Origin of the sequence: Roseibium aggregatum IAM 12614 (assembly GCF_000168975.1) — a bacterium.
GTDB classification, from domain to species: Bacteria; Pseudomonadota; Alphaproteobacteria; order Rhizobiales; family Stappiaceae; genus Roseibium; species Roseibium aggregatum.
Genome location: NZ_AAUW01000008.1, coordinates 114143 through 229485 on the forward strand (window position 1 = coordinate 114143; position 115343 = coordinate 229485).

The 115343-nt window shown below is 58.3% G+C and carries 96 protein-coding genes, 1 pseudogene and 1 riboswitch (2 of these 98 running past the window's edge); of the genes and pseudogenes, 52 read left to right on the plus strand and 45 right to left on the minus strand.

From position 1 onward, the window contains the following. Positions 1-792, plus strand: the 3' end of a protein-coding gene (locus SIAM614_RS12515; RefSeq protein WP_081455239.1) for an arylsulfatase. The gene continues 810 nt to the left of window position 1, outside the view; 792 of the gene's 1602 nt are visible here — the last part of the coding sequence; the start codon falls outside the window, past its left edge; the stop codon is at positions 790-792. A gap of 118 nt (positions 793-910) precedes the next feature. Here the strand turns inward: SIAM614_RS12515 and SIAM614_RS12520 are convergent, their stop codons facing one another. The 3 genes from SIAM614_RS12520 to SIAM614_RS12530 all read right to left on the minus strand — a co-directional run bounded on the left by SIAM614_RS12520 (position 911) and on the right by SIAM614_RS12530 (position 4124). Next, positions 911-2107: a lytic murein transglycosylase gene (locus SIAM614_RS12520; protein WP_040440118.1), complete on the minus strand. Its 1197-nt coding sequence runs from the start codon at positions 2105-2107 to the stop codon at positions 911-913. A 142-nt stretch (positions 2108-2249) separates the two neighbouring features. Further along, on the minus strand, positions 2250-2726 hold the full coding sequence (locus SIAM614_RS12525) for a hypothetical protein (RefSeq protein ID WP_006934944.1): 477 nt from the start codon (positions 2724-2726) through the stop codon (positions 2250-2252). A gap of 228 nt (positions 2727-2954) precedes the next feature. Further along, complete coding sequence (locus SIAM614_RS12530; protein WP_040440052.1) at positions 2955-4124, minus strand: SH3 domain-containing protein; 1170 nt, start codon at positions 4122-4124, stop codon at positions 2955-2957. 293 nt (positions 4125-4417) lie between these two features. Here SIAM614_RS12530 and SIAM614_RS12535 point away from each other — a divergent pair, with 293 nt between their 5' ends. From SIAM614_RS12535 to amt, 6 genes are all read left to right on the plus strand, one after another. Further along, a complete protein-coding gene (locus SIAM614_RS12535; protein WP_006934946.1) occupies positions 4418-5617 on the plus strand; it encodes an ABC transporter substrate-binding protein in 1200 nt (399 codons plus the stop codon). 103 nt (positions 5618-5720) lie between these two features. Next, positions 5721-6320, plus strand: a complete 600-nt coding sequence (locus SIAM614_RS12540) for a TetR/AcrR family transcriptional regulator (protein ID WP_006934947.1) — start codon at positions 5721-5723, stop codon at positions 6318-6320. 109 nt (positions 6321-6429) lie between these two features. Then, entirely contained in the window at positions 6430-7536 is a 1107-nt protein-coding gene (locus SIAM614_RS12545) for an alkene reductase (RefSeq protein ID WP_006934948.1), read from the plus strand. A 437-nt stretch (positions 7537-7973) separates the two neighbouring features. After that, positions 7974-9818 (plus strand): dihydroxy-acid dehydratase, encoded by a 1845-nt coding sequence (ilvD, locus tag SIAM614_RS12555; RefSeq protein ID WP_040440054.1) that lies wholly within the window; start codon positions 7974-7976, stop codon positions 9816-9818. Between the two features lie 220 nt (positions 9819-10038). Further along, a complete protein-coding gene (locus SIAM614_RS12560; RefSeq protein WP_006934951.1) occupies positions 10039-11130 on the plus strand; it encodes a metal-dependent hydrolase in 1092 nt (363 codons plus the stop codon). Positions 11131-11533: 403 nt separating this feature from the next. Beyond that, positions 11534-14677 carry an ammonium transporter gene (gene amt / locus SIAM614_RS12565; RefSeq protein ID WP_040440122.1) on the plus strand — a complete coding sequence of 1048 codons (3144 nt, stop codon included), beginning with the start codon at positions 11534-11536 and terminating at the stop codon, positions 14675-14677. 9 nt (positions 14678-14686) lie between these two features. Here amt and SIAM614_RS12570 read toward each other — a convergent pair whose 3' ends face one another. The 4 genes from SIAM614_RS12570 to SIAM614_RS12595 form a co-directional block, all read right to left on the minus strand. Next, positions 14687-15619 (minus strand): hypothetical protein, encoded by a 933-nt coding sequence (locus SIAM614_RS12570; protein WP_208983973.1) that lies wholly within the window; start codon positions 15617-15619, stop codon positions 14687-14689. A 643-nt stretch (positions 15620-16262) separates the two neighbouring features. Next, the gene (locus tag SIAM614_RS12580) at positions 16263-16601 is read right to left on the minus strand and encodes a hypothetical protein (RefSeq protein WP_006934960.1); all 339 of its coding nucleotides are present in this window, start codon (positions 16599-16601) and stop codon (positions 16263-16265) included. Between the two features lie 306 nt (positions 16602-16907). Continuing rightward, positions 16908-19094 (minus strand): anthranilate synthase component I, encoded by a 2187-nt coding sequence (locus SIAM614_RS12590; RefSeq protein WP_006934961.1) that lies wholly within the window; start codon positions 19092-19094, stop codon positions 16908-16910. Positions 19095-19315: 221 nt separating this feature from the next. Continuing rightward, positions 19316-20065: a substrate-binding periplasmic protein gene (locus SIAM614_RS12595; RefSeq protein WP_040440057.1), complete on the minus strand. Its 750-nt coding sequence runs from the start codon at positions 20063-20065 to the stop codon at positions 19316-19318. 523 nt (positions 20066-20588) lie between these two features. On the opposite strand from SIAM614_RS12595, the gene sthA reads away from it, so the two are divergent. Further along, the gene (gene sthA / locus SIAM614_RS12600) at positions 20589-21989 is read left to right on the plus strand and encodes a Si-specific NAD(P)(+) transhydrogenase (protein ID WP_006934966.1); all 1401 of its coding nucleotides are present in this window, start codon (positions 20589-20591) and stop codon (positions 21987-21989) included. 93 nt (positions 21990-22082) lie between these two features. On the opposite strand, the gene SIAM614_RS12605 is transcribed toward sthA, so the two are convergent. Next, complete coding sequence (locus SIAM614_RS12605) at positions 22083-22847, minus strand: FKBP-type peptidyl-prolyl cis-trans isomerase (RefSeq protein WP_006934968.1); 765 nt, start codon at positions 22845-22847, stop codon at positions 22083-22085. A gap of 156 nt (positions 22848-23003) precedes the next feature. After that, entirely contained in the window at positions 23004-23582 is a 579-nt protein-coding gene (locus tag SIAM614_RS12610) for a MarR family winged helix-turn-helix transcriptional regulator (protein WP_081455242.1), read from the minus strand. 244 nt (positions 23583-23826) lie between these two features. Between SIAM614_RS12610 and SIAM614_RS12615 the strand changes: the two genes are divergently transcribed. Continuing rightward, on the plus strand, positions 23827-24828 hold the full coding sequence (locus SIAM614_RS12615; protein WP_006934972.1) for a DMT family transporter: 1002 nt from the start codon (positions 23827-23829) through the stop codon (positions 24826-24828). 161 nt (positions 24829-24989) lie between these two features. Here the strand turns inward: SIAM614_RS12615 and SIAM614_RS12620 are convergent, their stop codons facing one another. Together SIAM614_RS12620 and SIAM614_RS12625 are read right to left on the minus strand one after the other, a co-directional pair. Beyond that, a complete protein-coding gene (locus SIAM614_RS12620) occupies positions 24990-25883 on the minus strand; it encodes an ROK family protein (RefSeq protein ID WP_006934973.1) in 894 nt (297 codons plus the stop codon). Positions 25884-25885: 2 nt separating this feature from the next. After that, positions 25886-26543: pseudogene (locus tag SIAM614_RS12625) on the minus strand (class II aldolase/adducin family protein). Positions 26544-26888: 345 nt separating this feature from the next. Between SIAM614_RS12625 and SIAM614_RS12630 the strand changes: the two are divergent. Beyond that, a complete protein-coding gene (locus SIAM614_RS12630; RefSeq protein ID WP_157139827.1) occupies positions 26889-27650 on the plus strand; it encodes a DUF6030 family protein in 762 nt (253 codons plus the stop codon). Here the strand turns inward: SIAM614_RS12630 and SIAM614_RS12635 are convergent. Further along, positions 27619-28554, minus strand: coding sequence for a pirin family protein (locus tag SIAM614_RS12635; RefSeq protein WP_040440125.1), 936 nt, complete (start codon positions 28552-28554; stop codon positions 27619-27621). The two genes, SIAM614_RS12630 and SIAM614_RS12635, sit on opposite strands and share 32 nt — an antisense overlap. Before the next feature lie 146 nt (positions 28555-28700). On the opposite strand from SIAM614_RS12635, the gene SIAM614_RS12640 reads away from it, so the two are divergent. The 5 genes from SIAM614_RS12640 (at position 28701) to SIAM614_RS12660 (ending at position 32094) form a co-directional block, all read left to right on the plus strand. Beyond that, a complete protein-coding gene (locus tag SIAM614_RS12640; RefSeq protein WP_040440126.1) occupies positions 28701-29225 on the plus strand; it encodes a P-loop NTPase family protein in 525 nt (174 codons plus the stop codon). A gap of 47 nt (positions 29226-29272) precedes the next feature. After that, positions 29273-29393, plus strand: a riboswitch (TPP riboswitch). Positions 29394-29554: 161 nt separating this feature from the next. Continuing rightward, on the plus strand, positions 29555-30532 hold the full coding sequence (thiO, locus tag SIAM614_RS12645; RefSeq protein WP_006934981.1) for a glycine oxidase ThiO: 978 nt from the start codon (positions 29555-29557) through the stop codon (positions 30530-30532). Beyond that, on the plus strand, positions 30516-30713 hold the full coding sequence (gene thiS, locus SIAM614_RS12650) for a sulfur carrier protein ThiS (protein ID WP_006934982.1): 198 nt from the start codon (positions 30516-30518) through the stop codon (positions 30711-30713). Before thiO ends, thiS begins: the two co-directional genes overlap by 17 nt. Positions 30714-30718: 5 nt before the next feature. Further along, positions 30719-31492, plus strand: a complete 774-nt coding sequence (locus SIAM614_RS12655) for a thiazole synthase (RefSeq protein ID WP_006934983.1) — start codon at positions 30719-30721, stop codon at positions 31490-31492. Further along, the gene (locus tag SIAM614_RS12660) at positions 31489-32094 is read left to right on the plus strand and encodes a thiamine phosphate synthase (RefSeq protein ID WP_006934984.1); all 606 of its coding nucleotides are present in this window, start codon (positions 31489-31491) and stop codon (positions 32092-32094) included. Before SIAM614_RS12655 ends, SIAM614_RS12660 begins: the two co-directional genes overlap by 4 nt. 26 nt (positions 32095-32120) lie before the next feature. Here the strand turns inward: SIAM614_RS12660 and SIAM614_RS12665 are convergent, their stop codons facing one another. Continuing rightward, positions 32121-33002 (minus strand): LysR family transcriptional regulator, encoded by an 882-nt coding sequence (locus tag SIAM614_RS12665; protein WP_006934985.1) that lies wholly within the window; start codon positions 33000-33002, stop codon positions 32121-32123. Positions 33003-33321: 319 nt separating this feature from the next. Here SIAM614_RS12665 and SIAM614_RS12670 point away from each other — a divergent pair, with 319 nt between their 5' ends. The 6 genes from SIAM614_RS12670 (at position 33322) to cydX (ending at position 41836) form a co-directional block, all read left to right on the plus strand. Further along, positions 33322-34821 carry a CoA-acylating methylmalonate-semialdehyde dehydrogenase gene (locus tag SIAM614_RS12670; RefSeq protein ID WP_006934986.1) on the plus strand — a complete coding sequence of 500 codons (1500 nt, stop codon included), beginning with the start codon at positions 33322-33324 and terminating at the stop codon, positions 34819-34821. Positions 34822-35078: 257 nt separating this feature from the next. Further along, a complete protein-coding gene (gene cydD, locus SIAM614_RS12675) occupies positions 35079-36887 on the plus strand; it encodes a thiol reductant ABC exporter subunit CydD (protein ID WP_006934987.1) in 1809 nt (602 codons plus the stop codon). After that, positions 36884-38590: a thiol reductant ABC exporter subunit CydC gene (gene cydC, locus SIAM614_RS12680; RefSeq protein ID WP_006934988.1), complete on the plus strand. Its 1707-nt coding sequence runs from the start codon at positions 36884-36886 to the stop codon at positions 38588-38590. Before cydD ends, cydC begins: the two co-directional genes overlap by 4 nt. Before the next feature lie 345 nt (positions 38591-38935). Beyond that, entirely contained in the window at positions 38936-40540 is a 1605-nt protein-coding gene (locus tag SIAM614_RS12685) for a cytochrome ubiquinol oxidase subunit I (protein ID WP_006934989.1), read from the plus strand. Positions 40541-40546: 6 nt separating this feature from the next. After that, complete coding sequence (cydB, locus tag SIAM614_RS12690) at positions 40547-41704, plus strand: cytochrome d ubiquinol oxidase subunit II (protein WP_006934990.1); 1158 nt, start codon at positions 40547-40549, stop codon at positions 41702-41704. 12 nt (positions 41705-41716) lie between these two features. Beyond that, on the plus strand, positions 41717-41836 hold the full coding sequence (cydX, locus tag SIAM614_RS31190; RefSeq protein ID WP_040440058.1) for a cytochrome bd-I oxidase subunit CydX: 120 nt from the start codon (positions 41717-41719) through the stop codon (positions 41834-41836). A gap of 86 nt (positions 41837-41922) precedes the next feature. On the opposite strand, the gene SIAM614_RS12700 is transcribed toward cydX, so the two are convergent. Then, a complete protein-coding gene (locus SIAM614_RS12700; RefSeq protein ID WP_006934993.1) occupies positions 41923-42465 on the minus strand; it encodes a peroxiredoxin in 543 nt (180 codons plus the stop codon). A gap of 431 nt (positions 42466-42896) precedes the next feature. Between SIAM614_RS12700 and SIAM614_RS12705 the strand changes: the two genes are divergently transcribed. From SIAM614_RS12705 to SIAM614_RS12715, 3 genes are read left to right on the plus strand one after another with little or no spacing between them, the layout of a single operon-like run. After that, positions 42897-43370, plus strand: a complete 474-nt coding sequence (locus SIAM614_RS12705; protein WP_157139828.1) for a TRAP transporter small permease subunit — start codon at positions 42897-42899, stop codon at positions 43368-43370. Next, positions 43367-44932 (plus strand): TRAP transporter large permease, encoded by a 1566-nt coding sequence (locus tag SIAM614_RS12710; RefSeq protein WP_006934995.1) that lies wholly within the window; start codon positions 43367-43369, stop codon positions 44930-44932. The genes SIAM614_RS12705 and SIAM614_RS12710 overlap by 4 nt, the downstream gene beginning before the upstream one ends. Positions 44933-44952: 20 nt before the next feature. Then, entirely contained in the window at positions 44953-46017 is a 1065-nt protein-coding gene (locus SIAM614_RS12715; RefSeq protein ID WP_006934996.1) for a TRAP transporter substrate-binding protein, read from the plus strand. A gap of 43 nt (positions 46018-46060) precedes the next feature. On the opposite strand, the gene SIAM614_RS12720 is transcribed toward SIAM614_RS12715, so the two are convergent. After that, positions 46061-46942, minus strand: coding sequence for a DMT family transporter (locus tag SIAM614_RS12720; protein WP_006934998.1), 882 nt, complete (start codon positions 46940-46942; stop codon positions 46061-46063). Between the two features lie 222 nt (positions 46943-47164). On the opposite strand from SIAM614_RS12720, the gene SIAM614_RS12725 reads away from it, so the two are divergent. Together SIAM614_RS12725 and SIAM614_RS12730 are read left to right on the plus strand one after the other, a co-directional pair. Then, a complete protein-coding gene (locus tag SIAM614_RS12725; RefSeq protein WP_006935002.1) occupies positions 47165-47995 on the plus strand; it encodes a peptidoglycan-binding domain-containing protein in 831 nt (276 codons plus the stop codon). Between the two features lie 96 nt (positions 47996-48091). Then, complete coding sequence (locus tag SIAM614_RS12730) at positions 48092-48445, plus strand: cupin domain-containing protein (RefSeq protein WP_006935003.1); 354 nt, start codon at positions 48092-48094, stop codon at positions 48443-48445. A 170-nt stretch (positions 48446-48615) separates the two neighbouring features. Here the strand turns inward: SIAM614_RS12730 and SIAM614_RS32445 are convergent, their stop codons facing one another. The 3 genes from SIAM614_RS32445 to SIAM614_RS12740 all read right to left on the minus strand — a co-directional run bounded on the left by SIAM614_RS32445 (position 48616) and on the right by SIAM614_RS12740 (position 50616). After that, a complete protein-coding gene (locus SIAM614_RS32445) occupies positions 48616-48792 on the minus strand; it encodes a hypothetical protein (protein WP_006935007.1) in 177 nt (58 codons plus the stop codon). Continuing rightward, positions 48792-49370 (minus strand): YcjF family protein, encoded by a 579-nt coding sequence (locus SIAM614_RS12735; RefSeq protein WP_006935009.1) that lies wholly within the window; start codon positions 49368-49370, stop codon positions 48792-48794. Before SIAM614_RS12735 ends, SIAM614_RS32445 begins: the two co-directional genes overlap by 1 nt. A gap of 100 nt (positions 49371-49470) precedes the next feature. Continuing rightward, positions 49471-50616, minus strand: a complete 1146-nt coding sequence (locus SIAM614_RS12740) for a prohibitin family protein (RefSeq protein ID WP_006935011.1) — start codon at positions 50614-50616, stop codon at positions 49471-49473. Between the two features lie 367 nt (positions 50617-50983). On the opposite strand from SIAM614_RS12740, the gene SIAM614_RS12745 reads away from it, so the two are divergent. From SIAM614_RS12745 to SIAM614_RS30550, 7 genes are all read left to right on the plus strand, one after another. Then, a complete protein-coding gene (locus SIAM614_RS12745) occupies positions 50984-51568 on the plus strand; it encodes a class I SAM-dependent methyltransferase (protein WP_081455248.1) in 585 nt (194 codons plus the stop codon). Between the two features lie 195 nt (positions 51569-51763). Then, entirely contained in the window at positions 51764-53107 is a 1344-nt protein-coding gene (locus SIAM614_RS12750) for an NtaA/DmoA family FMN-dependent monooxygenase (protein WP_006935017.1), read from the plus strand. A gap of 68 nt (positions 53108-53175) precedes the next feature. Continuing rightward, complete coding sequence (locus SIAM614_RS12755; RefSeq protein ID WP_040440060.1) at positions 53176-66906, plus strand: non-ribosomal peptide synthetase; 13731 nt, start codon at positions 53176-53178, stop codon at positions 66904-66906. Next, a complete protein-coding gene (locus SIAM614_RS12760) occupies positions 66896-68446 on the plus strand; it encodes a 4-hydroxyphenylacetate 3-hydroxylase N-terminal domain-containing protein (RefSeq protein WP_006935019.1) in 1551 nt (516 codons plus the stop codon). The genes SIAM614_RS12755 and SIAM614_RS12760 overlap by 11 nt, the downstream gene beginning before the upstream one ends. Before the next feature lie 24 nt (positions 68447-68470). After that, a complete protein-coding gene (locus SIAM614_RS12765) occupies positions 68471-68680 on the plus strand; it encodes an MbtH family protein (protein ID WP_040440061.1) in 210 nt (69 codons plus the stop codon). Positions 68681-68726: 46 nt separating this feature from the next. Beyond that, positions 68727-70367 carry a cyclic peptide export ABC transporter gene (locus SIAM614_RS12770; protein WP_006935022.1) on the plus strand — a complete coding sequence of 547 codons (1641 nt, stop codon included), beginning with the start codon at positions 68727-68729 and terminating at the stop codon, positions 70365-70367. A gap of 78 nt (positions 70368-70445) precedes the next feature. Then, entirely contained in the window at positions 70446-71177 is a 732-nt protein-coding gene (locus tag SIAM614_RS30550) for a 4'-phosphopantetheinyl transferase family protein (protein ID WP_050789375.1), read from the plus strand. Positions 71178-71506: 329 nt separating this feature from the next. On the opposite strand, the gene SIAM614_RS12780 is transcribed toward SIAM614_RS30550, so the two are convergent. Beyond that, complete coding sequence (locus tag SIAM614_RS12780) at positions 71507-71770, minus strand: pyocin activator PrtN family protein (RefSeq protein WP_040440062.1); 264 nt, start codon at positions 71768-71770, stop codon at positions 71507-71509. 374 nt (positions 71771-72144) lie between these two features. Here SIAM614_RS12780 and SIAM614_RS32000 point away from each other — a divergent pair, with 374 nt between their 5' ends. Then, on the plus strand, positions 72145-74124 hold the full coding sequence (locus SIAM614_RS32000) for an ATP-binding protein (RefSeq protein WP_157139830.1): 1980 nt from the start codon (positions 72145-72147) through the stop codon (positions 74122-74124). Positions 74125-74389: 265 nt separating this feature from the next. Further along, complete coding sequence (gene dusA / locus SIAM614_RS12790) at positions 74390-75445, plus strand: tRNA dihydrouridine(20/20a) synthase DusA (RefSeq protein ID WP_006935038.1); 1056 nt, start codon at positions 74390-74392, stop codon at positions 75443-75445. Positions 75446-75470: 25 nt separating this feature from the next. On the opposite strand, the gene SIAM614_RS12795 is transcribed toward dusA, so the two are convergent. From SIAM614_RS12795 to SIAM614_RS12810, 4 genes are all read right to left on the minus strand, one after another. Then, complete coding sequence (locus tag SIAM614_RS12795) at positions 75471-76184, minus strand: retropepsin-like aspartic protease family protein (protein WP_006935039.1); 714 nt, start codon at positions 76182-76184, stop codon at positions 75471-75473. Continuing rightward, positions 76181-76363 (minus strand): DUF1289 domain-containing protein, encoded by a 183-nt coding sequence (locus tag SIAM614_RS12800; RefSeq protein ID WP_040440134.1) that lies wholly within the window; start codon positions 76361-76363, stop codon positions 76181-76183. Before SIAM614_RS12800 ends, SIAM614_RS12795 begins: the two co-directional genes overlap by 4 nt. 72 nt (positions 76364-76435) lie before the next feature. Beyond that, positions 76436-77632, minus strand: a complete 1197-nt coding sequence (locus SIAM614_RS12805; protein ID WP_006935044.1) for an alpha/beta hydrolase — start codon at positions 77630-77632, stop codon at positions 76436-76438. A 48-nt stretch (positions 77633-77680) separates the two neighbouring features. Beyond that, positions 77681-78553 carry an adenosylcobinamide-GDP ribazoletransferase gene (locus SIAM614_RS12810; protein WP_157139831.1) on the minus strand — a complete coding sequence of 291 codons (873 nt, stop codon included), beginning with the start codon at positions 78551-78553 and terminating at the stop codon, positions 77681-77683. A gap of 107 nt (positions 78554-78660) precedes the next feature. On the opposite strand from SIAM614_RS12810, the gene cobT reads away from it, so the two are divergent. Then, a complete protein-coding gene (gene cobT / locus SIAM614_RS12815) occupies positions 78661-79686 on the plus strand; it encodes a nicotinate-nucleotide--dimethylbenzimidazole phosphoribosyltransferase (protein ID WP_006935046.1) in 1026 nt (341 codons plus the stop codon). 60 nt (positions 79687-79746) lie between these two features. Here cobT and SIAM614_RS12820 read toward each other — a convergent pair whose 3' ends face one another. Beyond that, a complete protein-coding gene (locus SIAM614_RS12820; protein ID WP_006935047.1) occupies positions 79747-81303 on the minus strand; it encodes a sensor histidine kinase in 1557 nt (518 codons plus the stop codon). A gap of 130 nt (positions 81304-81433) precedes the next feature. On the opposite strand from SIAM614_RS12820, the gene SIAM614_RS12825 reads away from it, so the two are divergent. Continuing rightward, on the plus strand, positions 81434-82078 hold the full coding sequence (locus SIAM614_RS12825; RefSeq protein WP_040440065.1) for a uracil-DNA glycosylase family protein: 645 nt from the start codon (positions 81434-81436) through the stop codon (positions 82076-82078). A 158-nt stretch (positions 82079-82236) separates the two neighbouring features. Next, a complete protein-coding gene (locus tag SIAM614_RS12830; protein WP_208983979.1) occupies positions 82237-82728 on the plus strand; it encodes an Lrp/AsnC family transcriptional regulator in 492 nt (163 codons plus the stop codon). A gap of 66 nt (positions 82729-82794) precedes the next feature. Here the strand turns inward: SIAM614_RS12830 and SIAM614_RS12835 are convergent, their stop codons facing one another. The 3 genes from SIAM614_RS12835 to SIAM614_RS12845 form a co-directional block, all read right to left on the minus strand. Beyond that, complete coding sequence (locus SIAM614_RS12835) at positions 82795-83205, minus strand: VOC family protein (RefSeq protein ID WP_006935050.1); 411 nt, start codon at positions 83203-83205, stop codon at positions 82795-82797. A 66-nt stretch (positions 83206-83271) separates the two neighbouring features. Further along, positions 83272-83769: a helix-turn-helix domain-containing protein gene (locus SIAM614_RS33535; RefSeq protein WP_006935051.1), complete on the minus strand. Its 498-nt coding sequence runs from the start codon at positions 83767-83769 to the stop codon at positions 83272-83274. 431 nt (positions 83770-84200) lie between these two features. Further along, positions 84201-84869 (minus strand): TetR/AcrR family transcriptional regulator, encoded by a 669-nt coding sequence (locus SIAM614_RS12845; RefSeq protein WP_006935053.1) that lies wholly within the window; start codon positions 84867-84869, stop codon positions 84201-84203. 145 nt (positions 84870-85014) lie between these two features. Here SIAM614_RS12845 and SIAM614_RS12850 point away from each other — a divergent pair, with 145 nt between their 5' ends. The 4 genes from SIAM614_RS12850 (at position 85015) to SIAM614_RS12865 (ending at position 90112) form a co-directional block, all read left to right on the plus strand. Continuing rightward, a complete protein-coding gene (locus SIAM614_RS12850; protein WP_006935054.1) occupies positions 85015-87051 on the plus strand; it encodes an NADH:flavin oxidoreductase in 2037 nt (678 codons plus the stop codon). 147 nt (positions 87052-87198) lie between these two features. Beyond that, positions 87199-88434, plus strand: coding sequence for an aromatic ring-hydroxylating oxygenase subunit alpha (locus SIAM614_RS12855; RefSeq protein WP_006935058.1), 1236 nt, complete (start codon positions 87199-87201; stop codon positions 88432-88434). Positions 88435-88438: 4 nt separating this feature from the next. Continuing rightward, positions 88439-89512, plus strand: a complete 1074-nt coding sequence (locus tag SIAM614_RS12860) for a hybrid-cluster NAD(P)-dependent oxidoreductase (protein WP_006935059.1) — start codon at positions 88439-88441, stop codon at positions 89510-89512. Between the two features lie 99 nt (positions 89513-89611). Further along, entirely contained in the window at positions 89612-90112 is a 501-nt protein-coding gene (locus SIAM614_RS12865) for a DUF302 domain-containing protein (protein WP_006935060.1), read from the plus strand. Positions 90113-90146: 34 nt separating this feature from the next. On the opposite strand, the gene SIAM614_RS12870 is transcribed toward SIAM614_RS12865, so the two are convergent. From SIAM614_RS12870 to SIAM614_RS32005, 3 genes are all read right to left on the minus strand, one after another. Next, positions 90147-90857: a DNA alkylation repair protein gene (locus tag SIAM614_RS12870; protein WP_006935061.1), complete on the minus strand. Its 711-nt coding sequence runs from the start codon at positions 90855-90857 to the stop codon at positions 90147-90149. A 13-nt stretch (positions 90858-90870) separates the two neighbouring features. Further along, positions 90871-91752: an NAD(P)-dependent oxidoreductase gene (locus SIAM614_RS12875; protein ID WP_006935062.1), complete on the minus strand. Its 882-nt coding sequence runs from the start codon at positions 91750-91752 to the stop codon at positions 90871-90873. Between the two features lie 97 nt (positions 91753-91849). Next, complete coding sequence (locus SIAM614_RS32005; RefSeq protein WP_157139833.1) at positions 91850-92002, minus strand: hypothetical protein; 153 nt, start codon at positions 92000-92002, stop codon at positions 91850-91852. A 99-nt stretch (positions 92003-92101) separates the two neighbouring features. Here SIAM614_RS32005 and SIAM614_RS12880 point away from each other — a divergent pair, with 99 nt between their 5' ends. Further along, positions 92102-92992 (plus strand): LysR substrate-binding domain-containing protein, encoded by an 891-nt coding sequence (locus tag SIAM614_RS12880; protein ID WP_040440068.1) that lies wholly within the window; start codon positions 92102-92104, stop codon positions 92990-92992. A 6-nt stretch (positions 92993-92998) separates the two neighbouring features. Here the strand turns inward: SIAM614_RS12880 and SIAM614_RS12885 are convergent, their stop codons facing one another. From SIAM614_RS12885 to SIAM614_RS12905, 5 genes are all read right to left on the minus strand, one after another. After that, the gene (locus SIAM614_RS12885; protein ID WP_006935065.1) at positions 92999-94165 is read right to left on the minus strand and encodes a trans-sulfuration enzyme family protein; all 1167 of its coding nucleotides are present in this window, start codon (positions 94163-94165) and stop codon (positions 92999-93001) included. A 183-nt stretch (positions 94166-94348) separates the two neighbouring features. Next, positions 94349-95176 (minus strand): ABC transporter permease, encoded by an 828-nt coding sequence (locus SIAM614_RS12890; protein ID WP_006935067.1) that lies wholly within the window; start codon positions 95174-95176, stop codon positions 94349-94351. Continuing rightward, positions 95173-95886 carry an ABC transporter permease gene (locus tag SIAM614_RS12895; protein ID WP_040440145.1) on the minus strand — a complete coding sequence of 238 codons (714 nt, stop codon included), beginning with the start codon at positions 95884-95886 and terminating at the stop codon, positions 95173-95175. Before SIAM614_RS12895 ends, SIAM614_RS12890 begins: the two co-directional genes overlap by 4 nt. Before the next feature lie 127 nt (positions 95887-96013). Further along, a complete protein-coding gene (locus SIAM614_RS12900; RefSeq protein WP_040440069.1) occupies positions 96014-96790 on the minus strand; it encodes an ABC transporter substrate-binding protein in 777 nt (258 codons plus the stop codon). Positions 96791-97050: 260 nt separating this feature from the next. Next, positions 97051-97464: a hypothetical protein gene (locus SIAM614_RS12905; protein WP_157139834.1), complete on the minus strand. Its 414-nt coding sequence runs from the start codon at positions 97462-97464 to the stop codon at positions 97051-97053. Positions 97465-97650: 186 nt separating this feature from the next. Here SIAM614_RS12905 and SIAM614_RS12910 point away from each other — a divergent pair, with 186 nt between their 5' ends. Further along, complete coding sequence (locus tag SIAM614_RS12910; RefSeq protein ID WP_040440147.1) at positions 97651-98292, plus strand: glutathione S-transferase family protein; 642 nt, start codon at positions 97651-97653, stop codon at positions 98290-98292. A 36-nt stretch (positions 98293-98328) separates the two neighbouring features. On the opposite strand, the gene SIAM614_RS12915 is transcribed toward SIAM614_RS12910, so the two are convergent. Beyond that, complete coding sequence (locus SIAM614_RS12915; protein ID WP_157139835.1) at positions 98329-99312, minus strand: LysR family transcriptional regulator; 984 nt, start codon at positions 99310-99312, stop codon at positions 98329-98331. A 180-nt stretch (positions 99313-99492) separates the two neighbouring features. Here SIAM614_RS12915 and SIAM614_RS12920 point away from each other — a divergent pair, with 180 nt between their 5' ends. Then, a complete protein-coding gene (locus SIAM614_RS12920; RefSeq protein ID WP_006935078.1) occupies positions 99493-100488 on the plus strand; it encodes an MBL fold metallo-hydrolase in 996 nt (331 codons plus the stop codon). 36 nt (positions 100489-100524) lie between these two features. On the opposite strand, the gene SIAM614_RS12925 is transcribed toward SIAM614_RS12920, so the two are convergent. From SIAM614_RS12925 to fdhD, 4 genes are read right to left on the minus strand one after another with little or no spacing between them, the layout of a single operon-like run. Then, the gene (locus SIAM614_RS12925; RefSeq protein ID WP_006935081.1) at positions 100525-101802 is read right to left on the minus strand and encodes a molybdopterin molybdotransferase MoeA; all 1278 of its coding nucleotides are present in this window, start codon (positions 101800-101802) and stop codon (positions 100525-100527) included. After that, positions 101799-102320, minus strand: a complete 522-nt coding sequence (mobB, locus tag SIAM614_RS12930) for a molybdopterin-guanine dinucleotide biosynthesis protein B (protein ID WP_006935082.1) — start codon at positions 102318-102320, stop codon at positions 101799-101801. The genes SIAM614_RS12925 and mobB overlap by 4 nt, the downstream gene beginning before the upstream one ends. Next, entirely contained in the window at positions 102317-102970 is a 654-nt protein-coding gene (gene mobA / locus SIAM614_RS12935; protein ID WP_006935083.1) for a molybdenum cofactor guanylyltransferase MobA, read from the minus strand. Before mobA ends, mobB begins: the two co-directional genes overlap by 4 nt. Next, positions 102967-103845, minus strand: a complete 879-nt coding sequence (gene fdhD / locus SIAM614_RS12940; protein WP_040440071.1) for a formate dehydrogenase accessory sulfurtransferase FdhD — start codon at positions 103843-103845, stop codon at positions 102967-102969. The genes mobA and fdhD overlap by 4 nt, the downstream gene beginning before the upstream one ends. Before the next feature lie 141 nt (positions 103846-103986). Here fdhD and SIAM614_RS32450 point away from each other — a divergent pair, with 141 nt between their 5' ends. Further along, positions 103987-104268: a hypothetical protein gene (locus SIAM614_RS32450; RefSeq protein ID WP_040440073.1), complete on the plus strand. Its 282-nt coding sequence runs from the start codon at positions 103987-103989 to the stop codon at positions 104266-104268. Positions 104269-104411: 143 nt separating this feature from the next. Here the strand turns inward: SIAM614_RS32450 and SIAM614_RS12950 are convergent, their stop codons facing one another. Both SIAM614_RS12950 and SIAM614_RS12955 read right to left on the minus strand, forming a co-directional pair. Continuing rightward, positions 104412-104870, minus strand: a complete 459-nt coding sequence (locus SIAM614_RS12950; protein WP_006935087.1) for a BLUF domain-containing protein — start codon at positions 104868-104870, stop codon at positions 104412-104414. 522 nt (positions 104871-105392) lie between these two features. Beyond that, positions 105393-106073, minus strand: a complete 681-nt coding sequence (locus SIAM614_RS12955) for an SDR family oxidoreductase (RefSeq protein ID WP_006935088.1) — start codon at positions 106071-106073, stop codon at positions 105393-105395. A 442-nt stretch (positions 106074-106515) separates the two neighbouring features. Between SIAM614_RS12955 and SIAM614_RS12960 the strand changes: the two genes are divergently transcribed. Beyond that, positions 106516-107670 (plus strand): Mrp/NBP35 family ATP-binding protein, encoded by a 1155-nt coding sequence (locus SIAM614_RS12960; protein WP_006935089.1) that lies wholly within the window; start codon positions 106516-106518, stop codon positions 107668-107670. A gap of 422 nt (positions 107671-108092) precedes the next feature. Continuing rightward, positions 108093-109271, plus strand: a complete 1179-nt coding sequence (locus tag SIAM614_RS12965) for a multidrug effflux MFS transporter (RefSeq protein ID WP_081455243.1) — start codon at positions 108093-108095, stop codon at positions 109269-109271. Positions 109272-109337: 66 nt separating this feature from the next. On the opposite strand, the gene moaA is transcribed toward SIAM614_RS12965, so the two are convergent. Further along, the gene (moaA, locus tag SIAM614_RS12970; protein WP_006935095.1) at positions 109338-110408 is read right to left on the minus strand and encodes a GTP 3',8-cyclase MoaA; all 1071 of its coding nucleotides are present in this window, start codon (positions 110406-110408) and stop codon (positions 109338-109340) included. Between the two features lie 319 nt (positions 110409-110727). On the opposite strand from moaA, the gene SIAM614_RS12975 reads away from it, so the two are divergent. The 3 genes from SIAM614_RS12975 (at position 110728) to SIAM614_RS12985 (ending at position 113505) form a co-directional block, all read left to right on the plus strand. Beyond that, positions 110728-112164 carry a cryptochrome/photolyase family protein gene (locus SIAM614_RS12975; protein ID WP_006935097.1) on the plus strand — a complete coding sequence of 479 codons (1437 nt, stop codon included), beginning with the start codon at positions 110728-110730 and terminating at the stop codon, positions 112162-112164. A gap of 75 nt (positions 112165-112239) precedes the next feature. After that, positions 112240-112608 (plus strand): gamma-butyrobetaine hydroxylase-like domain-containing protein, encoded by a 369-nt coding sequence (locus SIAM614_RS12980; RefSeq protein WP_040440154.1) that lies wholly within the window; start codon positions 112240-112242, stop codon positions 112606-112608. Between the two features lie 186 nt (positions 112609-112794). Further along, the gene (locus SIAM614_RS12985; protein WP_006935101.1) at positions 112795-113505 is read left to right on the plus strand and encodes a DNA helicase; all 711 of its coding nucleotides are present in this window, start codon (positions 112795-112797) and stop codon (positions 113503-113505) included. Between the two features lie 107 nt (positions 113506-113612). Here the strand turns inward: SIAM614_RS12985 and SIAM614_RS12990 are convergent, their stop codons facing one another. Continuing rightward, positions 113613-114083, minus strand: coding sequence for a nuclear transport factor 2 family protein (locus SIAM614_RS12990; RefSeq protein WP_006935103.1), 471 nt, complete (start codon positions 114081-114083; stop codon positions 113613-113615). A gap of 394 nt (positions 114084-114477) precedes the next feature. On the opposite strand from SIAM614_RS12990, the gene SIAM614_RS12995 reads away from it, so the two are divergent. Beyond that, positions 114478-115047: a TetR/AcrR family transcriptional regulator gene (locus tag SIAM614_RS12995; protein WP_040440156.1), complete on the plus strand. Its 570-nt coding sequence runs from the start codon at positions 114478-114480 to the stop codon at positions 115045-115047. A 132-nt stretch (positions 115048-115179) separates the two neighbouring features. Here the strand turns inward: SIAM614_RS12995 and SIAM614_RS13000 are convergent, their stop codons facing one another. Beyond that, positions 115180-115343, minus strand: partial view of a L,D-transpeptidase gene (locus SIAM614_RS13000; RefSeq protein WP_006935106.1) — the end only. It continues 430 nt past the right edge of the window; 164 of the gene's 594 nt are visible here — the last part of the coding sequence; its start codon lies beyond the right edge, outside the window; it ends in the stop codon at positions 115180-115182.

Consider the following 115343-nt stretch of genomic DNA (forward strand, 5'->3'; position numbering starts at 1 on the left):
AGCGGAGATACCTACCACGACGGCATGGTCGAACATGACATGCATGTCGGTGAGCTTCTGGACCTCCTCGACGAACTGGGCATCGCCGACAACACGGTGGTGATGTATTCGACAGACAACGGCCCGCATTTCAACACCTGGCCGGACGCCGGTACGACGCCATTCCGCAGCGAGAAGAACTCAAACTGGGAAGGTGCTTACCGCGTACCGACCTTCGTTCGCTGGCCGGGTGTCTTCCAGGAGAACGTGACGCTGAATGGCATCGTTGCCCACGAGGACTGGCTGCCGACCTTTGCCGCGATTGCTGGTGCTCCGAACATCAAGGAACAGCTTCTCGATGGCGTTGAGCTGGGTGGACGGACTTACCGCAACTACATCGACGGTTACGACCTGAACGCCTATCTCAAGGGCGAGAGTGACGCGTCGCCGCGCCATGAGTTCTGGTACGTCAACGACGATGGTCAGGTGGTGGCAGCCCGGTACGACGACTGGAAGGTCGTCTTCCTGGAAAACCGCGGTCAGGCGTTTGGTGTCTGGCAGGAACCGTTCACCGAACTCCGTGTTCCGGCGATCTTCAACCTGCGCCGGGATCCGTTCGAGAAAGCGCAGCACAATGCCAACATCTATTTCGACTGGTTGCTTGACCGGGCTTTTGTGATCGTGCCGATCCAGGGGTTGGCGGCTCAATTCCTGCAGACGATGCAGGAGTATCCTCCGAGCCAGACCCCAGGATCCTTCAATCTGTCGGCGATCGAGGAAAAACTGAAAGCCGGTATGAGCGGCAGCAACTGAGGTTGATTCAAGGTCGAAAAAAAGCCCGGGACCTCAGTGAGGTCTCGGGCTTCTTTGTGTGCATCTGCCGAACGGGCGTCTGGAAACCTCTGCGTTCGCGATCTCCAGACTTAAGACCTTAAAGACGGTTCAGCAGCTCAGGCGTCGGCCAGGCATCGGCCGGCATGCCAAGTTTCTGCTGCACCTGCTGCACGGCGTTGCGGGTCCCTGAGCCGAGAATGCCGTCGATCTTGCCGACGTCATATCCCATGCTCGACAGCTTGGACTGGAGCTGTCTCATCTGGGCATCGTCCAGGCCGGGATCCGGGTTGCCCTGGGTATAGACGGGCGCGCCGGCCAGTCTGGTCGCGAAATAGGCGGCGGTGGTCGTGTAGACGAACGACTGGTTCCATTCCAGATAGATGTTGTAATTCGGATAGGCCAGGAAGGCCGGTCCCTTGCGGCCCTGAGGCAGCAGCAAGGACGCTGGCAGGTTGCCGGCAATCTGGCCCCAGCGCGGCTGTACGCCCAGGGCTGCCCACTGGGCACCGGTCTTGGTCTTGTCGAGGCCGCTTTCGGCCCAGTTGAGGTTTTGTGTAACCTTGACTTCCTGCAGCCACGGCTCGCCGCGGCGCCATCCCAGATGCTGAATGAAGGCACCCGCCGTCAGGATTGCGTCAGCGGCACTTTCTTTCAGCTTCACATGCCCGTCGCCATCGCCATCGCGGCCGAACTTGATGATGTCTTCCGGCAGCATCTGCACCATACCGATCTCGCCCGCCCAGGCACCGGTGGTGGTTCTCGGGTCAAGGTCGCCATGCTGAACCATCTCTATGGCTGCAATCAGTTGCGGACGGAACAGCTCCGGACGGCGGCAGTCGTGGGCAAGGGTCGCCAGCGCGTTGACGGTGTTGAAATCTCCCTGCACCGCGCCGAAATCCGTTTCCAGCGCCCAAAAGGCGGTAATGACCGGCGCCGGAACGCCATATTCGGATTCCGTGTGCTGGAACACGTTGGCGTATTTTTTCATGTTCGCAGCACCGTTCTTCATCCGGTAGCCGGAAATCACCCGCTGGGAAAAATCCAGGAAGGTCATCTTGAAAACGCCTTGCGCGCGGTCCCTTGAGAGCACCTTGCGGTCAACCTGTGCGCCGGCCAGGGTCTGATCCGCCGCATTTGCCGAAAGACCCTTGGCAAGTGCTTCCTGCTTTACGCCGGCCAGAAACTGCCGGAAGTCGCCGCCGCACTGCTGCGCCTGAGCGGGCGCGGTGGCGAGCCAGAAACCGGCGAGGGCGGTCGCTGCGAGTTTCGGTGTGAAGCGAAGGCGGCTTGTCATGAAAAATCCTGTTGTTAGGCGCAAAAGCAGGCCGAAGCCTGAAAAATCGGCCATAGTTGACTGTGCTTCGCCCGTAAGGTCAACCCGTTGTCACGGTGCGGGGAAGGCTCTTCCACGAGGTCTTTGCTGGAAAACTTTTGGCTTAGCGGCAGTTGCCGAAATCCGAGCCGACCATGATGCCGCCATTCGGGTTTCGTTTCAGAGGCGCGTTGACACTGGCCGACGAGCGGCAGTCGGATGAGGAGGTTCCAACGGACGGCGATTGATAATAGGGGGCATTCACGCCCGAGGTCTGCTGCTGGCACATCTGATAGGCCATGTCGTAAAGCGCCTGCCAGCCACCCGGCATCGAACCCATATTGTCCAGGACGCCAAGTGCGGCGCCGGCGCGCGCGCCGCGATAGGCGCCTGATGGCCCGCGCCATTCGCCACCAGCAACCGCTCCGGCCATGCCGCCGGAAACCGCATCGCCGACGACGTCGCCGCTGCCCATGTGAGCGTTGGCGTAGTCGGTCGCATAGATCGTGCAATCGGTTCCATCCGCCTGAGCTGGCGGTATCGCTGCCCCAACGAAAATGAGAAGGGAAGTGCTGAGGCTCAGGGCTGCATGGTTGGCCATGGTCCGTCTCCTGTCTGCAGTGCCTCACAGGCACCACGAAACCGGAGCATTCCGTAAGCCGGTTTCAGGCGTCAGAATGCTCCTACCTTTAAAGAGCGATCGACACGGGCGCTGCCAGGTGCCCCGTCGATGCCGCCGCACCTGCCCGCGGCAGGTCCGATTTTCAGATCGACGGGATATTACACTTCGACGCTTAACAAGCCTCTACCTTGCAAGTGCAGGTTTTAGTTACGGCTTCGACAAGGCTTCCAGGAAGCTTTCGCCCACATAGCCGGTCTTGCCGTCGTATTGGACCCCGCACCACCAGTTGCCGCACGCACTGTAACGGACTTCGGTGCCCGCCGGGATGACGGCCAGAACCGCTGCGTCCTTGTTCTGCGCTTCCCGCAGATTGACGGAGGACCTTATCTTGCCGGCGAGCGGAAAGGTCTCATCGGACGTATTGGCATCCGCGGCCGCAGGGGCGGGGGTGGCTGCCGTAGCGACGCTCGCATCGGCTTCCGGCTGCGTGTCCGAAACCTGATCTGAGCCAGCTTCCGTAGGTGCTGCAACCGCACTGGTAACAAGAGCGCTGCTGGTTGGCGTCACCTGGGGGGCGATTTTGACGGGCACGGGTTGAGGCGGAACAAGCCTTGCCTGGATCTTGTTGTCGGCGGCGTTGTTCGTGTCATGCCCCAACGGGTTGGAGTGATCTTCCGGTGCCGGTGACGCTGTCGTTCTCGATGCAAACACCTGGCGGATACGGTCCTTGGCCAGTTTGACCTGCTCTGCACTTGCCGTCGGTGCGGCGGTCAGGTCGGTCCGACCTTCAAATTCAGTCTCTGCACCGGCGATGAGGCTCTCGATCGTGGGGGCGGCGTTGATCTGCTGGGTTTGAACCGTGCGGCTGTCTGACGTTTTTCCGGCCAGAAGACCGCTGAGGCTGAAGAACACCGCGCCAGAGCCGATGCCGACTATCAGCAAGGTGCTGAGCAGAAGCGTTCCGAAACTCGGCCCCTGCCGGAAGCTGTCTGCTGCCTTCGCCATCTTGGCGGGAGCGGGAACCTGTTCCGGCTGAAGGCCGGCTGTCCGTGTTCCCCGCAGCGGGCTGCGCAATACGCCGGGCATGTCGAAGCCGGCTTCCTCTTGCGCGCCCGAAAGGGTGGGGCGGCGGGATGCCGTCGGCTTCAGGTCAGCGGACGTTGCGTGCATCTGCAGGATCTTGGCGGCAAGAGTTGTTCCGTCAGGATCGGCGTCTTCCGCCGTTGCGTGACTTTCGGGCACGGTGTTGGCAGTGTCATCACCTGTGAGCGGGGCAGTCGGGACGACGAGCTTCAACTCGTTCTTCTGAGATGCATTGTCCGGATCGTGGCCTTCTGGGAAGTCGCAAGCGGTGGCAGGCGCGGTTACGGAATACATGTGGCCCTCCTGGTTTTGCGGTTCGGGCACGCTCGGAGCGGTTGCCATAGTTAGGTACGCAAACATTAATCTTCGGCATTGCGTCGTCACGCGGGCCGGATTGCGGCGGTACTGGGGAAATTTGCGTGAAATGTGACGGGGCTGTGGTCTTGCGCTGGTGTTTGTCCGCGCTGTTTGCAAAAGCCTAACCTGTCTCTGTCAGACTTGGCGCAAACAGGCTGCCAAAGGGCACGGGCCGAAGACCGGTCACCCGGTCAGGACGATGGCAAAGCCAGAAACAACGGGCAATCAACATGACGCGCTGGATCTCTCATCTCATCTCCCGCACGGCCACGGTCGCGGCAGGCATGGCAACGGGATTGGCATTAACCTGCCAGGTGGTCGCGGCGCAGGACGTTGAAGAACTGAAGATCGGCTTGTTGGCGACCCTGTCCGGCCCGGCGGCGATCTACGGCGAACAGATGCGCGACGGTTTCATGCTGGCCGTCGAACAATCAAACGGTGCCCTGGGTGGTCTGCCGACGAATGTGATTGTCGTCGATGACAAGCTGGACCCGGAGTACGCTGTCGAGCAGGCGACAAAACTGATCGAGGAAAACGGCGTCGATCTCATCGTTGGTGTGAATTTTTCCAAAGTGATGCTGGCCGTGCACGATCCTATCGTGCGCTCGAAGACCCTGTTCATCGGCACTCATTCGGGGCCCGCGCCGATCGCTGGGCGCAGTTGCAGCCGCTACTTTTTTTCCACCGCTTCGCAGGACGACCAGGTCCACGAGACGATGGGACGGTATGCAAGCCTTAAAGGGTATCAGGACGTCGTCACCATCGCTCCCGACTATGAAGCCGCCCGCGATGCGGTGGCCGCTTTCCGCCGCCATTTCAAGGGGCAGATCGCCCGGGAACTGTTTCCCAAACTCGGGCAGACCGATTTCTCGGACGAGTTCAAGCAGATAGAAGAGATCGAGCCGGACGCAATTTATGCTTTCATGCCGGGTGGAATGGGGGTGGAACTGGTGAAGCAGTTTCACACCTCCGGACTGAAGGGGATCGTTCCCTTCCTGTCTTCCGAGACGGTGAATGCCATCACGCTTCCCTATACGGCGGAGATGGCGGAAGGGCTTAACAGCGCCTCTCACTGGGCGCCCAACCTCGACAATCCCTCCAACAAGAGGTTCGTGCGGGAATTCAGCCGGGCGTACAATCACGAGCCGTCCGTTTATGCCGCCCAGGGGTATGACGCCGCCAAACTCATCCATTTCGCTCTGGAGCTGACTGGCGGCATCAAGGATCAGGAAGCAATGATCTCGGCCATCAGCGCCGCGCCGTTTGAAAGCGTTCGGGGAGATTTTCGTTTTAATTCGAACCAATTTCCCATTCAGGACTTTTACCTTGTGGAAGGTGTCCGGCGCACCAGCAAGCTTTATGAAATGGAAGCTGTTGCCCGGGTGTTCGACGATGTCGGCGACGCCTATGCCGGCTCGTGCCGAATGTAGCTCGAGCCCGTGCGGCGCGCCTGTCTGGATGATTTGAAACGATCAGTCCAGAAATAAATCGTGCTCCTCTTGCATTCTGGACTGCGTAGTCCATATCAGAGGCATGAGAGACGACGCAGCCCATATCTCCAGTCCGGAAAAACGCACGGCAGGCCCTGGGCGCCCACGCAGCTTCGACGAAGCCGCGGCGCTTGAGTCTGCCATGAATGTGTTCTGGCAGAAGGGCTTCGAAGCGACCTCTCTTGACGATCTCACCAAGGCAATGGGGCTCAGTCGCTCCAGCTTTTACGCAACGTTCGGCTGCAAGCAGACGCTGTTTCTTCGGGCACTCGAGCATTATTCCGAAAACGGAATTCGCGGGCTGAAGGAAGTTTCCGAAACCGCTACAGACGATCCGGTGGACGCCATGATGCAGGCATTGTCCGACCCGAAAGGCGGGCCGAGAGGCTGTCTTCTGGTCAACTGCATCACCGAACTTGCACCGCACGACGACAAGGTCGCGGAAATCGGACGTCGTCACCTGGAAAACATCGAAGATCTTTTCGCCGCGGCGATCGACCCTGCCAATCCGGATTCTGTCCGGGACAGGGCGAGCGCCTATTCATCGCTTGCCATCGGTACCTTGGCACTGCGCAAGGCAGGTCTTCCTGCAGACCGCATTGCAAGAACCCTGAAACAGGCACGGACAGTCCTGATGCCATAAACGGCGGAAGGGCCGTCCCGGCAATGAAGATCCACAACAATTGCGCTCAATATTGGACTGAACGGTCCAGAAATAGTGAAGCAGACAAACGTCAGAAGGAAAGTTGAATATGTCGCAAGCCAAACTGTTTTCACCCGCCAAGGCCGGGGCAATCGAATTGAAGAACCGCGTCGTGATGGCTCCGCTGACCCGTAACCGGGCGCGCCACGAAGACGATGCGCCGCATGACCTGACGGTGAAATACTATGATCAGCGGGCAGGGGCAGGGCTGATCATCACGGAAGCCTCGCAGATTTCGCCGCAGGGCAAAGGGTACGCCTGGACGCCGGGCATTTATTCGGATGCGCAGATCGAAGGCTGGAAGAAAGTCACCGATGCCGTTCATGCCAAGGGTGGCAAGATTGTCATTCAGCTCTGGCACGTCGGCCGGATCTCGCATCCGGTTCTTCAGCCGGGTGGCGCTGATCCCGTGGCACCGTCAGCCATTGCCGCAAAGTCGAAGACCTTCGATGGCGAGCAGTTTGTCGACACACCGACACCGCGTGCGCTGGATGCCAGCGAAATTCCGGGCATTGTCGAGGATTACCGCAAGGCTGCCGAAAACGCGAAGAAAGCGGGCTTCGACGGTGTCGAGGTTCATGCCGCCAATGGCTATCTGATCGACCAATTCCTGCGTGATGGCTCCAACAAGCGTGACGATGCCTACGGCGGATCCATCGAAAACCGGTCCCGTTTCCTCAAGGAAGTCATGGATGCGGTTGTTGATGTCTGGGGCGGTGACCGCGTCGGTGTCCGGCTGAGCCCGTTCTCCCACGCCAACGACGCTTCCGACAGCAATCCGCAGGCGACTTTCTCGCACGCGATCAAACTGCTCAACGGCTACGGCCTTGCCTATCTGCATCTGGTCGAAGGCCAGACCGGTGGTCCGCGCGACATTCCGGAAGGCGGTGACTTGTCCGCACTCTATGCACTCTTCGACGGCGCACACATGGGCAACAATGGCTACGACCGTTCCATGGCAATCGAGGCGGTGGAAACGGGCAAAGTCGATCTTGTCGCATTCGGGCGCCCCTTCATTGCCAATCCGGATCTTGTTGACCGGTTGGAGAAAGACGCCCCGCTGAACAAGCTCGACGCCGATACGCTCTATGGCGGCGCTGAAAAAGGCTACACGGATTATCCGGCGCTGGCCGAAACTTCGGTCGCAGCGGAGTAATCCTGCGGATTTCAGGCCGTCCGACATCCCCCCAATCCGGGGCGGTCTGAAGGATAGCCGGTGCAGGCCTTGGGTCTGCACCGGCTTTCTTTTTTTCATGTCCTCTACGCGTTGCAGGGCTCTGTTTGGCGCGTATTCGAACAGGGGCTTGCCAGAAATCAGATTGCTGCGGCAACATTTGCTAGGGCATTCGATCGGGGGCGGATGGTCCCCAAGGGGCAACTCGCAGGCAATGATGCGGTGTGATTTCTGAGCCGGCGAGGAAGGCGAGTATCAACCGTACCGGAGCGTACTCTTTTTTCCCAATCCGGCCTTTCGTTTGGCAAAAAAACCTGTCAAACCCATATCAGAGCTAAATCGGGCGCGGAAACCTGATCCACTGCGGCAGCACATCGTGCCGGAGGGACAAAGGCCTGCACATGTAGGGAGAAACGACATTGCCCCCGTATCGTTCCAGAACATCCACCCACGGCCGCAACATGGCCGGTGCACGCGGCCTTTGGCGCGCGACCGGCATGAAGGACGATGATTTCGGCAAGCCGATCATCGCGATTGCCAACTCCTTCACGCAGTTTGTGCCTGGGCACGTCCATCTGAAGGATCTCGGCCAACTGGTTGCCCGCGAAGTGGAAAAGGCTGGCGGCGTCGCGAAGGAATTCAACACCATCGCGGTGGATGACGGTATCGCCATGGGCCACGACGGCATGCTGTATTCTCTGCCGTCGCGCGAAGTGATTTCCGATGCCGTCGAATATATGGTCAATGGCCATTGCGCGGATGCGCTCGTCTGCATTTCCAACTGCGACAAGATCACACCAGGCATGCTGAATGCCGCCATGCGGCTCAATATTCCGGTGGTGTTCGTGTCCGGCGGTCCGATGGAAGCGGGCAAGGTGGTACTGGAAAACGGCGTTGCCAAATCGGTCGATCTGATTGACGCGATGATCGCCGCTGCCGACGACCGGATGTCCGACGCCGACGTTCTGACGATGGAGCAGAACGCCTGTCCGACTTGCGGGTCCTGCTCGGGCATGTTCACGGCCAACTCCATGAACTGCCTGACGGAAGCCCTTGGCCTTGCCTTGCCGGGCAACGGCTCGACCCTGGCAACCCATGCGGATCGGGAACGGCTGTTCGTTGAAGCCGGCCACCTGATCGTTGACCTTGCGAAACGCTACTATGAACAGGACGACGAAAGCGTTCTGCCGCGCAACATCGCAAACTTCAAGGCGTTCGAGAACGCCATGAGCCTCGACATCTCCATGGGTGGATCCACCAATACCATCCTGCACCTTCTGGCCGCATCTCACGAAGGCGAAATCGGCTTCACCATCGATGACATCGACCGCCTGTCGAAGAAGGTGCCGGTGCTCTGCAAGGTCGCTCCTGCGGTCGAGAACATCCACATGGAAGATGTTCACCGGGCAGGCGGCATTATGGGCATCCTCGGCGAACTTGACCGGGCAGGGCTGCTCCATACCGATCTTCCGACAGTTCATTCGGCCACGATGAAGGAAGCACTCTCGCGTTGGGATATCCGCCAGACGAACTCGGAGAGCGTGCACAAGTTCTTCAGTGCGGCTCCGGGCGGTGTGCCGACACAGGTTGCCTTCAGCCAGGAGCGCCGCTGGGACGATCTGGACCTTGACCGCAAGACCGGTGTCATCCGAGAGGCGGAACATGCCTACAGCAAGGACGGCGGTCTCGCCGTGCTGTACGGCAATATCGCCGAAGATGGCTGCGTGGTGAAAACCGCCGGCGTCGACGAGAGCATTCTGAAATTCTCCGGCCCGGCGCGTATCTTCGAAAGCCAGGACAGTGCCGTCTCGGCGATCCTGACCAACAAGGTCAAGGAAGGCGATGTGGTGCTGATCCGGTACGAAGGTCCGCGTGGCGGTCCGGGCATGCAGGAAATGCTCTATCCCACCAGCTACCTGAAATCCAAGGGCCTCGGCAAAGCCTGTGCGCTGATCACCGATGGCCGTTTCTCGGGTGGTTCGTCGGGCCTCTCCATTGGCCACATTTCGCCGGAAGCTGCCGAAGGCGGCGCTATCGGGCTGGTTGAGGAAGGCGATCCTATCGTGATCGATATTCCAAACCGCGTTCTGAAAGTGGACCTGCCGGATTCAGTCTTTGCCGAGCGCCGCGCCGCAATGGAAGCAAAGGGCGATCAGGCCTGGAAACCGGTCGAAGTCCGCAAGCGCAAGGTTTCAACGGCCCTGCGCGCCTATGCGAAGCTGACCACCAGTGCCTCCAAAGGGGCCTTCCGGGTGGTCGACTGACCGCCAGGCAGTCTGACGCTTCGATAAGAGACACTGCAACGCCCCGCGCCCGAAAGGACGCGGGGCGTTCTTTTTATCGCGATGGCGGGAGGGGAAGATTGCCAGCGTCCGGTGAAGGCTGATGGGCATTCAGGCAATCAATTCGGTCCGAACCCTTGCCAACCGGTGACCTCCGCCGCACATAACCCGCTTACCTTCCGGTTCAGGACCAAGGCATTATATGGATTCTCTTACCCAGTTCGTTCTCGGCGCCGCCGTCTCTACGGCGCTCCTCGGCAAAAAGCTTGGCCCCAGAAAGGCAGCCCTTGTCGGCGGAGTGCTCGGAACTTTGCCGGATCTTGATGTCCTGATCCCCTATGACGACCCGGTCGACAGCTTCGTCTTCCATCGCGGCTGGACGCATTCGGTCTTCGTGCATGCATTTGCAGCGCCGCTGCTGGGCGAGGGGCTGGTAAGGCTGTTCAAAGGCTTGAGGGATTGTCGCTGGCTGACCTGGCTGACTGTCTTTTTGTGTCTCGCGACCCATGCCGGCATCGATGCGATGACTGTCTACGGCACACGTCTGTTCTGGCCCTTTTATCCAGACCCAGTGGGCGTCGGATCGGTTTTCATCATTGATCCGCTCTACACCTTGCCTCTTCTGGCCGTCGTGATATGGGCCCTGTTTAAGGGAACATGGACGCGGCGTCTTCAGACCTTCACTGTGGCGGTACTCGCCGTTTCGACAGGTTATCTGGGCCTGAGTGTCGTTCTTCAGCGTCATGTCGAGCAGCAGGCGCGTGAAATTTTCAGGCAGGAAGGCATTGTTCCGGACGAGGTCTTTGCGATTGCCGCACCGTTCAACATTCTTCTCTGGAAGGTCATCGGTCTTCAGGAAGGTCGATACGACAATCTCTACATCTCTCTTCTGGACGGCGTAAAGGCTCCCGAAATCTACCCCCATCCGAGGCACCCGGAACTCGTTGCCTGTGTTGAAGAGACGGAGGCCTTCCGGAAATTGCAGTGGTTCAGTCGCGGCTATTACCGGGCTGAACAGGAGAACGACAAGATCGTCATCTCTGACCTGCGCATGGGCATGACCCCGAATTATGCTTTCCGCTTCGCGATTGCCGATGTTCAGGATCAAGGCATCCGGGCGATGTCTCCGGTCAGAGTGACAAGTGAGCAGAGAGTAAATCCGGAAGACTGGGCCTGGCTGACGTCCCGGGTGATGGGGGAACTGGCGATCCGGCGAGCGGAAGCTGCAATTGCAGGTGTCGGTGAGCCAATTCGCGGACAGTCCTGCGCGCTGACGGACGCATCTTCCGGCTAGCACAGGAAAATCGGTTTTACCCATCATGCCGTTGCTCGACGGCACGATGGCCGGATAACTGCCGGGTTTGGCCGAATTTTCGCTGATTTTACAGATTGTTAGTTGCTTCAATTTTGAGCATTGTTCCCTTAGGGAAGAAGGTTGCTGTCTGGGTGTGTTTCAGCCGGATGGGCTCGATTTATTAAATGATTACAATTGTTTGAGTTCAGAATTGAATTGTGGGTTGATTGCCATCGGTTGCTGAAGAAATGAGCATCCTTTTTTCGTAAAATTACATGACAAAATTAGCAATACAGAATTAACCTCTCGGCGAAATCATGCCTTTGTTTTCGAAAAGCGGGGCAAATACATCATGAGCCGGGCGGCATACATAAGATCCGTTTTTTGCGGTGCCGGTATTCTGATGACTGGGCCGGCAATGGCGGCGCAGGCAATCGACCTGGCTTCGTTTCAGAAGAGCCTCGATATGGTCTGGGTGCTGTTCGCAGCCGGACTGGTGCTGCTGATGCAGGTTGGGTTCATGTTGCTTGAGGCAGGCCTGGTCCGGTCCAAGAACTCCATCAACGTTGCCCAGAAAAACCTCCTCGACCTCGCTGTTTCCGTTCTGATTTTTGCCGTGTTCGGTTTTTCGCTCGCCTTCGGTGCCGGCGGAAGCTGGTTTGCTGGGTTCGATCCTCGGCTGTTCGGTCTCTCGGACCTTGATCCATGGGGCCTGACCATCTTTGCATTCCAGGTCATGTTCTGCGGGACAGCGGCAACAATCATTTCCGGGGCGGTGGCCGAACGCATGCGTCTGTCGGCCTACATCTGGTGTTCAGTGCTGACCGCTGGTCTCATTTACCCGATCTTTGCCCACTGGGCCTGGGGCGGAGCCCTGTTTTCCGATGCAAAGGCTATGCTTGCCAATATCGGGTTTGTCGACTTTGCAGGGTCGACGGTGGTGCATGGCACCGGCGCATGGATCGCTCTTGCCGCCTGCGTGATCCTGGGGCCGAGATCCGGCCGGTTCGGGGCGGACGGACGCGCCTATCGTATCCAGGGCCACAGCTCGGTTCTGGCAACTTCCGGGGCGTTGATCCTGTTTGTCGGCTGGCTGGGCTTCAACGGCGGGTCCACGCTGGCAGCGTCCTGGCATGTGCCGATGATACTGGCCAACACCGTGATTGCCGCCGCCGCGGGCACGGGAGCCGGGTATTTTCTGGGGCGCCAGAGGGACAAGGTCATTCTGCCGGAAAACTCGATTTCGGGCCTGTTGGGAGGCCTTGTCGCGGTGACTGCAGGCTGCCATGTGCTGACCCCTGTTGGCGCGCTTTTTATTGGCGCTGCCGGCGGTGCCATTGCCATCTTCGGAGCGGTCTTTCTGGAACGCACTCTGAAGATAGACGATCCTGTCGGCGCGATAAGCGTTCATGGATTTGCAGGTGTTGCCGGCACGCTGGGGCTTGCGTTGCTCGCTCCGGCGGAAGAGTTGCCTCTTGGGGCTCATCTGCCGCAATTCCTGGTCCAGCTCACCGGTGCGCTCGCTTGCTTTGTCTGGAGTTTCGGGGCCGGTTGGGTCGTGCTGTCCGTGCTGAACAGGCTGCAGCCGATCCGGCTTGATGCCGCCAGTGAAGATCTGGGTCTTAACGAAGCCGAACATGGCACCAGGCTCGGTATCGGCCATGTGGAAGACGCTCTCGACCGCTTGATTGCCGGCAAGGCCGACCTTTCCATGAGACTGGAAGTTGCCAAGGGTGATGATTCAGAACGTTTGACCCGTCTCTTCAACGCGCTCATGGACACTGTTCAGAACGAGGAGCAGGCTCACAACCGCGCAGCCGACGCCAAACGCACGCGCGAAGAGGCCGAACGTCTTTCAGCCCTGGCCAATGCAACCTTCGATGCCATCGTTATCTCGGTCGACGGCCGCATTCTGGATGGCAACAAGACCTTCGAGGATCTTATCGGCTATCAGATCGATGAGCTGGAGATGCGCGGCCTTTACGAGTTTGTCGACAACGAACTGGCAGGCACGCTTGAAGACCATCTGGTCAAGGCCGAGAAGGAGCCGCGTGAGGTCACTCTGATCAACCGTTCCGGCGAGCGGGTACCGGTCGAAATCCGCACCCGGGTGATTTCCTATCGCGGCGTTCCGACCCGCGTGTCTGCCCTGGTCGATCTGCGGGAGCGGAAAAAAGCCGAAGCCCAGATCCTGCATCTGGCGCAACACGACCCTCTGACGGATCTTCCCAATCGCGCCGTCTTCAACGCGGAGCTGAAAAAAGCCATAGGCAAATGCAAACAGCACGGGCTCTCCGCCGCCCTGCTGATCATTGATCTGGACCGCTTCAAGGATATCAACGATCTTCACGGCCATCCGGTTGGCGATGTCGTCATCAGGGTCACGGCCGATCGCTTGCGCCAGGCGTGCCGGCATGGCGATACCGTGTCACGCCTTGGCGGCGACGAATTCGCGATCATCCAGAACGGCGTTCAGTTCGCCAATCAGGCTGAGGATATGGCCATGCGTCTGGTCAAGTCTCTGTCTGAACCGATAGATTGCGGTCACGGGCTCATTCTCAAGCCGGGTGCCAGTATCGGCGTTGCGCTGATGACCGGTTATGACGCCGAGGACCAGGTCATTTCCAACGCTGATATCGCGCTCTACAACGCCAAGAATGGTGGACGGCACACCTATTGTGTCTTCCTACCCGGTATGGGCGATGAAGTCCGCCAACGCAGGGCGTTGGAAAAGGATATGAATACGGCGCTTTCCGAAGGCGAATTCGAACTGTTTTTCCAGCCGCGCATGTGTCTGGCCACCGCGCGGATCGTCAGCTACGAGGCGCTGATCCGCTGGAACCATCCGGACCGTGGCCTTGTCAGTCCGGGCGAGTTTATTTCGGTCGCGGAAACCTCCGGTCAGATCGTACCGATCGGGAAGTATGTCCTGGCCGAAGCTTTGCGGATAGCCGCGAAGACGATCACCAGCGCCAGCATCAGCATCAATGTCAGCCCCGTCCAGTTCCGGGATCGGGATTTCGTCGATGATGTGCGCAGAGCGATCGAGACGTCCGGCGTTCCGGCAGAGCGGATTGAATTGGAAATCACGGAAAACACGCTCATCGAGGATGATGCCCGGGCATTGGCCGTGCTGAAACGTCTTAAGGAAATCGGGGTAAAGATTGCCCTGGACGACTTCGGTGTTGGCTATTCGTCGCTGAGCTATCTGAGCCGCTTTCCTTTCGATTGCATCAAGATCGACCGGTCCTTCGTTTCAGAGGCGCAGCACAATTACGGCTCGCTCGCAATCATCGAAACGGTGGTCAGGCTCGGCAAGGCCCTCAAGATGCGCGTCGTTGCGGAAGGGGTGGAGGACACCGAGAAGCTCTGCCTGGTGGCACAGCGCGGATGTCACGAGGCCCAGGGCTATCTGATCGGCATGCCTGCACCGGCAGCCAAACGTGTGCAAATGATTTCAAAGGACGTGAGCGAGGCGCTGGACCGATTGAATTTCGGTGGGCAGCAGACCTTCGATGCTGCCCATCAGACGACTTTGGCGAGTTGACCGGAGAATTCAGTTCACACCGGATTCGGTCAGTGGAAGCAGCAAGGTCTGGCTCAGCAACGCAGCAGGATCATGGATTTCCGGCACCTGCGTACAATCGGGGTGCGGATCGGTTGTCTCGCCGCGCTTTTCGTTCAATTCCGCACAGATGGGGATAGCCGCTTGCCGCGTTCCGTTTACGGCCGTGCTCATGACGTCCTGCAACGTTCCTTCATCGGAGTGCAGCGCCGCTGCGAGATGCTTTGCGAACAGCGAGATCGTGCGGTCTGCGGAATAATTGGCCGCCTGACCCGGGCCGGAAGAAACCACCAGGGCTTCCGGTCTGTTCTTGTCGTCGACCGAATGATGTTCCAGAAGGCCAAGGTCGAGTGCCTGAGGGTTGTTGGTATCCAGAATGACAATGACCTCGCCGGCAGGGATGGCATGGATAAGGGCCGCAAAAGCAGAGGCGGACATCCAGGTGCCGTCTCCGATTGCCTGGAGCGTCGTTTCGGGTTTGGCATTTGCCCAAAGTTCCAGGGCGTAGGTGGTCGCACCATCGCTGTCGGTCGGGTCAACTACCCCCAACGGCAAATTGGCATAGATGATCAGCCGGTCTTTACTGCCGAGCTTGTTGGCCAGTTCTGTTGCCTTGAGTTTGAGCGCAGCCGCGCTCGCGCCCTCGTTGACAAGCATGTGTTGCCGCTCCGGTCCCACGTCCAGTCTTGGGGCCAGCGTCGTCATGACCTTGTCGACACTGTAACGGCAGATCTCGACCGATTGGGGGTTCCAGGGCGGGCAGGTTCCAAGACCGAGAATATGGTTTTTCAGCGATACGCCTTCGTCAGCGGCCAAAGGCCCGCATAACGGCACCATCAGAAACCCGGCCACCATCATGAAGCGCCGTGCGATACCCCGCAACGAGGGGCTTCGTGTCCTGGCCTCTGGTGCACTTCCGGCCATTATGTCTCCCTAAAACCTGTATTGACAGGAATAGCGTTTTACTTTCCAACAATGAAGGGCGAATAAATTTGCCTGCGTATATCCATAGAACTCTGTTGTAATCCGTTAATCAACTTTCTTCTGGTCACGCAGTCTTCAACACACGCCAAAGCTTACGAACGAAAGGTGCTGACAATCAATTTCCGGTGAGAATTGACGTTGCGTAATATTTATTTTCAGTTGCTGAGTTGTTTAAGGCGCTCGACCACTTGATGGGTGTCGACTGGCGCTGGGGTGGTGTCGGCCTTGCCGATGGCGCTCACCATTCGGATCATGTCGGGAAGAATATCGCAGACTTACCGCCCGCTTCGGCAACGACTGCGAGGCGCGCTGCGGCCGATTTTATGTCCCTGGCGGCGTCTCGCATCATCCGTGTGTTGTCGGCAGCCTTGATAATTCGATAAATCCAAAAGGCATCATCGGCTGATATGCCCAGACTTGAAAACAGAATATGCAAAAGAAATATCCAAGATATATCAGAGTCAGCTTCGCCTTAGAGTGCGGGAGAGTTCGTTAGAAAATTGGGGAGGAGTGCGAGCGGCTGGAGCGTCACTAAGGCAAAAAAAGCCGCGCCTGAAAGGCGCGACTGTTTTTCACCGCTCGCTTAGGAGTCGTTACCGTCGGTGGTGTCCATAAGCGGCTGGTTGGTTGCCTGGTTGCCGTCAAGGTCCATCTTGGTCGAGGCATGGTTTTCAGCATCGCCCGTGACCTGTTGTTCAGCCGTCAGCGGCTTGTCGCCGTCAAGGTCGCCAACCATGTCCTTGGTGCCATCAACCGGAGCTTCTACTGCAGCTTCGACATTTGCACCGGGACATTCAGTAATCGGCTTGTCACCGCTGCCGTCGCTACCGCACGGATCGTCCGCCTGGGCGAAGCCAACCATTGCCGTGGAGGCGATGAATGCACTCATGAGGGGAACAATCGTCTTCTTAAGGGTAAGCATTGGTTTTCTCCTTTGCGTTATCTGACAATGACACCGGCGAGACCCTGAAGTTCGGTCTGTGCCGTCGTGGCATTCGGGGAGAAAATGCGAGGACGTTCGGATTGGTTCCGGATTTTTTGGTCACGAAATTTTCAGCGCGAACTCGCAAAAAATCAGGAACAAAACAGGGAGTTTACCATCGCGCACGCGTGGGGAAATCCTGTTGAAAAACAAGACATTGATTGGGAAAAATGAAACGGCGCCATCAGTGGCGCCGTCCGGAAATTCAACGTCCAGGAATGGCGGAGTTTGCCCGCCGTTCACCGCTCAGGAGGCTGCTGTGGCCTGCTGGATTTTTGCCGAGACAAGACGGCTGACCACGTTTTCGATAATCTTGTGGCCCGCGTCCTGATCCAGCGACATGATCGATTCCGGGTGGAATTGCACCGCGGCAATTGCTTCCTTTTTGTGTTCGATCGCCATCACGATACCGTCCTCGGTTTCCGCCGTAATGCGAATGTCCACCGGTACGGTGTCCCGCTTCGCATGAAGCGAATGGTAACGGCCGACGATCACGGGCGCGTTGAGGCCTTCAAACAGGATGGAATTTCCTGAAACGGAAATTGGCGAGGGTTTGCCATGCATCGGTATGTCGAGCTGGCCAAGCTCCGCACCGAAGTATTCGGAAAGCGCCTGCAGCCCGAGGCAGACACCGAAGATAGGCAGGGCCCGCGCCCGCGCCCGTCCGATGGTGGCAGCGCAGTCGAAGTCCTTGGGGTTGCCCGGGCCCGGTGACAGCACCACCAGATCCGGATTGACGTCGTGGAACACATGGTCCGCCACGGGTGTCCGATAGGTGACAACCTCGGCGCCGGTCTGGCGGAAGTAGTTGGCGAGCGTATGCACGAAACTGTCTTCGTGGTCGACCAGCAGGATCTTGAGGCCTCGGCCAGGTTTGTGGTCCTCGCGTTTTTCCTGTGCTTTTACCGCAAGACCAGCCTCGCGAACGGCAGCCCGCATGGCTTCCGCCTTCAGTTCGGTTTCGGCTTCTTCGTCTTCCGGAACACTGTCGTAGAGCAGGGTTGCGCCAGCACGGATCTGGGCCATGCCGTCCTTGATGCGGACGGTGCGCAATGTCAGACCGGTGTTCATGTCGCCATTGAAGAGCACTGCTCCAATGGCGCCGCCATACCAGGCACGGGGAGATTTTTCATGGTCCTCGATGAACTGCATCGCCCAGCGTTTGGGCGCGCCGGTCACGGTGACCGCCCATGTGTGCGACAGGAATGCGTCCAGTGCGTCCATGTCCTCACGCAGGATGCCCTCGATGTGGTCCACCGTATGGATCAACCGGGAATACATCTCGATCTGCCGGCGCCCGATAACGCGGACCGAACCGGGCACACAGACGCGGCTCTTGTCGTTCCGGTCGACATCCGAACACATGGTCAGTTCCGCTTCGTCCTTGGCCGAATTCAAAAGCTTGCGGATCTGCGCTTCGTCTTCAATCGCGTTCTTGCCACGCCGGATCGTGCCGGAAATCGGGCAGGTTTCCACCCGGCGACCACCGGTTACCCGCACATACATTTCCGGCGAAGCGCCGACGAGATATTCCTGATTGCCGAGATTGAAGAAGAAAGAATAGGGGGAAGGGTTGATCTGGGCGAGGCGCCGCGAAACGGCTGACGGAGGATTGGCGCATGGCTCGTAGAAGGTCTGGCCCGGCACGGTCTCGAACAGGTCGCCCCGGCGGAAATAGTCCTTGGCCTTCTCGACAAGCTTTGCATATTCGCCGGGCTCATGATCGCCGCGGCCCGGATCCCGGTTCGCCGGGGTATACTGTTGACTGGACCCTGTCCGCTCCATGCCTTTCGTGGTCCGGCCGCCAACAACAAAATCATATTCCAGAACGTAAGCGCGCTTGCCGTGGTGATCGACGATCAGAATTTCGTCAGGCAGAAACAGCACGACGTCGCGCTGGTCGTTCGGCCGGTCGAGCTTCTGCTCGATAGGTTCGAACTGAAAGGCAACATCATAGCCGAAAGCACCATAGAGGCCGAGCTGGTCATCGCCGCAGGCAAACATGTCCTTCAGGGCGCGAATAATCGAGAAGGTCGACGGCTGGCGTGAGCGTTCTTCCTCGTTGAACAACCGCTCGGGCCGCTTGACCGTCAGGTCGATCCTGGCGGCGTCGGCTTCGAAGGTTTCCACATCGGCGCATTTTTTCAACACGTCTGCAATCGCCGGCAGCAACAAACCGCCACGATCGTTCAACGCACGGATTTCGACATGTCTGTCTTTGGCTTCCAGCACCAGAGGCGGGTTTACCAGCGCCATGTCCCAGCGCGTATAACGGCCGGGATATTCATAGGAGGAGGAAAGCACCGCACCCAGTTCGGCATCCAGCCGGTCGATCCACTCAGACGTTCCGGTTTCGTAGTCGGAAGGGCGCGATGTGCGCAGGATGGTTATCCCGCAGTCGGTTTCATAGGTCTGGTCTGCCAGCACCGGCATGTTTCTGGTCCCGTTCTGGTGGCTGCCTTTGCGACGGCCTTATAAAGAACCAAGGCCGCCAGCGGTGTCCCGCGGCGGCCTTGGTTGGATACTCGATCCCTTCAGAGCATGACTGATCGCTGGCCGCCTATATCGCGCCGCGCCACCACCAAGCTGCTTTCAGGTTCATGTTCATGGCATGAGGGATAGATTATACGGATCTGTATGGCAACGAAAAAAGCTTACCGTGCGTTCTGTCCGCTTTTCCAGTGCGGGGCTGGTTGTCCGTCTTTCAATCCGTGCTGCAGCCACTCGTCCCAGGTTGCTTCGATCCTGTGATAGGTTCCATCTTCGCGTATGGCGTTCAGCCCGCGGTCGAGGAGCGCGGCCACCGATTGCGACCGCTCGGGTGTGTTCTTTGAAAAAGACACGAAGAGACCGAGCCTGGCGAGCTCATGAATGGCTACCGGCGGCGGGGAGATGAAGTTCTGGCTGTTGCTGATGTGAAACGCGGCGACCTTCTCGTAAACCACGGCGTAGTCCGTGCGTCCCTTCGCCGTCAGCGCGAGCGTTTGCAGATCTGAATCCACTTCCACCTTCATAATCGTCTCATCTGCGTCGAAGGCGTCGGTATAGGTGTACCCCCTGACCACAGAAAAGGTCTTGTTCTTGAAGAAGTCGGGATGAAATTCCGTCGTGTTTTCGGGGTGGCTGTAGATCAGAACCTTTCCATAAAAAAGCGGTGTCTGATGGAAAATGTAGTTCCGCCGGTTTTCATCCGACCCGGTGGTGTTGAAGCATCCGAGCTGCCGGCCCTGGGTCACTTCCCGAACGCATCTGTTATAGGGCATGACATTGAGAGTGACGGAGCAACCTTCTGCGCTGAAAGCCGCGTTGACCAGGTCCACGGCAAATCCGCGAAGCTCTTCCTGGTAGAGGCCAGCGTAAGGAAAAAAGGAATCTTCCACCGCAATGACGATGTCTTCGCTCAACGCGCATTTCGCGGACTGGTCTGCATTTGCGGCCCCGGTCGCCAATAACAGGGGCGAGCTGCAAGTTACAAGCGCAACGGGCAAACTCAAGGAAAGCCTCGCAAGCAACGCCTTTGCCTGGCAAGCTGTCCGTGAAGTCGAAGAACCCATCTCGGTGGCCGATCCTTTCTGTGTTTGGATACCAGTTCACTCCTGGCTGTCGGGCGGGTGTCTCAGTTTAACGTAGCGATCTCAAACATTGGCTTTGTAAAAGACCGTGCCATAAGACGATGCATGGAGGTGCAACGACTGAGAATCTCATAGACGATCAGTATACAGACGAGTTGCAGCGTTTGTCTTGCACCATTGTTACAAGTTGCAATCACCAGCGCGTATCCACCAAAGCTTCCGGTATGCCTGCATTTTCCGCTTGCCTCCTTGACCCTCACGCCAAGATGCTGTTTTTGCAGTGCAGCGATTTTGTAAGGTGCCTCCGGCCGGACGGAGGCCAAAAGGCTGACAGAAAACTGGCAGTGAGGGGCATATGGAACACTACCAACTGGTTGTGATCGGCAGCGGGCCGGCCGGACGCAGGGCGGCAATTCAGGCGGCAAAGTTCGGCTATAACGTTCTGGTGGTGGAGCGCGGACGACGGGTTGGCGGCGTATCCGTCCACACCGGCACCATTCCTTCCAAGACGCTGCGTGAAACCGTGTTGAACCTGACAGGGTGGCGTGAGCGCGGCTTTTACGGCCGCTCGTACCGGGTGAAGGAAGACCTTACGGCAGCGGACCTGCGTGCGCGCCTGCACATCACCCTCAATCATGAAGTCGAGGTTCTTGAACATCAGTTTGCCCGCAACAAGGTCGATACGATCCGGGGCGAGGCGAAATTCATCGAACCGCACAAGATCGAGGTGGAGGGGGATGCCGGGGACCTTCATCACATTACCTCGGACAAGTTCATCATTGCCGTTGGCACCAAACCCTTCCGTCCCGGCTATGTGCCTTTCGACGGAGAATTCGTTCTCGACAGTGACGAGATCCTGGAGCTGACCGAGCTGCCCCGGTCGATCGCCGTCATAGGGGCAGGTGTCATCGGGGTCGAATACGCTTCCATCTTCTCCGCGCTTGATGTGCATGTCACGCTGGTCGAGCCGCGCGATACCATGCTCGACTTTCTGGACAAGGAACTCGTTGCGGACTTCACGCACCAACTGCGTGACCGGGGGATTGCGCTGCGGTTCGGAGCGAAGGTCGAGAAGATCGAAAAACACGGGCCCGCGGATTGTGAAATCACGCTGGAGGGCGGCCGTTGCATCCGGTCGAACGTCATTCTGTTCGCGGCAGGGCGCATGGGAGCGACGCCGAACCTGAACCTGCAAAGTTGCGGACTGGAAGTCGATCACCGCGGCCGTCTGAAGGTCGATCCGATGACGTTCCAGACCGACGTGCCGCACATCTTCGCGGCTGGCGATGTCATCGGCTTTCCAAGCCTTGCCTCGACGTCGATGGAGCAGGGGCGCATAGCAGCCTGCCACGCGTTAGGCGAGAAAGCCTACGATCCGCCGGAGTATTTTCCCTATGGCATCTATGCGGTGCCTGAAATTTCGACTGTCGGCATGACCGAGGAAGAGATCAAGAACCGCGGTATTCCATACGAATGCGGCGTCGCCCGTTTCCGGGAAACGTCGCGCGGCCACATCATGGGGCTCGATACCGGCATGCTGAAGATGATCTTTTCCCTCAAGACGCGCCGGCTTCTGGGATGCCACATCGTCGGGGAAGGGGCGACGGAACTTGTGCACATCGGACAGGCGGTTCTCAATCTGCGCGGCACGCTGGAGTATTTCGTGGAAAATACCTTCAATTACCCGACGCTGGCTGAAGCTTACAAGATCGCCGCGCTCGACGCCTGGAACCGCATGCCGCCGCTGGAGCATTGAACCAGCGGCTTGCTGCGTCACGTGGCTAGCTCATGAGACTTTCCGGCTTGAAGCTGCCTGGCGGACGGGCTGGAATTCGAGGGCCAACGGCGCTCAGCAGAGCCAGCAATTCTCCGGCAGGCTTGCCTGGGTGACTTCGCCGCCATCTTCGATCCAGTGGGCAATTCCCTTTTCGACATTGACGACGTTGGTAAAGCCTGCCTGACCGGCCAGATACTCCGACAGGGCCTGGCTGCGCCGACCGGTCTGACAGAGAAACACGACTTCATCGGATGGGCCGGAAATCAGTTTCTGCAACTCGCTACCGAAGGCAGGGTTCACCTGGCCGCTGTCGTTGAAGAACGTGACCAGGTGACTGCCTGGAATGACACCGGTTTGCTTCCATTCATCAGGGCGCCGGATATCGATGACAGTGACACCCGAGGCGAGCTTTGCCTTGAGAGTGCCATTGTCGATATCCGAGAATTTCTTCGCCTTGACCTCAAGCAGTTCGATTTCGAATTTCAAGGTGGCATCGGGTGGAATGACCCCACCTGCGCCTTGTGATCCGTAAGCCATGTCCGGTGGAATGATCAGCTCGCGTTTGCCGCCGACCTGCATTCCCTCCACGCCTTTTTCCCAGCCGGGAATAACGCGCCGTTCCCCAAGTGTGAACGAAAACGGAGTGCCGCGGTCGACACTGGAATCGAACTTCGTTCCATCCATCAGCCAGCCGGTGTAATGCACCACCACCGTTTCGCCGACATTCGCTTCTTCGCCAGTCCCTTTTTCAATATCGCGGATCTGCAGCTCTTCTTGGGCCTGTGCCGGCAGAATGAAGAGCAGGACGGCGAGAAAGCGCGTAACCCATTTGAGCATGATGTGTCGTCCCGGTGTGTTGTTCGGTCGAAGAATTGGACATCCGGTGGAGAAAAACAATCCGGATCGTGTTCACAGTGACGCCAAGTCACAAGCCTTGCCGCGTTCCGGTGGCCGCCGGACGTGAAACCAGTCCGGTTCAGGCGCTTCGCCGGGTCAGGATTTTCCCAGGGGATCGTTGACGGAGCGAATGAGCTTTTCCAGAAGATCCGACAAGTGCCGCTGTTCTTCCTCAGTTAATCCGCTGACGGCCCTCTGCTGCGTCTCGATGTAGTCGGGCATCTGATCCTTGATAAGTTTCAATCCTTTTTCAGTCAGGCACACACTCAGCGCCCGTCTGTCGTCCGGGTGCGGGCAGCGCTCCACGAGGCCTGCCTTTTCCAGCTTGTCCACACGCGCCGTCATGCCACCCGAACTCATCATCGTTGTCCGGTACAATTCCGTCGGCGTGAGCTTGTAGGGCGGGCCTGACCGCACGAGCGTTGCCAGAACGTCGAACTCACCCGTCTTCAGTCCGATTTCCGCATAGGCAGGTGCAAGATAGTCGCGCGCCAGCACCTGCGCGGCTTCGTTCAATCGCCCAAGCAGAACCATTGGCGAAAGCTGTTCTGCAATCTCGGGTATTTCCTTTTGCCATTGCCTGCGCGCCCGCTCCGCACGGTCAATGAGCAAGTCTTCCGGATCGCCGAACAGGTGATCGGATGGCTTCAAAGGGTGACTCGACCGGGTGGTCATTGCCGGAAACTCCAGATGATTTTATGCCAGACGAAACGCTGCTTCGTGAGACTGTGTGAGGAAGCATAAATAACTGACATATCGACTGTTTTTTCGTTCCAAATAGTGTCGGGTTTGAGTGGGAGTGTCAACCGCCATCAAGAATCTTTACATCAAGTATCTTGAAATCAAGATAAAATAAGTTATCTGTACCCCAAACGAGGCTGCATCGTGTGGCCGAAGATGAGTGAGGAAGGACAGTCCGATGGCGGACACAACCAGACCGGGAGCCTCCGCAGGTGCGGCCTCCCTTCAGCAACAGGCAGCGCTTTCCGGCGTCCGGCGCGGAAGTCCGTTGGATCAGCCCCTGGTGCTGTTATTGATTGTCGGCGGCTTTCTTGCCATCTCGACTGTGATTGCAAAAGCTGCACCGATGACCGGCTGGCATCCTTTGGCGCTGTTGCAATGGTCCATCCTGGGCGGTGCAGCGGGTTTGTTCGCCATCACCAGGATCAAGGCCAGGGGAAGCATGGCCGGGGTCGGGAGTTCGAGTGTTAGCCGCGGGAAATTTGCCCTTTATCTGCTGATCAGTGGTCTTCTGTTCATCGGCCCGAACATGATTGCGGTCGTTTCTGCACCGAAGGTTGGCGCAGGTTTCGTCTCCCTGAGCTACGCCTTTCCGCTGGTTCTGACCTATGGCTTCGCCGTCTTGTTGCGCATTGAAAAATTTCAGGTATTGCGCGGGGTCGGCGTTCTGTTCGGTCTCGCCGGTGGTGTGCTGCTGGCTGCCTCGGGGCGACAGCTCTCCGTCGAAGCATCCTGGTGGGCGATGGTGGCCTTGTCGATCCCGGTGTTCCTGGCTTTCGGCAATATCTATCGCACGCTGAAGTGGCCTGCAGGCGCGCGTCCGGTCGATCTTGCCCTTGGCATGATGCTGGTCGGGTTCCTGGCGCTGGGGCTTTTCACCGCGATCGCCGGTATTCCGGTCACACCGGTTGCCTGGACGGCAGAAGCGACCGGTCTGCTGATAGCGCAAATCGCCATCTTCGCATTCCAGTACGGGCTTTATTTTCGCCTGCAGCACACTGCCGGCCCGGTTTATCTCAGCCAGATCGGCTCTGTTGCTGCTGTGATCGGCCTTGGTCTCGGATATCTGGCCTTCGGTGAAGTTCCGAACCTTCCGAAACTGGCGGCTGTTGCTGCTGTTGGGGCAGGGATTGTGCTCGTCAGCAAAGGGCGCGCAAGCGGCCTCAAAAAGACGAACTGAACATGCCGCAGCTTGAAGACCGGTCCGGCAGCGGACAGCCGGACCGGTTTCAAAAGTTTGCGGTAAGCCGACACGGCCCTGGAATGAGGCCCATGCCCGCGGCGCGGTTCACGGGGAGAGCCGGATCGGTCAAATTATCAAGCAGGCTCCCATGGAAGGCGTTACCCCCAGAGCCAGGCCGCTCCCCGCACGCCCGAGCTGTCGCCATGCATGGCCTTGCGGATCGGTGTTTCGTAGGTATCGGAGAAGATGTAAGGCTCCATTGCCGCAGGAAGGTCTGCATAAAGCTCATCGATATTCGACATGCCGCCACCCAGAACGAAAACATCCGGGTCGAGAAGATTTGCAGACATGGCAAGCGCACGGGCAAGGCGGCTGACATAGGCTTCATAGACGGCGGTTGCCACCGTATCGCCGGAGCGCTTCAGCGCCATGATCTCGTGACCCTTCAGCAGCGTTCCGGTCCTGTCCTTGTAATCGAGCTGGAAGCCGGTTCCCGAGCACCAGCGGTCGATGGCACCCTTGTGGCCGATCCAGCTATCCGGGCCGGGATATTCCTCCGGCTTCAGCCACGGAACGGTGATAGCGCCCCATTCACCGCCGATGCCATTGGCGCCGAGGTGAGCCTTTGCGTCGATGGCAATGCCTGAACCGCTGCCTGTGCCGATGATGATGGCGTGTACGATGTGAGCTCCAGCGCCGGCACCATCGGTCGCTTCCGAGACAGCAAGGCAGTTGGCATCGTTCTGGATGCGAACCGGGCGGCCGAGGACCCTTTGCAGGTCCTTGTCCAGGGGCTTGCCGTTCATCCAGGTGGAGTTGGCGTTCTTGACGAGGCCTGTCTTGGGCGACAGCGACCCTGGAATGCCGAGACCGAGCGTTCCCGTCTGGCCGGTTGCCTGCTCGGCTGCCTCTACCAGAAAGCGGACGGCCTCCAGACACCCTTCATAGTCGTCTCTGGGTGTGTCGACCCGTTGCCGGAACAATTCCTCGCCCTCGTTGGAAAGAGCGATGATTTCGATCTTGGTCCCACCCCAGTCAATTCCCAGCCGCATTTTCACTCCACCCGTCTTGGCAGTTCGAAGGCAGCCGTCTGGCCGTCTTCAAGTTCGCTTGTCTGTTTCCCGTAGGTTTTGAACTTTTTCAAGATTGCGCTCATTTCATCGGCGTCCAGTATCACGGGGTCGCCGAGTGTCAGAGCCGACAAATACTGATCCGCCAGATCTTCCACGCCTTCTGCCACCGAAAGTGCCTTTCGCAATGTTGTGCCTCCGGCGATCTGTCCGTGGTTCGCAAGCAGACAGGCGTTCCTGTCTCCAAGGGCTGCGATCATCGCCTCGGACAGATCGCCGGTGGCAAGACAGGGCAGTTGCGCGCGGACTGTGACAATGGACCACCGCGCCGCAGTCAGGTTTTGCCAGATAGAAGTCGAGATGCATACGCCATTCGGAAGACGGCAGCGTCTCACCGCGATAGCCGCCGTCCCAGTCCAGCGGAACGATCATGTCTTCGGTCAGATTTTCATAAGGAGTACCCGACGGCGTCACCAAAAAACCGGATTCGGTGCGTGCACTGACATTTCCAGAAGTGCCTTTCGTCAGTCCGAGACGCGGCAAGGCGCGGGCGGTCTCGATAATCGCGCGGCGCAGCCCCGGCGTATCGTCTGGAAAGGTGGGCATTCGGGGCCTCTTTGGGTCTGGTTCGGCCGCAAGCATATCGTTTTACAGCGCGGCCGTGAAAGCGGCGCTTAGATGACAGGTATCCGGTTGCCTTTTCAAGGTATTGGTTTGATATATCCCGAGCCTTCGACCAGACGGTGAAGGATCGCGGTGTTAAGGGACTGAATGGCGGGTTTCGCAGACAAGCTCAGGCATTTGTTTGGATCGGCTGCAATGTCGGCAGACCGGACGGGTCGGGGCGGGCAATCCAGACAAAGGCCCGGACTGCGTTCCAAAGGGCCGCGCTGGGCTGAGCCGGACAGGGAAACGCTGCCTGACGGAGGCAAGCCCAACAATCCCGGGCTGCCGCCACGCGTTGCCAGGTCCAGGAGCCGTGCTCAGGTGACGCCATATTACATCTGGGGAACGCTGGCACTGCTGGCAGCAGGGTTTGCCGTTGGGGGGCTGTTCCTGCACCTTGTTCAACAGCGAGGGGAAGACAGCGTCGTCTCATCACCCCTGATGCCGGACCCGCTATCGTCCTTGCAGCCTCCAGCGAGGGACGTGCTGCTGGCCCCGGAGCCGGAACTTGCGGCCGAACTGAAGCGCAGCTTTCTGGGTAGGCCAGATCAACTGTGTGACGAGTTGCGCTCGCTGGGCCTCGGAAATCCCGGGTGGCGCCGAGCGCCCTTCAGTGCGGACCGCTGGCAATGTGCCTCCGATCTTGTGCCCCTGACCACGCCGAGCGTCGACTATGGCTCGACAACACTCTTCTTCCTGCTGCGCGGCCCTTCGGAAAACCGCATCGACTATCTGCGGCTGAAACTGGTGGTGGAAGATCCGCGCCAGATGCAGATCGGGCTCGATGCGGTCTGGCTGGTGATTGACGCCCTGGCCCTGCGTTACGGCTGGACAGTGCCGGAAGTCTTCCGAGAGGCTGTTTCCGGCTTCAGGCAACTGGAAACGAACCACAGGGGTGTGCGCATGTCGGTAGCGCCGGAAGATCCCAAGCTGACGGGGGATCCGCTGGCAAGCCAGCGGCTCAATATCATTCTGGACTTTGGCGAGCCGGACCTGATCCGGCCCGCCGACCGGTTTGAAAAGGCGCCGCCTCTTGAAAGCGGCTGGAGCGTCAAGGCCCCGAACGCTCCGGCAGGGGAATGAATTCCTCCGCGTCGCCGGGAACCGTATCGAACCGTCCGAGCCGCCAGTCTTCCTTGGCCTGCTCGATGCGTTCCTTTGATGAAGACACGAAGTTCCACCAGATATAACGCCGACCATCCATCGGTTCTCCGCCAAGCACCACAAAACGCGCGGGCAGGGGCGAGGTGTTTTCAATCACCAGATGATCGCCCGGCTTGAACACCAGAAGCTGGGCCGGATCGAAACTCTGGCCTGCGATGGTGATCTGGCCCGAGACGGTGTAAAGGCCGCGCTCTTCCCACCCGGCATCCAGCGGGATCTTCGCTCCCGGTTCCAGCGAGATATCCGCATAGAACATATCGGAGGCTGTCTTCACGGGAGCCTTGTGACCATAAAGGTCGCCGGCAATGAGTTTGACTGAAGCGCCCTTGTCGGAAAACTCCGGCTGTTGCTCAGTGCCGTGATGCTGGAAGGTCGGGTCGGTCTCTTCCAGATGTTTGGGCAGGGCAACCCAGCTCTGTAGGCCGAACAGGGGCCGCTTTTCCTGCAATCGTTCCGGACGTTCACGTTCTGAATGCACAATGCCCTTGCCCGCGCTCATCCAGTTCAGGGCACCGGGTGCAATCGCGATCTCCGTTCCGAGGCTGTCACGATGATACATCTCGCCTTCAAAGAGATAGGTTACGGTCGCCAGACCGATATGGGGATGCGGGCGCACGTCGATGCCGCCGCCAACCAGCAACTCGGCCGGTCCCATCTGGTCGAAGAAGATGAACGGACCAACCATCCGCCGTCTGGCAGACGGCAGAGCGCGCCTTACCGAAAATCCACCGAGATCGGACGTCCGCGGAACGATGATCGTTTCGATCGGGTCACAGCTTGCAGCATTTCCCGGCACGGGATCGGGGCAATTCAACCAGCTCATCTGCCTCTCCATCACAGAATAGTTCGTCTTGCAGGTTAGATAGGCACCGAGAAGCTGTAGTGTCCATTGAACAGTCTGTTTCGGGTTTTCATCCCCTGCGGAATCTGTATAACGACCGGCCCTTCCTTGCTTTTGTTTGGTGCGACATGAAACGCGTGATGATCGTTGGCGGCCCGGGCTCGGGCAAAAGCACGCTTGCCGTCGCCCTTGGGTGGAAAACCGGTCTACCCGTCTACCATATGGACAAGATCCACTACCGCTCCGGTTGGAACGAACGGACGCGGGAAGAGAAAGACCGGATGACGCATGAGGTCCATCTGAAGGAGGCGTGGATCTTCGAAGGTGGTCATTCAAGCACCTATGCGGAGCGAGTTGAACGTGCTGACACTTTCATCTGGCTCGACGTTCCGGTCCTGCACCGCATCTTTCGGGTGCTGAAACGGTCGGTGAAATACCACGGGCAGAGCCGGCCGGATCTGGCGGAAGGCTGTCCGGAGCAGTTCAACTGGCAGACCGTTGAATTCCTGAGGTTCATATGGCGAACCAGACACTCGGCCAGAGCCAAGCTGGATCGCATCTACTGTGATCCCCCGGAGCATCTGACTGTCTATCGTTTCCGGACCCTTGCGGAGATCAACGACTTTCTGGCGGCCTGTCAGGAACGAGACTGAAGATCTATCCTGTCTCTTGACAGTCGCACTTAACGAGCGGCACAACAGGGGCTCACCCGGGGTGCCTCGACAAGAGGCTGAGATACTGCTGGCGCGTTTGCGCAGTGCAGGGACCCGACGAACCTGATCCAGGTCATGCTGGCGAAGGGAAGGTGTTCTCGGCCAAGTGCAATTGCCACTGCAATGCGCCACCCCGGCCACCTTTCCAAGCCGAATGTCCGAAATGCGGGACCTTTTCCGGTCCTTGCGGAGATCCGTTGAATGCAAGCGGTCTACAAGACATTCCGCGATGTCGAACGACTGAAGCCCTCCTTGGCAGGAGAGACGGGATGAAGGTTGGTGTCAAAGGGGCAGGTGTCGCCGGTCTGGCTCTGGCATATGAGCTTGTCTCGCGCGGTGTGCAGGTCGAGCTGCTGGAAAAACACAAGGGGCTTAGCGCCAGTGCCTCCTGGCTCGCAGGCGGCATGCTGGCGCCCTGGTGTGAGCGGGAAAGTGCCGAGGAAGATGTTCTGCGGCTCGGCCAAACGTCCATTGGCTGGTGGAGCAAGGTCCTGCCGGGGCAGGTCCGGCACAATGGCACACTGGTTGTTGCCGCGCCGCGCGATACCGGCGAATTAAGTCGCTTTGTTTCTCGAACCAGCGGCTTTACCTGGCTCGACGCTGATGCGCTGGGCGCACTCGAGCCGGACCTTGAAGGCCGATTTGCAAAGGGGCTCCATTTTGCCGGGGAAGCCCATCTCGATCCCCGGCAAGCCCTCACGGCATTGCAGGCAAAGCTGTCTGAAAGCGGTGCCAGGATAAAATTCGAGGCGAAGCAATTCACCGCGGCGACCGATCTTGTCGCCGATTGTACCGGCATGGCCTCGCAGGATACGCAGTTGCGGCCCGTACGCGGTGAAATGCTGATCCTCCACGCGCCGGATGTCTCCCTTTCTCGGCCGGTGCGTTTTCTGCACCCGCGCATCCCGGTCTATGTCGTGCCTCGTGACAACGGCGTCTTCATGGTCGGGGCGACCATGATCGAAAGCGGCGATCGGGGAGCGGTCAGTGTTCGGTCGACCATGGAGCTGCTCAACGCCGCCTACAGTCTCCACCCGGGATTTGCCGAGGCAAAGATCATCGAAACCGGGGCGGGCCTGCGTCCGGCCTATCCCGACAATCTTCCTCGCCTCACGTTTTCCGGCAACACGTTGTCGATGAACGGCTTTTACCGGCACGGCTTTCTGCTCGCTCCGCATTTTGCCATGGAGGCGGCACACAGGATCGTGAAACATCTTCAGGAGAAGACCCTTGAAGCTAACCATTAACGGCGAACCTCAGGAGGTTGCCAGCGCGACGCTGGCTGCCCTTCTGGATGAACTGGCCTATGACCATGAGTTCCTGGCCACGGCGCGCAACGGCGAACTCGTGTGCGCCGAAGAACGGAGCGCTTGCGTCCTTGAGGCGGGCGACCGGATTGAGATCCTGTCACCAATGCAGGGAGGCTGACGAGCATGTTTGAGGTTTACGGTGAAACCGTCGCATCGCGTTTTCTGCTGGGGACGGCGCAGTATCCATCACCTCAGATCCTGGCGGATGCGGTGAAAGCATCGGGTGCCGACATTCTGACCGTGTCTCTCCGGCGTGAAACGGCAGGAAGTGGCAGTGGTGGCCGGTTCTGGGACCTGATCCGGGAAATGAACGTCAAGGTGCTGCCCAACACTGCCGGATGTCATTCGGTGAAGGAAGCGGTTACGACCGCGCGGATGGCGCGGGACCTTTTTGGAACCGACTGGATCAAACTGGAAGTGATCGGTCATCACGACAGCCTGCAGCCGGATGTCTTCGGCCTTGTGGAGGCGGCACGCATCTTGAGCGATGACGGCTTCAAGGTGTTTCCCTATACGACGGACGATATTGTCGTCGGTGAACGGCTGCTTGAGGCGGGCTGCCAGGTGTTGATGCCCTGGTGCGCGCCGATCGGTTCCGCAAAGGGGCCGGTCAATCCGGATGCCCTTCGTGCTTACCGCAGTCATTTCAGCGGTGTTCCTCTTGTCGTGGATGCCGGCCTTGGCCGACCGTCTCACGCGGCCGCTGTTCTAGAACTCGGTTTCGATGCGGTGCTGTTGAATACGGCTGTCGCAAAGGCCGGTGATCCTGTCGCCATGGCAAGGTCATTTGCGATGGCAATCGAGGCCGGTCGACTGGCCTATGAAGCCCAACCCCTGGAACCCCGTGACATGGCGGTTCCTTCTACCCCGGTTCTCGGAATGGCGGTGTTTGAATGAAACTCGATCCCTTTTATCCCATCGTTGACAGTTCCGACTGGATCGAACGGCTGGTGCCGCTTGGGATCAAACTGGTTCAACTGCGGATCAAGGACACAAGCGATGATATCCTGCGCAAGGAAATCGCAGCTTCCAGAAGCGTTTGCGTGAAACACGGTTGCCATCTTGTCGTCAACGACTATTGGCAGCTCGCAATCGAAGAGGGGTGCGATTTTGTCCACCTTGGTCAGGAAGACCTTGCCGAGGCCGACGTTGCAGCCATTCGCAAGGCAGGTTTGAAGCTTGGTGTGTCGACCCACGACGGCGAAGAACTGCAAACAGCTCTTTCTACCGAGCCCGATTATGTCGCGCTCGGGCCCGTCTATCCGACGATCCTGAAAGAGCTCAAATGGGCTCCGCAAGGTGTTGAAAAGATCGGCCGCTGGAGGCAACAGATTGGCAGCCTTCCTCTGGTGGCCATTGGTGGCCTCAACCCGGAGCGTCTGCCTGGTGTGTTCGAAAACGGCGCGGATATCGCAGCCGTCGCAACTGACATCACGCGCAATGCCGATCCGGAAGCGCGCACGAGGGAATGGATTGAGGCGACGCAGCGCTGGCGGTAGCGGGCCCGCTTTCCGGCCTGGTTTGCCTAGCCGAAGATAGCTCTGTCGCGCACGACCTGATCGCGCAGGAAGTCTTGTGCCGCCGCAACATGACGGAGCGGGCGCGAGCTTTCGTGTGTGACCATCCAGTAGGCGCGGCGGAGCTTTATGTCCGGCAAAACGGCGACAAGGCCGCTGTCATCGCGCGCGATAAAATCGTGGAGGATTCCAATGCCCGCGCCAGAGCGGACGGCTTCGGTCTGGCCGAGTGCGGAGGCGATTTCAAAACGTGCGGTCCAGTCTTTCAGGATTTCGGTGCCGTAATTCAGCGACGGCGAGTAAAGCAGGTCTTCCACGTATCCAATCAGATCGTGGGCGGTAAGATCGGTTGCGATGGCTGGTGTGCCTCGGCGTTCCAGATAGGTTTTCGAGGCGTAAAGGCCGAGGGAATAGTCGACAAGCTTGCCTGCGACGAGCCGGCCGGTTTCCGGCCGGTCTATCGTCACGGCGATATCGGCCTCGCGGCGGGACAGGGAAAAGGATCGCGGCACGGGCACGAGCTGCACCGTCAGACCTGGATGTCTTTCCGTCAGTTTGCCGAGGCGTGGGGCGAGGTAGGCGACACCGAAGCCGTCGGGCGCGCCGATGCGCACGGTTCCCGTAATTTCCGGCGTGTCGTTTGTAAGATCAGCTTCCGCCGCAACCGCTTCCGCCTCGATCCGTTCTGCCCTGTCGAAAAACCGGCTGCCGGCTTCGGTCAGAAGACAGCCGGACGTCGACCTGTCGAACAGGCGTGTGCCGACGCTGTCCTCGAGGCTCGTTAGTCTGCGGGCGACCGTGGCGTGATTTAGGCCGAGGCGGCGCGCCGCAGCCAGGATCTGTCCCGTTCGCGCGATTGCGAGAAAGATGCGGATGTCGTCCCAGTTCATGCCGATTGCTTCCCGTGATGATCGCCTTGCTCTGGTTGTTACCAGCCGGATGAGCGCCAAAATCAGAAGATGTGCTCACGGGGTGCTTGGTGCGGGCTCTTTGCCGCGCTCATGCCGGGATGACAACTGAGGGCAGTTGGACCTATCGTTCATTTGAAACGCTGATTGGATTTTATTGGCATAACTTTAAAAAACGCACAACGGTTCCGGAGTTCTGGTTCTTGTTTGCGGCAAAAATAAAAGTCAAAAGGAAGCCACCTCGGACATTGGCCAGAAAACCTTTCTGGCTGGTGTCAGAACATATTGGGAGAAACGCGACATGCGGAAGATCGGTCATTTTATCGGCGGCAAACACGTGGAGGGAACCTCCGGCCGCTATGCAGACGTCTTTAACCCGGCAACCGGTGAAGTTGAGGCGCAGGTCGCCCTGGCCAGCCAGGCCGAGATGGATGCGGCAATTGCCAACGCTGCCGCCGCACAGCCTGCCTGGGCTGCCACCAACCCGCAGCGCCGCGCCCGCGTGATGATGAAGTTCGTCGATCTTCTGAACCGCGACATGGACAAGCTGGCTGAAGCGCTTTCCCGTGAACACGGCAAAACACTGCCGGATGCCAAGGGCGACGTTATCCGCGGTCTGGAAGTTGCCGAGTTCTGCATCGGTGCGCCGCATATGCTGAAGGGCGAATTCACCGAAGGTGCAGGCCCGGGCATCGACATGTACTCCATGCGCCAGCCGCTTGGCGTTGTTGCCGGTATCACGCCATTCAACTTCCCGGCCATGATCCCGATGTGGAAATTCTGCCCGGCGATCGCTTGCGGCAACGCCTTCATCCTGAAGCCGTCCGAGCGTGATCCGTCCGTCCCGATCATGCTGGCCGAACTGATGATCGAGGCAGGTCTGCCGGAAGGTGTCCTGAACGTTGTCAACGGCGACAAGAGCGCGGTGGATGCGATCCTGGACGATGAAACCATCCAGGCCGTCGGCTTCGTCGGTTCCACGCCGATTGCCCAGTATGTTTATGCCCGCGCAACTGCGTCCGGCAAACGTGCACAGTGCTTCGGCGGTGCCAAGAACCACATGATCATCATGCCGGATGCCGACCTCGACCAGGCAGCCGACGCTCTGATCGGTGCCGGTTACGGCGCGGCTGGCGAGCGCTGCATGGCCGTTTCCGTTGCCGTACCGGTTGGCGAAAGCACCGCAAACGCGCTGATCGAGAAGCTTGCGCCAAAGGTGGAAGCACTGAAGATCGGGCCGTACACGGCTGGCAACGATGTCGACTTCGGTCCGCTGGTGACCAAGGAAGCTCTTGCCCGCGTCAAGGGTCTCGTCGATCAGGGCGTCAAGGAAGGCGCGAAGCTGGTTGTCGATGGCCGCAACTTCTCCATGCAGGGTTATGAGAACGGCTTCTTCATGGGTGGCTGCCTGTTCGACAACGTCACCAAGGACATGGAAATCTACAAGACCGAAATCTTCGGTCCGGTTCTGTCCGTGGTTCGCGCGGAAAACTACGAAGAAGCGCTCGATCTGCCGCTCAGCCATGAATACGGCAACGGCACCGCGATCTTCACCCGTGACGGCGACACCGCCCGCGACTTCGCATCCCGCATCAACATCGGCATGGTAGGCATCAACGTGCCGATCCCGGTGCCGCTTGCCTACCACACCTTTGGCGGCTGGAAGAAATCCGGCTTTGGCGACCTCAACCAGCATGGTCCGGACGGGTTCAAGTTCTACACCCGCACCAAGACCGTGACGTCCCGCTGGCCGTCAGGCCTGAAGGATGGCGCTGAGTTCGTCATTCCGACGATGAAGTAAACGCAATCGAACACACGTTCGGCAAAGCGCTCCCGGTCACCGCCGGGAGCGCTTTTGTTTTGAAACAGCGGTTCTCCGCCTCAAGGACAGGCAAACGCCTGGTACCTGGATCGCCGGACTGGCGTGAGCTGCTGCGGTTCTTTTCGTGCAGCAATATAAAATGGCCGGAAAAGGTATGGTTCCGACATGGCAAACCGGGATGTGCCGTGGCAATGTGTCCCTTGCATTTGAAATGGGAGAGCGACACTAAACGCCCGATGAAAACGAAAAGGGAAAAGATCGGGAAAGTGGCTGAGGATGTGGGGCAGGGCTACAGAACCGCGGTTGCTTTCGGCTGGCCGGACGAGGGAGAAAGCCGCCGCCTCAAGCGGGCCGGCCGGCTTCTAGCCGTATCCGATCTATTGTGGATCGCCCAAGCTGGATTGATTTCCTGGGCGCTTGGATCGCTTCCCGGGATGTTTTTGGCTGCAGACGACAGCCTTGTTGCCGAGAGCGATCTCACCGCGGCGGCATTGCAGGCCGCCGCCGGCATAGCGCTTGTCGCTCTTTTAAGAGTGTTTCTGCAAAATCGCGCGGAAACGATTGCCCGTCAGACAGCCCGAGCGATCCAGAGCAGGGCACGCGGCGATCTTCTCTCCGTTGCGGCCACGCGGTCACCCTCGGCAGAGTTTCCCTCTTCCGGGGCCTTTGCCGCGCACGTCACCGAACAGGTCGATCTGCTCGGACCTTATTATCGGAACTTCGAACCGCAGAAGCTGCGTTTGCGCCTTGTGCCTCTTGGGATCGTGGCAGCGACTGCTTTGTTCAGTTGGCTGGGGGCGCTGATCCTGGTTGTCTGCGGGCCGCTCATTCCGGTTTTCATGGCGCTGATCGGTCTGCGCGCAAAGGCGGCGAGCGAGAGGCAGCAGGAGGAACTGGTGCGGTTGAGCGGGAGCCTGCTCGACAGGATCAAGGGACTGGAAACGCTGACGCTGTTCGGCGCGATCGAGCGAACACAGCAGCAAATCGGCGATGCGGGCGAACGCTTCAGGACCGGAACCATGCGCGTCCTGAAAATCGCGTTCCTGTCCTCGACCGTGCTGGAGCTGGTTTCCGCACTCGGCATTGCCTTTTGCGCAGTCTATGTCGGTTTCTCGCTATTGGGGGAAATCCAGGTTGGCACCTGGGGCGGGCCTCTGACTTTTGCACAAGGCCTTTTCATTCTCCTGCTCGCACCGGAGTTCTTCGCGCCCTTACGCGCCTACGCAGCAGCCTATCACGACCGCGCAGGCGGACTTGCCGCCCGGGAGAGACTGGCGACGCTTTTTCCGGCAGAAGACAATCCCAGGCCGCGTCCGATTGGTGCGGACGGATTCGAAAAAGCCGGCACCCATCAGCTTTCGAGCCCGCCGGCAATAGAGTTCAGGTCTGTCTGCATTTCCCATCAGCAAAGAGACGTCTTCAAGGATTTCAGTCTGGCGATTGAACCTGCCGAGACGCTTCTGCTCGAAGGGCCAAGCGGCAGCGGCAAGACCACCTTGATTGACGGAATTCTCGGATTTCAGGAACCGGATTCCGGCGAAATCCTGGTGGAGGAAGTTCCTGCGTCAGCGCTGGCCGCAGTGCTTCGCCGAAAGGTCATCTGGCTTGGTCAGTCACCGAGGCTGTTTCACGGCAGTCTGCGGGCAAACCTCTTGAAGGCCGTTGAAACACCTGCAGCGGTACCAGAAGACGATCTGTGGCAGGCGCTGCAACTTGCCGGCGCTGAAACGTTGGTTCAACGACTTCCGCGTGGCCTTGAAACACCCTTGGGGGAAGATGGTTTCGGCCTTTCGGTTGGCGAGATCCGCCGGGTTGCGCTGGCACGGGCGGCAATGCGAAAGGATGCCGTCCTCTTGCTGGCGGACGAGCCGACTGCCTCGCTCGATGAGGAAACTGCTGCTGATGTCATCAATGGTCTGCGGACACTTTGTAATGGGCGCACCGCCATCATCGCCACACATGACAAGGGTCTTCGGCAAATTGCCTCGCGGCGGATCGATCTGAAGTCTCTTGGCGCTGTCGCTGGGGGGAGGGCCTTCGCGTGAAGTCTGTCTGGCACATCATCCGCACCCAGCACCGGTACGACAGTTTTCATTTCTGGCTCGGGATATTCGTGGCCCTGCTGCCTGCGGCTGCGGGGCTCCTGTTGCTCGGGGTCTCCGGCTGGTTCATCACGGCGGCGGCCATCGCGGGACTGAGCGGTGCGTTTCTCAACATCTTCGCGCCAAGCGCTCTCATTCGTGCCTTTGCGATTATCCGCACGGCGGGCCGTTACGGCGAGCGCGTCTTGACCCATGATGCGACGTTTCGCTTTCTGACAGGGTTCAGGAACAGGCTGTTTGCGTCCATGGCACATCGGACGAGCGACGGGCGAAGATCCGGATTGCTGCTCAACCGCCTGACGCTCGACATTGCCGTCCTTGATACCGTTTATTTGCGTCTGGTTGTTCCCCTGGTGTTGGCGCTCGTCGTCGCAGTCTCGCTGCTTCTAATCTGGAGCAGCATCTCTCCGCTTCTGCTGGTCACTGGCGCGGTTTTCATATCTGCCTGGGGCTGCCTGGCCGTCTGGACCTTCGTCCGGTCCGATACCAAAAACGCCCGCCGCACGGATGCAGCGCTTGATGCCATGCGGCTTCGGGCAGCTGATCTGGCTGCGGGGCGACGGGATTTGGCGATCTATGGCGGGCTGGAAGCTGCGGCCGAGACGGTTCTTGCCGCAGAAAGTCGCCTTGCGGAAGCCCAGGAGGCCGAAGATCTCCGGACCAGCAAACTGACAGCGGGCTCGACGCTTCTTGGCCAGGTGTTTCTTGCGGCCATTCTTCTTGTCTGCCTTCTGGAAGTCGGTCGCGGCACGCTGACGGCGGCTTTGGCGGTTGGGCTCATACTTGTGGTCATGGGACTGCCGGAAATTTTCTCGATGAGCTTGCCAGGGCTTGCCAAATTGCCGCGTGTCGCGCTGGCTGCCGGCCGGGTCATGGGCTTGATGAAGGATCGCGCTGAAGCTGGATCTGCGGGCGACCGGGCCTCGGGAAAAAGAGCCGTTACCGCCGCTACGGGTGTGCTTGCCTTTGAAGACGTCAGTTTTGGCTATCCGGGTGCGGCGAGACGCGTGCTGGAGGGGCTTAGCTTTTACGTCGCACAGGGCGAAATTCTCGCACTGGCAGGTCGCAGCGGTTGCGGCAAGTCAACGGTTGCGGCATTGGCTGCCCGGTTAAGAAGCCCGGGGCAGGGGCGGATTGTTCTGGGCGGTGTTGACACCGGCCGGATCCCGGACGCAGAGCTTCGCCGCAAGATTACCGTCATCGGTCAGAAGGCCTATCTCTTCAACGATACAGTTGCGGAAAACCTGCGTATTGCAAACCCGGATGCCAGCGATGCGGATCTCTGGCGTGCGCTTGAGCAGGCTGCACTTGCCGACCGCATTTCGGAAAATCCGGAAGGGCTGCAAACCATTCTGGGCGAAGGTGGGCTGGGCCTGTCCGGCGGGGAGCAGAGGCGTCTGGCCCTGGCCCGGGCCTTTCTGACCCGGCCGGTTCTGTTTGTTCTGGACGAGATTACCGAGGGACTGGACGCTGCAACTGCTGGCGACGTTCTGGACAGGTTTCTGTCCTATCGCGGAGATGCTGCCGTCTTGATGATTGCGCACCGTCGCCAGGAACTGGAGCGGGCCAACCGCGTGCTGGATCTCACGGCGCCGCGCGGGGGCGTCAATCCGTCGCCGGAAACAATTCTTTCCGAATTTCAATGAGTTCCCGCTGGGTTTTCCGCAGCTTGTGGTTGCTTCGTCCTTTCTGTCGCATTGACCTTGCGGTGGCACTGGGCCACGATCAGGTCATAGGAAGACTCGTTTTCTAAGCCGGTTCATTGACGGGATTGGCGGCCGTAATCCGCATTCATTGCGTAGTTGATTGCCGCCGCTGGATCGGGACGATAATCGGGTTTTCGATCAAGATCGACAAGGCCCGGTCCCCTCCGGCAGGGCATCACCCGGTCGATCGTCCTGATGTGCCGAAGTGTTTTTTCCGTTCGACAGAACGTTGGATGCTTCTGCGAAAATGCTCGGGCCGTCTCCGGTCCGTAAAGGGGGAATACGATGGAACTGAACGTCGTTGACCTGTCGCGGCTGCAATTTGCCATGACAGCGCTCTACCACTTCCTGTTTGTGCCTTTGACCATCGGCCTGTCGATCCTGTTGGCGACCATGGAAACAGTCTATGTGATGACCGGCCGCGAGGTCTGGAAACGCATGGTCAAGTTCTGGGGCACTCTGTTTGGAATCAACTTCGTCCTGGGTGTTGCCACCGGCCTGACCATGGAGTTCCAGTTCGGCATGAACTGGGCCTATTTCAGCCAGTATGTCGGCGACGTCTTCGGCGCACCGCTGGCGATCGAAGGTCTGATGGCCTTCTTTCTGGAAGCCACCTTCGTCGGGTTGTTCTTCTTCGGTTGGGACCGGCTTTCCAAGCGTCAGCATCTGGCGGCCACCTGGGCCGTCGCAATCGGAACGAACTTGTCCGCGCTGTGGATTCTGATCGCCAACGGCTGGATGCAGCACCCGATCGGGGCCGCGTTCAACCCCGACACGATGCGGATGGAAGTCATCAGCTTCTACAACGTTCTGTTTAACCCTGTGGCGCAGGCCAAATTCGTGCACACCGTGTCTGCGGGCTATGTTACCGCGTCCATGTTCGTGCTCGGTATTTCCGCCTGGTACATGCTCAAGGGCCGCCATATCGCGATTGCCAAACGGTCCATGGCAATTGCCTCCGCCTTCGGCTTTGCATCGGCTCTGTCCGTTGTGGTTCTAGGAGATGAAAGCGGTTATGAGGCCAACCTGAACCAGAAGATGAAACTGGCGACGATCGAAGCCATGTGGGACACCGAACCAGCGCCTGCCTCCTTCAACGTGGTTGCCTGGGCGGACATGGAAAAGCGTGAAAACGTTTTTGCCATCGAAGTGCCCTATGTGATGGGCCTGATCGCAACGCGCTCTCTCGACACGGTCATTCCCGGCATCAAGGACCTGGTGTCGCGGACCAAGGACCGCATTCGGCAGGGGGCCATCGCGTGGGATGCTCTGCAGAAGATCCGCCAGGATCCGGTCAATGTCAGCCCGGATGTCCGCGAGACGTTCCTGCAGAACGAGAACTCGCTCGGCTACGCCTATCTGCTGCTGCCGTTCACGGATAATCCCATGGAGGCGACCACCGCTCAGGTCGATGCGGCCGCATGGTCGACCGTGCCCGAAGTCATGCCCATGTTCTATGCCTTCAGGATCATGGTGGCTTGCGGCTTCTTCTTCATCCTGATGACGGCGATTTTCTTCTACTATTCCTCGTCCGGAAAGCTGGACAGTCTGAGGGACAAACGCCGTTGGCTGTTGCACGTCGCAGTCTGGTCAATTCCTTTGCCGTGGATTGCCTGTGAAATGGGCTGGTTCGTGGCGGAATACGGCCGTCAGCCCTGGATCATCGAAAGCATGCTGCCGACATCCGCAGGTGTTTCGAACCTGAGCGTGACCGAGGTTCTGCTGACGCTCGCCGGTTTCGTAGCGCTCTACAGCACGCTTCTGGTGATCGAGATCACGCTGATGATCAAATACATCAAGATCGGGCCCGAAGACGGCGAAAACCCGGATACGGTTCAAGCCGCATTCCGGCAGCCGGCTCCCACTGCAGCCTCAGTTCCAGCGGAGTAATCGAAAATGATCCTCTATGAAATGATCGACTACTCTGTTCTGAAGATGATCTGGTGGCTCCTGCTGGGTGTCCTGCTGATTGCCTTCGCGGTCATGGACGGCTTTGACATGGGTGTCGGAGCGATGCTGCCCTTTGTTGCCGAAACGGACATCGAGCGGCGCGTGGTCATCAATACAATCGGCCCGACCTGGGAAGGAAACCAGGTCTGGTTCATCCTGGGGGGCGGGGCGATCTTCGCTGCCTGGCCGCCGCTCTATGCCATCAGCTTCTCGGGCTTCTATCTAGCGATGTTCGTGGTGCTGGCGGCAATGATCCTGCGGCCGGTCTCCTTCAAGTACCGGTCCAAGCGGCCAGATCCGTCCTGGCGCAGTGCCTGGGACTGGGCACTGTTTACGGGATCCTTCGTGCCGGCACTTGTCTTCGGTGTCGCCGTCGGCAATGTGCTGCTCGGCGTGCCGTTCTCGCTCGATAACGATCTGCGCATGACCTACGAAGGCTCGTTCTTCGGGCTCTTCTCGCCGTTCTCGCTGCTGTGCGGATTGTTGTCGGTTGCCATGCTGGTAGCCCACGGCTCGGTCTGGCTGGTGATGCGTACAACCGGCGATATCGCCATGCGCGCGCGGCGTTTCGGAACCGTAGCGGCCGGTCTCGGCATCGTGCTGTTCTCCCTTGGTGGCTATCTTGTTGCCAGCGGTTACGTGGAAGGTTTCCGCATCACGTCTGAAATCGATCCGAACATGGCAGCCAATCCGCTCGCGAAACAGGCGATTACGGAAGGTGGGGCATGGATGTACAATTACACTGTCCATCCCATTCTTTGGCTTGCCCCCGGTCTGGGCTTCCTCGGCCTGTTCGGCACTCTGGTGTTGCTACAGACCCGTCTGGAAAAGCTGATCTTCCTGTTTTCGAAGCTGGCGGTTTTCGGGATCATCTCGACGGTCGGTGTCTCTATGTTCCCGTTCATCCTGCCGTCCTCTATACAGCCGGACGCCAGCCTGACGGTGTGGGATGCATCCTCCAGCCATCGAACCCTGTTCAACATGCTGGTGGTGACACTCATCTTCCTGCCGATCATCCTTGTCTACACCGCCTGGGTCTACAAGGTCTTGTGGGGCAAGGTGGATGAAGAAACCATCGAACGCGACAACCACACCGCTTACTGAGGAGACTGCTTCATGTGGTATTTTGCCTGGGTCCTCGGAATGCCTTTGGCCTGCGCTATGGCGATCCTGAACGCGATGTGGCTGGAGCTGAGGTCGGAAGACGAGCGCCGCCGCCTCGAAGGCCGCGAGTAGGCCAAGCTTTTGCCGAAAGCCTTGTCACAGAACGAAAAAAGCCCCGGATCGCTCCGGGGCTTTTTGCTGAGCTTATGCCCGTTGGATCAGGCGGCCTGCACCTTTGCAGCGCGCAGCTTTTCCAGGATGTTCTGCGGCGAAGAAACGCCATAAGGATCGCTTTCGCAGTTATCGGAGAAGCCTTCTTCTTCGAACCACTGCTCGACAACACCATCGTTGACGACAGCGCCATAGCGCCAGGAACGCATGCCGAAGCCGAGATTGTCCTTGGCAACCAGCATGCCCATCTTGCGGGTGAACTCGCCGGAACCATCCGGGATCACCTTGACCTTCTCGACGCCTTGCGCTTTCGCCCAGGCGTTCATCACGAACGCATCGTTGACGGAGATGCAGTAGATCTCGTCGACGCCTTCAGCCTTGAATTCTTCGAACAGTTTTTCGAAGTCCGGAAGCTGATAGGTGGAGCAGGTCGGAGTGAAGGCACCGGGAAGCGAAAACAGCACGACTTTCTTGCCCTTGAAATAGTCGTCGCTGGTCTTGTCTTCCCAACGGAACGGGTTCGGGCCTTCGATGGATTCGTCGCGGACACGGGTGCGGAAGGTAACGAACGGAACTTTTTTGCCGAGCATCGCAAACTCCAGAAATTGAACGGTTGCAAACTGTCCAGAGCGCCAAAAATCTGACCTTGCCCGAGGGAGGAGAACCGGGCAGGGCACGGACGCCCTGAAAGCGGAGAAGGTTTCGGCCTAACGCATTTGCTGCGATGCCGCAATCCATTTTGCTTTGCGAAAGCCAATAAGCCTGCGCGATGGAGCCCGTCGGGACGATATGCCGCTTCGCATATGCGAGCAAACTCACGTTCGGGACTTTTGTGGGCAGGTGGCGTTTTCCGGAAAAAGCACTCAAATCATTGTATACACGCTCAATTTCGATGTTTAAGTTGAGGCGTCCCACAGGGTTCTCTCTGGACTTGAGGCGGGGCACAGCAGGGGGCTCCACAGGGCCGGATCTAGCATCCGAGACCCTGCCAAAATTTGACTTCCAGCGTCACGAGTGATGAATGCGTAGGGTCTTTAAGGCGGTGCACATGCTTTGCATGGGGTTTGCCGCGATCGTCTTTCTGGGCCAATTGGCCATGGTGCTGATGCGCTATCTGCTTGGCTTCGGATTTCTGGAAATCCAGGACGCGGTCAACTATGCATTCGCAGCACTTGTTGCCCTTTCAGTGGTCGTATCCTTCGATGCGGACAAGCACGTGCGTGTAGATGTCTTCCGCCAGAACTGGAGCACCCGAACGAACCGGCGCATCGACTGGCTGGGGTATCTCCTGCTGGCTCTACCGGTCTTTGCGCTCATGCTCTGGACGGCATTTCCGCTGGTCCGCAGTTCCTGGGCAATTTTGGAAGGCTCTCCGGAAACCGGCGGCTTGCCCGGCCTGTTTCTGGTCAAGACATGTCTCATAATCCTTCCAGGGCTTGTCGTCATTTTCACTCTTCAAAAGCTGTTCGGCGCGATCCGGCGGAACGATTCATGACTGCCGATATCATCTGGCTCGCCATCCTGGCCCTGTCCGTATTTGCCTGCATTCTGTCCGGTGTGCCTGTGCTGCTGGCAATAGCCGGTGCGCCGACGCTTGTGGCGCTTGTTGCAGCCGCGACGGGGCATTTCGACCTCGTTTTCTTTCAGGCTGTTCCCCAGCGCGTCTACGGTGTGATGACCAATCCGCTGCTGCTGGCGGTGCCGCTCTTCGTGCTCATGGGGCTGCTCCTTGAAAAGTCACGGCAGGCGGAGCGGATGTTGCAGAGCCTGACGGCCGCTATGGGCGGTCAGCAGTCAGCCCTGGCGCTTTCCGTTGTTCTGGTGAGCGCGCTCATTGCCGCCTCAACCGGCATCATCGGGGCAACAATCGTCATGCTCGGCACCATCACGCTACCCGCGCTGCTGGCGGCCGGCGTCAACAAGCACATGAGCAGCGGTCTTATCTGCGCCAGCGGCACGCTCGGTCAGATCATTCCGCCGTCCATCGTTCTGATCCTCCTGGGGGATCAGGTGTCCAATGCCTACTTCGAGGCACAGCAGGAAGCGGGCAACTTTGCGCCGGACCCTGTCACGGTGGGAGACCTGTTTGCCGGCGCTTTGATCCCGGGTCTGCTTCTCGTCGCTCTCTATGCAGCTTATGTGCTGCTGCGCCTGCGCCGGACAGTGCCGAAAGGGCAGGAGGGGCAAACCCCGGCACCGCAGCCGCGTGTCTCGGGTCGTGAACTATTCCGGAATATCGCCCCGACGCTCGGATTGATCGTGGCTGTGCTCGGCAGCATCCTGATCGGCATCGCAACCCCCACGGAAGCCGCCAGCGTCGGTGTCGCCGGCGCCATCCTGATTGCGGCTGCCGCAAGCGACGGCAAGGCTGCCCGTATTGCAATGGCCTGCGCAGGCTTTGCCATCATCCTGCTGATCCTGCGCCGGCTCGGTCTGTTCGGTCTGGAGTTCGAAGGTGGGCGGATAAGCTGGACCACACTCACGATTGTCTCCGTCGCAATGACGGCAGCGGCATTCGTCATGCTGGCCATCGCGGCAGCCTCTCTGATCCGGGGAGGCGTGCTGATGCCCGCGCTGCGGGAAACCGTGACCATCACCGGGATGATCTTTGGCATCGTGATTGCCGCCAGCATTCTGTCGCTCGTCTTCCGTGGTTTCAATGGCGACGAGCATGTCGCTGAATTGCTGCATGCCTTGCCAGGCGGCGCCTACGGCATGTTGCTGCTGACCATGCTGGTCATTTTTCTTCTTGGGTTCATTCTGGAATTCGTGGAAATCATTTTCATCGTCGTTCCGATTGTCGGGCCGATCATCCTGCAGTCCGACATCAGCCCAGTCTGGTTCGCGGTTCTGATTGCGCTCAATCTGCAAACTTCGTTCTTGACGCCGCCATTCGGGTTTGCCCTTTTCTATTTCCGGTCGGTTGCACCGGCGGATATCCGCACCTCTGACATTTATGTTTCGGTGATCCCGTTTGTCGCCATTCAGCTTGTGGCGCTCGGTCTGGTCGCCGCCTTTCCGGTACTGGCGACGCTGTTGCCGGACGTCCTGTTTTGAACACCATGGGAGAGACGATTATGAAAAGACGTGATTTTCTGAAGGTAGGCGCCGTTGCCGCACCTGCCAGCCTGCTGGCGGCACCAGCAATTGCGCAGGGCAAGATCGAGTGGAAGCTGCCGACGTCGTTCCCGGCCAAGGCCCCCGGCGTCGGCACCAACGTGACCGCCTTCGCCGACCGAGTCGCCGCCATGTCCGATGGCCAGTTGACCTTCAAGGTCTACTCCAGCGGAGAACTTGTGCCGCCCTTCGGTGTCGAAGACGCCGTGGAGCAGGGCACGGCCGAGATCGGTCATTCGACGCCTTACTACGCCGCTTCGAAGAACACGGCCATGCACTTCTTTTCCGCCGTTCCTTTCGGTATGACCGCGGTGGAAACAACCGCATGGCTGCGGTATGGCGGCGGTCAGGAGCTGTGGGACAGCCTTTACGAAGAACGCGGCCTCAAGCCGTTCTACTCGGGCAGTTCCGGCGTTCAGGCAGCCGGCTGGTTCAAGAACCCGGTTGAAAGCCTGAATGATCTTGCCGGCCTCAACATGCGCATTGCCGGCCTTGGCGGCGAAGCCATGCGCAAGCTCGGTGTCAACGCGGTGTTGCTGCCGCCCCCGGAAATCTTCCCGGCCTTCCAGTCTGGCGCCATCGATGCGGCCGAGTGGGTCGGTCCGATGCTGGACCAGGCGTTCGGCCTGCAGAAGGTCGCCAGCTACTGCTACGTTCCGGCCTTCCATGAGCCGTCAGCGGCGCTGGAAATCGTCGTCAACAAGGAAGCCTATGACAGCCTGCCGGCAAACCTTCAGGCAATCATCGCCTATGCCGCGGAAGCTGCTTCTGTCGAAACCACTGCTCAGTTCGACTACTACAACGCAGTGGCCATGAAGAAGCTGAAGGAAGACGGCGTCACATTTGCCAACTTCCCGGATGACGTCCTGGCTGCCTTGAAGACAGCAGTTGCAGAAGTGATGGCGGAAAACGCTGCCGCCAATCCGAAGTTTTCCGAAGTGCAGAAAAGCTACGACGCGTTCCTGGATCTTGCGAAGGATTACGCGGCGCTGGTGAAAGCAACCACCTTCACCCAGCGCATGTAAGCAGGCTTTGCCCCGCCGGCTGGCAAACGGCGCCGGCGGGGCTTCAGGTTTCAAGCTGCCGTTCGCGCAGCACGATGGCGATACCGCTTGCAATGATGATCGCCGCGCCGACGTAGGTCGCCAGGTCGGGAATCTCGTCCCACAGCAGCCAGCCGAGCAGGGTTGCCCACAAGAGGGCGGTATAGTCGAACGGCGCGACAACGGCTGCCGGTGCCAGGCGGAAGGCCTGTGTCATCAACGTGATGCCGACCGTACCGAACAGCGCTATGCCCAGAAACAGCCAGATGTCTTCGGCGCGTGGCTGAACCCAGACGAAAGGCATCGCAAGGGCACTCATAAGAGCGCCGGCTCCGGACAGATAAAGCATCAAGGTCCAGACGCTCTCGCGCGGGTCCACCAGCCGTGCGCTGAGCATAAGCGCCGCGTAGAACAAGGCTGTTGCAATGGGCAGAAGCGAAGCTGCCTGAAAGGCACCTGTGCCCGGGCGGACGACCACCAGAACCCCGACAAATCCGATAAGCACCGCCGTCCATCGGCGCCAGCCGACCTGTTCGCGCAAAAACAGTGCGGAAATCGTGGTCACGAATACGGGCATGATGAAGACAAGCGCCGTCGCTTCAGCAAGTCCCAGAAGGCTCAGACCGGTGAAAAACAGCGTTGCGGCGCAGATCCATAGCCCGCCGCGCAATAGGTGGGCCGCCGGACGGTGAGAAATCAGGGCGGATCTGCCGCCCATTTTAAGCGCAATCACAGTGGCGATCGGCAGGGCGATGATGTTGCGCAGAAACAGGATCTGGAGTGGGCTGTAGTCAGCCGTCAGCGTCTTGGCAATGGCGTCGTTGAGGCAAAGGCACACAACGCCTGCGCACATCATTCCTATTCCTGCCGTCACCCGATTGCGGCTTTCGGCCATGGCCGTTCCCATTTCAATAACTCCCTTATTTGGGCGCAGTGAAACATCGGGCCGGGCAGGGCAACAAGGCGAGATTTGACGAAATCCGGCCTGTCGGGATGCAGCAGGACATATCCGTGGAGAATTATGATTGACGTAGCGTAATTTGTTTTTAGGGTAAGGGTGTTTTGCAGTAAAATTCAATTTTCGATTGTTTGCCCATTATCCGTTCCATCGCCCCGGAGGCCCCATCCCATGGCATTGACGTCTCCCTATTTCCGCAATGTGCCACAGCTCGAGGCCGCCGCAACCAACAGCCCCTGGCTTGGCAGCGGGTCGAGTGGGCACGGTGTGCATCTGGTTCAGTTCGGGTTGATAGAACTGGGGTTTCCCATGCCAAAATCCGTTGGTGGAACGGGGCTCAGTCCGGATGGCATCTACGGCAATGAAACCGTGCAAAAGGTCAAGGAGTTCCAGCGTTCCTCACACGGCGGGCCCCCTATCAACGATGACGGTGCCGTCGGCCGAAACACCATGGCCAAGCTCGACAGGGCGCTTCCGTTCCTCACGCACAAGGTTCGTGTGCACATATTCGTTGTGGTGACGCCGGACGCTCCGATCTCCACCGCGGAAAGCACCGCAAAGGAACTCTACAGCCACTACGGCATCAACTTCGAGGTCACGTCCATCCAGTCACTGCCTTTGACTGCTGCCGAAGAAACGGAGTTTTCCCAGCACGGTCTTGCCTTTGCCAGGATGAAGCAACTGGCAGAATCGCATACGTCCGTCAGGGTGCTGCCGAATGAAATCATGGTGTTCTATATCCGCCGCTTCAATCCGGACACCGACCTGGCCCTTTCCAAGGCCAATCACACGGGAGCCGTCACGCGGATAAAGAAAAATGCGGATGCCAGCACGCTGGCGCATGAAGTTGCCCATAACCTCATCGACAGCCCGCGGGGCGTGAGCGAGCATGTGGCGCACAAGCAGAACATCCTGGCGACACTGCCTCGGACCACGCCCTTTGTTCTGAGTTTCGAGCAAGTTGAGCAGATGCGGCGGAACATTCGGCTGTTGCGGGCCTGACCAGGAAAAGCTTCAGACCTGGGGCATCTGGTCAGCACGGCCTTCGGAGGCTAGCATCCGTCATCCGATCGATCTTCCAAAGACAGCGAGACGCGCATGCACGCCTTCCTTCCCTTCAATCTCGACGACATCGTTCCCGAACACGATGCGCCCGCGGCGGAAAAGGTCATTTCTGGAGATCCGAAGTTTACCACCTGGCTGGTCGAGACGGCGGACAACGAAACCCTGTTTTCGGGCGTTTGGGAAGCAACGCCAGGGGCCTGGAAGATCTCTTACGACGAATGGGAGTTTTGCTCGATCCTTTCCGGCAGATCGGTGCTGACGGACAAGGAGGGAGCCACCCGGGAGATTGGAGCAGGTGACAGCTTCGTCCTCCAGCCCGGCTTTTCCGGAACCTGGGAAGTCCTGGAAACCACCCGCAAGCTGTTCGTCATCCGCCTGCCGTCCTGACGCAGGTCTAAAGCGGCGGCATTGAGCAACCAGCAAGGGTCAACCTTGTTTTCGGAGCGATTGCAGGCGCTTGTACCGCGTTGATGAATGGTCATCCATCCGCAGCTATTACTACGGGCACCAAAAAGGAAACCGGGAACCTTGGTCCCCGGTTCTGTGCTCCGGTTCGGTTACTTCTGCGCCTGATATCCGGATGGTTCCGTCAGCAGCAGAACCACGAACACCAGGACTGGGGTCAGCACCACGCTTGCCAGGAAACATCCGAAGGACCCGAGGCGTGTGTCCCGCCCCCGGTAACCGACCAGGACGCACAGAAGCAGATATATGACCAAGGGTGCGACAAACATCAGGCGGCTTCCGGCTTGTCTTCCGCGATGTCTTCGCCCCTCTTCACCATCTTCTTGAAATGTTCCTTGTAGGCAGCGGCGTCGAAATTCAGGAAGTCACCGCCTGTTTCGAAATGCTGCTGGAACACCTTGCCGACAGCAAAGGTGAAGGCGCCAAGCGTTGCACCGGATCCGACAATACCCAGCGCGGTGCCGATCACCGGAATGGTCTTCATGAAGCTGGAAGCAATGAAGGTGCCCGCACCAACACCGCCCAGACTTGCCAGAAGCGTCGTCACGGCTGTTCTTGCGCGGTTTTCCGAAAACGGCACGTCATAGACAGCCGCCAGCTTGCGGATGAGGTTGAGCTGGGTGCCGATTGCGGCAACGAGATCGAAGATCGGAATCGGAATGAGGCCGGTGCCCGTGCCCACGATGACGTGGTCACGAATGATCTTCTCGGCTGCCAGTGTGCGTTCTTCCGGGGTCAGCGGAGCGCTTTCAGTCTCAGCCGTACCGTCAGCCAGCTTTTCAGCCGCATCGACGGTGTCCTCAGGCTGTGATTTTGCGGAACTTGTGCGTGTGGACTTCGTGGTCATTTCACAGTTTCCTTCCTTCAGCGTCGCAGCACCCGGCTGCTTACTCTACGTGAGCGTAGCTCGACTGCGATCCGATTTCAATCTTGCAATCAGCAGGATATCAATTTCCAGTTTGCGCCTTTTCCGTGTTTTCTTTGCCAGAAGCAGATGTTGTTTCACCCGTAGTGGTGCTTTCGCCAGACGAATTTCCGCCAGACGTATTCTCGCCGGATGTACTTTCGTTCGGTCTCTGCTGTGTCTCCTGATCCTGCAACGTATCCGTCTCGGATGTTGGTGCGTTCGGGAACAATTGCGGCAGAGTGTCAAAATCAGGCAATCGGTAACGCTGCGGGTTGACCGGAGCAGGGGCTGGCAAATTCGGCTGGTTTGCAATGTCGCTGCCCAGAATGAGGGGAAGCTGGTCTTTGCCACCGCCAACAATCACGATCTTGCTGTTGTTGGATTTGGACAATTCGACAGTCGCTTCTATTCCACGCCATGTCAGAAGCTGCGGTGTCAGGGCGTCGGCGACGATCGAATAGAAGGTCTGATATCCGATGGCGTCGATACGTTTACGCTCCGCTTCCTTGCGGGCCTGCTCCAGCACATATTCATAGGCGAGGGCGTTTTGTTCCTCGGTCAGCTTGCGCGAAATCGCCTGGTTGATTTCCTTCGGCAGCTCGATCCGGCGAATAATGACCTGGTCAAAGATGATCAGGTCCTGCGTGTTGGATTGAATGGTCTCCATGACTTCCCGTTCAAGGCCTGCCATGTCGACCTGGTAAAGCTCGTGAGGGTCGTATTTGCCGATCACCGAGCGGACCGCTTCCACGGCGGTCGGGCGGACAAACCGGTCGGCATATTCCGGTCCGATGGCCCGGTGCAGCTTTCCGGCATTTTCCGCCTTTGGATAATACAGAACCGAAATGTCCGAAGTGATACGCAGGCCGTCCGCCGCCAACCCGTGGACCGTTTCGTCCTGTTTCTGGATGCGGACCTCGTAGGGGTAGATCCGGTTCCAGGGCCATTTGATGTTGATACCTTCGGGATAGACGAATCTGGTCTCGGTGCCGACGGTGAGCGTCCTGAAAAGAACGCCGACTTCACCCGGACCGATGACAAAGAAGGTCAGTGGCCACAGAACAATCGAGACGAAGCCGAGCAGCAGCAGATAGGCGATGGCCTTGTCGGTCCGGCTCATCCTGTGGATCTTGCGCGGCTTCTTTTTCGGCTTGTCAACCTCGACGTCGTCTTCCGCAACGCTCATTCAGCGCCCCCAGGAATTGAAACGGTTCCGCAGCTCGTCAGGATGACTAACGGCCGGCGAATGCATAAAAACAAGAACTCTCAATGCTTTCCGAGTGATCCTGCCTGCGCCAGTCGCAGCAGAGTTGCAAGAAAACAACGCTGTGGCAAGCGTGTTTCTTGAGCTAGGCAAGAGCGAAAGAATTTGCTTAAGTCGTGTTGTGTTGCTTAACGTCAATACAACTTATGGTTAATTTCGCGTGTTGTGAAACCGTGATCGCGACCAGCTATAGGAGCGGTGCGTGTCAGCCAGAGCAGGGTCATTCAGTTTTGATCGGAAGGACCTCAGCCGGTTCCTCTTCGATCTTTATGACTATGAACCCAAACTCTTGCGCAAACTGATTTCCGCACGACCCTATGTCTGCCCGTTTGAGGATATCGAGCGGCATATTCCTTCAAATGCAAAGGTTCTGGATGTCGGCTGCGGCAACGGGGCGTTGCTGGCCATTCTGCTGGCATCGGGAAGGATAAGTGAAGCTGTTGGTTGCGATGTGCATGAAGGCGCTCTTGCCTCGGCCCGAAAGGCAGCGGAGCGAGCGGGAAATGCCGGGCGCGTATCGTTTTTGAAGATAGGCGATTTCGAGGCGATGCCCGCTGATCGTTTTGACGTCGTAACCATGGTCGATGTTCTTCATCACGTTCCCGAAGGCAAAAGGGTGAAGGCAGTTGATGAGGCAATCAAACGCGTCGGGACAGGTGGGATATTCCTGTTCAAGGATATGGTCGAATCGCCGTTCTGGCGGCGACTGGCTCACAATATCGACGATCTGATTTTCTCCGGCGAATGGGTGAGACAGGTCAAGACCGCCGAGGTTGAGGCACATGTGAAGGCCGCAGGCTTCGTACTCGTTGAAAGTCAGGAAATTCCACGGATTTTCTACGGAAACACGCTGCGGGTATTTCGAAGACTTTAGTAAACTTCGAAATGAGAGATGTTGAACGGAGATTGTGGAGAAAATTAACTTATCTTCTGCGAAAATTCGTGAATTATTTTCAATGCCGTTAGGTAAGTTATGCGGAGAAGGGAGGAGTTGCAAAATTAGTCGATAGATTACTTGTCAAAAAACTCTCTGGGGGGTGATTTGAGTTTAGGTGTTGCAAATCGTCATATGTTTCTTGCCGGGTACATACTGGTGCCTGGAAGCCATTTCGCCGGCATGTGGCGCCATCCCTACAGCGAAACGGATTTCTGCGATCCCGATTTGTTCAAGGACACGGCGGTCACCCTGGAGCGAGGCGGATTCGATCTCGCGTTCATTCCGGAATCTCTCAGCGTCACCACCGGACTGAAAGACGACTACGAAACCTTTCTGAGACACGGCGCGGTCGGCGCGATCCGGCATGACCCCAACTTGCTGGTTTCGCTCATGGCCTCGGTGACGAAGTCATTGGGATTCACGGTCACGCTCTCCACCACCTTCATGGAGCCTTATCACCTGGCTCGAACGCTCAGCACGCTGGATCATTTCAGCAGGGGGCGGATTTCATGGAATGTCGTGACCTCTGCCGGTCCGAGCAACGGACACAATTTCGGTCATTTCCCGAAGCTCATCTCGCCGGAAGCCTATGACAGGGCCGAGGAGTGTCTGGAGATCTGCCGCAAGCTCTGGCAGTCCTGGGAGCCGGATGCATTGGTAACCGACAAGGCGTCAGGTCTTTATGCGGATACAGGCAAGATCCGGCCCATCGACCACGAGGGGGAGCGTTTCAAGCTGAGGGGCCCCTTGTCGCTTCCGGCCGGACCCGGCGGTGAACCAATCCTGATGAGTGTCGGCGTTTCCCCGCGCGGGCGAGATTTTTCCGCCAAATGGGTCGATGTCATCTTCGCGATCCAGGCCGACGCCGAGGGCATGTCCGAACTGCGTGCCGATGTTCGCCGGCGGGCTGCGGAAAAGGGGCGTGACCCGGAAAAGATATTCCTGCTCACCGCGGTTCAGCCGGTGATCGGTGAAACCGAAGCGATCGCGAAGGCACGGGCCGAATATCTCGATGAACTGATCCATCCGGACGTCGCCATTGCCTTTCTCTCAGGCATGATCGGCGTTGACGCAACCGGATTTGATCCCGACACGCCCATCGACGAGGTGTTGGAGACATCCGCGAAATCCACCGGGAAGGCGGCCGTCGATGGTGGGGCGGCCTTTCCCTGGCTGGATCGAATCCGGGAAGAAGACAAGACCCGGCGCTGGACACTTCGCGACATTGCGATCCGCATGGCACGCAGCACATCGACGCCGCGCCTGGTGGGAACGCCGGAGCAGGTGGCCGATCAGCTTGAGACCTATTTCCTGAAGGGGGCGTGCGACGGCTTCGTGATTACCCCAACCCATTTTCCAGGAAGTTTCGATGAGTTTTCCCGTTCCGTCGTGCCGATCCTGCGTCAGCGCGGGCACGTGCGGCCAGCCGGGCACGACCCTTTGACGCTCAGGCAACGACTGGGGCTGCAAGGCTGAAAAAATACATCCGGCGTCCGCCGGATGGGCAAAACAGAAACGGCAAGTCTTCGACGGAGTTGATCTCAATGGCATCCCGCGAAAGTGGTTTCCAGACTGCAACAGCAAAGACTGCCACGACCGTTGTTGCGCGTCCCGATGCCAGCCGTTTGCCGCCGGAAGCTGCATTGGACAATGAGACCGGTTCTGTTCGCGAGCTATTTGCCCGGCAAGTGCAGTCGAAGCCTGGTGCGACCGCACTGATAATGCCTGGCTCGGTGCTGACTTTTGAAGAACTCGATCGCAAGGCCAACCGCGTCGCGTGGTACCTCATCCGGCGTGGCATCGGGTCCGGCAACATCGTGGCGCTCGGTTGTGCTGCCGGACCGGATCTCGTTGTCTGTCTATTGGGCGTGATCAAGGCAGGCGCATGCTACATGCCGCTTGACCCGGCTTATCCCAGACAGCGACTGACAGACATGCTTCAAGACGCGCAGCCGGATCTGATCCTTGCCGAGCAGTCGGTTGCCGAAATCGTGGCAGCGGCTGATCAGACGCAACAAGCCGTCTTTCTCGGAAGCGGTGCCCTGAGCCGGGAGATTGCCGCACAGCCTGAGACCGCACCTTTGGGGAAGGATCTCCTGCGAGGGCAATCCGGCAATGACCCTGCCTACCTCGTCTATACGTCCGGCTCCACCGGGCGGCCCAAGGGGGTGCTCGGACGGCAAGCCGCCCTTGCCAACAGGCTGCTCTGGATTGCGGATGCCTTGCCCTTTGCTGAGGGCGAGCGGACTTTGTTCAAGACCTCCCTGAACTTTATCGATGGTTCGACGGAACTCCTGGGTGCCTTGTGCAATGGCTGCGCGGTTGTCCTTGCAGGAGGGAACGTGTCCGCAGATCCAAGACGACTGGCAGAGATGGTGGAGGCGTTTGCGGTCACGCGCTTGACGGTCGTTCCGAGCCTGCTCGCAAGTCTTCTTGAAGACGACTGTCTCCCGGGCCTGAAAGGCTGCCGCACCTGGGTGACAAGCGGCGAACCGCTTCCTTCAAGTCTCCTGCAAAGGTTCTGCGACAAGCTTCCCGATGCGTGGCTGTTCAATTTCTACGGCGCTTCCGAAGCTGCGGGCGACAGTCTTTGGGCACGTTGCGATGCCGGCTGGAATACAGGTATAGGCAACCCCATTCGCGATACGCGCGTCTATCTGCTCGATGACCGGCTTCAGCCCGTTACCGATGGCGAAAAGGGGGAGCTTTATATTTCAGGTTCTGGCCTTGCGCTTGGATATCATCGCCAGCCGGACAAGACGGCGGAACGTTTCATTGCCTCGCCCTTCGGTCCTGCAGGGGCCTTGCTCTACAGGACTGGCGACGTTGCGCGGCGAATGCCTGACGGGAGCTACGAGTTTCTGGGCCGCTCCGACCATCAGGTGAAAATCCGCGGTGTCCGTGTCGAACCGGGAGAGGTGGCGGCAGCTTTGGACAGGTTGCCGGACGTTTCCCGCTCCGCGGTTGTTTCGAATCGCCGCGACAATGGCGAGGTCTATCTTGCCGCTTATGTCGTCTGGGGCACCGGGGCTGACAGGGATGGTCCGAAGCTGATGAACGCCTTGGCGGAAGCGCTGCCTCCGGCTTTTCTGCCCTCGGCAATTGTTTCTCTCGATGCGCTTCCGCTGACCCCCAACGGCAAACTGGACAGGGCTGCTCTGCCGGACCCCGAATGGTCTGTCGGCAGCGGCGCGAGTGAACCTCAGAGCGACCTTGAAACCTTAATCTGCGAGGCGTTTTCGGAACTGCTCGGCACGCGTTCCGTTTCGGTGCAGGACAACTTTTTTCTTCTGGGCGGGCACTCGCTCTCCGCCGCGCGCCTTGCCTACCGGCTGAGAGACAGGTTTGGTGTTGAGGTTGAACCCAGGCAGATATTCGACTCGCCGACGCCAGCAGAATTGGCCCGTCTGATCGGGCAGGCGCCCCCCCGACCCAGAAGGCTGGGGTCTCTTTCGCGGCCCGACAAAATACCGCTGTCATCCGCGCAAAAGCGTTTGTGGTTTTTGCAGCGGCTTCACCCGGAAGACACATCGTACAATCTTGTCTATCGTTTCCGCCTTTCAGGAAAATTCGATCCGTCCGTTCTCAGGCAAGCCTGGCTGGACGTCATTGAACGTCACGAAGTGTTGCGTACCGTCTATCCGCAAGACGGCACCGGAGCCCCTTATCAGGCCATACGTCCGGATTTTGTGTCGGAAGATCTTATCCGGATCGTTTCCCTGCCACCTGATGAAGCCCGGTCAGAGCTCGCCCGTCAGTCCGTCAGACCTTTCGATCTGAGCAGCGATCTGCCGGTGAGGGTCACCATAACGACAGATGAAAATGGCAAGCCTGAAACTCAATCTGTGATGCAGTTGATCGTGCATCATATCGCGATTGACGGCAGCGCCCTGCGGCCATTGCTTGCCGACTTTGAGACGGCCTTTGCTGCGCGAAGCAATGACAAAGCACCAGTTTGGAACGAGCCAGCTGTTCAATATGCCGACTTCGCGAGTTGGCAGCTCACCTGGCTTGCCGAGGCCGCTGACCAGGACCTTGGCAGGCACCTTGCCGAGGTTCGGGGAGAACTGGCAGGCGCGCCTGACTGTATCGATCTGCCTTGTGCAGAGGGGCAACGCAGGAATACCTATTGGCAAGGAGACGGCGTAGCCGTCGAAATCCCTGCGGAGCTTCACCGCAAGCTAGAAGAACTGGCGGCGGAGACGCGGACAAGCCTCTTCATGGTGCTGCAGGCCGCGATGGCGACAACCCTTTCCCGGCTTGGTGCTGGAGACGACATTGTCATCGGAACGCCGGTCGACGGCCGTCCGGACAGCACTTTCGAAGAAACCAGTGGCCTCTTCGTCAACATGCTGGCGCTCCGGAGCGACCTTTCCGGCAAACCGACCTTTCGCGCGTTGCTGGCCGAAACGCGCAGCCGGAATCTTGCTGCCTATACCCGCCGGGACGTGCCATTCGAGCTGGTGGTCGATGAAGTCGCACCGCGTAGAGACCTGTCCTTCCATCCGGTGTTTCAGGTCGTTCTGGCGCTTGATATGGCTGGAGAGACTGTCTTGTCCTTGCCAGGGCTGACGTGTGCTGTTGAAGACGTGCCCGTCACCGCCTCGAAATTCGATCTCTCCTTTGACCTGACCGCTCACCGCGGCGCGGAAGGCGACGCTAGCGGCATCAGCGGGCGGATTGAATTCCGGACGGATCTGATGGATGGGCAGGTTGCGGGCAATCTTTCGCGGCGTTTCATCAAACTCCTGCGCGCGGCCGTGGAAAACCCGAACATACGGATCGACGACCTCAAGATTGTCGGTTCCGACGAAGCGTCACACCTTGCCGGCCTGTGCGAAGGAGGGCAGGTCAAAAAAGCTGCGGTCGAGATGTCCTTGCCCGACCGGTTTCGCCTGCTCGCCAAACAAAATGCCGCGAAGGTCGCGCTTGCGAGCCAGACCGGCACGCTTTCCTACGCGGAACTTGATGGACTGTCGGACCGTGTTGCACGAAACCTGATCCGCCGCGGTGTTCGGCCGGGGGCGCGGGTTGCGGTCTTTATGGACAGATCCATCGAGCTGGTCGTTGTAACGCTGGCGATCGTGAAGGCAGGTGGGGCTTATGTTCCACTGAACAGGAACGATCCTCCGAACCGCCTGCAACAACTCGTTGAGGATACCAAGACGCACCTCGTCCTGACTGATGCCGAGGACGCAATTTCGATCACATTCGATGATGTGCCCTGTGTTCCTTACTGCGAACTGCAAGAGGCGTCTGAAAACGAGAGCCTGCCGAATGTCGCGGCCGGTCAGATCGCCTGTGTTCTTTTCACCTCCGGCTCCACGGGCCGGCCGAAGGGGATCGCGATCAGCCACCGCAACATTCAGGCGCTCGCGCTCGACGGGTGCTGGCCGGAAGGCTCTCATGAACGGGTGCTCTTGCATTCACCCTATGCCTTCGACGCGTCGACCTATGAAATCTGGACACCGCTGATGCGGGGACAGGAACTGTTCGTTGCACCGCCAGGTATCCTGGATGCCGAAACAATTGCGCGGCTGGTCGAAGAGCGCCACGTGACGGCGGCCTGTATCACGACACGTCTCTTCAACATCATTGCCGGTGAAAAACCGGAAGCGTTCAAACCTTTGAGGTCGGTGCTAATCGGCGGTGAGGCAGCCTCCGCCGAAGCCTTGCGCCGGGCGACGGCAGCCTCGCCGGACACCCGGTTCGTCAATGGCTATGGCCCTGCCGAGGGAACGACGTTCGTAACCTGGCACGCCATGCGGACACTGGAAGAATCCGCACATAAGGTTCCCATCGGGTTGCCGCGTGACAATTGCAGCGTGCGCATTCTGGACGACCGCCTGCAACCCGTCGGCATCGGCATGGTGGGCGAGCTCTACCTGGCCGGTGATTGTCTGACGCTCGGATATCTGGGGCGTACCGGTCTGACGGCCGAGCGCTTCGTCGCCGATCCCGCAGGGCCTGCCGGCAGCAGGATGTATCGCACCGGAGATCTGGTGCGCTGGCGCAGCGATGGATTGCTGACATTCGTCGGGCGCGCCGACCATCAGGTCAAGATCAACGGCTTCCGCATTGAGCCTCAGGAAATCGAAAATGCCATCGGGCGGCAACCGGACATCGGCCAGTGCACGGTGGTCGTGCGCGAAGACAGGCCGGGGGAAAAGAAACTCGTTGCCTATGTGGTCGGCGCGGGCGCCGGAGAACCGGACCTTGAAAGGCTGCGGGAGAGGCTTTCCGAGACACTTCCTGCCTTCATGGTGCCAGCCCACTTTGTTCTTCTGGAACATCTTCCCTTCACGACCAATGGCAAACTGGACGTCAAGCGACTGCCTGCACCGGAGATCCACAGCGACCGGGCAATCGCGCCAGTTGGGCAAACCGAGTTAGATATCTGCGCTCTGTTTGCCGAAGTTCTGGGCCTTGAAACCGTTGGTTCTGCCGACAACTTCTTTGCGCTTGGCGGCGACAGCATTCTCTCCATCCAGTTGGTCAGCCGCGCCCGGCGTGCGGGGCTGGTGTTTTCGGCAAAGGATGTCTTCAGCAACAAGACCCCGGCGGAGCTGGCAACGGTGGCCCAGAGGCAGCAGTTGCCGGAAGCCGGTACCGACCTGAAGGAAGGTTGGATCAGCGCCAAAGATCTGGGCATCGTCAAAGGCCGCTACGGCGGTCTGGTTTCCACAGTCTGGCCTTTGACGGGCCTTCAGTCCGGCCTTCTGTTTCATGCATTGATGGACGCTGAGACAGGGGAGGACGCCTACAAGGTCCAGACGGTTGTCAGCCTGGACGGCCCGGTGGATACGGACCGTCTTGAGGCAAGCCTTCAGGCCCTCGTTGCCCGGCACGCTCCGCTCCGGGCCGTCTTCTGCCATGAGGGCCTGAGCGATCCCGTCCAGGTGATCCTGTCGAAGGTCGAGCTGCCGTTTGAACAGGTGGACCTGTCAAAGGCTTCGGACCCGGACATGGAGCTTGGGCAACTTCTATCTGAAGACAGGAAGATCCGTTTCGACCTTGCTAAGGGGCCGTTGCTGCGTGCCTGTCTGGTGCAGCGTCCGGATGGCGGCGCGTGGCTGGTGCTGACCAACCATCACATCCTGCTCGACGGTTGGTCGCTGCCGGTGCTTATGCGCGAGCTGAAGGAGATCTACGAGGCCGGAGGGGCAGGGGTTCTGCCTCCGGTGACACCGTTTGACCGCTATCTCGGCTGGCTGCAGCAGCAGGACAAGACGGCTGCAAAAGCCGCCTGGAAGGATGCGCTGTCCGGTCTGGAAGAACCAACCCGTCTGGCAGCCTCGGTCTATGGCCAGTCTGCAAGATCTTCCTCCGGCTCATCGTCCAGCGATAATAGTAAGGTACTGCGTTTCGATGATCTCCTGAGCGAGGAGGCAACGCGGTCGCTGGAGGCGCTCGCCCGCACGCTGGATATCACCTTGAACACGGTGCTCCAGGGGGCCTGGTCGGTCGTGCTCGGCCGCATCTGTGGACGGGATGATCTGCTCTTCGGCACAACGGTCTCCGGCCGGCCAGCGGAGATTTCCGGCGTCGAGACCATGGCCGGTCTCTTCATCAACACCGTACCTGTGCGGGCCAAACCCGTTCCGGCAGCATCCGTCAGCGGCTTCCTGAAGGAGCTGCAGTCCCGGCAGGCCGCGCTGCTGCCGCACCAGCATCTGGGACTGCCGGAGATCCAGGCAGAAGCCGGACTTGGTGACCTGTTTGACACGCTGGTGGTGTTCGAAAACTACCCCTTCAGCGACGAAACCCAGAAGGCTTCGCAGGATGGCTTAAGGATCAGCGGTGTCGAGGTGCATGACCAGACCCATTATCCGGCAAGCCTGATGGTCGTTCCGGGCAAACGACTGCAGCTGCGGCTGGATTGCCGGGAAGAACGGATCGGCGTGGACCTTGGCCGCAGCCTTCTGGGGCAGTTGTGTCATGTGCTGGAGCAGATGACCTCCCGTCCGGAAGCACCACTCGGATCGCTCGAGATGCTGACGGCTTCTGAACGAGAGGCAGTGCAAGACCGCTGGAACGCAACCCGGCACGCCTTGCCGGAGGGCGATCTGACGGAGCTGATCTCGGCAAAGGCCGCCCGGTTTGCAACCCGGCAGGCTGTAGTTGGCAGCACGGAGCGGCTGACTTATGCCGAGCTTGAGGACCGCGCGAACCGGCTGGCACATCTCCTGATCCGCCGGGGCATTGGCGCGGAGGACCGGGTCGCGATTGCCTTGCCCAGAAGCCCGGACATGATCGTGGCGCTTCTGGCGGTGCTGAAGTCGGGAGCCGCCTATCTGCCACTTGATCCGGATTACCCGTCAGCCCGCATCGCGATGATGCTGGAAGATGCCGCGCCCCGTCTTGTGATCTCCGAGACAGCAACGGCCACTTCTATGACAGACGGTTCCCCGGACCTGGCGCTTCTGCTTCTGGATGCGCAAGCAACCGGCACGGAGCTGGCCGCGATGTCCGCTTTGTCCCCGACCAATGCCGACCGGAGACAGGCGATCCATCCCGCACACCCTGCCTATGTCATCTACACGTCCGGCTCCACCGGAAAGCCGAAGGGCGTCGTCGTTACGCGCGAAGGGCTTTCAAATCTCGCCTATGCCCAGATCGACAGGTTTGCAATTTCGGAACAGTCACGCGTCGCGCAGTTCGCATCTTTCAGTTTCGATGCGGCCTTTTCGGAAATCGTCACGGCCCTGGTCTCCGGTGCGGCTCTGGTGATCTGGCCGAGACAGGCTTTCACCGATCCCGCAGCCCTGAAGACATTCATGAACGCGGAGCGGATAACGCATATCACCTTGTCGCCGAGCCTCTTGAGCGTGATGTCGACGACGGATCTGCCCGACGGCTGTGTTCTGGTGACGGCCGGTGAAGCCATCAGCGTGCCGGAAGTTCGCAGATGGTCTGACCGTTGTTGCCTCGTCAATGCATATGGCCCGACAGAAGTGACCGTGTGCGGTTCCATGAGCTTGCCGCTCACGCCCACCCAGGAAGGCGATATCGCTCCCATCGGTTTGCCGATCTGGAATTCTGGCCTCTACGTTCTTGATCAGGCGCTTCAGCCTGTGCCGAATGGCGTTGCGGGAGAACTCTACATCGGCGGTGTCGGCCTTGCGCGGGGCTATCAGAACCTTGCCGATCTGACTTCTTCCAGGTTTGTCGCGGACCCGTTTGCCGGTGACGGGTGGCGAATGTACCGAACCGGAGATCTCGTCTACAGAGCAGAAGACGGCAACCTCTTTTTCCTGGGCCGCAGTGATGCGCAGGTCAAGGTCAGGGGCCGGCGTATCGAGCCGGGCGAGATCGAGCGTGTGTTGCTGGAACGCAGCGACGTCGCCCAGTGCCTTGTGAGTGTCTATAGCGACCGGAAGGCGACGTCGCGGCTGGTTGCCTATGTCATCGGCCAGGAAGGTTCAGAGCCTGATGTGCAAGAGCTGCTGCGGTACTGCGCAGACCGGTTGCCGGACTATATGGTTCCGGCACAGATCGATCTCTTGCCTTATTTGCCGCGGCTTCCGAACGGCAAGATCGACAGAAAGGCCTTGCCGGCTCCCAGTCGCCCACAAAGAGTGGAGGAAGCAAGGCAACAGTCTCCGGCCGAACAGGCCGTCGCAGCCGCTTTCGCTGAAACCCTTGGCATTTCACTCCCCACGCCTGACGACAGTTTTTTCGGCCTCGGCGGCGACAGTATTTCGGCAATCCGGCTTGTTGGGATTCTGCGCCGGAAGGGGCTCAAGGCCTCGCCGAAAGACGTCTTCGATCAGAAGACGGTCGCAAAGCTCGCGAGTGTGGCAGAAAAGCTGGAAGCGCAAGAAGGCTCCAGCCTTTCCGAAATCGAACCTGACACCATTCTGCCGACGCCAATCCTGCGCTGGTTTGCAGACTTGGGTGCACCGTCGGACGGGTTCTTCCAGTCGACCTGTCTGACGCTGCCGACAGGTGCGGATGGCGATTTCCTGCAGGCAGCGCTCGGCGCGATTGTTCACCGGCATGCAATGCTGCGGGCTCGGGCCAACAATGGTGCGCTTGACCTGAGAATTGCTCCGACTGCCGACCCGGCCGATGAGTTTCCAATCAAGCGTGTCGTTCTTGGAGAGGCAGGGAAGGAAGAAGACCTGAAGGCGCTGTTGGAAGAAGAGCACCAGTCAGCCGTCGAGGCCCTGTCGCTGGCGGACGGCAAGGTGTTCAGCGCCATCTGGTTTGACTGCGGGCAGGTGGAACCGGGTCTGCTCCTGCTTGTCGCGCATCATCTGGTCATCGACGGCGTGTCGTGGCGCATACTGACCGACGATCTGCGCAAGGCGTGGGACGACTGGTCAGCAGGCAAACCGGTGACGCCTGAACCTGTGATTACCTCTTTCCCCGTCTGGAGCAGAGTGCTTCAAGCGGATGCACACGCCGCTGCGCGCGTGGCTGAAGCAGACTATTGGGAAGACCTGCTTTCAGCATCGTCCGATTGCTTTCCGGCTGGTGATCTGGACCCTGAGCATGACACGGTTCGCACCTTGCAGTCCTGCAAGTCCATGCTGGGCAGAGACGAAACCGAGCAGGTCCTGACCCGTCTGCCGGCGCTTTATAATTGCGGGCCGCAGGATGTGCTTCTGGTGGCGCTGAGCCTGGCAGTCGGGGCGTTTGGCGCTTCCAAAACCGGAGGCCCTTGTGGACCGGTCCTGTGTGATGTCGAAGGCCACGGCCGGGAAGCAATCGGAGACGCGGATCTCAGCCGCACTGTTGGCTGGTTCACAAGCGTCTTTCCGGTGCGGCTGGAGGCTGAAAGGGGTGGCGGCGGAATTAAGGAAATTTCCGAAAAGGACCTCAAACAACTCATCATAGCGACCAAGGAGCAGACCGGTAAGCGCCCCGATCATGGACTTGGCTACGGAATGCTGCGCTATCTCAACAACGAGACTTCCAGCGATCTGGCAAGCGCGAACAAGGCGCAGATTGCCTTCAATTATCTTGGCCGGTTTCAGGCGGGTGCAGATGGCGCCTGGAGCGCGGCACCGGCCTTCGGAGGTTTGCGCGGTGGCTTCAATCCGGCAACACCGCTCGCCCATATGCTCTCTGTCGATTGTCAGGCGGTCGAAGGGGATAAAGGCTATTGCCTGCAGGCCGAATTCGGATTTGCCAGCCGTCATCTCTCTGAAAAAAACATCATCGAATTCAGGAAGTACTGGGAAGCGGCTCTGATCCGGCTGGCCAAACACGGCAACTGGTCCGAGGCGGGTGGTCAATCGCCTTCGGATTTCCCATTGGCCGCTGTTTTCCAGGCCGATGTCGACTTGCTTGTTCAACGCTACGGCGGTCTGGTTTCCACAGTCTGGCCTTTGACGGGCCTTCAGTCCGGCCTGCTGTTTCATGCATTGATGGACGCTGAGACGGGGGAGGACGCCTACAAGGTCCAGACGGTTGTCAGCCTGGATAGCCCGGTGGATGCGGACCGTCTTGAGGCAAGCCTTCAGGCACTCGTTGCCCGGCACGCTCCGCTCCGGGCCGTCTTCTGCCATGAGGGCCTGAGCGATCCCGTCCAGGTGATCCTGTCGAAGGTCGAGCTGCCGTTTGAACAGGTGGAGCTGTCTAAGGACGCAGATCCTGACGCGGAGCTTGAGCAACTTCTATCTGAAGACAGGAAGATCCGTTTCGACCTTGCTAAGGGACCTTTGCTGCGCGCGTGCCTGGTAAAACGTCCGGACGGTGGTGCCTGGCTGGTGCTGACCAACCATCACATCCTGCTCGACGGTTGGTCGCTGCCGGTGCTTATGCGCGAGCTGAAGGAGATCTACGAGGCCGGAGGGGCAGGGGTTCTGCCTCCGGTGACACCGTTTGACCGCTATCTCGGCTGGCTGCAGCAGCAGGACAAGACGGCTGCAAAAGCCGCCTGGAAGGATGCGCTGTCCGGTCTGGAAGAACCAACCCGTCTGGCGGCCTCGGTCTACGGCCAATCCTCCGGTTCATCATCGAGTGATATCAGCACCGTGCTGCGCTTCGATGATCTTCTAAGCGAGGCAGCAACGCGGTCCTTGGAAGCGCTCGCCCGCACGCTGGATATCACCTTGAACACGGTGCTCCAGGGGGCCTGGTCGGTCGTGCTCGGCCGCATCTGTGGACGGGATGATCTGCTCTTCGGCACAACGGTCTCAGGCAGGCCAGCGGAGATCTCCGGCGTCGAGACCATGGCCGGTCTCTTCATCAACACTGTGCCGGTGCGGGTCAAACCCGTTCCGGCAGCATCCGTCAGCGGCTTCCTGAAGGACCTGCAGTCCCGGCAGGCCGCGCTGCTGCCGCATCAGCACCTGGGCCTGCCGGAGATCCAGGCAGAAGCAGGACATGGGGACCTGTTCGATACGCTTGTGGTGTTCGAGAACTATCCCTTCAGCGACGAGACCCATGAGGCTTCGCAGGATGGCTTAAGGATCAGCGGTGTCGAGGTGCATGACCAGACCCACTATCCGGCGAGCCTGATGGTTGTTCCGGGAAAACGGCTGCTGCTGCGGCTGGATTGCCGGGAGGAACGGATCGGCGAAGACCTCGGCAGCAGCCTTCTGGAGCAGCTGTGTCATGTGCTGGAGCAGATGGCCTCCCGCCCGGAAGCACCGCTCGGATCGCTCGAGATGCTGACGGCTTCTGAACGAGAGGCAGTGCAGGACCGCTGGAACGCAACCCGGCACGCCTTGCCGGAGGGCGATCTGACGGAGCTGATCTCGGCAAAGGCCGCCCGGTTTGCAACCCAGGAGGCCGTAGTTGGCAGCACGGAGCGGCTGACTTATGCCGAGCTTGAGGACCGCGCGAACCGGCTGGCACATCTCCTGATCCGCCGGGGCATTGGCGCGGAGGACCGGGTCGCGATTGCCTTGCCCAGAAGCCCGGACATGATTGTGGCGCTTCTGGCGGTGCTGAAGTCGGGAGCCGCCTATCTGCCACTTGATCCGGATTACCCGTCAGCCCGCATCGCGATGATGCTGGAAGATGCTTCGCCGCGTCTTGTGATCTCCGAGACGGCAACGGCACAGGTACTGACGGATGGCGTACCGACATCGGCGCTTCTGCTTCTGGATGCGCAAGCAACCGGCACGGAGCTGGCCGCGATGTCCGCTTTGTCCCCGACCAATGCCGACCGGAGACAGGCGATCCATCCCGCACACCCTGCCTATGTCATCTACACATCCGGCTCCACCGGAAAACCGAAGGGCGTCGTCGTTACGCGCGAGGCACTCAAGAACCTGTTGTGCTGCCTGAGCATTGAGATTCGCTTGCGCCCGCAGGACAGGGTGCTTAGCGCGACCACGATCGGGTTCGACATCGCCGGGCTTGAGCTCTACGGCCCGCTGCTCGTTGGGGCGAGTGCACTGCTGTTTGAGGGCAGTCAGCGCGAAGCGGATCGCCTTTACGACTGGATCGGCCAGGAAAGACCGACAGTGATGCAGGCAACGCCATCCCTCTGGCGGTCGCTTCTGGAGGTCGGCCCGCTGCCGCCTTTGCAGATACTCGTGGGCGGTGAGGCGCTGGACAGCGGACTTGCCGCGCAGCTTCAAACTGCCGGGCCGGTGACGAATGTCTACGGTCCGACCGAGACAACCATCTGGTCGCTAAGCGCGTCTGTCTCCGACGAAGGCTCAAGTACTCCTCCTATCGGCCAACCTTTGTGGAATTCGCAGGTCTACGTTCTCGATGCGACCCTTCAGCCTGTGGCCGACGGTGTTTCCGGCGAACTCTATATTGGCGGACTGGGGCTCGCACGCGGCTATCATGGGCGTTCGGACCTGACGAGCGACCGCTTTGTTGCCGATCCGTTTGCCGGCGGCGGAGCGCGGATGTACCGGACCGGAGATATGGTCTATCGCCAGAAAACCGGCGAGCTCGTTTTCCTTGGCCGTGGGGACAGTCAGGTCAAGATCCGTGGCCATCGCATCGAACCTGGTGAGATTGAAGCAGCCATCACCTCGATGACAAACATCGCGCAGGCTGTCGTGGTTGACAGGCCTGATGGAGTGCGGGGCTCTTCGCTCGTTGCCTATGTCGTGCCGGTAGAGGGCGCAGAACTGAAGACTGACGCGCTTCGGTCCGTGCTCCTGCGCAACCTGCCTGACTACATGGTGCCGGGAGCCTTTGTCGTTCTACCCGAATTGCCGCTGACCCCGAATGGCAAACTCAACCGTCAGGCACTGCCGGATCCCGTCTGGAAACCCGGAGAGGCAAGTCCGGCGACACTTCAGGAAACGTTGCTGTGCAATCTCTTTGCCGAGCTTTTGCCGGGCACTGTGCCGGGACCGGAAGACAGCTTCTTCGATATGGGTGGTCATTCGTTGCTTGCGGCGCGCCTGAAAGCGCTCATGGAAGAGAGACTGGGGCTCGACGTCAGCCTTCGCGACATATTCGAAACGCCGACGGTTCGCGGTCTGCTGTCGCTCCGGCAGGGCCGCAAAACCGGTTTGCTGGAGCCGGTGCTGCAGATCCGCAGGGCAGGGTCTCAGGCACCGCTATTCTGTGTTCATCCGGGCTTCGGTCTGGGCTGGACCTACGCAGGTCTTGCTTCCGTTCTGCCAGCCGATGTCCCCATCATCGCCCTTCAGGCGCGAGGGTATGTCGGGGAGGCTGATCTTCCTACGTCACTGAACGAGATGGCCGCTGACTATGTGGAGAGCGCCTGCAAACTGGTCGGCACCGGTCCTGTGCGATTGCTGGGCTGGTCCTTTGGCGGGCTGGCGGCGTTCGAGATGGCGCGTCTCTTCGAAAAAAGCGGCAGGAAGGTGGAGTTCCTGATGCTGCTGGACAGCTACCCGATGCACGAAGGCGATCCGTTGCCGGATCTTTCGAACCGCGGTGCGCGCGGTGCCTTCCTCGAAATGATCGGCTTCGATCCGGAGGGACGAGCACCTGAAGACACTACCTTTGAGGATGTCCGGCGGTTTCTGGAAGACAACGCCCACCCCCTGGCCGGCCTCAGCCGCATGGATTTTGACAACATGCTTCGGATAGCGCGGAACAACGCACTGCTTGCGCATGGCTACCGGCCCGGCAGGTTGACCTGCCCCCTGGTGCATTATGCCTCGATGGATACCAGGCGTATGCTGGGTCTTGAAGCCGATCCCTGGGAAAATAGGACGACCGACCACTTCGAGACACATGCGCTCGACTGCACGCACCACGAAATGACCTCGCAGCAGGCCCTTTGCGAAATCGGCAAGGGACTGACTGCATGGATGAACCTTGGCGATCAGCCGTTCAGGCAGACCGTTTCGAAAGGGAGACTGAAGAATGTCGGTTGATATCCTCAATCCGGTGGAGCCGGAACACGCGGTGCAAAGCGCAACGCCCATGACCGGAGCGGAGTTCATCGATAGCCTCCAGGACGAGCGCTGTGTCTATTTCAATGGTGAGCGGGTAGCCGACCTGACTGGACATCCAGCCTTTCGCAATTCGGTGCGTTCCCTTGCCCGGCTCTATGATGCCCTCCATCAGGATCACGACAGCGGCACCAATATTCTGACCGCACCTGCCGATGCCGATCCATCGGGCTACACACACCGCTATTTCAAGGTGGCCAGATCGGCAGAAGATTTACTCGGTCAACAGAAGGCAATCGCGGAATGGGCGAAGCTGAGCTACGGCTGGATGGGGCGCTCGCCGGACTACAAGGCGGCCATTGTCAACACGCTGGACGCCAATGCGGCTTATTACGGGCCCTTCGCGGACAATGCGCGGCGCTGGTATCATCTGGCGCAGCAACGGACCTATTTCATGAACCATGCGGTGGCCAATCCGCCGATTGACCGGGCAAAGCCCTTCAGTGACGCAAAAGACATCCTGGTCCATGTGGTCAAGGAAACCGACGCGGGGCTTTATCTGTCCGGTGCCAAGGTTGTCGCAACCTCCGCGGCACTGACCCATTACAACTTCCTCAGCCACCACGCGGTCTCGGAGACCAACGAACCGCCAACGGCGTTCATGTTCTTTCTCGACATGTCGACGCCGGGCATCAAGCTGATCTGCCGCAATTCCTATGAGTATGCGGCAAGCCAATCCTCGACACCGTTCGACAGCCCGTTGTCCTCGCGCTTTGATGAAAACGACGCCATTCTCGTTCTCGACAATGTTTTTGTGCCCTGGGAGAATGTGCTGGTCTATGGGCCCGCGCACAAGCCGATCGACTTCCTGATGGACACCGGCTACCTGCAGGGCACCTGTTTTCACGGCTGCACCCGATTTGCAGTGAAGCTGGACTTTCTTGCCGGTCTACTGACCAGGGCGCTGCACATCACCAGCGGTGACGAGTTTCGCGGCAATCAGGTGCTGCAAGGGGAGGTGATCGCACTGCGCCACCTGTTCTGGTCGTTGTCGGACGCGATGGCCAGAACTCCGGAGGCCTTTGCCGACAGCGCTTTCCTGCCAGGACTATCCGCCGCCCAGGCCTATCGCGCGCTTGCGCCCGATGCCTATGGCCGTGTGAAGGAGATCGTCCAGAAGATCGTCGCATCTGCCCTGATCTATCTGCCGTCTTCCGCAAAGGATTTCCAGAACCCGGAAATCGACGGCTATCTGGAGCGATATGTGCGCGGGTCCAACGGCGTTGGCTACAAGGATCGCATCAAGCTGATGAAGCTGCTGTGGGACGCAACCGGCTCAGAATTTGCCGGGCGTCACGAGCTTTACGAGCGCAACTACGCCGGCAATCATGAAGAGGTGAAGCTGCAGCTTCCGGCAATCGCCAAGCGCGACGGATCAATGGACCAGATGCTGTCGCTTGTTGACCAGTGCCTTGACGACTATGATGAATTTGGTTGGCGCAATGCGGCATGGAAAGACTGAAGCGCAAGCTTGGGAGAGACGGCGATGACAAATCCATTCGACGATCCGGACGGCATTTTCCATGTGCTGGTGAATGATGAGGAACAGCATTCTCTCTGGCCCGAATTCGTGCCTATTCCCGAGGGCTGGCGGTCGGTTTTCGGTCCCGGCAAGCGGCAGGACTGCGTGGACTATGTCAACGAGAACTGGACGGACATCCGCCCGAAAAGCCTTCGAGACGCTGCCCTTAGCTGACACATTTCTCAAACGGTGAAGACCCACCCGGAGCGCCTGTTTTTCGATGAATTTCTTTCGTCTTTTATATCGTGAAGCGGGCGACAGCAAACGCTCCTTCCTGCTGCTTTCTTTGGTGCCCGGGTTGGTCATGGGGCTCATCATCGCGGTCATCAACGCGGTGACAAACTACCAGCAGAACACCGGCCTTCAGTGGCAATATCTCGGCCTGTTCGTGCTGGGCTGCGCGACCGTACTTTTCACGATGAACCGGGCGCTCAACATGGCGACTGCAATCATCGCCGATTACCTGTGCCGCCTGCGGATCCGGGTGACGGCGCAAGTCCGCAGTCTCAACCTCGCTACCGTTGAAGAAATTGGCCTCAACCGCATTCGGGCGGCAGTCGGCCGTGACCATCAGACAATCGAGGAAACAGCGCCGGCGCTCGTCGGCCTGATCTACTTCGTCATGCAATTGGTCATGTCGGCGCTCTACATCTGCTACCTGTCGCCACTTGCCTTTGCCGTTACGCTGGCCTTTCTGGCGGGGGCCATCTTCTTCTATCGCAAGAGCTACCGCGATGCAGAGGAACTGATGCGCCAGGCTAGCCTGAGCGAACAGGCCTTTCACAACAGCTTCGAGAACATTCTGAGTGGCTTCAAGGAAGTGAAGCTGAACGCACAGCGCAGTGACGATCTCTTCCACAACTACATTATTCCGCGATCGGAGCAGGTCGAGGATCTTCGGGTGGAATCCGGCCGCTCCTTCAACTACGGCCAGTCGGTCAGCGATGTCTTCTTCTATACGCTCATGGGGACGCTGGTCTTTGCCATTCCGTTCTATGTGTCGGATCTGTCGATCCCGGGCAAGATTGTCACCGTGATCGTCTTTGCCAGTGGTGCGATCACCTCGATCATCCGCATGTTGCCGGTGGTCTCGAGGGCCAATCTGGCGGTGTCCAATATCGAGGAATTGAGAAAGCTTCTGGAGAAGCACGGCGAGGCGGCCGTGGAGCGCGCTGAAGTCCGTCAGGCAAAGCTCTCGAAAGGCATCTCATTGAAGAAGATCGCCTACACCTATCACAGTGAAAACGGCGACCGTCCCTTTTCGATCGGGCCTTGCGATCTGGACATCGCATCCGGTGAAATGGTCTTCATTGTCGGCGGCAACGGCAGTGGCAAGTCGACCCTCGCAAAGATCCTGACCGGGCTTTATGAACCAAGTGGCGGGCACCTGTCGTGGGACGACAAGGTCGTGAAACCGGAAAACATCGACCGGTACCGTAGCCTGTTTTCGGTCATCTTTTCCGACTTCCACCTGTTCGACCGGCTCTACGGCCTGGATCTGACGGACGAGCAGAAGCTTTACGATCTGCTGGAAGACATGAAGCTCGACGAGAAGATTCACTACCGGAACAACCGGTTCAGCACGACCAACCTGTCCACCGGCCAGAGAAAGCGGCTTGCCATGGTGGTCGCCCTGCTGGAAGACAGGGATGTCTACCTGTTCGATGAATGGGCCGCCGACCAGGACCCGGAATACCGGCGCTGGTTCTATACCGATTTCCTGACGAAGCTGAAGAAAGAAGGCCGCACCGTCATCGCGATCACGCATGACGACCGGTATTTCGATGTCGCCGACAAGATCGTCTGGATGGAAGAGGGCAGGATCAGCAAGGTGTCCGGGCCGGCTGACGCAACGGTATAAGACGATGGGCGAGGGAAGACGAACAGGGCACTCCGTGTGTCACGCAAAGAACCTGCACGGTGATAGGCCCGGCAAACGATGCCCAAGACCAGCTATCCAGGAGAGAACTTGCCGAACGCCAGGGTAAGCATTTTGGAGACGGATGGCTGCGAGGCAGATGATCTCGATGCCGCGCTGCAAACTCTGTCTCAGGAAGAACTGCAGCGGTTCCGGGCATTTCATTTCGATCAGGACCGGAAGGATTACGCATTTGCGCATGCCCTGCTGCGACGAACCTTGAGCGATCTGGATCTCGGCACGGCACCGTGCGACTGGCAATTCGCGCCATTGGCTTCGGGCAAGCCTGCCGTTGCGGATCGGTCAGACCTCGACTTCAGCCTGACGCACACACGTGGGCTGGTCGCCTGTGCCGTGACGAGGAAAGGCGCAGTCGGCATAGATGCGGAAACGGATCAGCGCGCGATCGAGGTGGATTTGTTGATGCGTGACGTATGTTCAGCCGGTGAAAGACGGGACCTTGCAACACGTCAAGGTTCCGACAAAACCTCAAGGTTTCTTGATTTCTGGACGCTGAAAGAAGCGTTTCTGAAAGCCGGTGGATTGGGCATTACAGCCGACCTCACCGCCGTCAGCTTTACCTTGGTCGGGGACCGCGACATAGCGCTGTCTGCCCCACCAGACCTTGCTCGTCCGAACAGTTCCTTCCAGATCTGCAGGCGTCCGGGCCAGTGGCGTGTGGCGCTGGCGGTCTCTGGCGAACTTGACGCCAGGGACGTTGAAATGACCCTTTCTGCAAACCGGTGCTTTTGAAAAGCGCTCAAATTTGCTATCTCGCGTCAACTTGACATGATCCACATGAGATCAAATTCGGACAACGCCCAATGGCAATTGTCCCAACCGGATGACGGATATCCGGTGCCAGTTCCGTGCAGTTGAAGAAAAATGCAAAAGTATCAAGAGCATAAGTTTTCCATCGCCCCGATGATGGATATCGGCGACTGAGTAAAAAAGATTTATAAAAACAAATAGATATAGTGATGCGTTCCTTCATGATGTACCAATGTTGTACTTTTGGAACGACCATCAGCAAATGAGAAGTCGACACGAAGGTGCTTTGAAATGGGAGAAAGCCGTCAGGCTTACCTCGTGAGCGCTTCCATCTCTTTCACGGCTGCAGAGCGGCGTTCATCAAGGTAATTTGCGAGGTCCTGAATACTGATACCTCGAGCAGACTTTTGACTTTTAGGATCGGAACGAACGACTGGGAGTTTGATCTCTCCTGCACTAATCTTTCGCAGAAACTTCATCCTTGTGAGGTGAGGGAAGTAATCCGCCACCACACGGTCTGTCGGTACTACCGCCAAGCCATCATATTGCGCCATCAAAATAAAAACTGTCCTCATTTCGTTGACTCCTTGCAGACGGGTAAGCGTCGCTGTTCTGAGAGGTTGAAGTCGAAAAAAACAAGGACGCGCATATCCACTTTCTGTCTTGGAACTGATTGGTGTTTCCTGGCGTAACCGACCAATCAGCAAAGCGTCCGCAAGTTGGGCGTTAGGCATAAATGAACTCGGTCCTGAAAACCGTCGTTTGTTGCCCGGTGGGCAAAGGTCCATAGAGGCGGAAAGTAACCACCTTGGTATTGCTGTAATGACGGTTTGGACGTTGTGGTACCAGTAGCCAATATATTCTGCTGAATATTGTAGAAACCACTAATATCCTCGTTTAAGTTGAAGACTGGTCTGTTCCTAGCGCTGCGACAATGGAGAAAGTGAGTATGGCAATTGAGGTTTATCCAGGTCGCCACCCAAACTTCGATATTACCAATTTTGAACCTTTACAGCAGAGAGTTCTTCGCCGAATGGAGAAGATGTTTCATCTTACTCGCGGCGGTGAAATCACTGTCGGCAACCAGAAAAGTCATTATCGCTACGCACTCGTAAAGCCATGCGGAAATATGCGCGGCATTCTTCACACCGATCGCGAAGTACTAGTAGTTTTTTCGTCATATGCAGAGTTTCAACCTCGATCGATTGATGCATTTGATCATATTCTTGAGCAAAGCTCGGAAGATTTCCGTATCGAGAAAGTTGCGCGAATACTAATCAGTGGCGATGTAAATATCGGAAAAAAACTTCGTGTGCTGTTTGAAAGTCGGCCAGACGCACCGGTCGTAATACCATATCACTACACGGAGTTCTCACTTGGTACATCAGATGCCGATATTGTTACTAGAGTTCGAGAATTTACATTCTCTCGAGATTTATTTTCTATGTCATCTCCGCTTCGTTCCGAACTCTATTTCTATGGACGTTCAAATATCATCAATGAAATCACGTCAAAACTCGCATCAGGTGAGAATTTTGGTTTGTTCGGATTGCGAAGAAGTGGCAAGACTTCGCTGATTTCTGGTATAGCTAGAGCATTGACAAATAGAAATGGCGCAAGCGTAACTATTGACTGCCAATCGCCTTCAGTACATCAATTGCGTTGGAACGAACTTTTGAGGCAAATAGCAAACGAGCTAAAGTCAGCATTTTCGGTTAAACATAAAGTGGGTAATGAAGATGCCTATAGCGAGAAAAACGCTGCAACGAATTTTGCGGAAGACGTTCGAATAATATCAAAGCAAGCTAAGAAAGAGTTCTTCGCCGTTCTTTTTGATGAGATTGAGCGTATAGCCCCTGGAACAGCATCTTCAGAGCACTGGAATAACGAACGAGATTTTCTTCTCTTTTGGCAATCAATGCGAGCAGCGTTCCAAAGTACCTCATCGCCCCTTGTTTACCTGATTGTTGGAACTAACCCTCACTGCATCGAGGCCGTTAAGCTATTTGAAAGCGATAACCCGTTGTTTGGAAATGTTGAAAAACGTTTCATCCCTATGTTCACACCTGAGCAGATTTCAGAAATGGTGGGCGATTTGGGAGGTATTATGGGGGTCGAATTTGATCTCGAAAGTCAAATAAAACTCTTCCAGGACTTTGGAGGGCATCCATTTCTTACGCGATACGCTTGCAGTTTTATTGCAAAGTCGGCAAAAAATCGGCCTGTAACCGTTGATCGCACTCTCTATGCCATAGGCGTCAACCATTATACGACCGAGTCTGATAGTTATGTCGAGTCTGTCGTTGGATTACTCAAAGAGCAATACCCGGACGAGCATTTGATGCTAGAATATATTGGCCAAGGCGACGTCAATAGCTTTAATTTACTTGCGCAACAAGATCCTGTTTTGCTTGAACATTTATCGGGGTATGGTGTTCTTAAGAAAGGCCTTGAAGGAACCTACTTTAACATTGGTATTGTTGAGAGATACTTCTCAAGAAAGGCAAAGCCAACCCAATTAGTCAGAGCTGAAGATCGCTTAGCAGAAATTTCAAGAAGGCGAAATTCACTTGAAAGAAGTCTTCGCTCCCATATCAAGGTTGTTTTCTCTGTACAGTTTTCCAAGTCGAAGCGTCGAGAGAGCCTTCTTTCGAAGCTCATTGAGCGTCGGCGCGGTGACCTATCTGGAGTGGATTTTGACGATCTTCTGGCTGAAGGTGCGAGCCCACTATACTTTGACGAACTTAAATCAATTGTCTTGGGGTTTTGGAAAGAGTTTGAAAACTCTTTGGACATGAGCAAGACGGAATTTGAGTATCACATGGGTGTAGTGAACAGGGCACGGTATGATGCTCATGCTAAAGATGTTGAAGACCATGAATTCGACAAAGCAAGAGTTTCTCTTAGTGAGCTTGAGGCTAGGCTCTGATCAGATCATTATATCTGTTGGTTGATCATGATCTGCTCTTGATTGGTCGCATTCAATTTTTAACTGGCCCTTCGTGGGTAGGGGGGCGTGGTCAGGAGCAGCTTTGGTATGCTAACGAACACGATATATCAGAGGGCAACGGCACCTCGGTCGTAAAAATCGCGGCTGTGCGAGAGGGATGAATTCCGCTACACCATCGACAATTGGCTACACCATTTAGTGTAGCTAACGAACAAAAGGCCAACCACAGATAAAATATGAAGCGATGACCGAGAAGGTTGAATTGAAAAAGCTGAACTATTCCGTCAATTTGAATGCAGCCAAAGGTTTTGTAAAGCCACGTTTTGCTGCCGCCCCTATGATGGAGTGGACCGATCGTCATTGCCGTGCGTTTCACCGGCAACTGACGCGGCATGCGCTTCTCTACACGGAGATGGTGACGACTGGCGCGGTGATCCACGGCGACCGGGAATATCTCCTGGGCTTTTCCGATATCGAGCATCCGGTTGCCTGTCAGTTGGGTGGATCGGATCCGCAGGACATGGCGGAAGCGGCGCGGATCGTTGCCGAATTCGGTTATGACGAGGTCAATATCAATGTCGGCTGCCCGTCGGACCGGGTTCAGTCCGGCCGATTTGGCGCTTGCCTGATGGAGGAACCGGCCCTGGTGGCCGCGTGTGTCGAGGCAATGAAGGCGGCGGTCGATATTCCGGTGACAGTAAAATGCCGGATCGGTGTGGATGAGCAGGATCCTGAAGTTGCACTTGATACCATGGCGGATGCCGTTTTTGCGGCCGGCGCGGATGCCTTGTGGGTGCATGCGCGCAAGGCCTGGCTCAAGGGCCTCAGCCCGAAGGAAAACCGGGACATTCCGCCGCTCGACTATGAGCGGGTCCTGCGGCTGAAGCAGCGTCTGCCGGACAGGTTCATAGGACTCAATGGCGGATTGCAGACGCTGGATCAGGCGGAACCGTTTCTGGAAACGCTGGACGGACTGATGTTCGGCCGCGCGGCCTATCACACACCGCAGATCATGGGTGAGGTCGACCGGCGGCTTTATGGTGCCTCTGGGCCGGATATCACGCCCTGGGACGCGGTCAAGGCACATATGCCTTATCTGGAAGCGCAACTGACCAATGGCGTGAAGCTGGCGCATATGACGCGCCATATGCTGGGCCTGTTCCACGGGCGCCCGGGTGCCCGGTCCTGGCGGCGTATCCTGACGGTGGAAGCGATCAAGCCAGGTGCTGGCCTGGAAGTGGTCGAGAAGGCGCTGGCAGCGGTCAGCCCTGCCGGCGCCGATCTGGCTGCCGCTGAATAGGGCTACAGCGTAGTTCCCAATCCGTTCAGGGTGTCATGATCAGCTTGTCGCCCTCAATCCGCCAACTGCGCAGATGGTCGAGCGCGGTCATGCCGAAGAGGCTGGAATCGAGCGTGCCTTGCCGGCCGACGAAACCCCGGATGTTGCGCAGCGTGTGATCGCCGATGGTGATCGTGTCGATCTTGACAGGGGCGACGAGTGCGCGCCCGTTGGCGGTTGAAACGGGCACGGAGAACGTCAGATCTTGCGGACGGTACCCCGCCCGTATCGCATCCTCGTAGGTCAGGACGACGGCGCTGGCTCCTGTATCCAGCAAAAACTCGACGCGGGCACCATTGATGCGCCCATCCAGAACGAAGTGGCCGCCGGCGTCGCGAACGATCAATATGGTTCCATCCGGCTGGGTGACCGCGAGGCCAGGGGCCAGCGCACCAAGGACCCGGTAACCGGCCTGAACCAGTTCCGCCTTGTAAACATAACCGACGACGAGCAGAGCACAGAAACCGCCCCAGAACACCGTGCCATGCAGGATCTCGCGTGCCTTCGGCTGGCCGAACAGGAAACTGGCCAGAAACACGAAGGCGAGCGCGGACAGGGCTACAATGCGGGGGCCGCTGTCATCGAAATTGACATTGGCCGGGTCGGTCGGGTCACCAAAAAAGGCATAGAATGCGGCCGCAGCCATCACCAGAACCAGAATGACGACCATGAATCCGCGGAAGCGCTTGGGGTTGTTCATCCGCGCTCTCCAGCCTCTGGATGCTGCGTCGTCCGGTTTGGCAATTCGGCAAGGATCTGGCTGCGTTTGGCGTCCGTGTAGCCCGCCCAGGACGCGATCTCGTCCAGGGTGCGCAGGCAACCTGTGCAGAGGCCGGATTTGGCGTCGATCTGGCAGATGTTGATACAGGGTGACTTCATGAAGCGCATATGGCGGCAGATTATGGCGTTGCCAAGACTAGAACGGGCGGAAAGCTGCGAAATGTGGCGGCATTAATAGCCACCTGACGCGTAGGTGAACGGTGCGGTGATGACCTTGATCGGCAAGGTGACTGCCGTCTGTGCCGTCGTGCCGACAAAGGACCCTAGGTCGTCACCCAGATTGGCACCGCGATTGTGGTCGGCACTGGAACCGAGCGCGGAACTTCCGAGTGCTTTGCGCAATTCCGGCCTGAGTTGTGCAAGCTGAGCGAACTTCGAGTGGTTGGTGCTATCAAGCGATTGCAGCTCGGTCACGTCAACCACCACCGCGCCGAGTTCTGCAAGCTCCAGGTCATCAGAATAAGCGCCGACACGTTGCTTGCCGCCGGCAATGGCGCGAGAGATACGCAGAGCCTTGTCGTCCTGGGAAACGATAACGGTAAAAGGCCGGGGCTGCGGCCCAAGCCGTTTCAGTTGGGCCTTGAAAAGGTCAATGTCGATGTCCGGTGCTGCCATGACGATATCGTCGACGTGTTGCGCGATCAGCCGACGGTTTTCCGTCCGTGCCTGGACCGCGGTTTCCATCAACAGCCAATTGCCCATGGAATGGGCCAGGACAGTAATGTTGTCGGCCTTGGTCTTGGACAATTCGACCAGCGTTTCTTCAAGCGCACCGCGCGCAATCGCGGCACTGTTCAGGTCGTAGACATAGTCTTTCAGGTTGCCGCGCGAGGCCCAGGTAAACAGGACAGGTACACCCTTGAACTGACTGTCGTTGACGATCTGCACGAAACGGTAAAGCCCTTCCGGAAAACGCGTATTGTAGCCATGAATGAACAGGATGATATCGCGCTTGCCGCGCGGCAGGGTGGCAAGCCTGGCGTTGACCGATTTCCGGAAGGCAGCCTTGTCTGCGATATAGCTCGCTTCGCGTGCGACGAAATCGGTCTTGGGGTTGCCGGGCAGTCTCTCCGGCCATTCGATCTGACCGGGTTTGTGAGAAGGCGGTACGGAAATCGAAGCTTCCGCGTAATTGACCTCCGATGCGCGTTCTCCGTTGAAATAGGTGTCCGGCCGTTCGTCCCGTTTGCGGGTCGTGACGATCAGAATATCGTTCACCTTGGCACCGGCGGCGGGTTCTTCGTTGAGAGCGAGAACGCCAACGTCGGGCCGTCCGGAGCAAGCGGACAAGATGGCAAGAACGATCAGCAGGGCCGTGGTTCGCAGACCCCAACCCTGGCGTTCAATTGAACTGTCCGATATCAACATGTGAGCCATTCCCGTATCGCCCAGGCCTTTTGCCTGAATTTCCGTTTCTCAAGGCACCATAAGCATCCCGGTCAGAAAGCCAAGGCCGCTGAGTTGTTGAACCGCGCCTAAAACATCGCCCGTAGTTCCGCCGATTTTCGATAGGGCAAGCCGACCGGTGGAGTATGCCGCCGAAAAAGCAACCAAGACGGCCAGCAGCAGGGCGGGCAAGGAGAGCAAAAGGGCAGCTGGCAGCAGCAGGGGAAGCGTGACCAAAAACGCCTGGAGCACGGTCTTGCGGGGTGGTTTGCCGAAGCGCGCTCCGAGCCCGCCGGGCCTGGCGGACGGCAGACATTGCCACTGCCAGACAAGCAGCGTGCGGCTGAAAGCCTCACCAGCCAGAAGCAGCAGCGCCGCATCTGCCGGATCGAACCTTTGCCACAGCGCTGCAAGCAGCGCGACGCGCAGCAGCAACGAGATCATCATGGCAAGGGCTCCGAAAGCGCCGATCCGGCTGTCCTTCATGATGTCGAGCCGTCTTTCGCGTGTTGCTCCGCCAAAGAAGCCGTCGGCAACATCGCTCAAACCGTCCTCGTGAAGAGCGCCGGTGGTTGCGGCAAGGACGGCGGTCAGGAGAATGGCCACGACCAGAAGCGGCAGTTGCGTAAATCCGAGCGCAACACCGACGCCGGCCGCGGGCAGTGCAATGATGGCCCCGGCCAGAGGGGCTGCGCGAGCAATGCGCACAAAGTCGGGCGGTGCCATCGGATTGTCGAGCGCGTTGACCGCCGGCAGCGACAGGCGGGAGAAGAATCGTACGCAGGCTGCGGTGTCAGCGGCGAGCTCTTTCAGCCCGCGCAGTGCGGCCTGGTTTCGATCCCGTGTTTTCTTGGACCGCGATTTCACCTGTGAATCAGGCCCTTGGTCGGTTTCAGAGCTCATCAGGCCGGTCCCGTGCTTGAGTTTTAGCAGGTCGAAGTTATAGAACAGCGGCAAAGCCAGACCAAGTGGCCGCTCGACGGCCGTGAACAACCGGAACCAAAAAAAACATGTCCCTCTCCGAGACCGCGCTGCCATTTGACGATATCCGCAATCTGGTGAAGTCCATGCCAGGTCCGGATGAAGACGCGCTTGCGAAGGTGAAAGCACGCGATGCGGAGCTGACCAAACCTGCCGGTTCGCTCGGAAGGCTTGAGGAAATTGCCGAATGGCTGGCGGCATGGTCCGGCAAGGCACCGCCGAAGATCACACGGCCGATGGTCGGAATTTTCGCAACCGCCCACGGCGTCGCGGATGAAGGCGTGTCCGCCTTTCCGAGTGCGGTCAATCGGCAGATGGTGGAAAACTTTGCCGCCGGCGGGGCCGCGATCAACCAGCTTTGCCGCGCCTATGACATCGGCCTGAAGGTGTTTGATCTGGCAGTCGACATGCCGACCCCCAGCATCACCCGCGAAGACGCCATGGACGAGGCCAATTGCGCCGCGACCATGGCTTACGGCATGGAAGCGCTCGCCGGAGGCATCGACCTCATCTGCCTCGGTGAAATGGGCATTGGCAACACCACTGTCGCCGCTGCGGTTATCAACGCGCTCTTCGGCGGCAAAGCCGAGGACTGGATTGGCCGTGGCACCGGCGTCGATGACGAGGGCCTTGCCCGCAAACGGGACGCCGTCGAAAAAGCGGTCGCGCGGTTGAATGGCGAACGGGATCCGCTGGAAATCCTGCGCCGCATCGGTGGCCGCGAGATTGCAGCCATGACCGGCCTTATCATTGCCGCGCGCCTGCAGCGCGTTCCGGTGATCGTCGATGGTTTCGTGACGACGGCGGCTGCGGCTGTCGTCTATGCAATGGATCCGTCAGGTCTCGATCACTGCCTGTTCGCCCATGTGTCCGCGGAACAGGCACATGGAAAAGTGCTGGATCATATGGGCAAGGAAGCGCTGCTCGATTTCGGCATGCGGCTGGGAGAGGGCTCGGGCGCCGCGCTTGCGGCTGGCATTGCCAAGGCGGCTGCCGAGATGCATTCCGGCATGGCCACCTTCGCCGATGCCGGTGTGTCTGAAAAGGACGACTGACTAACGGGCTGATAGGCGTTGAGCCGGCTGAAACTGCTCGACACGCAAATGCGAGTTGGTTCAGGCCGATCTTGCCTTGCCCGACGGGAAACTGTTGTCCTTGTCGTTCGGATCCACCCAGATGACATCCGGCGAATAGTTCATGATCCGGGCCCTCGGCAGGGTCACGATCACCTCTGTGCCTTCACCCGGCTTGGACTTCAGCGAGAACTTCCCGTCATGCATGTTGACAAGCGCCTGCACGATGGACAGGCCAAGGCCCGTTCCCGGTTCTGCCGTCTTGATGGCATGGGAGCCCTGGCCAAAGGCTTCCAGAACGGTTGGAATTTCATCTTCCGGAATTCCGGGCCCGGTGTCCTTGATCGATACATATTGCCCGCCGTCTGAAGTCGGACCAACCTTGATCCAGACTTCACCATTCACCGGTGTGAATTTCACCGCGTTGGACAGGAGATTGAGCACGACCTGACGCAGGGCGCGCTCGTCCGCCCACACACGCGGCAGGTCCGGCTCGTGCGTGTGGTGCAGCGAGATGGTCTTTGCCTTTGCCCGGACCTTCATCATGGTTCCGCATTCCTCGACAATGTCGTCCAGGAAAATCGGTTCCTCGTGCAACTCGTGCCGGCCGGCTTCAATGCGAGACAGGTCCAGAATTTCGTTGATCAGGTTGAGCAGGTGCTGTCCGGAGCCGTGAATGTCCTCGGCATAGGACTGGTAGTTCTTGTTGTGCATCTTGCCGAGCACTTCATCCTTCATGATTTCGGAAAACCCGAGGATGGCGTTGAGCGGCGTGCGCAGTTCATGGCTCATCGTGGCCAGAAAGCGGGACTTGGCAAGGTTGGCGGCTTCCGCCCGGCGGCGGGCTTCATCCGACATCGCGTTCGCGCTTTCCAGTTCGACGATCAGGTGATCCTTGTCGGCCCGATACTCCAGCATCGTGTTGGCATTCTTCAGGAGCTGGTTGCCCAGGATCAGGAAAAATCCTTGCGCCCCGATCGCCATGGCGGCGAGCGTATAATGGATCGGGGTTACCTGCTGCAGGAAGCTGACAGTAACGATCAGGGTCATCGGCAAGGTGCTGGCGAGCAGGCATTTCGGCAAGGTTGCCGATTGCATCGTATTCATGGCGACGACGATCAGCAGCGTCGCGAAATGAAAGATGACAAACCCGTCACCGGATTCACTTGTCTGCGGCAGCAGAAAGAAACTCGCCCAGCTGCAGCCGTAAATGAAATCGCCAAAGGCGAACCTGCGGCGCCAGTAAATCCGGGCCTTCTGGTCCGATGGTGCCTTTTCATAAGAATGGCTTGTGATCACCATCATGAAGTGGGTGCACAGTGTGACCGCGAACCATGCGCCGATGAAGATCGGGTTGATCCACAGGACGGATATTGCGGCAACGATCAAGGCCAGCAGCGGCACTGCATAGGCTGCATTGATGCGCGTGTCGGCAAACAGATGCTGGCGTTCCAGATCGAAGGACGTGTACCAGTTTTCGGGCGCACCGAGGCGGCTGCGCACATCGTTGACCGAACGCGCCATCTCCCGACGGCGCTTGGCGCGCTGTTCGTTGATGGTGACTGTGTCGTCGCCGGTTTCTGACGCAACGGATCCCATTTGCCGCCCAAAGTTTTGATTTTGTTATCGCGCTATCGCGTGTTTATTCACCTTGACTCACCATTCCTTAAGATCGTCCTCAAGATCGTGGTAAGCGAACTGTTAACCGGCTGTGCCAAGGTGCAACTCATTGTCAGAAAAGACGAATTCAGAAACGCTCGACACACTTGCCGCTGACGTGCGGTCGTGCCGCATCTGTGTTGAGAAACCGGAAAAATCGGCGTTGCCGCATGAGCCCCGGCCTGTGCTGCAAGTGTCTGGAACAGCAAGGCTTTGCGTGTGCGGCCAGGCGCCCGGAACGCGGGTTCACCAGAGCGGACGGCCGTTCACCGACCCTTCAGGAGACCGGTTGCGGAGCTGGATGGGCATTGACGAAGAAGTTTTCTACGACGCTGGCAAATTGGCGATCGTACCGATGGGGTTCTGTTTTCCGGGACTGGACACCAAAGGGGGAGACCTGCCGCCGCGCACGGAATGCCGCAAGGCCTGGCATGACCTTTTGTTCGCCGCCATGCCGCAAATCGAGCTGGTACTGGTCATCGGCCAGTATGCCCAAGCCTATCATCTTGGACCCAGCCGCCAGAAATCCCTGACGGAGACGGTGTCGAACTGGCGCCAGCATTTCGACAAACGGGAAGGCGGGAAACCCGCCGTTCTGCCACTGCCGCACCCGTCATGGCGCAACAACGCGTGGCTTCGGAAAAACCCGTGGTTTGAAACAGATCTGTTGCCGGTTCTAAGGGACGAGGTGCGGCGCCTTACAAGAACGCCGTAATTGCCAAAATTCGAAAATAATTCTCAATTCGGTGAGAATTGACATTTTCATTGAAACTCCGTTACGAGTTTTTATCTTCAATGAAAATGATTTCCCAACTTGGTGCGGTCTGCGCGGTCGGGAAAGTCTGTGGCTCCAGGCCGGATCTTGAACATATGATTGATCGTATCGACCGTCGCATCCTCTCCATTCTCCAGGAAGATTGCACCGTGCCGGTGGCCGAAATCGGCCGCAGGGTCGGTTTGTCGACCACGCCTTGCTGGCGCCGCATCCAGAAGATGGAAGAAGACGGGGTGATTACCGGCCGCGTTGCATTGCTGGATCCGGCGAAGGTCAATGCCAAGGTAACCGCGTTCGTTGCCATCACCACAAGCCAGCATTCCGAAGACTGGCTGAAGAAATTTGCCGATGTGATCCGCGAGTTTCCCGAAGTGGTCGAATTCTACCGGATGGCCGGGCAGGTGGACTATCTGCTGCGTGTCGCCGTACCGGACATCGAGGCTTACGACGCCTTTTACAAAAAGCTGATTGCCAGAATCGATATCTCTGACGTGTCGACCACCTTTGCCATGGAGCAGATCAAGAACACCACGGCGCTTCCACTCAGCTACGTGGCAACGGAAAAGCCTAAGCCTGATCGGGACAATTGACCTGGCCGGAAATAGCATCCGCTCCGGCCACCGAGCCCTGCCAGCTCAAGCGTCGCGCTGACCTCGTCAGGTCTTGGTCTTTGGCCAGTATGTTCCTATGCACCAGATGTTTCCTTCCGGGTCCTTGCAGGTGAACTCCCGGCTGCCGTAGTCCCGGTCGGTCAGGCCTTCCAGGATCGTTGCTCCAGCCGCGGTGGCCCGATCAAAAAGCATGTCGACGTCCTCCACAGCCAGATAGATTGCCTTGCCGCAAGGGCTGTCCGGTTGGCCGATGATCTTGGCAAAGGCATCGTCTCTGGCCTGGCCGACCATGATCAACGCCGAGCCGAACGCCAGTTCGCCATGCACGACGGCGCCCTGGTCGTCTCTGTGAACGTCGTGTTCAATGAACCCCAAAGTGTCGCTGAGCCAAGCGATCATCGCATTGGCATTGCCGAACCGGAAAACAGGATAAATTCTGCTTGCTTCGTAAGACATGACGTACCTCCTTTGATGACAAAGGAGATACCTCTTCACGTTCTGGCTGGATTGAAGTTTTGTTACCTACCACGCACCGGCAGATCCATTGAGGAGCCGTGTGCGCCAGGCTTCCGGCGAGCTGCCGGAGAACTCGGAAAAGTCTCGAATGAGATGGGCCTGATCAGCGTAGCCACAATCGATAGCCAATCCCGCCCAATCGATTTCGTGACTGTTTTGCACCTGTTTCAGCACCTGGCCGAACCGAATGACGCGTGCGGCTGTTTTAGGCCGAAGGCCGATATCCTTTCGGAATTTTTCGGCAAGGTGTTTTCTGCTCCAACCGATTTCCATCGCCAGAGTTCGGACCGAGGCGCGCCCTCCTGTCTGCATGAGCCTTGCGAGAACGTGATCGGAGGGCGTCAACCGAGCCGCGTCCTGCTGCAAGCGCTGCGTGACGAAGGCAAGGGCATGGTCAAGGCGAGCCTCCCAGCCCGTCATATCCTCAAGTCGCCGGACGAATTCGGAGAGATCGGCTTCGGCAACATCGGCAAATGGCAGCATTCGGTCTGTCAGGAGGTCCATGGGAAACCGGAAGAAATGCCGTGCCCCAAGGGGCGTAAAATTGATCTGCAGACACTTTTGCCCGCCCGTTCGACTGAATAAAGGCCGGTGACCTGCTGAGCCCAGCCAGAAAGCTGGGAAGCGCGTTTTCTGCCGTCGGACGCTGGCCGAGTGCGATTTCAAAAGGATCGCCGAAACTCAGGATGAGGGGAATGGTCAAGGACGCGGTTTCAACCTGCCGGTTCGTCCGGGGTTGCCGTTCTTCATAGCCGACGATGTCCGTAAAAAGATTGCACAAGCTTGCCGGTGCGGTTCGGCGCCAGAACCCGGCATCTATGCCGGACGGAGCCGAGTTGGGCGGTGGAGTGGGGGCTTGCGACGTCGCCATGATCCTTCCTTCAAGGAGGCAGGATAGGATCAACTTCGAACGCGGTCATCCTCATTTAAGAAGATTAGGCGGATGGCAGCGGATGGCGTGCAAGGAACCGCGCAAATTCGGAATCGGACACGGTTTTGCCGGTGAAGATCTCGATATAATGAGGCATGCGCTGAAGCCTGGGGCCAAGCGGTTCGTTCGGACGGTCCTTGACGATCGAGATATAGCCGATCTGCGTCAGATACATGGTGTTGGCTCTCACGTTAGCAGAGGTGTGTTCATAGCCGAAACGTTCGAACATCGCTGTGAAGGCTTCGATCCGCACCCGGTCGGCCTCTTCTAGCATGGGCGTAAGGCTGATGTCCGCGTGTGCCCAGTTGCGCATGGCAAATTCCAGCCGGGAATCGAACAGCTCCGGCAGCAGCCACAAATCGAAGAGGTTCAGGAGCGCTTCGGTAATCGTCTCCGCATAGTCCTCGGTCCGCTTGACCAGATTGCCGGTGTTTTTCGATTGCCATTGGGTGATCAGGGCGTCGAGCAGGTCTTTCCGGTCTGAAAAATGACCGTAGAAACTGGTTCTCGACAGGCCCAGCTTGTCTGCCAGCGGCATCACCTTGACGGCTTCTATGCCGTGCTCGACCAGCGCCTGGTAGGCAGCTTCTATCCAGACCTCGCGGGTGCCGCGCCAACCAGATGTCTTTTCCATCAATGGGTCGCTCATCAGCTTGCGATAACAAAGCGCCATTCCTCCGGCAATCGAAATTGACACCAATGTCGACAAAAACGACACCTATGTCGCTTTTCAGACTGTTCAAAGGTGTTCGACGGGACTTAACCTGCATAAACCTGAGGAAACCGGTGATCCGGTGGAACGCCTGGAGAGGGAAGAGATGTCGAAAGATCCGTTGTTGCAGCCCTATCAGCTCAAGCATCTGACGCTGAAAAACCGGATCATGATCACCTCGCACGAGCCTGCCTATCCCGAAGACGGCATGCCCAAGGATCGGTATCGGGCCTATCACGAGGTTCGCGCAAAGGCTGGTGTCGCGCTGACCATGACGGCAGGTTCCGCAGCGGTGTCGCGCAACTCTCCCCCTGTCTTCAACAACATCCTTGCCTACAAGGACGAGGTGGTGCCGTGGATCAAGCGGATGACGGACGCCTGTCACGAACACGACTGCGCCGTCATGATCCAGCTAACCCATCTTGGACGCCGTACGCACTGGAACAAGGGGGACTGGTTGCCGGCGGTTTCCGCCAGCCACGAACGTGAAGCGGCTCACCGGGCGTTTCCCAAGAAGGCGGAAGACTGGGATATCGCCCGCATCATCGCCGACTACGCTGATGCAGCAGAGCGGATGAAAACGGGCGGGATGGACGGCATCGAATTGGAAGCCTACGGGCATCTGATGGACCAGTTCTGGTCACCGGTCACCAACACGCTGGACGGCCCCTATGGAGGTTCTCTCGAAAACCGGATGCGGTTTTCGCTCGAGGTGATCGACGCCATTCGAAAAAGGGTCGGTGATGACTTCATCCTGGGGATTCGTTTTACCGCGGATGAAACCCTGGAGGGCGGCATCACCGAAGACGAAGGGCTGGAAATTGCCCGGCGGCTGAAGGCGACCGGAAAGATCGACTTCCTGAATGTCATTCGCGGACATATCGACACCGACCCGGGATTGACCGATGTGATTCCGGTTCAGGGAATGCGCAACGCACCGCATCTGGATTTCGCCGGACGCATCAAGAAGGAAATCGGCATGCCGACCTTCCACGCGTCCAAGATCCCCGATGTCGCAACGGCTCGTCATGCCATTGCCGAAGGCCTGTTGGACATGGTGGGCATGACACGGGCCCATATGGCAGACCCGATGCTCGTCAAGAAGATCGCAGAAAAGCGGGAGGGGGACATTCGTCCCTGCGTGGGGGCAACCTATTGTCTCGACCGGATTTATCAGGGCGGCGAAGCGCTTTGCATTCACAACCCGGCAACCGGCCGGGAACTGACCATGCCGCATGAAATCCCGCCTGCGGACGCGAAAAAGAAGGTGGTTGTCGTCGGAGCAGGTCCGGCCGGCATGGAAGCTGCGCGTGTCGCCGGCGAACGCGGGCACGATGTGACCGTGCTCGAAGCAGCTCCGCACGCTGGTGGTCAGATCCGGCTCACCGCACAGTCCGAGCGCAGACGGGAGATGATTTCGATCATCGACTGGCGCATGGAGCAATGCCAGGCAAAAGGGGTAAAGTTCCGCTTCAACACTTTTGCCGAGGCAGATGATATCACGGAGGAAAAGCCGGATGTCGTCATCGTCGCGACGGGCGGTTTGCCACACACGGACGTGCTGAGTGAAGGCAATGATCTCGTTGTGTCGGCCTGGGATATCATTGCGGGCGATGTCAAGCCCGGCAAACGCGTTCTCGTTTACGATGATGCCGGCGATCATCCTGCACTTCAGGCTGCCGAAATCATCGCAAAGTCGGGTGCCCACGTGGAGATCATGACGCCGGACAGATCCTTTGCCCCGGATGTGATGGCCATGAACCTGGTGCCGTATATGCGCGCCTTGCAGGACAAGGATGTTCGCTTCACCGTCACCTACCGCCTGAAAGCTGCAAAACGCTCCGGCAACATGATCAAAGCGGTCGTCGGCACGGACTACTCTAGCCACACCGAAGAACGGGAATTCGACCAGATCGTCGTCAATCACGGTACGATTCCGATGGACGAACTCTATTTCGAGCTGAAGCCGCTGTCGAAAAACCTTGGTTCAGTTCAGCAGGAAGCGTTGATTTTCGGCCGTCCGCAACCGCTTGACGCCAACCCGGAAGGCGCTTTCGCGCTTTACCGCATTGGCGACGCAGTCTCCGCTCGAAACACTCACGCGGCGATCTACGATGCGTTACGCTTGGTCAAGGACATTTGATATGATGCTGCACTGCACGCGGAAAATTTAGGCGACGTCTTACACGGATAAGCAAATGACGCTTTTGCGCTATGGCGGAGGGTGGGAGTGCGCCTAACGTGCCGGGCAAAGAAGGCCGGGAGACTCGGCCATTAAGGATGTGTCACCATGTTCAGCGATGCAGAAATTCTGTCCCTTTTGATGGGCCGCCGCGCCGGGTATTCTTTGCCTCAGGCTTTCTATACGGATGCCGATGTCTACCAGGCGGATCTGAAAAACATCTGGCAGAAGGAATGGATCTTCGCCGTTGCGTCGGCTGAACTGCCGAAGACCGGCAATTACGTCACGCTTCAGATCGGCGATTTTTCCGTCATCATCGTGCGCGGTGCAGATGGCGTCATTCGCGCCTTCCACAACTCCTGCCGTCACCGCGGCAGTCGTATTTGTGCTGCGTCCAAGGGATCTGCTCCCAAGCTGGTCTGCCCCTATCACCAGTGGACCTACGAACTCGACGGCAAGCTGTTGTGGGCGCGCGAGATGGGCCCTGATTTCAAGCCGGAAAACCACGGCCTGAAGACCGTGCACTGCGTGACCGTATCCGGAATGGTGTTCATCTGCCTTGCTGCGGTTGCTCCCGACACCACGGAACTGCAAAAGCAGGCGGAACGCTATCTCGCTCCCCACGATCTTTCCAACCTCAAGGTTGCGCACCAGTCGACCATCGTCGAGCAGGGCAACTGGAAGCTCGTTCTGGAAAACAACCGCGAGTGCTATCACTGCTCCGGATCGCATCCTTCGTTGTGCCGAACGTTCCCGGATGATCCCAACCTTGTGGGCGGCGACGATTCGACCTCGTCCAACGTCGGCAAGGCCCATGTGGAACGCTGTGAAAACGCGGGCCTTCCGTCGAGATACCTGATCTCGCCAAACGAACAATGGCGTTTCGTACGTATTCCGTTCCTGGGCGATGCGGTCAGCTACACGATGGACGGCAAGGCGGCCGTTTCCAAAAGGATAGGGTCCGTTCCTTTCGACAATGCCGGCTCCTGCCTGTTCTTCCACTATCCCAACACCTGGAACCATTTCCTGTCCGATCAGGTGCTGACATTCCGCGTTTTGCCGATCAGCCCCATGGAAACCGAGGTGACAACCACCTGGTTGGTGCACAAGGACGCCCAGGAAGGGGTCGACTACGATCTCAAGCGCCTGACTGAGGTCTGGATCCACACCAATGACGAGGATCGGCAGATCGTCGAGGAAAACCAGATCGGCATCAAGTCGCCGGCTTATGAGCCAGGGCCCTATTCACCGGCTCAGGAAAGCGGCGTCATCCAGTTTGTCGACTGGTATGCCCGAACCCTGGAAAACGGTCTGATGGGCCGTTTCCGCGTTGCGGCGGAGTAGACCCATGATCCCGATGCCCGGACGCGATACGCCGGTTTGGTCCGACAGTGAAGTTCTGGAATGCGTCAGCGTTCTGCCCGAGGCGCCGGGGGTGAAGACCTTCACCTTCCGTCCGCCGTCCGGCGCAACCTTTCTCTTTCGGGCCGGTCAGTTCATCACGCTGGATCTGCCGGTGCCGGGGGGAAACATCCAGCGCACCTATACGATCTCCTCGTCGCCTGTGACCAATGCCTACATCTCGGTGACGGTAAAGGTTCAGCAAGACAGCATCGGCACGAAGTGGATGCTGGAAAACCTCAAGCCCGGCATGCGCCTCAAGGCCTATGGGCCGGCCGGTCTGTTCCATTTGCCACGCAATCCGGACAGCAAATATCTGTTCATTTCCGCCGGTTCCGGTGTCACGCCCATGATGTCCATGGCGACAACGCTGTTCGAGCGCGGAGAGGATCCGGACATTTGCTTTATCCAGTGCGCAAAGCGGCCCGTGGATCTGATTTTCCGCAAGCGACTTGAATATATGGCGAGCCGCGTCAACGGCCTTCAACTGCATTTCGTGGTCACCGACACCGAGCCTTACGAGGTCTGGACCGGATATCGCGGACACTTCAACCAGTTGATGCTGGGCTTGATGTGCAACGATTATCTGGAGCGCGAAGTCTATTGCTGCGGCCCGGAAGGCTTCATGGAATCCGTGCGCGAGATCCTGAATTCGCTCGGCTTCAACATGGAAAACTATTTCCAGGAAAGCTTTCAGGCTCCGGCCGAAACCAAGGCCGAACTCACGGAATTCGACGATGTCGTGCCACAGGACGACGTGCAGGCCCAGATTGTCTTCGCAGGGTCCGAGGTGTCGGCCTGGTGTTCGCAGACCGACACGGTGCTGGCGGTTGCCAAGGACGCAGGGCTCAACATTCCCTCCGGCTGCACGTTCGGTGTCTGCGGCACCTGCAAGGTGAAGAAGCTTTCCGGGGATGTGCACATGGTCCACTCCGGCGGCATCAGCGACGAGGATATCGAGGCCGGATTCATACTGGCATGTTGCTCGAATCCGATCGGTACCGTCGAGGTCGACATCTGAGGCGGCGATAGCCGAGGAAATATTCAAAGTTTGCGATGTATCAATGGCGCGGGCATGAAGAGCGGAGTATTCTGGCCTTCATGCTCGGGAGGACGTCGCATGTTTGACAATTTCAGAAAACCGCTTCAGATCGCAATCGCCTTCGCTGGTATCGCAGCTTGCGGTACGTTGGAGGTCAGTGCCCAGACCATGCCGGAAGGCGTTACCGCCTATCAGGTGTCGGCAGCCTTTGACGACGTACGTTTCGATCTTGAAAACGCCATCGTCAACCACGGTCTTGTCATCGACTATGTCTCGCATATCGGCGATATGCTGGATCGTACGTCCGAAGACGTCGGCGGCAAGAAGCAGATCTTCGTCAACGCCCAGACCATGCTGTTCTGTTCGGCCAACCTGTCCCGCAAGGTGATGGAAGCCGATGCGGCCAACATCGCCTATTGCCCCTATTCGGTTTTCGTTTTCGAGACCCCGGACCAGCCCGGTAGTGTAACGGTTGGATACCGTCACCTGGACGAGACAGGCTCGGAGGCCTCCAAGGCGGCGATCGGCGAAGTCAATGCCTTGCTGGATGCCATCGCAAAGGAAGCGACTGGCCAGTAGAGGTTGCCGCTAAGCTCTCACCGGTGGCAACTGGCTAGACATCCTGCGCCTTGTTCAGACGGCTCAGCACCTTTTCGGATGAAAGCTCACGCACGGCCGCAGCGCCGACCTTGCGTGCTGTCCGGTTTCCGGACACTGCCAGATCCTCGGCAAGCTCAAGAGCTGCGCCGTGCAAAGGCAATGAGCGCTTGCCGATCTGGCGCAGGGCCCAGTGCACCGCTTTCCAGACGAAATTCCTCTCGTCCGTGGCCGCGGTGCGGATCACCTGCAGGTAGTCCAGAAATTCGCTGTCGGGAGCCTTTTTGGCATGAACGGCGCGCCAGGCAATCAGGGCAAAGGCGGCTCGGCGGACAAATTCGCGCTCGTCGGCGGCAAGTGCCGGAACGAGCTCGTTCGACCCCGCCCGGCGGGCGAGGACGTTCGTGAGTTGATCGCAAAGATCCCAGGAGTCGATGTCGTTCAGCCATTCAAGGGCAAGTTCTGGTGCGAGGTGCCTGGGTGGTGTCAGAAGAATGGCCAGCAGGCGGGCTTCGTGAAAGCCGCTGGCCCAAAGCTCCCGGGCGAGGTCCGGGCTCGCACCAATCGACCGGGCCAAAGGGCGTAGCACCGAAAGTGGGACGCCGAAGGCTCGGTCGGTTTCAATACCGAACCGCGCCATTCCGGCACGGTTCGCTTCAGTTCCCGCGTCACGCAGATCGTTCAATACGCTTTCGAGTGTGAAGGTTTGGTCCGCAGAGCGGGGCATGGAACGCGCCCAACTATGACTTGTCGGCGTTTTCCAGACGGGCAATCAGGCTGGAGGTATCCCAGCGCTTGCCACCCATGGCCTGAACCTCGGCGTAAAACTGATCGACCAGCGCCGTGACGGGCAGGCGGGCGCCGGTTTCATTGGCGGTCTTCAGGCAGATGCCGAGATCCTTGCGCATCCAGTCGACCGCAAAGCCATAGTCGAACTTGCCGTCATTCATGGTCTCCCAACGGTTTTCCATCTGCCAGGACTGGGCAGCGCCGCCCTTGATTGCGGAGATGACCTTGGCAACGTCGAGATCCGCTTTCTTGGCGAAGTGAATGGCTTCGGAAAGGCCCTGTACCAGTCCGGCGATGCAGATCTGGTTGACCATCTTGGTCAGTTGCCCTGCGCCGCTTTCGCCCATCAGGCCGGCGAACTTGGCGAAACATTCGATGACCGGTTTGGCCTTGTCGAAAGCGTCCTGGTCGCCGCCGCACATCACGGTCAGAACGCCGTTTTCAGCGCCTGCCTGGCCACCGGAAACCGGCGCATCAATGAAGCCGCACCCCTTTTCGCTGGCCGCTACATAAAGCTCGCGGGCAACTTCAGCGGACGCGGTGGTGTTGTCGATGAAGATTGCGCCTTCCTTCAAGCCGTGAAAGGCGCCATCCGCACCGGTCGTGACGGAGCGAAGGTCGTCGTCATTCCCGACGCAGGCAAAAACAAAATCGCAGCCCTCAGCCGCTTCCTTGGGGGTTTTGGCAAAGGTCCCGCCAAACTCGGAGACCCATTTTTCGGCCTTCGCAGAGGTCCGGTTATAGACTGTGACGTCGTGGCCGCCCTTGGTTTTCAGGTGTCCCGCCATCGGATATCCCATGACGCCCAGACCTATGAATGCAACCTTTGCCATGACGACGCTCCCTTCGCATGCGAAGGCCCGGTACGAGCCGGGCCTTTAACTGAACTGGTTCATCATGGTTTTAGGCTATTTGCCGCGTGCTGTCAGCTTAGATCCAGTAGGGAGCTCGCTGCCAGAGCCGCAAATGGCGCTCCCGCTTTTTCGACTGGGCGTCCAGGTGCTGCTGGGTACGCGCGTCGGGGCGGGTGTTGCTGGTAAAGCGGGTTGCCTCCAGAAAGCTACGTGCGTAAATACCAAACATGTGCTTACATCCTCTTGCTGTGCGTGTGAGAGGAATGTGGCTGGTAATGGTGTTGAATGCCAGTCAGGAAGATTTTTAACATGTAAGGAAAAATTACATATGGATTGGCGATCACTCCCATCCCTCAACAGTCTGAGAACCTTTACTGCTGTTGCCGAGACCTGCAGTCTTTCGGCCGCAGGACGAGAGTTGAACGTCACGCACGCGGCCGTCAGTCAGCAGGTCAAGGCTCTTGAGCAGTTTCTGGGGTTGAAACTGATTGTTCGTGAGGGCAGGGGAATTGCGCTGACGCCCGAAGGCAAGCAACTGTTCGAAGGGTTGAGCGAAGGCTTCGAGATCATCCACGAAACGGTCGATGAACTGACACGGGAAGACCTTGTTCGCCCGCTCAACATCACCATGACGCCGTCCTTTGCCATAAGCTGGCTGATGCCGAGGATCAGCGACTTCCGGCACAAGCATCCGGATGTCGAGCTGATGCTCAATCCGACGGCTGAAGTGGTTGAACTCAAGCCCGGCGGCGTCGATCTTGCCATTCGCTTTGGCAAGGGCAATTGGACAGGGCTTGAGTCGGAACTTTTCATCCCGACGAATTTTGCGGTCATCGGTGCAAGTTGCCTGATCGGCGACAAGAAGATCGAAAGTCCAGAAGACCTTCTGGAGTTTCCGTGGCTACAGGAATACGGCACCAATGAATTAACCATCTGGCTGGAGCGCCAGGGTGTCGTGCCCAAGGGCAAGCTGAACATCACCCATTTGCCGGGCTACATGGTGCTGGAAGGGTTGCGGCGGGGCGACGGCATTTCAGCCACCGCCAAGACCTTCGTCGAACCGGAAATCGAGGCCGGCAATCTCAGGGTTCTGTTCGAAGACGGCGTCTATCCCGGAACCGGGTACCATCTGGTGACCCGCCCGGGTGTCAATCGTCCGCCCCTCAAGGCCTTCATGAGCTGGCTGCGCAGCATGCGGGCCGAGCAGCTTTCCGATTAGATAAGATCAGGTCGCGGCAAGGGCCTGATCCATGTCCGCAATCAGATCGTCGCAATTCTCGATGCCGATGGACAGGCGCAACAGGTTTTCCGGAATTCCGGAGCCTTCGCCTTCAATGGTGTAGCGATGTTCGACGAGACTTTCGGTGCCGCCAAGGGAGGTTGCCCGCTGGAACAGGGCGAGTGCACCTGTGACCTTCAACGCTTCACTCTTGCCACCCTTGACCAGAATGGACATCAGTGAGCCGAAGCCACCGGTCATCTGGCTCTTTGCAAGTTCATGGTGCGGGTGGCTTTCGACGCCGGGATACAGCACGACTTCCACGTTCGGATGTTTCTCGAAATGCTCCGCAAAGGCCTGCGCCGTGCTGTTCATCCGCTCAACGCGCAGCCCAAGCGTTCTCATGCCCCGCAGCAAGAGCCAGGTTTCGAAAGAGCCGAGAACGGCACCTGCCAGTTTGCGCTCTTCGGTCAGAAAGGCCCAGGCTTCGCTGCCGGCATCGTTGGTCGTCACGACACCGCCCAAGAGGTCGGAATGACCGTTGAGCGCCTTGGTGGCTGAATGCATCACAAGATCGGCACCGAGCGACAGCGGCTTGAGGATCAGCGGGGTCGCAGCCGTGGCATCGACGGCAAGCACGGCGTCCACATCTTTGCACTGGCTGGCAATGCTCTTGATATCGGCGACTTTCAGGAACGGGTTGCTGGGTACTTCCAGCCACACCAGGTCCGGGCGTGTCACGGCCATCTCGTCCTGAAACGCCTGAAGATCACTGGCATCGGCTTCCACCAGAGCGATCTTGTTGCGTGCGCAGAGTTTGCGCAGAAACAGGGTGGTGCCCCAGTAGATGCCTGACTGAACAAGCAGCGTGCCACCCGGCTTGACGATGCGGGCGACAGCCGCAACAGCGGCCATGCCGGAGGCAAACAGACGACTGTCCTCACCACCTTCAAGAGCGGCAATCAGCTTTTCGGTCTTCTTGTAAAGCGCATTGTCGTCACGGCTGTAGATATGACCCGGATTGATCAGCTCATAGCTTTCATCCCGCACGAAAGTGGTCGCCGTCTGGATCGGCGGCACGACGGCACCCGTTGCCGCATCAAAACCACCGCCGCCATGGGCAAGCAGGCTGTCGAGGTGAAGACCATGGGCGATGGAGGGCGTTTTCGGCATGGGAGGGCTCCGTGATTGGGTGCCCTATCGGGTTATCGCGCGCGAAAAGAATAATCAAATGAAAACAAGCAGTTTGAAAAAGCTGGTGCGGCCTTGAAGCACAGAGGCACAAGGGACCTGCAGCAGCAATTTGGGCCAAGCTCGAAAAGCCCGGCCCAAACTGAACGAGGGCGTATGTCAGGTTCAGCGGATCAGGTGACGCGTCAGGCGGATTTCGATTCTGTCCCAGAGCCGGCGCAGCATCTCCACCAGGAACAGATAGATAACCGCTGCCCAGATATAGGCCTGGAAATCATACGATCTCGAGTAGGCCCGTCTCGTTTCTCCAAAGAGGTCGAACACCGTCACGATTGCCGCGATGGCAGACCCCTTCAGCATGAGGATGATCTCATTGCCGTAAGGGCGCAGGGCGACAATCAGTGCCTGAGGCAGGATGATCTTGAAGAAGGTAATCTTCTTGTTGATGCCAAGGGCGGCCGCCCCTTCCCATTGGCCTCTCGACACATTTTGAATGGCGCCGCGCAGTATCTCGGCCTGGTAAGCAGAGGTGTTCAGTGAAAATGCGAAGATTACACAGAACCAGGCCTCCCTGAAGAGACCCCAAAGACCGATTGCCTCCAACTGCGGCTGGAATGTTCCTGCGCCGTAGTAGACAAGGAAAGTCTGCGCCAATAGTGGCGTGCCGCGGAAGAAGTAGACGTAGCAGTATGCGGGCTTTGATAGGAGCCACCATTTCGAAGCCCTGGCAGCCGCGATAGGGAGGCTCAAAATCGCGCCAATCAGCAGGGACAGACCGACGATTTGTAGGGTGACAAAAAAACCGCTGAGATACTCGGGCCAATACTTGAGCACGAACGGGCTGGCGATGTTTATCGCCAGATAATAGAGCAGCCAAGCGCCCGAGACGATCCAGAGCGCCATCAGGACATGGCCAAATATTCTTGTCTTGGTCCAGCGGCGAGGTGGCGCGGGCGGTCGCTTCAGGCCGGTTGCGGGGTTGGCGGAGATCATCGCGTTGCTTCTCCCCGTTTGCTCCAACGCTCAATGCGAACGAGGCCGGTGGACGATATCATCGCCAGGACGAGGTAGATCAGGCAGGCGATACCAAAGAACATGAAGGGTTCCTTGGTTACGCGCGCAGCGATCCCGGATTGGCGCATCACGTCCGACAGCCCGATCACGGAAACGAGGGAAGTGTCTTTTAAAAGCACTAGCCAGCTGTTTCCCAGTGCGGGAAGTGCGAGCCGGATCAATTGAGGCAGAACCACCAGCCGAAGCGTTTTGCCCTTCGACAGACCAAGCGCATATCCGCCCTCGTACTGCCCCTGCGGGATACCGCGAAAGGCGGAAAGAAACGCCTCGGACGTATAGGAAGAAAAGACGAACGAGAGTGCGATGACACCGGCGATAAACGAATTGACTTCGAAATAAAAGTCGAAGCCGGCCATCTTCAGCAAAACCTGTACCGCGATCTGAAGGCCGAAATAGACCAGGAACAAGGTCAGAAGTTCCGGCAAGCCGCGAAAGAGGGTGGTGTAGATGTTGGCCGCCAGTCGCAGGCTGGGTTCTGATGACTTTTTTGCGAGCGCAATCAGAAATCCCAGAAACAACCCGAACGGCAAGGTTACGATCGCCAGGCAGACGGTCACGACCACGCCCCAGGCAATCTCGTCTCCCCAACCCTCTGGTCCGAAGGAGAGTAGCGTCAAAGCTTTGTCCATAAGCCGGCGCTTCTTTCTGTTTGTTGTTGTTATTCCGGCCACCCCTACGGCCGTACTGCGGGATTTTTCCCTGCAGGCGGTGCGGCACACAGGGCGCCGCACCGATGATCTTTCGACAAGAGGCTAATCAGCCGCCGTAAACGTCGAACGTGAAGTACTTGTCGTTGATTTCCTTGTACTTGCCGTTCGCCAGGATACCTTCGATGGCCTTGTTGAACATTTCCTTCAACTCGCCATCGTCCTTGCGGATGGCAATACCGGCGCCTTCGCCGTTGATCACCGGGTCCGGCGTCAGGGTGCCAAGCAGCTTGCAGCAAGCGCCGTCGTCGGTCGCCAGCCAATCGGACAGAACCACAACGTCATCGATCACTGCGTCAACACGGCCGCTGGCAACATCGAGCTTGTACTCGTCCGGCGTCGGGTAGAGCTTCAGGTCTGCGGAAGGCAGTTTTTCCTCAGCGTAGTTGGAATGGGTGGTGGAGGACTGAGCACCAAGCGTAACACCCTTGAGGTCTTCGTCCGACGTGCCCTTCAGAGTGGAATCCTTCGGCACGGCAATCGCCGGCGGGGTGTTGTAGTATTTGTTGGTAAAGTCGACCTTTTCCTTACGCTCGTCGGTGATCGACATGGACGCGATCACGGCATCGAATTTGCCTGCCTGCAGGGCAGGGATCATGCCGTCCCAATCCTGTGTGACGAATTCGCATTCGACTTTCATTTCTTCGCAGAGTGCCTTGGCAATATCGACGTCGAAGCCAACCAGCTGGCCATCTGCGGTCAGGGAGTTGAAAGGAGGATAAGCGCCTTCGGTGCCGATACGCACTTTCGACCAGTCTTTCGCCTCAGCGCCACTCACGGCAGCCAGTACTGCTACTGCTGCAGCAGCCATACGCAAAACACGCATATTTTGTTCCCCTAATATTATCTTCGCGGCGCAAGCGGGTTCTTCCCACCTTCTTGCCCGAGCGCACTATTCCATACACTTCGGGTCAAATTTCAAGCAGACAGGCGAAAAAAACACAGCGCGATTTAGCCGGATTCTCAATTTTTTCGGCTTATCGTTGGGGAAGGGGCAAGCCATTGTGGAAACATGGCGCGTCCGCCGGGCAGTCGTCGCGGCTTCAAAAGCACGCATCGGGTTCGAATACCCGGCACAGAGCGGCATCAGGCCTTCGAGTCGGCTGTCGCATCGGCAGCTTCAACTTCCTGAGAGGCGTCGTAAACCTCAAGGACGGATTGCAGGGTGATGACCGGACGGGAAAGCGCATCACCCGCCTTTGCGCCTCGATAGGGTGTAGGTGACACAACCGGCTGCTTGGTCAACTCGGCAATCTTTTCTTCGTGGATTGCTCGGTTTCTGGGCGAAAGATTATCCAGGCTGAGTTCGGTCAGCCCGTGTTCTTCCAGATATTCGTGCCGAATGCGTTGTTCTTCGGGAAGCTCCCGCCAGTCTTGATATTGTTCGGCCAGAAAGGTCCGGAACTGCAGGAAGCGGTTTTCGGTCTCGCTCGGTTGTTTTTGGGGTGTTTTGGAGGTTTGCGGCGACACATTGGACACGGGCGAAAGAGCAGACGACATCAGATCCTCGTTCTGGCTGCGGGTATCGTACAATATGCAAGCAATAATTGTGCCGGGGAGAGGTATTAAAAACCCTGATGAATTTCATGAACTTATTGAATTTGATGCCCGAAGCCGTTGCGCTTAGGAAAAGTTTGCCCGGTGTCACATGGAGATTTGTGCCGGGGTTCGGAAAAGGGCGATGAGATGTCGGACTATGAACTTTTTATCGGCAACAAGAACTATTCCTCCTGGTCGCTAAGGCCGTGGATTGCCCTCAAGCACAAGGACATACCGTTCCGGGAAACGCTGGTTCCTTTTGATTTCGAGAATGGCAATCCGGAATTCGCAGCGTTCTCGCCAACAGGAAAGGTGCCGGTACTCAAAGACGGCAGCCTGACGATCTGGGACAGTCTCGCGATCCTGGAATATCTGGCCGACTGCTTTCCGGACAAGGGCCTGTGGCCGCAGGACAAGGCGCAGCGCGCCTGGGCCCGGTCTATCTCGGCAGAGATGCATTCCGGTTTTTCTGCTCTTCGAAGCGAGTGCTCGATGAACATGCAGCGCCCCGCAGCGCCGAAGCCTGTCAGTGAGGCAGTGAAAAACGACGTCACGCGGATCGTGACCATCTGGAAAGAATGCCTGGAAGCCTCCGGCGGTCCGTTCCTCTTCGGTGACTTTACGATTGCCGACGCCATGTATGCGCCTGTCGTCAGCCGGCTTGAAACCTATCAGCTTTCCAGCGATCCTGTGGTTCGCAAATACAGTGAAGCGATGACGGCGACACCGGCCTGGAAGATCTGGGAAGAGGCCGCGCTCAAGGAAACCTGGGTGGTCGATACCGAGTAGGGACTGCCGGCCCGGCGATCACGGCCGAGCCGCTTGTCATGCCACTGTCGTGGGTTGCGGCAGGAGAGTGTGTTCATTTTGTTGTCCGCCAACGCCCTCGGCTGAATGAAGGCCGGTGTGCTGGAAAGCCCCTTCCTTTTCGAAAAAGCTGAACAGGCTGTCGACAAACCGGCGTACCTTCAGCGGGATGAACCGGTTGGAAGGATAGACTGCATGCACAGGGTGTGGCGGATATTGCCATTGTGGCAGAACGACTTCCAGGTCGCCTGTGCGCAGAAACGGGTCTATCAGCCAGCGGTTGGAAAGCGCGATACCGAGACCTGCCATCGCTGCGCGGCGCAGGGTCGAGGAGTTGTTGACCAGCATCGTCGGTGAAATCTTGACTGAGAGCTTCTCACCGACCGGGCTGATGAACGGAACCCGGGTTCCGGTCGAGATGTTCTTGTAAAGCAGATAGTCGTGGTCCTTGAGGTCGTCAGGGTGCGCGGGGCGTCCTCGTTTGTCGAGATAGTCGGGCGATGCAACCAGGCATCGCTGCGCCAGCCCGAGCCGTCGAACAATAAGACGGTCGTCTTCGATGTCACCCATGCGGATCGCCACATCGAGACGCTGCTGAATCACATCGACAAACTGATCTGACAGGGACACATCCAGCAAGATACCGGGGTGATCCAGCTTGAAGCGGATCAGGAAGTCCGAAAGGACCGTTTCTGCAAACCCCAGCGGCAGCCCCACCGACAGCGGGCCGGACATTTGCGCTTCCTCGCTTTGAACCGATCGGTCGGCTTCGGCAAGACGTTCCAGGATATCCCGCGCATAGGCATAGTATCGTTCGCCGGCCTCGGTCAGGCTGAGTTGGCGCGTTGTCCGGTTGAGAAGCCTGATACCCAGTTCGTCTTCAAGCGCGCGGACTTGCTGGCTTACAGCGGGCTGGGAAATGCCGAGGTGCTTCGCGGCCGCAGAAAAACTGCCGAATTTGACGGCCTGCACGAAGCCGGAAAGAGAGGAAAGCTTGTCCAAAACGGCCTCGGGCTGGTGAGAGAAAACCGGTGAGACCGAATACATAAGCATGATTTATGAGTAATATAAGATATTAAGCGCTTCAAAATCGACGCGAATGAAACACCTTTAAGGCTGCCGAACCGATCCCAAAGGTTTGTGTATGACAGTTTTCCATCAGGTCGAGCCGGGAGGCCCCATATGACCACTTCTCAGATTTCCGTTTCCAGACGAACACTGCTTGGTGCTGCAGCCGGGGCAGGGGCGTTTGCCGCTGCCGGTGGTGTTTCACTCGTTTCCTCACCCGCACAAGCCGCCGTTGCCAAGGCAGGCAAACCCATGGCGGGCGCGCTTCGCTACAAGGTCGGCGATCTCGAAATCACCGCCTTGCTCGACGGGTATCTCGATGTAACCCCGGAACTGGTCATTGGCTATGAAGCCTCGGAGGGACAGCGCCTCAGGGACGCTGCCATGGTCGAGGGAGACGCGCTGCGCATTCCCGTCAATGCCTACCTCGTCAATACGGGTGACCGGTTGATCCTGGTGGATGCCGGCACCTCGGACGCTCTCGGCCCGACAATGGGACGTTTGCCCGATGCCCTGGCTGCTGCCGGTGTAACGCCCGATCAGGTCGATGCTCTGTTGATCACCCACATGCACCCGGACCACCTTTTCGGCGTCATCGATGGTGACGGCAACAAGGTGTTCAAGAATGCAGAATTGATCCTGCCGGAAGTCGACAAGGCCTTCTGGTTCGATGATGCAGCCATGAATGGAGCTCCCGAGCAGTTCAAGCCGTTCTTCGTTGGGGCACGGAAGGCCGCCGAAGCCTACAAGGACAGTCAGACGCTGATCTCCGGTGATAAGGAAATCCTGCCTGGTATCCGCTCAATGGCTCTGCCGGGTCATACTCCGGGGCATACCGGTTACCTGTTCGACAGCAACGGTGAGACCCTCGTGATTGCCGGCGATATTGTCCATATGGCCGTCTATCAGTTCAGCCGGCCGGATTGGGGTATCGGGTTCGATATCGATCCGGGCCAGGCGGTAACGACCCGCAAGGCGTTTCTGGATCAGGCTGCCGCCGACAAGCTGTTCTTTGCAGGCGCACACATCCCGTTCCCGGGTATGGGCCGTGTCGCGAAGGACGGCGAGGGCTATCGCTTCGTCGCCGCCAACTGGCCCTACGCCTACTAAGGAACGATTTCCTGTTGGCCCGGCGACTGCGCCGGGTCAGCGCAATCCGAAGCCGGAGAACGGCAGGAACGATACCATGTCCCCCTTCCGGATCGAGGTGACGTCCTCGGGGATCTCGACAAGACCGTCCGCCTCACGCAAACCGGTGATCAGACCGGAACCGTCGCGCTGGAATTTTTGTGCGGCAAGTACCCCATCAGGGCGGGGTTCCAGAGAGGCGCGGTAGAACTCGCGCCGGTCGGGTTTTTTCTTGGGAACTTCAAAGGCGGCCGGAACCTGAAAGGCCTGCGGTTCCAGAAACGCACCTCCGCCAAGAACGCTGAAGACCGGCCGCGCGTAAAGCAGAAAACAGACCATGGCCGCGACCGGGTTTCCCGGCAGTCCAAGGACGACGCAGGACCCGATATTACCGAACATCATCGGACGGCCTGGTTTGATCGCGAGCTGCCACATGTGGCGTGTGCCGATCCTGTCCAGAACCTTGAGCATGTGATCTTCCTCGCCGCGGCTTGCGCCGCCGGTGGTCAGGATCACGTCATGGCTGGCTGCGGCCGCCGCCAGAGTTTCTTCAAGCCTGCCCGCATCGTCTTTCAAAATGCCCAGATCATCGATCGCGACAGGCAACGTCTCGCACAGGCTGCGCAGAAGAAAGTGATTGGAATCATAAACATCGCCAAGGGTAATGAGATCGCCGGGACGGCGAAGCTCGTCGCCTGTGGACACCAGGGCAACCCTCAGTTTCCGGAAAACGGAGACCTCTGCCTGTCCGGTGGAGGCAATGGCCGCGACATCTTGCGGGCGCAGCCGCTGGCCCGGGCTCAGAAGCGTTGTTCCTTCTGCCACGTCCTCACCTGCCTTGCGGCAGTTGGCGCCCGTTTTCAGACCCTGCGGCACGATCACGAAATCCTGACCGTCCTGCTGGTGCGTTTCGCAATCTTCCTGCATGGCAACCGTGTCGGCTCCCGGTGGCATCACCGCACCAGTGAAGATCCGGGCAGCCGCCCATGGGCCGAGATCGGCGTTGCTGGCATGCCCGGCGGCGATCCTCTGTTCCAGACGGAAAAAACCGCCGACTTCCTCGAAGTCGGCGTTGCGGAAGGCATAGCCGTCGACGGCTGAATTGTCTGCCAGCGGTACATTGCGGGGGGCCGTCACTGCTTCGGCAAGGATGCGCTCGGCAGCCTCTTGCAGGCGCACGGTTTCGGTCTCCGCGATGCAGTGGAGCCGTTCTTTCAGGATGGCCAGTGCCTCGTGGTGGCGCAAACGGTCCTTGTCGTGCAGGAAACAGTCGTCCAGGAGCAGTTTGCCGGTCATGCTGACGACCTCTTCAGACCGAGATGGGTTTCGATGAAATCCGCCATGGCACTTATGTCGTCCAGATGAAACACCGGCAAGACCTCATCCGGCAACTCGTGATCCGTCGCGATGGCCAGAATGTTCGGGTCGGAGACGGCCAATGGGCCACGTTCGCTTGCTTCGGTTCTACGCGCCTCGATCTTCGGATGTGATTCCTTCTTGTAGCCTTCGATCAGGATCAGATCGCAGGGCGCCAGCCGTTCCAGAACGTCCTCCAGCGGCGGTTCGTCTTCCTGTTTCAACTCGTGCATCAAGGCCCAACGACGCCCGGAGACAAGCGCAACTTCTACCGCACCGGCCTCCCGGTGCCGGTAACTGTCCGTGCCGGGCTTGTCGACATCGAAACCGTGATGGGCATGCTTGACGGTCGATACCTTTAGCCCTCGGGCGGTGAATTCGGCCACAAGACTGGCCACAAGCTGGGTCTTGCCGGAGTTCTTCCAGCCGGTAATGCCGAAAACGGGTGTGGTGGTCATCTGGGAACGTAACTCAGCGCATCCCTGACGGTTGCCAGATCGTCAGGTTTATTGGCATTGAAGAAGGGGTCCAGTCCGCTGGCAGGGTCCGGGTCGAAAGACACTTCGACGCTGTCGTAGCAGTCGACAAAGGCAAGCACCTTGCCGGTCTTGCCGGAGCGCAGCCAGTCTTCAAGATCCGCCTTCAGCCTGACAGGCCAAAGGCCGAAGACCGGATGCAGCTTTTCGGCAGAAGAGGCCAGCGCGATCACCGGTCTGTCGGCCGGTACGGCAGCGCACAACCGGGCGACAAGACTGGTCGGAAAAAAAGGGGTGTCCCCGGCAACCGTAACGACATGAGTGACGTCAGGTCTTTCGGCGTGGGCGTAGGTCATTCCGGCCAGGACGCCTGCGAGAGGTCCGGCAAAGTCGCCAACGGGATCGGCTGCTACGGGCAAGTCAAAGCGTGCAAACCGGTCCGGGTCGCCGTTGGCATTCAGGATAATGTCGTCAAGCTGTGGTTTCAGCCTGGCAAGGATCAGATCAAGCATGGTCTTGCCGCCGATATCCATCAGGCTCTTGTCGCCGCCGCCCATCCTGCGGGACTGTCCACCGGCAAGGATGCAGCCCAGCACCTTGTTGCTTTGAAGCGGCTTCTCGTATCTCGTCATGCTGCCGGCATGCTCCCTTTTCTGCGGGCGGTCTCCGGTTCGTCCTCCATATCGCTCGCCGACATGTCGAACACGATCCTGTCGTGACCGGAAAGGGCCACGAACCGCTTTCCGCGCGCGCGCCCGATCAGGGTCAATCCGGCCTGGCGGGCAAGGTCCACACCCCATGCGGTAAAGCCCGATCGTGAGACGAGGATCGGAATGCCCATCATCACGGTCTTGATGACCATCTCGGAGGTCAGCCGGCCTGTGGTATAGAAGATCTTGTCGTGCGAGGGGATGTCGTTCAGGACCATCCAGCCTGCGATCTTGTCGACCGCATTGTGGCGGCCGACGTCTTCCATGTAGACCAGTGGACGGTCTTTCTGACACAGAACGCAGCCGTGGATCGCCCCTGCCTCAAGATAGAGGGAAGGCGTTGTGTTGATTGTTTTCGTAAGCGCATAAAGCCAGGAGGTGTTGAGGCGGGCGTCCTCAGCCAGTTGCACGGTCTCGAACCCCTCCATGACATCACCGAAGACCGTGCCCTGCGCACAGCCGGAGGTGCGCACCTTCTTTTTCAGCTTTTCCTCGAAATTGGTCTCACGCTCGGTGCGAACAACGACAACATCCAGATCATCGTCATGGTCGATACCGGTGATGACATCGTCGTCGGCCAGCATGTTCTGGTTCTTGAGATAACCGACGGCCAGAAGGTCCGGATGATCGCCAATGGTCATCATGGTGACCACTTCCTGGGAATTCAGGTAGAGCGTCAGCGGTTTTTCCGTCACGACACGCGTTTCGACCGGCTGTCCGTCCTGATCGATACCTTTTACGGATGTCGAAAGGCGCGAATCTTCCGGGTCTGGTTGCAGCACATATGGGCCTGACACAGGCAAACGACTCCACTTGCTTCGATTGTCTCAACACTATGGGACGCGATTGCCGCGGGGCAAGGTGTTACTTCAGGGATTTGGTTCGCGAGCAGGCCGCAAACCTGAGACTGCGATGTGTGCCCGGGGAATGAAAAATGGATGCGGAACACTGTCCAAACGAAAGTGATGCTGGCGGAGTATCGATCCGCAGGAACCCTGGTGGCTGTTCTAAAGAGAAAGACCTCAGCAATCGATAGGGGGGGGGGGCTGACGTCCGACAACACCTGCACTGCGCTGGGATATCATCGTTACGATGAAGAGGGGCAGACCACTGGAAAGACAGCATTGCTGCGCGCGCAGGCCCGGTTAAGGCAACGGGAAATGGACAAGCCCAAAAGCCTTGTATCGCTCGCGCCGTTGACATCACTCATGAACCGCTGAAACGGCTCGACATGGTCTGCCAACGCTTTTTTATGCAGCGCACAGTATCGGCCTGACGGTGTTCGTGTCCGGCCTTCGTGCAATCAACGACTTCAATTGGAAAACCGGCGATGAGCCGAACTGCTCCGCATGACCGGAGCGGCTCAGATCATCAACATGTCGTTGGTCAGGCGCCCTTCCTGAAGTTCCTGCGCGAAATGTCCGAACGCCCGATAGGCTTCTTCCCGCGTTACGTCGGCAGGATGGTCAAGCAGGGGGCGCAGCACTTCGTGCTTGGAAGCGGCAAGGCCATCGGTCAGGTCCCGGAAGAACATGAGCGAATTCGGGAACAGACGGAAATCCGCCGGTTCGTGAATGATGCCCTCGATGGCTTCAAGACGTGGATCATTCATCACGCAATAGACGGTATCCAGCACCGGGCCGGTCTGACCTTCCAGAACCTGAATGATGTGTTGATCGACCAGCAGAAGCGCGCCGGTTACGCCAGCCTTTCTGTTGATGCGGCGAATGCGCAGCAACGTCTTGTCGATTTCGTCCGGCAGGGGCAGACGCATCTTGCCCCAGTTGATCTTGCTTCGGTAGCAGGCGCGGTAAAGTTCCATGGCGTGTCCATCCTTTTGCCGATGAATCCAGCCTGCGCTCCAATTCCTCACATTTGCTTAAAATTTGAATCAAATGGGAAGAAGAGCAGCCTTTGTTACCGGAGCGTTGCGAAGTCCTCCGCAAAGGTGTGCTTCGTGGCCGGATGGCCAGAACTAGAAAACTGTGCAAAACAACGTGGGTATTTCTTTGTGTGGAAAAGGTAGTTGCGAACCTTCTTCAAGCTTGAATTCTAGGCCGGCTTTTCGGGCGGGCTACTCGTGATGAAGAATCGAATATACCGCCGTCCCGCGTGCGTCCCATTGCGCGTGCGCTGTTGAGAGCGCAGCACTTCGTCCAGCTTAGCGCCTGGCCGGTCGGCGACAGCGCGCCGGTCAATCCCGGCGACCCGCAACTCACTTTCGGCGGAGGTTCCCGCCAGTTAGGCAGCGTAGGTCAAGCTTGGGGGCAAGTGTACCGCTGGTACCCTTAAAGGTTGCAGACAGTGGCCAAGCCAATGGGAGCCGGCAAGTTGAATTGGCGGGTCAGAACGGGCGCTCTTCACCGCTCCATTTGAAAAACTTTCCGGTGTCGGCAACGGACAGGGACCTGCCGATCTTCAAAACACCCCGTGCGACGTCTGCCGGGTCATTGTCTGCTTGTGGTCCGCCCATGTCTGTGCGCACCCAGCCGGGATCGATCAACGCGACTGGAATGCCCTCCGGTTCCAGGTCAGTCGCAAGTCCCTGCATCACCTTGTTCACCGCTGCTTTGGAGGCACGGTAGGCGAGGGTGTCCGACTTCCGGTATCCCATCCAGGCCATCTGGCTGGAAATGGTCAGGATCCGGCCAGCGCCTGACCGGCGCAAATGCGGCAGGAACGCTTGCGAGACTGCCAGAGGTGCAAGGGTGTTGACCTCGAGCGTTTCGGCAAAGCCCTCGAAATCCATGTCCAGAGCGCTCTGTCGTTCCGGAGTGATGATGCCCGCGTTGTTGATCAACAGGTCCAGCGGACTGTCGAGGCCGCTGGCAACAGAACGAACGGCGGCATGATCGGTGACATCGAAAACAAGCGGATGAAAACCTTCGCCGAGCCGTTCGGCCGTCGAGTTCACAGCTTGCTGCGTCCGGACTGAGCCATAAACGGTCCAGCCGCTCTCAAGTGCTGCGCGAGCAAGCTCGAAACCGATCCCGCGATTGGCTGCGGTGATGAGGCAGGTTGGCATGTAAGGTTCCTGAGGCTGGATTAACGTCGAAGAGAAATTGCGAGAGGCATTTCCAAATTACCCAGGCAGTAGCCCGGTTCAACGAAAACATTGTCCCCCTGAAGGCTGGGTAACAATCCCGGTTGTCAATCTCCGTCACCAATCGCAGTCAGTGTCACATCAGACGTGATAAAGGCTCCCAGGACAGCAACTTTTCTATCCGGCAGAAACGTTCCGGAGGCCCAAAGAGGGCGTTTTGCTGGAAGCTTTCAAAACAGCAAGGCAATCATCTGTTGAGTGGTTGGGCTTGTGTCGGAAAATTACCCCTTCTATGACTCGCGGTTAGAGAGCGGAACGCGTCGTGCTTCATTTTGGCAGCTTGCCTGAATGAGGTGGCGAACTAGATTTCGCACCGGAAAATCCGGTCGCGCGCAGTGGCCGGTCTACGAAACAGGACCGAAGAATGACCGACACCATAAAAAGCGCAGTCATGGAACGATTGAGGCAGATCAAGGGGCCAGACCTTGAGGGCGACATCGTTTCGTTGGGCCTCGTTTCGGACGTGTTCGTGTCCGATGGCCGCGTTGTCTTTTCCATTACAGTTCCCGCAGAGCGCGCGCAGGAGCTAGAGCCTCTGCGTCTGGCCGCGGAGAAGGTGGTCAAGGAAGTGGATGGCGTTGAAACGGTGATGGTTGCCCTCACCGCCGAACGCGCGGCAGGCAGCGCCCGCAATACTCCGCCTCAATCGGCCCCGAAACCCGCTCCCCAGCAGCCCCGGCGCTCCGCTGAGGAACAGGCTCCCGCAAAACCCGGTGTGCCAGGCATCAAGCACATTGTCGCTGTTGCCTCTGGCAAGGGCGGCGTTGGCAAGTCCACGACGACGGCAAATCTTGCCCTTGCGATGGCGGCGCTCGGCAAAAGGGTAGGGGTTCTGGACGCCGATATCTACGGCCCGTCCGTGCCACGTCTCTTCAACGTCTCCGGCCGACCGGAAGCTTTATCGGGCAGGATGCTCAAGCCATTGGAAGGCTATGGCATCAAGGTGATGTCCATGGGTTTCATGGTGGAAGAAGAAACGCCCATGATCTGGCGCGGGCCTATGGTCATTTCCGCACTCACCCAGATGCTTCGCGAAGTGGCATGGGGGGAACTGGACGTCCTGGTGGTCGACATGCCACCGGGAACCGGCGACGCTCAGCTCACCATGGCTCAACAGGTGCCCTTGGCCGGTGCGGTGATCGTGTCGACACCACAGGACCTCGCCCTGATCGATGCCCGCAAGGGTCTCAACATGTTCAAGCGTGTTGACGTTCCCGTGCTGGGTATCGTCGAGAACATGAGCTATTTCATGTGCCCGGATTGCGGCGGCCGCCACGACATATTCGGTCATGGCGGTGCACGGGCGGAAGCCGATCGGCTGGACGTGCCATTCCTGGGTGAAGTTCCCTTGACCATGAAGATCCGCGAAACATCCGATGCCGGTACGCCGGTTGTTGTTTCCGATCCGGAAGGTGCGGTTGCCGGTATCTACAAGGACATAGCCGCCAAGGTGCTCGCCAGCATCGAGCGCGAGAGCGCGGAGCCTGCCCGTGCGGCCCCGAAAATCGTCTTCGACTGAACCGGGAACAACCAGTCGCATTCGGAGGTATTCCGGCGGTTGGCCGATGAAACAAAATCAGGCACGGTTGATGCCGGGCCTGATTGCTGTCACCCGCACTCTTGTTGGAAAGCGGTGCTGAAACCCGCTGGCCAATGTATGAAGCGTTGCCAGATGGCGTATCAACGCCTGCTCCCGGCACGGCTTTGCGGGTGTTTCAAGCCATCGGCCAATTACCTGACATTGCTGACCTTTTGCGTCATCACGCGGCTATCGACTGTAGCAATTGAAGTTTTCACGCCCGGATCACGGAACCAATATACATATCCAAAGTTTAATATTTAGCCCGCAAGGGATGACGATAAAAAGGTTCCTTCCCGGGCATGGTTACAAGTAAATCCCAAACTTCCAGCACCGGTGCGAAACCTTCGCTTGCGGTGCTCATGGCGATTTCATCTGTCAGCCCGCTTGCTATGCAGATCTACCTGCCATCCCTGGCGGGAATGATGCTGGTCTTTTCCGCGACCGCGGGAGAGATCCAACTGTCCATGTCCGCTTTCTTCATCGCGGTTGCCGTTTTCCAGCTCTTCTGGGGCCCTTTATCGGACCAGTTCGGCCGGCGGCCGGTCATTATACTCGGCTCGGTGCTTTTTGTGATTGGCACCGTGTTTTGTCTGTTCGCGCAAAGCATCGAAGCGCTGATCGCCGCTCGCGTGATTCAGGCTGCGGGTGGCTGCACGGGACTGGTGCTCGGCCGGGCAATCCTCCGCGACCTGTATAGCCCCAAGCAGGCGGCCAGCATGATCGGCTATGTCACCATGGGCATGGCAGTGATGCCGACCGTTGGGCCGGCAATAGGCGGATTGCTGGATCATTATTACGGCTGGCAGGGAGGCTTCATGCTGCTCCTGGTGTTCGGGGTTGCCACTCTTTGGGCGAGTGTATTCCTCCTGCCGGAAACACACATGAACCGCAACGAAGTTGGCGGGCGCCAGATCCTCAGAGCCTATGCAACGCTGTGCCGTGAACCGCTCTATTGGTGCTATACGTTGACCGCCGCTTTCAGTGCGCTCGCCTATTTCGCATACCTTGGTGGCGCGCCCTTCATCGCTGCCGATCTTCTGTCCTTGAGCGCTGGTGAAATGGGCTTCTATTTCATGTTCGTTGCGCTTGGCTATATCGCCGGCAACTTCATATCCGGCAGGTATTCCGAACGGGTCGGACTGTTTCGCATGATGCTGGCGGGAACGCTCATTGCGATTGTGTGCGTAGCCGTCATTGCGGGGTTTACGTATTTCGATGCTTTGAGCGCGCCAAGCCTGTTCCTGCCAATGTTCCTGCTCGGGCTCGGCAATGGGATTTGCCTGCCGAGCGCCTTGTCCGGCGCGGCGAGTGTGAGGCCGGAACTGACCGGTGCGGCCTCGGGCATGACCGCATCTTTTCAGGTTTCCATGGGGGCAATCGCAGGATCCCTCGTTGCCTCGCTGTATGCTCATGGCATTCTGGCAGGTTCGCCCTGGGGAATGATCCTGGTAATGGGGGTCGGGGTTGGCTTCAGCCTGATTGCAGCCCTGACCATCCGGTTCTACACCGCACGCTCCGGTATGGTCGCGGCAGAGTAGCGCTGCGGCTCCATTGATGAATGTGCGCGCGCGCGGTCGGTTCAAATCCGAAAAGAGCTGGAAGCTTTACCCGCCGGTGACGCTCATATGCCGGGATACCGCCGGCTGGTTGCGGTTCCGGTCGATCACGAAATCATGCCCCTTGGGCTTGCGTCCGATAGCTTCGTCTATCGCGGCATTCAACATGTCGTTGCCTTCCGACGCACGCAGCGGCGCACGAAGATCCGACATGTCTTCTTGGCCAAGGCACATGTAAAGCTGTCCGGTACAGGTGACGCGTACACGGTTGCAGCTCTCGCAGAAGTTATGGGTCATCGGCGTGATGAAGCCAAGACGGCCTCCGGTTTCCTCGATCGTGACATATCGTGCCGGACCACCGGTCTTGTAGGGGATGTCTGTCAGCGTGAACTCCTCAGCAAGGCGTGCACGCACGGTCGACAGAGGCAGATACTGGTCCGTGCGATCCCCGTCGATCTCACCCAGAGGCATGGTTTCGATCAGGGTGAGGTCATGGCCGTGCTCATGACACCACTTCAGCATGGTCACGATCTCGTGCTCGTTGACATCCTTGAGCGCAACCATGTTGATCTTGATCTGAAGGCCGGCAGCTGTCGCTGCGCGGATCCCGTCCATCACCTTGCCGAGATCGCCCCAGCGGGTAACGGCCTTGAACTTCTGCGGATCGAGCGTATCGATCGAAACGTTTATCCGGCGCACGCCGCAATCGTAGAGGTCCTGCGCGTAGCGGGCGAGCTGTGAGCCGTTGGTGGTCAGGGTCAGCTCTTCCAGAGCGCCGCTGTCCAGATGCCGGCCAAGGCTGCGGATCAAGCTCATGATGTTCTTGCGCACAAGGGGCTCGCCGCCGGTAAGGCGCAGTTTCCGGACACCTTTTTCGATGAAGGCAGTGCACAGGCGGTCGAGTTCTTCCAGGCTCAGCACTTCTCGTTTGGGCAGGAAGGTCATGTCTTCCGCCATGCAATAGACACAACGAAAATCGCAACGGTCGGTCACGGACACGCGAAGATAGGTGACGGCACGGCCAAAAGGATCGATCATCGGAGCTTGCGTCTCCAACTGTCCGATTGCCGCTTGTGCCGGGACCACAATCTTGCCGTCTGTCACGTTTCGCTCTCCCATGATTTTTTCTTATCCAGATCATATGGCGTCGATGCGGACAAGATCAATTGAAACCGGACTGCAAATATCCGGTTTACGGCATCAGGTAAACTTGTCAGTGTACTATTGTCAAATCAAGTGGAGTAATGGCGCAGCACGACTGCGGTCTCAACAAGCGAGAGATGCCTGGATCTGTCATGGGAGGCGCAAAGGGCTGCTCTCCCTCTGACGACCGTTGCTGAGCCGGCGTTCTGCTTTCGGAAGAACCAAAAAACCTGCACATCGTTGATCCGTTAGCGCTTTGCGGCGTATCTGACCTGACGAAAGCGGCAGGAGCAGCATGACAACACTCGTTTGGTTTCGGCAGGATTTGCGCATCAAGGACAATCCCGCCTTGTTCGAAGCGGCGAAGAGCGGACGTGTCCTTCCGGTTTTCATTCTGGAGCCTGCGGACAAGACCGGTGAAACCCACCCGCTTGGCGGTGCCAGCCGGTGGTGGCTTCATCACAGTCTGAAAGCACTGCAACAGGACCTGCCGGGGCTGGTCTTGCTCAAGGGCGATGCAAGACACCTGATTCCCGAGGTTGCGAAGCGAGCTGGCGTTGAGGCTGTCTTCTGGAACAGATGCTACGAGCCGTACGCGATCGAACGGGACACCGATCTGAAATCGTCGCTGAAAGACGACGGATACGAGGTCAAAAGTTTCAAGGCGTCACTCTTGTACGAGCCTTGGGAAATAGAGACGCAGTCAGGCGGCCCTTACAAGGTCTATTCGCCCTTCTGGAAAGCTGCGCGGCAGATTGAGATCGATGATGCCTTGCCGGCACCGGAGAAACTGGACATCGCCGACTATGACGGTGGTGAGGAACTGGAGAGTTTTGACCTTCTGCCGAAGAAACCAAACTGGGCAAAGGGCTGGGAAGATCTCTGGACACCGGGTGAAGCAGGCGCTTCAGAACGGCTCGGCAGTTTTCTGGAAGAAGGGCTGAAAGGCTACGGCAAACTTCGGAACCGCCCGGATCTGCCCAACGTCTCGCGCCTGTCGCCACATCTTCATTTCGGGGAAATCTCGCCGCGCCAGATCTGGCATGCAACGCAGGACGTCATGGACAGGAGGTCGTCGCTCGGTGACGACGGAATGAAATTCCTGTCCGAGATCGCCTGGCGGGAGTTCTCTCATAACCTCTTGTACCACTTTCCGAAATTGCCATCCGAAAACTGGCGCTCCACCTTTGACGAATATCCATGGAAGGAGCCGGATGGTGAGTTGGAGAAATGGCAGAAAGGACAAACGGGCTATCCAATTGTTGACGCAGGGATGCGCGAACTCTGGCAAACCGGGTACATGCACAACCGCGTGCGCATGATCGCCGCAAGCTTTCTGATCAAGCATCTCCGTCTTCACTGGCGTCATGGCGAGGCCTGGTTTCGGGACACGCTGGTGGATGCGGACCTTGCAAACAATTCCGCCGGCTGGCAGTGGGTCGCGGGATCCGGCGCGGATGCCGCTCCCTATTTCCGAGTGTTCAATCCGATCACCCAGGGCGAAAAGTTCGATCCCGATGGGAACTATATCCGTCAATGGGTGCCTGAGTTGCGCGAACTGGACACGCGATATCTCTTTGCCCCTTTCGATGCGCCCGCAGAAGCCTTGAAAAAAGCCAGGATCACGCTTGGCGACACCTATCCGAAGCCTCTCGTCGACCATGCCAGTGCCCGCGAGGCGGCGCTCGAAGGCTACGAAGCCGTGAAGCAGGCGGGACAAGACGACGCTTGACGGGGTCCGTGCGGCCAGTATCGTCCGCGCGCAAGTCCCGGTGCTGTTGACCGGGTGGAATCAAAGGATCCGGACATGACCGACCCGACCGCACCCTGGCCGACGGAACTGCGCGTCTCGAAAGACAGAAAAAGCCTGACAGTCGCCTTCAATACGGGTGAACGGCACGAATTGTCCGCCGAGTATCTGCGGGTGTGCTCGCCTTCGGCGGAAGTGAAAGGGCATAACCCGTCGCAAAAGCAGACGGTGCCCGGCAAGCGCAATGTCGAGATCATGAAGATTGAGCCTGTCGGCAACTATGCTGTCCGTATCCATTTCGACGACATGCATAATTCCGGGATTTTCACCTGGACCTATTTCCTTGAGCTTGGCAGAGACCCGGACGCCCATTGGGGTGTGTACCTGGAAGAGCTGGCGGAGAAGGGTCTGAGCCGGGATCGTTGACGAAGGAAAGCCCGGGCTGGCTGGCTTTAGCGGGAATCAGGTAAAAAGAGGTTGGCTCGACCCACGCCATCCCCCTCCGACTGGAGCAGCAGCCGCACTGCAGGGTCAATTCATTCTGGCAACCAGGTGATCGTGCGTTCGCATAGGGAGGGACTGCGGCTGATGCACGCGATCTGGAGGTCGCATATGAAACTCTCTGCACCCGTTTTCCGCCTGAAGCGTGAAGCCCGGACACTCGCCCGCAGCAAGACCATCGCGTTGAACCGGGCGTTGGACGAAATTGCTGTTCGCGAAGGCTTCAGAAGCTGGAGCCATCTCGCATCTGCTGCTCGCGACCAGGGACCCTCGATCAGACTTCTGTCGGCGCTTGAACCAAGCGATATGGTAATCCTTGGCGCAAGGCCTGGTCAGGGTAAAACGGTCCTGGGGCTCGAGTTGCTCGCTGAAGCGGCAAAGAGCGGACGATCGTCCGTCTTCTTTTCATCCGAATGTTCTTATAGCGATGTGCGCTCGAAGCTTTCCGGCAGCGGGTATCCCGGCCTGGAAAAATCGGAAAAGTTTCAAATAGTTCTTTCCGACAGCGTGTGTGCCGGGGAAGTTCAGGAAACACTTGCTGGTCCGGCGCCGGGCACCATAGCGGTCATTGATTATTTGCAAGTCATGGATCAGCACCGCTCACAGCCGCCGCTCGGCGATCAGGTGGAAGTTTTGAGACGGTTCGCAAAAACGCGGTGCACGACGCTTGTCTTCCTGTCGCAGGTCCATAGAAACTTTGATCCAAAGATCCGCACCCTGCCGGGGTTCGCCGATATACGGACGACCAACCCGGTCGATCTGTCGCATTTCGACAAGGGATGTTTCCTGCATGAAGGAGAGATGATCCTCCGCGCACATTGAGCACCCAGTCCTGACAGGGCGATCACCCACCGGTGTCCGGCTGAAGACCGGGCACCGGTTGCGGGCGTGTTTCAGCAGGTCCCAAGAAGGGAAAGAACCTTAGCTGATTAGAACCCCAGCTCACTGAGTCCAGGATGGTCTGCCGGGCGCGGTCCCAGAGGCCAATGCATTTTCCGCTCGTTTTCCGAAATGGCGAGATCGTTGATGCTGGCAAAGCGGCGGTGCATCAGGCCATTTGGGGCAAATTCCCAATTCTCGTTGCCATAGGACCGGAACCATTGTCCTGTCGCATCGTGCCATTCATAGGCAAAGCGCACGGCAATGCGGTTACCGGCAAAGGTCCACAGTTCCTTGATCAGGCGGTACTCGTGCTCCCGCTGCCACTTGTTTGTCAGGAATTCCACCACTTGCTGGCGACCGACCGGAAAATCCGACCGGTTCCGCCAGATCGTGTCAGGGGTGTAGGCAAGCGAGACCTTTTCCGGATTCCGGCTGTTCCAGCCGTCTTCCGCGGCACGCACCTTCTGGCGAGCTGTTTCGAGGGTAAACGGAGGAAGAGGCGGGCGCTGTTCTGTCATCGGGCAAGCTCCAGAGCGTAGATTTGAGGAGACGAGAACAGTCCCGCGTGAAGGCGTTCATCCACTGCCTGGGGTTCAGGACGCAGGGCCGATGTGATCAGAAGCGCTCCGGCGACGAACGCACCAAAGAGATAAAAACCACGTGGATATGCAGGTCTTGGAGAGAACATGGGTCTGCCTCGCAATGTTAAACAGATTTAGGTGTACCGATCTGTTCAGTTACATCGCGGTATATGTACCGATCTGTTCATACTTGCAAGGCTTGAAAGCGCAAGAATGGGTCATATAAATGTGATTTCGGTGTGTGACGAGGCGAAGGACTGCCATTTTCCAGATCTGACTTGAATGGATGTCAGTGGATGGCTACTTACTGGTCAGTACAGAAAGGGAATTCATGCGACCAAGCAAACGCGATGAACTGGTGCGAAAGTCGCTGGCTGTCTTTTACAGGGACGGTTTCCACGCGACCGGAATGGACACGCTTGTTGCCGAAACGGGCATATCCAAGACCACGATGTTCAAGCATTTCAGAACCAAGGACGATCTGATCCTCGCGGTGTTGCGGTACCGGGACGAAACCTTTCGGAACTGGTTCCTGCGCAGGCTAGACGAACGTGATCTTCCCCCAAGGCAAAAACTGCTGGCGATATTCGATATTCTGAGGGAGTGGTTTGAAGAGTCTGGTTTCAGGGGATGCATGTTCATCAAGGCATCCGCGGAGTTCCAGGACCCCGCCCACCCGGCCCACGCCCAGTCGAGCGAGCATAAGCGCTTGCTTTTGTCTGCGTTCAGAAGTCTGGCGGAAAAAGCGGGGGCTTCCCGACCGGACCTCTTGGCACGGCAACTTCTTCTGCTCAAGGAAGGAGCGATCGTCGCTGCGCAGATGGGGTTCGATCCTGACCCTTCAGGCGCAGCCAGGGACGCCGCATCGGTGTTGATCGAGGCTCATATTCCGAACACCTGAGCGGGGACAGACCTTTAGCGGGTCGCGTAAACGCCGCGAACTGGCGACGGTCTGATGAGACAAATGGCTCTTAAAATGAAAAAGCCGGGAATGACCCGGCTTTTTTTGTTTTCGGCAATCGATGCAGCGGGTTTAGCGCTTGACGATGACTTTCGACCCAACGGCTACGTTGTTGTAGAGGTGGATCACGTCTTCGTTAGCAAGACGGATGCAGCCCGACGAAACGGCGGAACCGATGGTCCACGGCTCGGTTGTGCCATGAATGCGGTAAAGGGTAGAGCCGATATACATGGCAC

Coding starts and splice junctions, on each gene's coding strand:
- SIAM614_RS12770 (WP_006935022.1), top strand. CDS start 68,727: ATGAATTTCTTTCGTCTTTTATATCGTGAAGCGGGCGACAGCAAACGC.
- SIAM614_RS12540 (WP_006934947.1), top strand. CDS start 5,721: ATGAGAGACGACGCAGCCCATATCTCCAGTCCGGAAAAACGCACGGCA.
- SIAM614_RS12755 (WP_040440060.1), top strand. CDS start 53,176: ATGGCATCCCGCGAAAGTGGTTTCCAGACTGCAACAGCAAAGACTGCC.
- SIAM614_RS12805 (WP_006935044.1), bottom strand. CDS start 77,632: ATGTTGATATCGGACAGTTCAATTGAACGCCAGGGTTGGGGTCTGCGA.
- SIAM614_RS32005 (WP_157139833.1), bottom strand. CDS start 92,002: ATGTTTGGTATTTACGCACGTAGCTTTCTGGAGGCAACCCGCTTTACC.
- cydD (WP_006934987.1), top strand. CDS start 35,079: ATGAAAACGAAAAGGGAAAAGATCGGGAAAGTGGCTGAGGATGTGGGG.
- dusA (WP_006935038.1), top strand. CDS start 74,390: ATGACCGAGAAGGTTGAATTGAAAAAGCTGAACTATTCCGTCAATTTG.
- SIAM614_RS12750 (WP_006935017.1), top strand. CDS start 51,764: ATGTTTCTTGCCGGGTACATACTGGTGCCTGGAAGCCATTTCGCCGGC.
- thiO (WP_006934981.1), top strand. CDS start 29,555: ATGAAGGTTGGTGTCAAAGGGGCAGGTGTCGCCGGTCTGGCTCTGGCA.
- amt (WP_040440122.1), top strand. CDS start 11,534: ATGACTGGGCCGGCAATGGCGGCGCAGGCAATCGACCTGGCTTCGTTT.
- SIAM614_RS12560 (WP_006934951.1), top strand. CDS start 10,039: ATGGATTCTCTTACCCAGTTCGTTCTCGGCGCCGCCGTCTCTACGGCG.
- SIAM614_RS12545 (WP_006934948.1), top strand. CDS start 6,430: ATGTCGCAAGCCAAACTGTTTTCACCCGCCAAGGCCGGGGCAATCGAA.
- SIAM614_RS12810 (WP_157139831.1), bottom strand. CDS start 78,553: ATGAGCTCTGAAACCGACCAAGGGCCTGATTCACAGGTGAAATCGCGG.
- SIAM614_RS12870 (WP_006935061.1), bottom strand. CDS start 90,857: ATGCCCCGCTCTGCGGACCAAACCTTCACACTCGAAAGCGTATTGAAC.
- SIAM614_RS12615 (WP_006934972.1), top strand. CDS start 23,827: ATGGCGGACACAACCAGACCGGGAGCCTCCGCAGGTGCGGCCTCCCTT.
- SIAM614_RS12765 (WP_040440061.1), top strand. CDS start 68,471: ATGACAAATCCATTCGACGATCCGGACGGCATTTTCCATGTGCTGGTG.
- SIAM614_RS12740 (WP_006935011.1), bottom strand. CDS start 50,616: ATGAGCGTTGCGGAAGACGACGTCGAGGTTGACAAGCCGAAAAAGAAG.
- cydX (WP_040440058.1), top strand. CDS start 41,717: ATGTGGTATTTTGCCTGGGTCCTCGGAATGCCTTTGGCCTGCGCTATG.
- SIAM614_RS12950 (WP_006935087.1), bottom strand. CDS start 104,870: ATGGAACTTTACCGCGCCTGCTACCGAAGCAAGATCAACTGGGGCAAG.
- SIAM614_RS12570 (WP_208983973.1), bottom strand. CDS start 15,619: ATGGCCGGAAGTGCACCAGAGGCCAGGACACGAAGCCCCTCGTTGCGG.
- SIAM614_RS12605 (WP_006934968.1), bottom strand. CDS start 22,847: ATGCTCAAATGGGTTACGCGCTTTCTCGCCGTCCTGCTCTTCATTCTG.
- SIAM614_RS12875 (WP_006935062.1), bottom strand. CDS start 91,752: ATGGCAAAGGTTGCATTCATAGGTCTGGGCGTCATGGGATATCCGATG.
- SIAM614_RS12730 (WP_006935003.1), top strand. CDS start 48,092: ATGCACGCCTTCCTTCCCTTCAATCTCGACGACATCGTTCCCGAACAC.
- SIAM614_RS12580 (WP_006934960.1), bottom strand. CDS start 16,601: ATGCTTACCCTTAAGAAGACGATTGTTCCCCTCATGAGTGCATTCATC.
- SIAM614_RS12665 (WP_006934985.1), bottom strand. CDS start 33,002: ATGAACTGGGACGACATCCGCATCTTTCTCGCAATCGCGCGAACGGGA.
- SIAM614_RS12920 (WP_006935078.1), top strand. CDS start 99,493: ATGACCACTTCTCAGATTTCCGTTTCCAGACGAACACTGCTTGGTGCT.
- SIAM614_RS12900 (WP_040440069.1), bottom strand. CDS start 96,790: ATGCGTGTTTTGCGTATGGCTGCTGCAGCAGTAGCAGTACTGGCTGCC.
- SIAM614_RS12685 (WP_006934989.1), top strand. CDS start 38,936: ATGGAACTGAACGTCGTTGACCTGTCGCGGCTGCAATTTGCCATGACA.
- SIAM614_RS12620 (WP_006934973.1), bottom strand. CDS start 25,883: ATGCGGCTGGGAATTGACTGGGGTGGGACCAAGATCGAAATCATCGCT.
- SIAM614_RS12980 (WP_040440154.1), top strand. CDS start 112,240: ATGACCGACCCGACCGCACCCTGGCCGACGGAACTGCGCGTCTCGAAA.
- SIAM614_RS12820 (WP_006935047.1), bottom strand. CDS start 81,303: ATGGGATCCGTTGCGTCAGAAACCGGCGACGACACAGTCACCATCAAC.
- SIAM614_RS12710 (WP_006934995.1), top strand. CDS start 43,367: ATGACTGCCGATATCATCTGGCTCGCCATCCTGGCCCTGTCCGTATTT.
- SIAM614_RS30550 (WP_050789375.1), top strand. CDS start 70,446: ATGCCCAAGACCAGCTATCCAGGAGAGAACTTGCCGAACGCCAGGGTA.
- SIAM614_RS12760 (WP_006935019.1), top strand. CDS start 66,896: ATGTCGGTTGATATCCTCAATCCGGTGGAGCCGGAACACGCGGTGCAA.
- SIAM614_RS12535 (WP_006934946.1), top strand. CDS start 4,418: ATGACGCGCTGGATCTCTCATCTCATCTCCCGCACGGCCACGGTCGCG.
- SIAM614_RS12715 (WP_006934996.1), top strand. CDS start 44,953: ATGAAAAGACGTGATTTTCTGAAGGTAGGCGCCGTTGCCGCACCTGCC.
- SIAM614_RS12610 (WP_081455242.1), bottom strand. CDS start 23,582: ATGACCACCCGGTCGAGTCACCCTTTGAAGCCATCCGATCACCTGTTC.
- SIAM614_RS12845 (WP_006935053.1), bottom strand. CDS start 84,869: ATGGCGCTTTGTTATCGCAAGCTGATGAGCGACCCATTGATGGAAAAG.
- SIAM614_RS12635 (WP_040440125.1), bottom strand. CDS start 28,554: ATGAGCTGGTTGAATTGCCCCGATCCCGTGCCGGGAAATGCTGCAAGC.
- SIAM614_RS12780 (WP_040440062.1), bottom strand. CDS start 71,770: ATGAGGACAGTTTTTATTTTGATGGCGCAATATGATGGCTTGGCGGTA.
- moaA (WP_006935095.1), bottom strand. CDS start 110,408: ATGGGAGAGCGAAACGTGACAGACGGCAAGATTGTGGTCCCGGCACAA.
- mobB (WP_006935082.1), bottom strand. CDS start 102,320: ATGACCACCACACCCGTTTTCGGCATTACCGGCTGGAAGAACTCCGGC.
- SIAM614_RS12720 (WP_006934998.1), bottom strand. CDS start 46,942: ATGGGAACGGCCATGGCCGAAAGCCGCAATCGGGTGACGGCAGGAATA.
- SIAM614_RS12660 (WP_006934984.1), top strand. CDS start 31,489: ATGAAACTCGATCCCTTTTATCCCATCGTTGACAGTTCCGACTGGATC.
- SIAM614_RS12925 (WP_006935081.1), bottom strand. CDS start 101,802: ATGACCGGCAAACTGCTCCTGGACGACTGTTTCCTGCACGACAAGGAC.
- SIAM614_RS12525 (WP_006934944.1), bottom strand. CDS start 2,726: ATGGCCAACCATGCAGCCCTGAGCCTCAGCACTTCCCTTCTCATTTTC.
- SIAM614_RS12880 (WP_040440068.1), top strand. CDS start 92,102: ATGGATTGGCGATCACTCCCATCCCTCAACAGTCTGAGAACCTTTACT.
- mobA (WP_006935083.1), bottom strand. CDS start 102,970: ATGACGAGATACGAGAAGCCGCTTCAAAGCAACAAGGTGCTGGGCTGC.
- SIAM614_RS12850 (WP_006935054.1), top strand. CDS start 85,015: ATGTCGAAAGATCCGTTGTTGCAGCCCTATCAGCTCAAGCATCTGACG.
- SIAM614_RS12700 (WP_006934993.1), bottom strand. CDS start 42,465: ATGCTCGGCAAAAAAGTTCCGTTCGTTACCTTCCGCACCCGTGTCCGC.
- SIAM614_RS33535 (WP_006935051.1), bottom strand. CDS start 83,769: ATGGACCTCCTGACAGACCGAATGCTGCCATTTGCCGATGTTGCCGAA.
- SIAM614_RS12705 (WP_157139828.1), top strand. CDS start 42,897: ATGCGTAGGGTCTTTAAGGCGGTGCACATGCTTTGCATGGGGTTTGCC.
- SIAM614_RS12655 (WP_006934983.1), top strand. CDS start 30,719: ATGTTTGAGGTTTACGGTGAAACCGTCGCATCGCGTTTTCTGCTGGGG.
- SIAM614_RS12640 (WP_040440126.1), top strand. CDS start 28,701: ATGAAACGCGTGATGATCGTTGGCGGCCCGGGCTCGGGCAAAAGCACG.
- SIAM614_RS12890 (WP_006935067.1), bottom strand. CDS start 95,176: ATGATCTCCGCCAACCCCGCAACCGGCCTGAAGCGACCGCCCGCGCCA.
- SIAM614_RS32450 (WP_040440073.1), top strand. CDS start 103,987: ATGCGGAACACTGTCCAAACGAAAGTGATGCTGGCGGAGTATCGATCC.
- SIAM614_RS12975 (WP_006935097.1), top strand. CDS start 110,728: ATGACAACACTCGTTTGGTTTCGGCAGGATTTGCGCATCAAGGACAAT.
- SIAM614_RS32445 (WP_006935007.1), bottom strand. CDS start 48,792: ATGTTTGTCGCACCCTTGGTCATATATCTGCTTCTGTGCGTCCTGGTC.
- SIAM614_RS12995 (WP_040440156.1), top strand. CDS start 114,478: ATGCGACCAAGCAAACGCGATGAACTGGTGCGAAAGTCGCTGGCTGTC.
- sthA (WP_006934966.1), top strand. CDS start 20,589: ATGGAACACTACCAACTGGTTGTGATCGGCAGCGGGCCGGCCGGACGC.
- SIAM614_RS12885 (WP_006935065.1), bottom strand. CDS start 94,165: ATGCCGAAAACGCCCTCCATCGCCCATGGTCTTCACCTCGACAGCCTG.
- SIAM614_RS12990 (WP_006935103.1), bottom strand. CDS start 114,083: ATGACAGAACAGCGCCCGCCTCTTCCTCCGTTTACCCTCGAAACAGCT.
- SIAM614_RS12895 (WP_040440145.1), bottom strand. CDS start 95,886: ATGGACAAAGCTTTGACGCTACTCTCCTTCGGACCAGAGGGTTGGGGA.
- SIAM614_RS12670 (WP_006934986.1), top strand. CDS start 33,322: ATGCGGAAGATCGGTCATTTTATCGGCGGCAAACACGTGGAGGGAACC.
- cobT (WP_006935046.1), top strand. CDS start 78,661: ATGTCCCTCTCCGAGACCGCGCTGCCATTTGACGATATCCGCAATCTG.
- SIAM614_RS12855 (WP_006935058.1), top strand. CDS start 87,199: ATGTTCAGCGATGCAGAAATTCTGTCCCTTTTGATGGGCCGCCGCGCC.
- SIAM614_RS12800 (WP_040440134.1), bottom strand. CDS start 76,363: ATGAAGTCACCCTGTATCAACATCTGCCAGATCGACGCCAAATCCGGC.
- cydB (WP_006934990.1), top strand. CDS start 40,547: ATGATCCTCTATGAAATGATCGACTACTCTGTTCTGAAGATGATCTGG.
- SIAM614_RS12530 (WP_040440052.1), bottom strand. CDS start 4,124: ATGTATTCCGTAACCGCGCCTGCCACCGCTTGCGACTTCCCAGAAGGC.
- SIAM614_RS12725 (WP_006935002.1), top strand. CDS start 47,165: ATGGCATTGACGTCTCCCTATTTCCGCAATGTGCCACAGCTCGAGGCC.
- SIAM614_RS12860 (WP_006935059.1), top strand. CDS start 88,439: ATGATCCCGATGCCCGGACGCGATACGCCGGTTTGGTCCGACAGTGAA.
- SIAM614_RS12965 (WP_081455243.1), top strand. CDS start 108,093: ATGGCGATTTCATCTGTCAGCCCGCTTGCTATGCAGATCTACCTGCCA.
- SIAM614_RS12905 (WP_157139834.1), bottom strand. CDS start 97,464: ATGTCGTCTGCTCTTTCGCCCGTGTCCAATGTGTCGCCGCAAACCTCC.
- SIAM614_RS12865 (WP_006935060.1), top strand. CDS start 89,612: ATGTTTGACAATTTCAGAAAACCGCTTCAGATCGCAATCGCCTTCGCT.
- SIAM614_RS12520 (WP_040440118.1), bottom strand. CDS start 2,107: ATGACAAGCCGCCTTCGCTTCACACCGAAACTCGCAGCGACCGCCCTC.
- SIAM614_RS12960 (WP_006935089.1), top strand. CDS start 106,516: ATGACCGACACCATAAAAAGCGCAGTCATGGAACGATTGAGGCAGATC.
- SIAM614_RS12985 (WP_006935101.1), top strand. CDS start 112,795: ATGAAACTCTCTGCACCCGTTTTCCGCCTGAAGCGTGAAGCCCGGACA.
- SIAM614_RS12735 (WP_006935009.1), bottom strand. CDS start 49,370: ATGACCACGAAGTCCACACGCACAAGTTCCGCAAAATCACAGCCTGAG.
- SIAM614_RS12835 (WP_006935050.1), bottom strand. CDS start 83,205: ATGTCTTACGAAGCAAGCAGAATTTATCCTGTTTTCCGGTTCGGCAAT.
- SIAM614_RS12590 (WP_006934961.1), bottom strand. CDS start 19,094: ATGCCGGTGCTGGCAGACCAGACCTATGAAACCGACTGCGGGATAACC.
- SIAM614_RS32000 (WP_157139830.1), top strand. CDS start 72,145: ATGGCAATTGAGGTTTATCCAGGTCGCCACCCAAACTTCGATATTACC.
- SIAM614_RS12955 (WP_006935088.1), bottom strand. CDS start 106,073: ATGCCAACCTGCCTCATCACCGCAGCCAATCGCGGGATCGGTTTCGAG.
- SIAM614_RS12795 (WP_006935039.1), bottom strand. CDS start 76,184: ATGAACAACCCCAAGCGCTTCCGCGGATTCATGGTCGTCATTCTGGTT.
- SIAM614_RS12910 (WP_040440147.1), top strand. CDS start 97,651: ATGTCGGACTATGAACTTTTTATCGGCAACAAGAACTATTCCTCCTGG.